The sequence below is a fragment of the Ochrobactrum sp. RH2CCR150 genome, from assembly GCA_014138095.1.
In the GTDB taxonomy this organism is placed as follows: Bacteria; Pseudomonadota; Alphaproteobacteria; order Rhizobiales; family Rhizobiaceae; genus Brucella; species Brucella gambitense.
In genome coordinates this window covers 230686-345551 of record JACGXE010000002.1, presented here as the reverse complement: position 1 = coordinate 345551, position 114866 = coordinate 230686, and the positions used below count along the sequence as shown (strand labels likewise).

The following is a 114866-nucleotide window of genomic DNA, read 5'->3' as shown; positions in this document are numbered from 1 at the left end:
CCCCCAGTGGTCGTGATCCCAGTCATGGCCGAACGCGACCTGCATCGGCGCGGCAAGTGCCAATACGGCCATGCAGGAGAGCAACTGCATTCTTCGCTTTGCGATCATTATTGATCCTTTCTGATCAAGCGGCTTATTGCGGAAGAGAACGCGATTTCGTTCCATTCAAGCTTCCCCCACTCAGTGACGGGCCGTTGTTTTTTCGGTGACGGCAGCGTCATCATCCTTTGAATTTTTTCAGGGGATAGTTGCGAAGATAGGTCAGCGAGATGCGACTTTTTCTGTCGCAAACAGAATGAAATTTCGACAATCCTGAATTGCACTCACTGTATAATTTCACCGCCTTTTCCGGGAAAACACCTCGAAAATAAGAAATATTCGATCTCAGAACGCGATTTTCACAGAGCCAAAACCCATAAAGATCATTTATTAGGAATAAATATGTAAAGTCTTGCGGAAAATACCCAGGTTTAATTTACCGATTCTATGTTTTATCAATATCTTACAATAGAGAACCCGATTAATTAGAAATAGCTCGCATAATTCGGATAGCAATACATTCGTATCCCCAATATGAAGCGATTTTGTCCCATATTGCGTTTAGAGGGGCAAATTTGTTAGATTCAGATTCGACTAGGGGGTAATACGACAGAGTTTGACGCGGCACGTTTGCGCGGGATCACCCGGGCGCAGCGTTTTCGGCTGAAAACTGTCGGGGGTGGGGCACATGAAGAGCGGCCATTATATATCGGCAGATATGGTCGACGAAAAAAACCGCAACGACTTCTGGCGGGATACATCGTCCATCATTTATGAGGTATCTCCAACGCTGGAACGCGGTGAAAAGGTCATGAGCGGTTCTGTTCGCTCGCGCCTGTTCGGCGACATGGTGGTTGGCAACACCACATTCAGCAATCAGTTTTGTGATCGGACGCCGAAAATTATCGCGAGAACGGACCTCGACCTTTACCTCATTCAACTCGTTCTGGCAGGCGATTATCGTAGGGACTTCAACGGTAGAAATGTTGATGTGAAACCCGGCGACATATTCCTTATGGATCTGACACAGGTGATGGCCAGCAAGAAGGATGCTGGCGCGCGCGTAACGCTCGCTCTTCCACGTAAGGAGCTCAACAAGGCCTTCCCGGGCAAAAACCTGCACGGTCTGGTGCTTCCCTCCAACGTCGCAACGAATAAAATCCTGTTCAATTTCATTCTCACGCTCGACCGCATCATCGATACGATCGACCAGAATGATTATCCTGAAATTCAGGAATCCCTGATGGTTCTGCTGAAAGCAGCCATCAACCGGCAGGCTTTCACATTGGAAGAGTATCTGGCGGTCAGCCTGCCGCTGCGCCAACGCGTGCTCGACCATATCGACGCAAATCTGGCCGATCCGAACCTGTCGCCAAAGAGCATTATGCAGCAGTTCAAGCTGTCGCATTCGCATCTTTATCGCGCATTTGAACCTGACAGCGGTGTCACCAAGCTAATTCGTAACAAACGGCTTGATCTTGCCTATCGACGCCTGATCAATGACGGCGGGCGACGGCTCAGCATGAAGGAAGTCGCTTATGCCTGCGGCTTCTCCGATCGCGCCCAGTTCACCAAATTCTTCAAGGAGCGGTTCGGCATCGCGCCGCAGGACCTCAAGGGCTTCCCAAAATCGGCGGATCACAACCCGGCGACATCCTTCACGCTGCATACTTACGTTTCCGAACGCATTCAGCAGCGTCAGCCGGAAGAGCAATCCTGATTGATCTGCAATGACTGGCGCTCACGCCCCTGCCAGAAGCTTCCATGCGATTGCCCACATCACAAAAGCGATAACGCCCTCCAGTACGCGCCACGACGACGGTCTGGCGAAGACCGGACGCAACCAGCGCGCACCAAATCCCAGCGAAAAGAAAAAGACGAACGAAGCGGTAATCGCGCCCAAAGCAAATGCGTTCTCCAGACCCGGAAACTGGGTGGATATCGTGCCCAGCAGCACAACTGTATCCAGATAGACATGCGGGTTGAGCCAGGTGAGAGCGAGGCAGGTGGCGATTGTCTTCCACAAACCCGTCGCATTTCCATTACCGGATGAAAGCGCAGTAGAAGATGTGATCGCCGAATAGAGGCTCCGCGCACCATACCATATCAGGAAGGCAGCTCCGCCATAACGCATGATCGGATCAATGGCGGGCAGAGCCGCTGCGATCTTCTGAAAGCTCGTGATCCCGAGCGTGATCAGCACCGCGTCCGACACAGCACAGACAAGGCTGACCGCGAAAACATGCTCGTCGCGCAGCCCCTGACGCAAAACGAAGGCGTTCTGCGCGCCGATAGCTACAATAAGACTGAGGCCCATGGTCAGGCCCGTCAGATAAACGGAAAAATTCATTTCTGCTCGCTACGGAAGCATGGCTCAGGCCTACTGAACGCCACGCAATATCGAATGATCGGTAGCGCTTGGATATACGCCTTATCTGGATTAATATAGTTAAAGATACTAATTCAAATTAAGACGAGCTAATGATCGATTATTCCGCACTGCGCGCCGTGGCCATGGTGGTACAAACCGGCAGTTTCGAGAAAGCGGCCCGGGCCCTGAATGTCACGCCATCGGCGATATCGCAGCGGGTAAAACATTTGGAAGAGCGGCTCGGCACAGTGCTCATTTCGCGCGGCACGCCTTGCACTGCGACAGAAAAAGGCGACTGGCTTTGCCGCCACATCGAACAGGTGGGTATGCTGGAGCGCGAATTGCTTGAAGAACTGCCAGCCCTTGCCGGGGCAGACGATCTCAAGCAACGCGTCACACTAAACATCGCAACCAATGCGGACAGTCTCGGCACCTGGTTTTTAAAAGCTATCTCCGCCTTTACCAAAGGATCCGATCACCTGCTCAATGTCGCCGTGGACGATCAGGACCACACCGCCGAATGGCTTCAGCGCGGGCGCGTACTGGCTGCGGTGACCTCCCATGCAAAGCTGGTTCAAGGGTGCCGGATCGTTCCGCTCGGCACGTTGCGATACCACGCGACAGCATCGCCGGACTTCATGGATCGATATTTCACGAACGGCGTGACAAGCGAGGCGCTGGCCTTCGCTCCTGCCCTGACCTTCAACCAGAAAGACCGGCTACAGGACCGCTGGATCAAGGAAAACCTGAAGGCGGACATCAATTGTCCGACCCACTGGTTGCCCTCCACCCAAGGGTTCGTTGAAGCGAGCCTTGACGGCATGGGCTGGGGCGTGAACCCCTTCGTGCTGGTGAAGGACCACCTTGCGTCCGGTAAGCTGGTCGAGCTTGTACCCGGCACACCGCTCGACGTGTCGCTCTATTGGCAGGTCAATCGCCTCGCGGCAGACCGGCTGTCGGATTTAACGCAGCAGGTTGTTGCGACAGCGCGGCGCGAGCTGCTTCAGAACGCCGCCTGATCCATTCCCAGACCGCTCCCCTTCGATCACCATCAGTTTTATTGAACGTGAGCGGAGATTGAGCGAATGCTATTTTATGAAAATCTTGGCTCTCATCGCGGCTGCGGCCGTCCTTCTTCTTCTCGGCTGCTACTTGCAGACGCACTTTGCCGTGCCGTGATGAAGACGTGAGCCAAATGGAAAAGGCAGGATCAATGATCCTGCCCCGTTTGCGCAACGCCTGCTGCCTCCTCGCACACCCTGACATGTTCAGCCAGAGCTTCGAGAGGTAGAAAGGCGCTTACCGTACAGATATCGCGCTTCTGAAACTTTGGCAGTTCCTGAAGCTCTTTCAGACGGATAAGAAGTGTGCCGCGGTTCATGGAAATATCCCTCCATTATCGCCCCCGCACGTTGTATTGAGGCACTTCCAGACACGATTTGCCGGAAATGCTTTGAAGATCAGGCTGCCCGCACCTTTTTCTTCAAGGGAAGTTCGATATCGACTTCCAGTGTCGACATCTGATCTCCCCGATCCATCTTCACGCTGACCTTGTCGCGATCGATCTGGATATGTTTGGCGATCACCGCCAGAATTTCTTCCCTCAGCACCGCCACAAGATCGGAATGTCCCTCGGACGCTCGCTCATGCGCCAGCAAAACTTGCAGACGTTCGCGCGCCATGGGCGCGGAAGCCTGCTTGGTGAAGAATCGAAATAGGCTCATGCCGCTCTCCTTCCGAAAATTTTGCCCAGAAGGCTGCGCTTTTCGGATGGGACAGTCATTGGCACTTCTTCGCCCGCCAGACGGCGTGCTGCATCCAGATAGGCCAGAGCCGGCGCACTGCGCTGGTCGGCAAGCGTCACTGGAGAGCCGATATTGGATGCGCGCAGCACATCCTGGCTTTCAGGGATGATGCCCAGAAGCGGGATAGACAGGATTTCAAGAACGTCTTCGACTTTCAGCATGTCGCCACGTTCGGCCCGGATCGGGTCGTAACGGGTCAGCAGAAGATGTTTTTCTACCCGTTCGCCGCGTTCGGCCTTGAGAGTCTTGGCGTCGAGAAGGCCGATAATGCGGTCTGAATCGCGCACCGACGACACTTCCGGATTGGTCACCACAACGGCCATATCGGCATGGCGCATGGCGAGAGTCGCGCCGCGCTCGATGCCAGCCGGGCTGTCGCAGATGATCCAGTCGAATTCCTTCTTGAGGTCTTCGATCACGCGGTCAACGCCGTCGGTCGTGAGATTATCCTTGTCGCGGGTCTGGGAGGCAGGCAGCAGATACAGGGTATCGAGACGCTTGTCGCGAATGAGCGCCTGAGGCAGCTTCGCATCGCCCTGAATCACGTTCACCAGATCGAACACCACGCGGCGTTCGGCACCCATCACCAGATCGAGATTACGCAAACCGACATCGAAGTCGATAACGACAGTCTTTTCGCCGCGCTGCGCAAGAGCGGCGCCGATGGCTGCAGTGGATGTCGTTTTGCCAACGCCACCCTTGCCGGAAGTTACAACAATTACTTTTGCCATATTGGTCTCCTGTAGCTCCCGCACGCCTTATGAGAGTATTGCCCGCCCAACCGGGCATGATTTCTTTTCAACAAATCGATCAGCCGAGCGTTTCGGCCATCATGTAATCACCATCGAGCCACAGCTGCACCGCCTGCCCGCGCAATCTGGCCTCCATGTCTTCAGCCGTCTTGTAGAGGCCGTCGATCGCAACGAGTTCGGCTTCCATTTTGCGGCAAAAAATGCGCGCATTGGAATTGCCCGCCGTACCGGCCATCGCACGACCGCGCAGCGCGCCATAGACGTGGATGGAACCGCCCGCGACCACTTCAGCGCCGGAAGCCACAGAACCCACCACGGTGACATCGCCGTCCGGGAAATAGATGGACTGGCCAGAGCGCACAGGCTCCGTCACCACCATCGAAGGCACGGCCTTGACCAGCTGCACATTGGCAGGCGCGGCTGCCGCAACCGGCTTTGAAGGCGCTGCAGGCTCGCTCACCTCGGGATTGAAATCCGCTGCCACCTGCCCGCCACGCAAAGCTGGCGGCATGCCAGGCCCGAGCAGCGAAGGACGTGCATTTTCAAAACCCGTGATCCAGACACCGCGACCTGCAAGATCTTCCAGTAGCTGAACCAGCTGCATCCGTTCGATAACAAGATTCTCAAGATCGAGCACGACCGGACGATTCAGGAAGAACCCCGCCGAGCGCGCGGCAAGGTCATCCAGCCTGTCGAGCCAGCCATCCAGCGGCAATTCAGGCGAGAGCACCAGCGCAAGAAAGGAGCGCCCTTTCAAACGGATCGGACGGGATTGTGTTAGCACTTGATTCATCTTGGTTAAAAAACGGTTTACTCGATCTATATGCGGAATGGTTAACAGATGGTTAATTTTTGGCTGGCGTCCTGCCCATGCGCACCCGCCAACGAGGCGAAGACGCGCAAGCATGAAGCCGGACCCCGTGCTGCATGCATTCAGAGCTGTGGCGCGCTTCAAGCGCCAATCGACTCAACTGACTTGAGGGTAGCCGAAGAATAGGGCGTCAGCCGGGCTATTCGGCGTCTTCCACAGAAGAAAGCGCTTCAGATTTACGCTTAAATCCCAATCAAATCTGACGCTGCGTTAAGTCTTAATACGTGACTGCGGTTTTTATCCAAAACCGAGACCGCGCGCATCGCAACGGCAGAGAGACGGAATAAAGCCAACTGATTCCGGCAAGATTGCTTAGTTGTATTTTCGGGGAAAATCAGTGGTTCCTAAACAAGGAACCGCCTCGCGTTTGGGCGGGGGGCTTAGGGGCGCGAGGCGGGCGAGCTCTCAGGAGTGCACGCAGGGAAAAAATGGCGGGTAAAGACCGATTCTAAAACCAACAAAGGGTTCCAGCGTGAAAGATTGCGTGATCAAAGCAGATAATTCACCCAATTAATTGGGGTGACTTCCCGACTAAATATCCGAGATCACAGGGGTTTTCTAAAACCCGGCCTCAACGGCAGTTTTTTAAAGGGCCATCTAAAATTCAGCCGCTTCAGCATATCGGAAGAGAGGAATTCAAGCTTTTGATTCCTTCGGCTGATGCGATCGCACATAATCACACCTGTTCCAAAATGGAAATGGCAATTGCAAAAAACAGCGTGACCGCGACCGAAATTCACAACTGTCACCCGCATTGCATGGTCACGACCATTCCACGCGGCCTCGCAACAATTAGGTAGTCCACAAATTATATCAAATATTAGGAAGGTCTTTTGCTGGGCAGACAGTCGTGATTTTTGCATGGACTTCCGGCAAGTCAGTCGAGACAAGGCCAGCCATCCGCAGAACATATGCCATCTGCTCTATTAGCTTCATGGATTTCAGTATTTTCTGAAATTTATAGAGTTTTGTTAGGGGCTTGCTTTTGGAAACTCCCTCATTATTGTGTGCTCCACTTGGAGGAGGGAGTGACCGCCCCAGCGCGCTAGACCGCTGCGGGGCGGTTTCTTTTTTAGCCCTTTAAAATTTGCATAGCTGCCGTGCAGGATGTTCCCTTGTAAACACCTGACTCCGCACCTATTTTCGAATTGTTCGGTTTCACTCCTCCTCCCAGAAACCGGACACGAAGCGCGATACTCCTCCTCCCAATCGCGCTTTACCAATCAGCCCGTTGCGCACTCCTCCTCCCAGCGCAACGGGCTTTTTCGTATCTCCAGACATAGCTAAAACAGTCGCAGCTTGCGCATATGGAAGGCTTCGGCATAGGTCTCCGGCGCGCGACATTCCATGCCGCGCAATCGCGCGAGACCGCGAAAGGTCTCGGGATCGAACCAGTCTTTCGAGCGCTGCGTGCCGAAATGTTTCATCAGAAGCTCGACCTTGTGCTCCAGGATCGCAGCCGAAAGCGCTGAGTAGGCATTGGGCTGGCCGAGATCGCCATCCCATTTTGGTATTTCATATTCGAGGATCAGTTGGTCGCGGAAGAGATTCCAAGTCAGCTCGTTGAGCGTGCGATGATCCTGATGTGCATCGCCCTGCCGGTGGGTGAATACGATATCCGGCGTCTGGCGACTGCGCTGCTCGATAAGCCATGCCTTGATCTCGCGCATCTGCGCCGGAAAGTAGCTATCCTCGAACATCGCAAGACGGATACCCGGATTTTCCGTACCGCGCAGAAAATCGCGCGCCGAAGCCTCCGCCTCGACGCGCCGTTCTTCATTGCCGGACAGCACACACCATTCGATGTGCATCGGCGTTCCTGCTTCGATGAGGCTGAGGAGCGTTCCCCCGCAGCCGATTTCGATATCGTCCGAATGCGCGCCCAGACACAGGACCTGTAGCGGCCTCCCCGGATTGGCGAGAGAACGCAGGTCGATCATAGCGCTATGGCGATGTTGGCAGCGCGCTGCTCCGCCTTGTGTTTCTTCCAGGGCATATCGCCCTTCTCGACCATGTCTTCCAGCGTCTGCCAGTCGCGCAGTGTGTCCATGGACCGCCAGAAGCCTTCATATTTATACGCCATCAGCTGATTGTCGGCGATGAGACGGCTGAACGGTTCCAGCACCAGCTCTTCGCCCTCCCGCATGTAATCGAAGATTTCCTTGCGGAAGAGGAAATAGCCGCCATTGATCCAGATATCAGAGGTATTCGACGTCCGGAAAGCCCGCACGGCCCCACCTTCGGCGATATCCGCCAGATGATAGGTCAGCGGCGGGCGCACAGCGAGGAAGCAGGCTATCTTGCCGCTCGCCTCAAAACGCCGCGTCATGTCGTCGAGATCGACGTCACTCAGACCATCGCTGTAATTGGCCAGAAACATGTCTTCATTCTGGACATGGCTGCGCGCGCTCCACAGGCGTTCGCCGATATTGCGCCAGATGCCGGTGTCGAGCAGCGTCACGCTCCAGTCGCGATCCACCTCTTCCAGCAATTCGACATTGCGCCCGCCATTGGAGACCACGCAATCCGCAAAAGTCTGCGGACGGATCGTCAGGAAGAAGTCCTTCACGACATTGGCCTTGTAGCCAAGGCAGAGCACAAAGTCGTTGTGACCGTAATCGCTGTAATATTCCATGACATGATGCAGGATCGGCTGATGGCCGAGCGGGATCATCGGCTTTGGCACATTTTCCGAATATTCGCGGATTCTGGTTCCAAGACCGCCGCAAAACAGAACGACTTTCATGACTAACGCTCCTCTGTAATCAGAGCTGGATCGATCAATCGGACATGGGGAATGGGGATGATGAATTTCGCACCCCATTCGACCACGTGCTGCATCTGCCGGATGATCTCATCCTTGAAGTTCCATGGCAGGATGAGGATGTAGTCCGGCTTGTACTTGTCTATCGCCGATACGTCATAGATCGGGATATGCATGCCGGGTGTATAGCGCCCGTGCTTGTAGGGATTGCGGTCTACGGTGAAATCCAGAAAATCCGTGCCGATGCCGCAATAGTTGAGAAGCGTATTGCCCTTGCCCGGTGCGCCGTAACCGCAAATGCTCTTGCCGGAATTCTTGGCTGCAATCAGGAAGGACAGGAGGTCGCGCTTAGCATGGCGCGTCTTCTCCGCAAACTGCTCATAGGTCGAGATATCATTGAGGCCGAAGCTCTCTTCCTTCTTGAGCAGTGCCGCCACCCGGGGTGACGCCTTCCGCTTGCTGCCGGTGCGCGCCAGATAGACCCGCAACGATCCGCCATGGGTCGGCACTTCCTCGACATCAATGATCTTGAGGTGGTGCCTGTGCGCCATGAAGCGAATTGTCAGCAGCGAAAAATACGAGAAATGCTCGTGATAGATCGTATCGAACTGGTTGAACTCGATCAAATTGGCAAGATGCGGGAACTCCAGCGTAATCACGCCTTCTGGCTTGAGCAGAAGCTGCATACCGCGCACAAAGTCATTCAGATCAGGCACTTGCGCCAGAACATTGTTACCGATGATGAGATCGGCGCTTTGACCGGCACCGAGCATTTCCAGCGCCAGTTGCGCGCCGAAGAAGTCCACCCGTGTCGGCACGCCCTTGGCAATTGCCGTCTGCGCCACATTGGCGGCAGGTTCTATACCCAGAACCGGAATACCCTTCGGCAGGAAATGCTGGAGCAGATAGCCGTCATTGCTGGCGACCTCGACGACGAAACTGTTTTCATCGAGTTCCAGCCTTTCAGTGATCGCTTCGCAATAAACTCTGGCGTGATCCACCCAACTGGTCGCGAAGGACGAGAAATAGGCATATTCCGTAAAAATCTCGGCAGGCGAAAAATACTCTTTCAGCTGCACGAGATAACAATGATCGCAGACCAGCGCATAGAGCGGATAATAAGGCTCCATGCGGTCTAGCTGATCGGCGGCAACGAAGCTTTCGCAGGGCGGCGACATGCCCAGATCCACAAATGTGTGTTTGAGCAACTTACCGCACAGGCGACAGCCGGTCCGCTCTTGCGTCATGCTTTTGCTCCGCGAAATATCCGGTGTCTGGATGGTCATACACACCCCCTCGGCTCTGGCCCTTACAATGGCCACGAATACACTGGTCCCAAAACTGATATCGACTTGGCTGCTTTGAGCAGGCACCGTCGCGGCCAGATACGCGCGCCGCACCGGATGACCCAAACTACTAAGCGGTCTAAAGATTGCCGAGACTGCCATCTGGAGCGCGACGCACATACCATTGGGCGCAGCCATCGCCGTAGGGATATTGCCGATCCTCACCCGCCTTGCGTCATAGGGCGAGCAAGGGTGTAGGCGGCTCACCTATCGGGAGGAGGCATCTACCCCGGAAGGTGAAGATCGTCCCTCGAAGAAGGCTCTACCGAGCTCTGACCGCGCTGTCAGAATGCTGGCAGGCGGAAACGGGGCAAATATATGCGGTTTACTTCTTTGAACATCGATGGCGCATGGTCTATCGAACCGGAACGGATGGAGGATGAGCGCGGCTGGTTTACGCGCGTTTATTCCGAAGCGGCTTTTGCCGAACGGCAGATGGAAACGCACTATCCGCAGCACAGTCTTTCCTTCTCCCGGGAGAAAGGCACCTTGCGCGGTTTGCATTACCAAAACGACCCGCATTCTGAGACGAAACTGGTGACCTGCCTGCAAGGCACGGTCTGGGATGTATTGGTGGATATACGACCCAAATCGCCCACCTATATGCGCTGGGTTGGCCTTGAGCTTTCGGCGGAGAATGGCGTGCAGCTTTATATCCCGGAAGGCTGCGCCCATGGATTTCAGGCGCTTACCGATAATGTCCTCATCCGCTACATGATCTCGCATCCTTATACGCCGGATCATGCAACAGGCCTGCGCTATGATGATCCGGCGCTCGGCATACCTTGGCCGAACCAGCCCAGTGTCATTTCAGACAAGGATCGCTCCTGGCCTTTAATCTAGGGCCCTTGATTTAACTCAATCAGCAAGCCCGCATCGCGCAATCTGTCCGCAGCACCGGCAAGCGTTGCAAAAGGCAGTTTCGAGCGCTCGGCCATATCGAGAAGTGACGCGCCGCCATCCGCCAGATTGAGGACCCAGAGCATGGCCATCGCTTCTTGCGCGGCGCGGCTGTCCCCGCCTGTTTTGCCATAAAGCCCACGGCGTCCGAGCTGCGGTTCACCCTTGGGTGAAGTGTTGAGCGGAACCCAGTTTCGTTCGGCTATTTCAATGGCCTGCATGATGAGATTGAAGGATTGCTCAAGACATTCCGGTTTGATGAAATCCAGATTGTCCGCAGAGGTGTGATATTCCGGGAAAGTACCATAAAGGCTGCGTTGAAACATGCCGACCGGCAGGTTGAATCCCGGCGAGCAGAACTGCCTTTCGTCATATCCATAGGGCCAGAAGTCGTGCATCGTCGCCCCGGCCAGACCAGACTGCGCGAACACCTGCCCCATGATCCGGTCGATCGCCGCGTTACCACGACGGCTGCGCTTGTAATTCGGTCCGCCATCGTCGCCGACGCAGGACAGGACAAGGCCATGGGTGATGCGATCAAGATGAGGCTCGTTCTGGCGCAGCCACGCTAGCGCGCCGAATGTCGCCGGACCGAACAGAAAGCGATAAGTCAGCCGCGTGGAGCGTGACTGGAGCGCCGCCCCCAGAAGCGTCAGCAATGCCAGACCGGAGCAATTATCGTTGGCAAGCGAGGGGTGGCAGAGATGCGCGGAGATAAGAAAAGTCTCGTCGGTTGTTCCGCGATGGGTGTATTCTCCGGAGACAAGCGCGCCATCGCGCCGCTCGGCGTCAATGACCACATCATAGTCGCCCTCCGCCATTGCCAGAAAATCATCATGCGCCATGCAGAAACCCCAGTCCTCCGCATGATAGCAGGTGCGGTAAGGAATGAGGTTGGGCTGGTCGGGCAGCGTGTGAATGTGGCTCTTGAGGGCTTCGAGCGAAAGCCTTGTTCTCACAGGAATACTAAAATTCACGACATGCAGATTGTGCCGCGCGAAATCGACAATCCGCTGGCCATTGCTGTCAGCAATATAGGCCTCGCGGATCACCCATTCCTGCGGTGCTTTCCAATCAAAAAGCGGTGTGCCAGTCGGCACCTCATGAATTTCCAGCGGCAGATGCCCGCCAATAATGGCGAGCGTTTCCCGCACGCCATCCCCTGTCAGACTACGACAGATCGGATAAAGTTGCGCGGCCAGATCGTAGATCGCCTTTCCGTCCGGAGACTGGTGCATGTCCACTGGGCCGGGCCGCGCATCCATCACGCGATTGCTCTCAGCGGCTGTTGCACAAGCTCCACGCGCCGCAGATCACTATCGAGAACGCCCTCCTCCAGAAGCTTGCGAATATGCGCGATGCGCTGGAACCGAGGCCCTTCGAACTCCTCAAGCGTCAGGGTCGAGCGGCTATAGGCTGCCAGAAGCTCTTCCGCACCGGCCGCCGCATCCCATTGCGGCTTTGCGTTGGGCAGAACCCGCGCCAATTTCTCGAAGCTGACACGGTAGGACCGTGTATCCGGCCCGGCATCTTCGGCAAATTCAATCCGGCAATCGGGCACTGTCTCGGCGACAATGCCCGCAATGTCACGAATACGGTAATTGTGTTCGGTGGAGCCGACATTGAAGGCTTCATTGAAGACCTTTTCGCGCGGCGCTTCCATGGCCGCCATGAAGGCTCGGGAAATATCGCGGATATGCACGATGGGCCGCCATGGCGTGCCATCCGACTTGAGATAGATCAGCCCCTTGGTCACAGCCCAGGCAACAAGATTGTTCAACACGATATCGAAGCGCAGGAAAGGCGACACGCCGTAGGCCGTTGCGGGTCGCAGATAGACCGGGCAGAAATCCGCATCGGCCAGTTCCCGGATTTCCTGCTCGGCGCGCACTTTCGAGCGGCCATAGGCCGTCACCGGCTTCAACTCGCCGGTTTCGTCGATCAGATCAGCATCGCTGATGCCATAATTACTGCACGACGATGCAAAGAGAAAACGCCCCACGCCCGCGCATTTGGCGGCTTTTGCCACTGCCACGCTGGCGCGATGGTTGATGTCATAGGTCAGTTCTTCATTGAGATTGCCCAACGGATCGTTCGAAAGCGCAGCCAGATGAATGACAGCATCGAAACCTTCCAGATCGCGCGGCAACACATCACGCACATCCTTGCGCAGCGTCGGTACATTCACGACCGCGCCACCTTCTTCGAACAGGCAATGTTCGTAAAGACCGATATCGTAGCCCGACACCTCATGGCCCGCATGAACGAGGATAGGTACCATGACCGATCCGATGTAACCCTGACTTCCGGTAACCAGCACTTTCATAGTCGTTTCCTCTGCATCCCCAATAATCCAAGTTAATCACGCACCGGTGGGGGTAGCGATTTGACCGAAGGCATATCCGGTTAAAGACAAGCGGGGTGCACAGCAGCGAAAGGGCGTAGCACCTACCCCTTTCGGTCAGGGCCAAACTGGCCCGGCTTGCCAATCAGCAAGATCCAGTCACCATCCCCATCCGCATTCTTTTCTGCGGGGCTACGAAAGGTCAGCATCTGGCCATCGTCCTGCGGCGTGGCCGCTTGAGTCCCAACCCCGGAAGAAGGGTCGATCCATGTGACGTCAACACCAGCTTTCACCACTGCCTTGCGGACGGAAAAGCTGCCTCCTTCGCCATAGATCACGGCCCCCGTCCCGCCCGAAAACGATGCGGCGTAAAGGTTCTGAGCCTTGGTGATCTGGCCGCTGCGATCAGGCTGCAGATCGGTCCATGGCAAAACTGCAAACAGCTTTCGCAGAACCGTCATCGATTGTGCACCGGGACTATCCAGCTCCTGCCGCCAGTCGCGGTCAGAGTCGAACACACCCGGCCCGCTGAAGTGCCAGATCGGGCTGTTGCCGAAGAACTGCCCAACCGCTCCGGCCAACAGCGCCCCATAACCGTTCTGGCGTATCAACTGCGCCTTCGTGCCATGCTCATTCTCGTAAAGTGTTTCGATCAGAATGACCGGCATCCGGTTATCTTTGGTCTGGGCAAGCACGGAGCTATGAACGTCGTCATAGTCGTAGACAGTGTCTATCGAGAGCCACCTGGCGTCGGACCAGACTTGGGCGGTGTTGGTGTTACGCCGCGTATGCACGGTTTGTAGCGCATTCGGCAAAACCGCAGCGATGCCTTCGGCCAGACTGGACACCAGTCGTTTATCTGGTGCATCAAAATCGCCACCCAACACCCAGACAATATTGGTATATTTGGAAAAGCGATGTGCGACGGCTTCGCCATAGGCGCGCATCCGTTCTGGTCCTGCCGCTTCGATTTCCAGATACCAGCCCTGCCCGCCGCCGTTGGCGCCGAGATAGGCCGGGGCCAGCAGAACGACAAAGCCAAGCGCCTGCGCCCGCTCGATCACCCATGCGGCGTGGTCAAAATAGCGTGGATTAATCTCGCCAAATGCCGTGTCTTTAAACGGTTTATCGCCATAGGCGTTCGCAGGCGGATTGCTGGAAAACTGATGTTCCAGCAGATTGACCAACAGAGTGTTGAAGCCGCGCTTGCGACGGTCTTTCAAATAGAGGTCCACGTCATCGCGTTTGAGCTGGACGATTAATGACCAGGCGGTATCGCCCTGCATCAGAAATGGCTTGCCCGCTGCATCTTCAAAATAGCGGTGGTTTTCGCTGACATGGATCGGAAGTCTAGCCTCCGCAGCAGCTTGCACTGGCCCGATCAGCGTCAGGAATGCGAGCAGATCTGCCAGCATTCCTCTCACAGCGTCGCGGGCGGCCATGCATTCGCGCTTTCATTGAAGCGACGATAGACCACCTGCGATGGACGTCCGGTCAGATAGGCCCCGACACCGTCATTCAGCGCCCGCGCATAGATAGCGAGAGCGCCGTCAATCGCATCGATCGTCTTCGCAATATCGTCATCGCTATGGGTATAGCTGACCACCAGCGAAGGCATCAGCACGCCGCGCCGAATGGTCTCCTGAAGAAACAGGGAACGGAATGCCTGTGATGGCGCGCCGGTTTCATCCAGCGTCGCATAGGCGAGGCAACTGGCTCGTCCAACCGTGCTGACATGATTGCTTAAGCCATGACGGGTGATAGCCTCGTTCATCCCCCTCGCAAGCTTGGTACCCTGTTCATACAGATGTTCGATGACCGGTTCATCGCGATAGACAGCCATTGTCGCCATGGCGGCGGCCAAGGCATGGGTTTCAGCGCCATGCGTGGTCGACAGCAGGAACACACGCGGAAACTCGGTCTGGCTAAGGCCGCCGAGTTGCATATATTCTGCCTTGCCCGCAAGAGCAGAAATCGCGAAACCGTTGCCGAGCGCCTTGCCGAAGCAGGAAAGGTCCGGAACGATGTCATAGAGTTTCTGCGCGCCCTGCCTGTGCCAGCGGAAGCCGGTAATCATCTCGTCGAGCACAAAGAGCGCGCCATTTTCATGGGCGATGCGCATCGCTTCATGTAGAAAATTGTCCTTCGGATCATCGGCACGGGCCGGTTCCAGAATGATGGCTGCAATACGCCCCGGATAATCCTCGAACAGAGCCTTTACGCTGGCAAGGTCATTATAGCGGAAGGTCGCAGTCAGAGCCGAGACCGATGCCGGAATGCCAGCATTCATCTTTGTCGTGCCGATGAACCAGTCATCGGAGGAAAAGAACGGATGATCCGCGCAGCAGGCGATCATGTCACGCCCGGTATAGGCCCGCGCCAGACGCATTGCGCCCGATGTCGCATCTGAACCGTCCTTGCAGAACTTGACCATCTCGGCAGTGTCGATCAGTTCAAGAAAGCGTTCCGCGCAATTCACTTCCATGGCGCTAGGGCGGGTGAAGTTGCACCCATCCTCCAGCGCATCGCGTACAGCCTTCAAAACTGGCGGATAGGCATGGCCCAGCCCCACGGCCCGGTTTCCCATGCCATATTCGATATATTCATTGCCATCGACGTCGAAAACATGCGAGCCGCAACCGCGCTGGATAAATCCCGGTGCCAGAACCGGATACTGGTCGTCGCCCTTGGCATAGGTGTGGCAGCCGCCGGGAATAAGCGCATGCGCCTTGCCGCCCAGCAGTTGGGAATTGCGAAACTGCGATGTGAACAGATTCATGGCGAAATCCTTCAATTGCTGGTCTTTGAAGTGCGTCGATTAAGCGGCGGACCACCCAGCATGTACTCTCTCCCGCACGCGGCGCAGCCAGTTCTTGACAGGTTGCGGCAAGCGGCTGCGCAAATTCTTATGCAGTGCGTTCGGCATGGACCAGTTCGACAACGCCAATGGCGGCGCAATTTCGGGGCGCTCCCGGTGCAATTGTTGCAGCAGGTTTACGTAAGCGCCCCCGACAATATCGCTGTCGAAGGTTGACGTGACTTTCTGGACTGCTGCTTCTGCCATGCGGTTGTGGAGATGAGGGTCACTGGCAAGTCGGTCGATCTGTTGCGCCGCCCGCGTGCAATCGCCAATCGGAAAAAGCATCCCGTCTTCACCATCGGTGACGATCATATCTGTCACGCCGGCAATGCGCGATACGATGGCAGGGCATCCCTGGCTCATCGCTTCCATCAGCGTCATCGGGCACCCCTCATAGCGCGACGGCATGACCAGCGCGTCGTGCTGACTGACCAGCCATGAAACATCAGAGGGCGCAACCCAGCCGGTAAAGCTGACCTTGTCGCCAAACGGTTCCAGCTTGTGGCGCAGCGCTTCAAGGTCCGGTCCATCGCCTGCAATCGTCAGATGGTAATTACAGGTGAGCCGTCGCAGAATGCCCGGCAGCCAGAACACACCCTTGGAACTGTCGTCTATACGGCCAAGATGCAAAAGCCGGATTGGCTTCCCATCCGCGCTACGCGATGGTGCACGGCCAACATGGGGGTCGCGGCTCAACCCGTTCGGGATAACCAGCGTGCGACCGGCGTCGAAACCATAGCCGCGCACAAGATCGTCGCGGCAGCGATTGGACACGCCGACCGTTGTATGAACATGATCACGGATTGCGCGTGCCGCCTCGTAAGTGCCTGGCGTGATGCTGTGCACGATCATGATGCGCAGAATATCGGCGGGCAAATAGCGCACAAGATTGGTTTCAAAGCGCTGCGACAGCACATTGACGAAGACAGCATCGAAGCAATTATCGCGCAGAAAATCCACAATGCGCTTGGCGCGGGTTTCTTCATCGAGAACACCCATCCGGTCAATGGCATCGCCCTGCCGTTCGGCATCCTCCAGCCCCTGCCCTTCGGGCACGCTGACGGTATCGCCCGCAGCGCCCGTTGCAAGCCAGCGCAGCTCAATGTCCGAGCGCGCCAGTGACGCGCGCATCCGCGTGAATACCGAATATGTCCCGCCAATGTGCGGGCGCACGAAGTAGGCACATTTCATCGTAAAAACCCCATAGCCCCGGAAACAGACTTCGAGGGAAAATGTCCCTCGAAGCCTTGTTCCGGTATATCGAGGGGGCAAGTTGATATACCGCTGCCAGTGTATCGAATTTGCAGGCGGACGCATTCTGGCCATGAGGGGTAAGAGGAGTATGCGCCATCCTACATTAGACGATGGGCTTCCCCCTTCTGCCAGTTTTCCCGCGCGGTAATCCAAGAGTACCGTGCACTGGGCGCTTTGGGGGCGCTTTGGACGCGCTGCTGGAGACACCCGCATGAAAATTGGCCTTTTCGGACAGTTCGGTTCCGGCAATGCAGGCAATGACGGCTCTCTGGAAGCCATGCTGCACTTACTGAAACGCAACTGCCCCGATGCGGATCTCTTATGCATCTGCGCGCGCCCAGATATCATTTCAGAAAAGTACAATGTCGCGACCGTGCCGGTGGGAAACCCCGCGCTCGAAAGCGACCTGTTCCGCCTGCTCGACAAGGCGCTGCTGAAGCTGCCGCGACGACTGGCCGGTTTTCTTACCGCCATCTCGGTTGCACACGGCCTTGATCTTATCATCGTTCCCGGCACCGGCATTCTCGATGACTTCAACGAAGGTCCGTTCGGCTGGCCTTTCGTCATCATGCGCTGGTGTCTGGCTGCACGTCTTGGCCGTGCCAAACTCGCTTTCGTTTCCGTTGGTGCCGGGCCTGCCGACCATCCGGTCAGCCGCTTCTTCTTCCGCAAGGCCGCACTCACGGCAGCATTCCGCTCCTATCGCGATGAAATATCCTATGACTTCATGAAATCGCTCGGGGTCAATTCACGGAGCGATGTGGTGAGCGCAGACATAGCCTTTGCGCTACCACCCGCCAGCAACACAGCACATGACAGCGTTGCCAGATGCGTGGGCCTCGGCGTCATGACCTATCGCGGCTGGAAGCGGCATGAGGCCAACGCCTCGGATATCTATGAAACCTATCTCGGCAAAATCGCAGCACTGGCTGACGAGCTCCTGGCCAACGGCCGCGAAGTGCGGCTGCTCACCGGCGACAAGGGCGATCTTCAAGCCATCAACGACCTGATGCCACGGATTCAATCGCCGAATGCCGCGAAGATCATCGTCGAGCCTGTCGCATCCCTGCATGAGCTGATGCAGCAGATCGCGCAAACCGATATCGTGGTTGCCAGCCGCTACCACAACATCGTCTGCGCCCTCGCCATGGGACGTCCGGCGATCTCACTCGGCTATGCCGCGAAAAACGAAGCATTGCTGCATGATACGGGCCTGGACGGCTTTGGCCACCATATCGAACGGTTCGACACGCAAACCATTCTGGCCCAGATCGACGACATGTTCGAGCGGCGTGAAGAACTGGCCAAAAAAGTCGAAGCCGGAGTAGCGCAATACCGGCTGAAGCTCGCACAGCAGGAAGAGACCCTGCGTGCCCAACTTCTCACAAAGCGAAAAGGCGTCCTGTTAGCGACGCCCAGCCGCCGCCAGAGGGCGAGCTAACCAGCCATCGACATAGCTGCGCAATCGCCGCTTCGTATCGGGCCGGTGCAGCAGATAATTGACTGGCGGGATAAAGGCCGTCCGCATTCGCTGGGAAACCGCATATTTCAAAAGCTGCCACCAGGCCGGATCACCACGCATCAGGTGGGATATGGCCGACCAATAGGCCCGTTCGGCGATGCCCCGGCGCGCCATACGATGCAAGGCATCGCAATCAGGCAGAACACGCCCTTCGCGGGCAAAGAAATACTCGCCCGCATCCGCCGTATGCTGGATATGCAGCAGATGCGTGTCGCGCAATTGCTGCGAGCGGTTTTGTCCATGAGAGCGGGTGCCGCCCTGAACACAGTCCAGTTCGGCAATCCGGCCCTGTAGTCCGAGCCGCAACCACATGTGATAATCGTCGCTATGCGGCAGCGCCTCCACATAGTGTCCGGCAGCTTTCTGGGCTGCTGTACGAACAACCATCGCGGAGCCCGGCAATTGAAACACGCCAAGCCGACAGAAGCGCTCGATGAAGGCCGTGCCTGTCTCGACGCGGCAAGGCACATCGTCCGGCTGGGGCGGTATGGGAGGGATCGGGGCATCGCCATTCACAGCAACGTCGCGTCCATAGGAAAAGGCAATCGTCGGGTCTGGTTCCATGACCGCCAGCGCCCGACGCAGCGCACCGGGAACGATAAAATCATCGGAACAGAGCAAAACAAAATAGTCGCCGCTGGCCCAATCGATACCATCATTGAATGAGGCGTGCTGCCCCTTGTTGACCGGCCTGAGCAACAGCTCCACCCGCGCATCTTCTGCGGCCAGCGCACGCGCCACATCGGCACTGTCATCGGTGGAGGCATTGTCGATAATCAGAACCCGCAGGTTCTCGATATCCTGCGACAGCACGCTGCGAACACAGATGCCGAGATAGCGTCCGTAATTGTAATTCGGAATGACGACATCGACACTTGGCTGCCCCATCATCAATCTCCTTATTCAGCTGGCGTGGAGGTGGGAAAACGCCCGCGCCCAAATCGGCCAAGGCGGCTCGCAACTCTGGTTAACGCCCATCCAAGAACAGGCGTGATTTCCGATGCGAAAGGATGGCGTGTGATCAACACTGCGCCAAGCCAGCTGGCCATGCCTGCAAAGCCGATGGCGATGCCCATCCCCCAATGAACTTCAAACGTGCCCGCAGCCGCGACCATTGCGAGCGGAATGGCCATGGTGAGAAGCGTGACGAAACCACTGCGCAACAGTTCCGCCCCCAGCATGCGGTAGGAGAACGGCACGTGTTTGCGCACATAGACCACGGAAATCACCATCTGGAACGGCGTGCTGATGAACAGACTGAGCGCTACCGCCATCAGGCCGTGATAGGCGGCGACACAGAGAATGACGGTGGTGACCACTCGCGAAATCAGGTTGGACACGAAGGCATCGCGATTGGCTCCCAGCGCCATCAGCAACGGATAGGTCAGGATGATGGGAATCCAGAACACGCTGGCGAGGCACATGATCACGACAATCGGCGTTGCATCATACCAGTCAGGCCCCAGCACAATATGCACCGCCGGATAGGCGAGCAGCGCCAGAAGCATCTGCGCTGGCCAGTAAACCACCGAAATATAGGACAGTGCCCGCACATAAGACTGCGCTATATCCACACCGGCCCGCACCTGCGCGGACAGCATTGGAAAAGCGACGGTGAAGATCGCCGACAGAAACACCCGGTCGGGCAAACCACTCAGCGTATTGGCGCGATTATAGATGCCGACGGATGCAGCAGGCATGAAACGCCCCAGCATAAGCTGCGGAAACGTCTCGCAAATTTTACTTAAGCCTGCGCTGCTGCCCAGATACATGCTGAACTGCCAGGCGGTGCCGATACTGGCAAGCGACGGGCGCAACAGGCGGGCCAATGGATAGAGCGCTGCCGCAAAAGCGGTGGTGACTGCCGCGGCAGCCAGCGAGCCGAAGGCAAAGCACATATGTCCAAAACCCCACCAGGCCATCGCGATCGTGACGGCTGCGCCGCAAACCGAACCGGCCGTGCGAATACGCGCCAGAGCGCCGAAGGCCATATCGCGCCGTAACAGCGCGACAACCGGCAATGAAACGCTTTCGATCACTGCCGCGATGATGGTGATGGTGAGAAAGAGTGAAAGCATGGGGTCGTGATAGGTGACGGCGAAATAGTCGCGCGCCAGAAAGAGCGCCACCGCGAGAAACGCCGTAACGCTCATCAGAAATGTGAATGCCGTCTGGATATCGCGATCCTCGACCTTCTCGATCCGGATCAGGAATTCAGCGCTTGCAAATTCGCGCAGCGAAAACACAATCGCCGCAACGCTGAGGCCAACGACGCCCATGCCTGTCTCGCTCGGCCCCAGAAAACGCGAGACCGCAACGACGGTCAGAAAATTACACAGCAACCCGGCATATTGCTCGAGCGTGGCAATCACGAAGCCTCTGCGATGATTTTTCATGATCCGCTCCGTGCAATGAAGATCACTGGGAGCGCCGACATTTCCGGCAGACATTTTTCCAAGATGCGATACCCCCTCGCAACCGTGCAGGGCGATAAAGTCCGCCCGGCTTCCCGGCGCCTTTCAGAATAGCCTTTCGCCCACGGTGGGAAATGTCACCGTTGGTATTAGCGCCTGACCTGAAAGGGGTATGCCGCTCGCTCTAAAGCCAAGTCGTGGGACCCCATCCGACTGGGTAAAAATTCCAGAGCATGACCAGCAGAATCGCGACGCGGTTTGGTTGGGAAATGCAGCAATGAAATTGAGCGGTAGACTTTGTTTCGCGCCTCGGAGGAGACATGAGCAATCTTTCCTGGATCACGCTTCTGGCCTTCGTCCTCTCGGTCGCCTTTTGCATCGGCTTCCGCGAACTGGCCCGCGAATGGTATCTGATCGATATTCCAGACGACCGAAAGCGGCACGACGGCGCAGTGCCGCTATGCGGCGGCATTGCGATTTTTCTTGCCTTCGCCATTGCCGCTTCTATTGTGCAGGGCACATCCGATCAGGCAAATATTCTGCAATTGCTTCCCGGTCTGGCGCTGGTTCTTGTCACAGGTGTTCTGGACGACCGCTTCAACCTGCCGGTGATGCCGCGTCTCAGCGCACAGCTGCTTGCCGCCGCCCTTATCATCGGGATGGCGGGTATCGAGCGGCTCAGTCTCGGGATGAATATCGCTTTGCCTTCCACCGGCCTGACCGCCGAAAGCGGCGCCATCTTTCTGGCTGGTCCGCTCTTCCTGTTGCTGGCGCTGACGTTCATTGTCGGCCTCATCAACGCGGTCAATATGAGTGACGGCGTTGACGGGCTGGCGGGCGCGTCCAGCGCCGCCGCCTTTTTCTGGCTTGCCGTGATTGGCTTCGACTTTGGACAGCATCGGCTCGGCCTTCAGACGCTGGCGCTCGCCGCAGCGTGTCTCGGCTTCCTCGTCTTCAATATGCGCCATCGCTGGCGCATGAAGGCCAGCCTCTTCCTAGGCGATGGTGGGAGCACCCTTCTTGGTGCGGCCCTTGCGGGCACATCCCTCATCCTCGCAAGTGGAGAACCCGCCATCGCCTTCCCTGTCTTGCTGTGGGTTGTCGCCGTTCCCGTCATCGATACGCTGAGCCTCATCATCCGTCGGATGGCCGTGCGACGCAGTCCGTTTTCCGCCGACCGCCAGCATCTGCATCACCTGTTGATGGATGCGGGGCTGAGCTGCGGGCAGACCGCCATGGCTGTGATGGCGCTTAACCTGCTTGCAGGAGCCGTCGCTTATATCGCTATCCGTACCGGAGTGCCCGCATGGATCATGCTGGTTTCGCTTTTGCTGCCAACCGTACTGCACACGCTCTTCGTGCGGCGCATGACCAGAGGCCAGCGCCCTGCTGTTGTCGTTGCCGCGACGATTGCCGAGACCGCCAAGACGGCCAAACCCAATCTCACATTTCCGGAGACCACCACATGACCGTTTCCGCGCTCATCATGACATTCAACGAGGAAATGAACCTCCCTGCCTGTCTTGAATCGCTCGCCTGGTGCGACGATATCGTGGTGCTCGATTCATTCAGCACCGACCGCACGGTGGAAATCGCCAAGGCTGCGGGCGCCCGCGTTTACAGCCACGCTTATGATACGGAAGACCGCCAGCGCATGTATGGGCTGACGGAAATCAAATTCAAGCATGGCTGGGTTTATACCCCCGATGCCGATGAGGTCACCCCGCCGGATTTACGCGACGAGATGCTGGCAATTGCCGCCGACCCGGACCGACCGGAAGTGTTTTTCAAAGCGCGCTACAAGAACATGTTCATGGGCCGCTGGATCCGCCATGCCAGCCTTTATCCGACATGGATAACCCGTCTTGTCAGGCCCGACCGCGTGCGCTTTGAACGCTCGGTGCATTCACGCGCCAGCGGCGGACCGGTCGGTGAATTGCAGGCGCATTTCATCCATTACAGCTTCAACAAGGGGCTGGAAGCCTGGTACGCGAAACACAACCGCTATTCCTCGGTGGAGGCGGACCTTTCGGCCGCACGGCTTCTTGAACGAAGCATTGACTGGGGAGGCATTTTCTCCACCGAACCGGAGAGACGGCGGCGCGCCCTGAAATCGTTGTCCTACAATATGCCTTTCCGTCCGAGCCTGCGTTTTTTCTACATGTATGTGCTGCGGCGCGGCTTTCTCGATGGCAAGCCCGGTTATCTCTATTGCCGCCTTCTCGCAGCCTATGAGTTCATGATCGTCGTGAAGATGGAAGAGCAGCGCAGCCGCCAGAGCGTGCAGCCTGCCCGCACTTCAGCTCAACAGCGACCGCTGGACGCCAAAGAACCGGAGCGACACATGGTATGATGTTGCTCGCCATTCTCCCCTGCGCCGTGTTCTTCGGACTGGCCGCCATGTTCTTCTCCGAACCGTTGCTGGCGCTGCCGGATGACGGCAGCCGGGCCGACGTGATTGTCGTGCCTGGCGGCGACGGTCAACCACGAGCAGAACAGGCGGCACGTTTGTGGAAGCAAGGACGCTCGCCCTATATCCTCGTCACAGGCGATGGCGACTGTCTGTTCAACAAGCAGATCATGGTGCGGGAGGGTGTGCCGCCATCGGCCATTTTCGCGGAATGCTATTCGGGCAGCACCTGGCAGAATGCGCTCTATTCGGCCCCGATGATGCGTGAAATCAACGCGAAGAGCGCACTCATTGTCACCAATTGGTATCATTCGCGCCGCGCGGTCGCGAGCTTTCGCGCCGTTTGTCCGCAGATGCATTTCATGTCCGCGCCTGTCAATGACAGCGACGTCCATATCGGTTTTCCCACCACCCGCACCGATGCGGAGGTGATCGCCAAGGAATATGTCAAGCTTGGCTGGTATTTGCTTTCGGGCCGCATTTTCCCGCAGGACCTGACGGGAAACAGCCCGGCGCTCGCCATGTCAGCCATCTGCCAATCGACGGAGGGCGAGCCGTGAATCTTTCTCTCACCTGGATATTCGTTCTTCTCGTCGCGGCATTTCTGGCGGTCGGCTTTCTCGGACGTCCGGAACGCATGTACCAGTTTCCGTTTCTGGCCGGCGTGATGACATTCGGCTTTATCTTGCCGCAAGTGCCCGCGCTCGTGAACGACCCGTTCCTGCCATCGGGAGCCTATGCGAAAACGATGGTGATGGGGATATTGGCCTTCCTCGCATTGGCGATGGGCTGGCAGATGGGGAACCGGCCTCTCAAATTCCTCACCATGAGCTTCAGCGAAAGACGGCTCTTATGGGCCGCAGCCGGACTGTCGGTTTTCGGCGCATCCTTTTACTTTCTTTTGAGCCGCCTGCCAGGCGAAGTGTCCATCGGCGTGCAGATGACGGGCATGCCGGTGATCTGGCTCTTCTTCGCGCAGCTCATGCCCTACGGTCTCGCCATAGCGCTCCTCTGCTTTGCCCGGCGCAGTTCCTGGCTCGCCTTGGGCATCATCCTGTTCGATCTGGTGTTCTATCTGGACCGCATTGTGGTCACCGGCAAACGCGCTGAGGCCATCCAGCTTTTGTTGATGTTCCTGCTCGCCTTCTGGTTTTACCGGCGCTGGGTGGTGCCGCGCACATTGATGTTCATCGGCATTATTGCGGGCACATTTCTCATGACCAGCATGGGCGATTACCGGCAGGTTACGCGTGCTGCCTCGGGCTTCGTCCTCGACCAGATTCTCGATATCGATTATGCCGCCAATTTCGAAGAAACGCTGGAACGCGGCGGCCCCGAAATGCGCAATGCCGTGTTGCGCATGGATGAGATCGACCGGCGGCTGGAATTCGATTACGGCAAGTTTCATTGGAACCGTGTCGTCTTCACCTATGTGCCAGCACAGTTCGTCGGCAGTCAGATCAAGGACAGCCTTTATCTGTCCACGCCCAAGCCCGACCGCAATTACAACCCGCTGACCGGCACCACTGAAACCGGCCTGATCGATGCCTTTTCATCATTCTGGTATTTCGGCGCGCTGAAATTCCTGCTGCTGGCATGGATCATACGGCGTCTCTGGGAAACGGCCATGGCGGGCGAAATGCTCGGCCAGCTGATCTACATGTTTTCCATTGTGCCTGCCATGCACGCCATTTCTCATCAGACGGATTGGGTGATCACAGTCTGGATCCATATGGCCCTGTTTCTCATTCCGATCCTGTCGCTCTGCGTCATTCGAAACCGCTCCGTCCATTTGCCAGTATCGCCGCCACGCCACACACCAGCGTCCGGCTCCTTACCGCACCTTTCGAGGGGATGACCATTATGACCGCCATGCCCAATTCATCCCGCCCCCGGTCGGCAGCGCCCATTGCCGGACGCAAGAACGCCTCGCGCCCCATGGAAGGTGGAGCGACATTCACCTTGCAGCACCGGCTGCAACGTCTCGGCTGGCAAATGACCTGGCTGGCGCTTGCGGCATGGACACCGTCATTTCTCTGGCGCTGGCGCGGCAGGGTGCTGCGGCTGTTCGGCGCCAAGATCCACAAGACGGCCATTGTACGCGGCAGCGCCCGCATCTGGTGGCCGGGCAATCTCATCATGGGCGCGCATTCCTCGCTTGGTCCCGGTGCGCAGTGCTATAATGTCGCCAATGTCACGCTGGCGCCCTTTGCCATCGTCTCGCAAGGCGCGCATCTCTGCACGGCGGGTCACGATATCGACCGCGCCGATTTTCCGCTCACGGCGTCGCCGATCCATATCGGACCGCATGGCTGGATCGCCGCTGAAGCTTTCGTCGGTCCCGGTGTGACTGTGGGTGAAGGCGCAGTGCTCGGCGCGCGCGGCGTCAGTTTCCGCGATATGGAACCATGGACGGTCTATGCCGGAAACCCGGCAAAACCCGTGCGACAAAGACGAAAAGCTGTTTGATAATGGTGGTTAAACCGGTCCCATCCGACGCTCGCGGATGAGGGCGTAGCTATTACCGCCCATGATCGAGCCTGCCTTGCGCTTTTGATAGGACTGATAGGCATCGATGGTTTGCGCCGCGATACGCGGCCAGGTGTAGTTGTCACGAACCAGCTTGTGGCCCGCCTCACCCATCCAGACGGCCCGCGTGGGATCATCCAGAATCTGCATCAGCCCTGCCGCGACGGCTTCGGCATCCACTGCGCAGACCACGCCCGCTTCCGCTTCGGCGACTTCCGGAAAATGGCAGGCATCGGTGATCACCACCGGCACACTGCAGGCAAGCGCCTCGGTAATGGCCACGCTGAACCCCTCCTGCCGGCTGGGCAGGCAGAAGCAGGCAGCCCGTTTCAGCGCTGCGATCTTGTCCGGCCCATAAAGACCGCCAACCAGATGCACACGCTGTTCCAGCCCATATTGGCGGATCTGTTCGCGAAAATCATGTTCGGCACCGCCATCCGGCCCGGCAACCACGAGATCGACATCCGGCAGGATAGGCGCAACCCGTCGATAGGCATCGGCCAGAATGTCGAGACCCTTCTTGTAATGCAGCCGCGACAGAAACAGAACAAAGCGCCGGTTCGGCAATTTCGCCAGTGTCGCACTGTTTGCTCCGCTGGCGTCACCTTCAACTTCATTGAGAAAAATGCCATTCGGAATGATCAGGCTTGGCGGCTTCAACCCCAGTGGTCGCATCAGCTCGATTTCATCGCGGTTGAGCGCCTGAATGAAGGCCGCGCCATCGAGCATCCGGCGAAATGCCAGAGCGAGCGCCAGCTTTTTCTTCCATGATCGCTGCTGCATGCTCCACACATCCAGCATGCCGCAACAACAGATGCAGTAAGACACACCGAACCGCCGACACAGCATGGAAGCTCGCAGCAGATTGGTTTCCCAAACGCCGTGCAGATGCACAAAGTCCGCCGAGCGGATGAGTTGCGCCATAGCCTTTGCCGCGCGGCTTCCCAACAGCATTTCCCGCAAATCTGGCATGGGCAGCAGCAATGTCTGCACCTTGTCGAAATCCGGTATGGTTTCAGCCGCCTTGGCAGCGCGACGGTTCACGTCTTCGTCGCTATAGCTGACAATCGTCACTGTGTGCCCAAGCGCGGCCTGTGCCGCTGCAAGCCTTACAATGACGGCCTGCGGCCCCCCTTTGGCGGGATCATAGGAACCGATCACGTGAACGATCTTCATGCCGCCAATCTCCGTGTGTGCTGCGAAAGTGCTGCAACAAGGCGCTCGCCATAGCGCGCCACCGTATAATCGGCGGCGCGCTCGCGTGCGCTGTCGCTCATCCGGGCCAGCATGGCCGGATTGCCAGCCAGCTGTTTGAGAATATCCGACGTTTCAGCCACATCGCGTATCGGCACAATGTAGCCATCCACACCATGCCGCACGACGCTGCCGGTATTGTCGGTGCAAATAACCGGCAGGCCTGCGGCCAGCGCTTCGTAGACGGCGGTGGCCGACCCTTCGCAGAGCGACGGCAACAAAAACACATCCGCCCACTCAAATTGCGCTCGCATTTCGCTGCGCGGGATCGGGCCGGTCAACTCCACACTGGCCGACAGGGTTGCAACCGCTTCCGGCTGCACATCAATCGGCCCGACCATGCGAAACAGAGCGATATCCCGCACAGCCTTCGCAACCGCGCCGACATAGGGCGAGCCTTTGCGCAGCCCCACCGCGCCAACCGTCAGCACCCGCAGCGGCCCCGGCAAGCGCGGCGACGGATCAAGCGGAAAGCGTTTGTCCACTCCATAGGGCACCACCACCACCTTATCCGGCTGACATCCGGCCTCGATCACATGGCGCGCCACAAATTCCGACGGACAGACCACAGCGTCGGCAATGGCCCATTCGGCCCTTTCGCGTGCTGCAAAGTCATCGGCATGCACATCATCTGCAACGGACAAATGCCAGCCGGGATTGAGCACTTCCTCTTCGCAGGCCAGCTGATCAACCACCGTGCGCGGCGCGATCATCTGTTCCACGGCGGTCCATAGTCCGGCTTGTCGCGCGGCGGTCAGCTGTTCCAGCGCTTCACCGCTGAAGGCATAGACCCCGCTCGCACCATGGAACCCGCTGCCCGCCACCAACTGTCCGAATCTTTGCCCCGCCCATATGGCATTGGCTGTCGATTTAGGTCCGGTCTGGTTGGCGAGCCTGCGCACAGCGGAATGCAGGCCGAAGCCCGGAAAGGTTGTCATCTGCTCCTGCCGGATGCCTTGTGGCGCACGACCGATCAGCCGCCGCACGGCGGTTGGAAGCATTGTCGGCGGCAGACCGTTCAACAAACGCGGCCAGCCTTGCAGGGCGCATATATCGGTATAGAAATGCGCAAGCCTCTGCCGGTCGGCAAAAATGCGCGGTACGGCATAATGCATACGCGCACCAAGCTGGCTGACGACGACTGAGCCATCCATCATCTAAGCTCTCCCGACTGGAATTTGCGATCCAGAACCGGCATCGCTGCCGGCACGCTTTTCTCTTCCAGCCGAGCGACTGCCGTTTGCCACATGGCTGCACCATATTCACGGGAATAGGCAGTCTCCATCAGATAGCGCGCATTGTTACCCATGGTCATGCGACCAACCGCCGAATGGCGCAGGTGCAGGACCGCCTCGACGAGACGATCCACTTCGCCTGGACGCAGTGCTGCACCACATTCGAAATCGCGAACGATGGAGCCTATCTCACCATCGGGATCGCCAATGAAGATTGTCGGACGGCCCGCTGCCAGAACGCCGTAGAACTTACTCGGCACAATGCAGTGTTCCAGTTCCGGCTTGAGCGAGACCAGATGAACATTGGCGGCGCCGAGGCTTTCGGAGAGTTTTTCGACAGGCTGAAACGGTTTCATCATCACATTGGTCAAGCCGCGCCGTTTGACTTCGCTTTCCACAAAGCCCCGCTGCTGCCCCTCCCCGATCATCAGGAAGACGATGCTTTTCATATGTTTGAGCCGCTCGGCTGCATCGAGAACGGTCTGGAATTCATGCGCCCGCCCGAAATTGCCGGAATAACCGATGACGAATTTGCGCCCCAATCCCCAAGCGCGACGCAGCGGATTTTCTGATGGGGCCACCGGCATGATCTCGTTGCGATCCGCCCAATGATGCACAACGCTCAAATTCTCGCGCGCTATGCCCGTTGAAGAGAGATAGCGCGACATGCGCTCAATCGGGCAGATCGTCAGCGCCGACTGGCGCATGGACCAGTTGCGCAGTGCCAGCGCCAGCCTTGCCGACGCGCTGCCCGGTTTGACCAGCCCAAGTTCCATGGCGGTTTCCGGGAAAAGATCCATCACCCAGTTGACGAGCTTCGCCCGCCGAAGCCGGATCGGCAGCACAGCCGAAACCGACAGCAAGGGCGGGTCGGTGCAAATAACGCAGATATCGTCCTTGCGGGTATGGGTCGCGAACCAGGCCGCAGCGGAAAGATGGAACGTGGCATAGTCGACCGCCCGTCCCGTCAGTTTTCCGCGGCCGAAGCCGGAGGTCCAGATGCGGTGCACATCGACGCCGTCTATCGTCTCGCGGGCAGGCAAGGTCTCTTTTCGTTTGTCATGAAAACTGCGGCTGGCCAGAACCGCCGTTTCAATACCCTCGCCCACAAGCGTCTGCGCCAGACTGGTGACCATGCGGCTTGTCGCGGACTGGTCCGGATAAAAATAGCGATTGGCAAGCACAACGCGCATAAGCCCCGTCTCCCGTCTTTTCGACCTTCGTGAAACCAGCATCGCAACAGCGTGTCGTTTATCGCAAGAAACCCAAAGGCATGGGCGGCACGCCAAGCGGGCGAAGTGCCTACCTCTTTGGGTGCATCAGGACATATCGGACGCCATCGCCGCTTCACCCGAAGAGGGTCCGGCGCGCCTGTCCTTGCCGTTTTGGAGCCGTTCTGCCGCGACACGAAATCGGTAAACATGCTGCCATGGATATTACGGACGGAGGGCAGTCCCTTGAACGATAGCTTGCATGACAATCAGCGTGAGAAAGTCGCACTCATCATCGGCGTCACCGGCCAGGATGGCGCCTATCTGAGTGAACTCCTGCTCAAGAAGGGCTATCGTGTTCACGGTCTGAAGCGGCGCTCGTCCTCGTTCAACACCGGGCGTATCGACCATCTCTATCAAGACCCCCACGATGAAGACGTGCGCTTTCGCCTGCATTTCGGTGATCTGACCGATGCCACCAATCTGTGCCGCGTCATTCAGGAAGTGCGCCCGGACGAGATCTATAATCTCGGGGCGCAAAGCCATGTGCAGGTGAGTTTCGAAACGCCGGAATATACCGCCAATACCGATGCGCTCGGCACGCTCCGGCTGCTGGAATCCATCCGTATTCTGGGCCTCGGCAAAACCAGCCGCTTTTATCAGGCTTCAACTTCGGAGCTTTTCGGCAATTCCTCGCCCAACGCGCAGAACGAGCATACGCCGTTCATGCCGCAGAGCCCTTATGCGACGGCGAAGCTCTATGCCTATTGGACCACTGTGAATTATCGCGAGGCCTATGGTTTCCACGCGTCGAACGGCATCCTGTTCAACCATGAAAGCCCGCTGCGCGGTGAAACTTTCGTCACCCGCAAGATCACCCGCGCGGTTGCGGCCATCGAGCGCGGTTTGCAGGACAAACTGCGCCTTGGCAATCTGAACGCCCGTCGCGACTGGGGCCATGCCCGCGATTATGTGGAGGGTATGTGGCGCATCCTGCAGGAAGAAACGCCGGATGATTATGTGCTCGCCACCGGCGAGACCCATACCGTGCGTGAATTCGTCGAACATGCCTTCAAGGCTGTCGACAAGCAGATCGAATGGAAGGGCGATGGCGTGGAGGAAATCGGCATTGACCGGAAAACCGGCAATTGTCTGATCGAGATTGATCCGCGTTATTTCCGTCCGAATGAGGTGGACTTCCTGTTGGGTGATGCATCGAAAGCCCATAGCCGCCTTGGCTGGCAGCACACGACCGGCTTCGACAGCCTTGTCGCGGAAATGGTGGATTGGGATTTGCGCAATATCATGCGGGAGGCTGGGCGCAATGACTTCTACGGACAATGACGTAACCGCAGAACCGGTCTATTCACTGGCCGGCAAAAAGGTCTTTGTTGCGGGTCACACCGGCATGGTCGGTTCGGCCATCCTGCGCCGTCTGCACGGCACGGATTGCGACATCATCACCGCAGCGCATAGCGCGCTGGACCTGACCCGTCAGGGGCCGACCGAAAACTTCATCACTGGTCGCAAGCCAGACGTTATCATCATCGCGGCGGCCCATGTCGGCGGCATTCTCGCCAATGCGCAGTCACCCGCCGATTTTCTCTATGACAATCTCGCCATCGGTATGAATGTCATTCATGCGGCGCACCAGACCGGCGTGGAACGCCTGCTCTGGCTGGGGTCCAGTTGCATCTATCCGCGCGATGCGGCGCAGCCGCTGACCGAAGACGCCCTCATGACCGGGCCGCTTGAAGCGACCAACGAGGCCTATGCCATCGCCAAGATTGCAGGGCTGAAATATGCCGAATCCTGCGCGCGCCAGTTCGGCGACCGCTTCATGACGGCAATGCCGACCAATCTCTACGGCCCGAACGACAATTTCGATCCGAAGACTTCGCATGTGCTGCCAGCGCTGCTGCGCAGGATCCATGAAGCCAAGATCATGGGCGCCGAGCAGGTGAAATTATGGGGCAGCGGTACACCGCTGCGCGAATTCCTGCATGTCGATGATCTGGCCGATGCCTGCCTGCATCTCTTGCAGTTTCACGATGGGTTCGAACCCGTCAATATTGGCTCCGGCGAGGAAATCTCGATCAGGGATCTGGCGCTGCTGATTGCCCGTGTTGTGGGCTATGAGGGCCGGTTCGAGCACGATCTGAGCAAGCCGGACGGCACGCCCCGCAAGTTTCTCGACACATCTCGCATGGCTGCACTCGGCTGGAAGCCACGCATCAGCCTCGAAGACGGCTTGCGCGCTGTCTATTCCGCCTGGATGGAAGAAAATGCCGAGGCGGTCGCGGCATAGCGACCGCGACCACCCCCTTCACTGATCTTGGGAGCACCAACACCCCTCATGCTGAGGAGGCGCGCAGCGCCGTCTCGAAGCACGAGGGTTCCAGATGTGAACGTCCTTATGACGGCGAAGCGTTGATTTTGCTCATATCGAGTTCGATACGCAAAATATCGCCCGGTTTGATTTCCGTCCGCTCGTTACCGTTAATATCCTGAAACGCACCGTTCACGTTGCGGCTGATCGTGAAGATCAACTTCTTGCGCATATCGGCTGACGAGATATTGCCGGACGACTTGGCGATTTCCGCCATGGTCTGAATCTGCGCGCCGCTGCGTCGTTCCATCCGCGCCAAATTGAGATCGACCTCCTGCAAGCTGGTTGCCGCATCGCTGCGCCGGACTTCTTCCAGATTGGCGATACGCTGCTGCATGGCGAGCTGGTTTTGCCGCGCCCGTGCCAGAAACGACGCCAGCTCCAGCGCATCGCGGCGTGTCGCCGACAGATCGCGCTCCTGATCGCGCAGGTTCGACTTGGCCGCAAGGCCACGATCGACCAGCGACCGGCTGGAATCGACATTTTCCTGCAGCAGCTGAATTTCTGTATCGTGCAGCTTAATGCTTTCCTGGAGGGTGTTGATTTCATCGCCATAGCTCGCGACCTGCGCTTCAAGCGCCTGCCGTTCGGCTTTCATATTGTTGCGACGCACATCGAACAGAGTGCGCTCACCCTCCAGCATATGCTGAACCAGCCCCTGATCGTCTTTTGATACATTTGCTTGCTGCGAAGGCGTGTATTCGAAATCGGTTCCCTGCAATTCCGCAGCCAAGCGCGCCCGACGGATTGTCTGGGCGGAAATCTGCAATTGCAGATCGGAATATTCCTGCTGCGCGGCAATCAACTGCATACCGGCGGTGACTGCAGGTGCTTCGCCCTTGCCTGCACCGCCGCCCAGCGCCATCAGTTCCAATGCAACCATGCCGGGCCGGTATTCGTATTTGCCGGGCGCCTTGATATCGCCCACAACAAAGACCGGCGCATATTGATTGATCGTCGCCGTCACGGTCAGACCCGGAATATGCTGCGACAGGGACGCCGCAATCTTCTCACTGATTTCAGTTGTCGTGAGACCGCGCACGGGAATGCTGCCGACCACCGGATAGCCGATGTTTCCATCCACATCGACCGGGTAAAGTCCCGTCAGCGAAGGCTGCCCATAGACCGTGACCAGCAAGACATCATTGGAACCGATGCGATAAATCTGCCCGTCGGCCAGCGCCATGCTGCCCGCGCTGAAGAACAGCATCGCGGAAAACACCGATGCCTGTAAATGGCGGGCGATACGACGCTTATATGTGATCTCCGGCATTGCCCCCTCCTCAATTAAACCTGTCTCTGGTTTTGATCTGACGCCAGATCCGGCGTTCGGCTGCGGCGCTTGAACAGCCCGGACAGCAGGGCGCGGACCATGGCCAACGTGCTTGTCACCCGCCCGGCATAGATGGTCGGGGCCTGACTGACGACAGCCAGCGCGGGCTTGCGACCAAAAGAGGCAAGCGTCTGCACCAGTGCATTGGTTGCGCCGGAATCGCGCCGGTCATCGCTGACCACAAGAAGCGCCGTATCCGTAGCGCGCGACATCAGAACCGACCGCTTGTCTTCCTTGAAGGGCGGTAAATCCACCAGGATGATCTTGTGATCTGCGCGCAGCTGCGCAATAAGCCCGCTCAGCCAGTCGCCATCCGGGGCTGGGCGGTGCGGTCTGATAATATCGATACCGGAGCCATGGTCGTGGATCAGCGCGGCGCCGCTGAGCTTTTTGGCTGTCGCTGATGGCTGTAGATCGCCGATCGGCAGACCGAAAGCAGCACAAAGGCCGGACTGGCCATTGGTTGCGTCGATCACTGCAATCGATACGCCGCTCGCAGCAAACTGTTGGGCGAGCGCAGTGATCACAAGGCTTTTGCCGTCGGCATCAGAGAGCGAAATCACGGAAAGGGCGAGTGAATCGCGTCCCCGTGTCAAAGCCCGCAAACGATCATGCACCGACTTGATCGCACGGCCGAAAGCGCTGGCCGGGTCCAGCCCGCCATTGATCAGCAGCGGTACGGTCAGGCGCGGCGTATTGGGTAGCAAGGTCGCCGCCGGAATACCCGGCAAGGCGAGCGAGGAGGTCTGGGCCGGTCTGATCCGGTCGAAGGTTTCCTTCAGCATCGTACCCGCAACAGCGAAAAGCCCACCCAGACCAATGCCCAGCAGCAGCCAGTTCATCAGTTTCGGGCTTGCCTTGGCCATGGCCGGCTCGGCGCTGGAAATAAGCTGCGCTTCTGCCGAGGCGATGCCGTCCTGCTCGATCAGCTGCTTGTAGCGCGTGAGGTAACTTTCATAGACAACGCGGCTGGCATTGGCTTCGCGGTCGAGCTGCGCTGCCGTCACCTGCGCCTGATTGGCGCTGGCAAGGTCCGCTTCGGCGGCCTTCAACGCCTGTTCAAGACTGGATCGCCTTTGCCGGGCGATCTGAATTTCATTGCCAAGGCTTTGTACGATCTGGTCGACCTGGCCGACAATCTGCTGTCGCAGTGCGTCACGCTCTGCCGTCAAAACGGGAATCTCGGCGCTCTTCACGGCGCCGTTCGTCTGCAATTCACCAAGCTGGCGCTCAACACGCGCCTCTTCATTGCGCAATTGCTGAATCGCCGGAGATGCCAGAACTTCGGCTAATGCCGGTGTGTCACTGCCGCCTTTCAACGCCTGCGCAGTCTGCAATCGAGCTTCTGCAGAGGACACGGCCCCGGTGGCCGCGACGATCTCAGTGTTCAAAGCGGCTACACGCTGCGCCTGAAATGTCATCTGCCCCTGATCGCCCGCCAGACCGGATTTCTGCCTGAAATCTTCAGCAGCCCGTTCGGCTGTTTCAAGGTCGTTACGCAGCGTGACGAGCTTTTCACCCAGCCACTCGCTGACGCGCTTAGCCGCCGATTGCTGGACATCCACCTGATGGTCGAGATAAGCGTTCGCGAACGCATTGGCGACCTTCGCCGCATAGACCGGATTGGATGCGCGATAGGATATGAAAATCGTGTAGGAGCGACCGTCATTGGTAACCTGCAACCGCGAAAGCAGAAGATCGATCTGATCGCGCTCACGCGCTGCGGCGTCGCTATTCGGTGCGGCTGCGGGGGGCACCGTGACGCCGTCCGCTTGCAGAATATCGATCACCTTGCGCGCCATCATTCGCGAATTGATGATATCCAGTTCCGAGCGCAAAACCGGGCTGTCCTGCGGCAGCGGCGTGATGGCGCTTTCGCTTGGAAGCGCCTGAATCCGCCGCATATCCAGAACGACCACGGCCTCCGAAACATAGGAGACCGGGGCGTTGAGATAGCCCAGACAACCAACCCCTATGCCCACCAGAACGGGCACGGTCAGCATCAGTTTTCTGCGTTTAACAGTATCCAGAAGGTCGGCAACCGGCTGCCGCGCGCTTCCTGACGAAACGTCGGAGATAATCACAACAGTGCTCCTTCACGGGAAGATCAACTAGGACTTAACGTTGCTTACAGTTCGGAAAATGAGGTTTCCGAAGGGAACAGCTCGTTAATGATGCAGGCGACTTCCGTGCGGTTCGTGACCTTGAGCTTCTTCATGATATTCCGAATATGCACTTTCACTGTGCTTTCACGGAGCTTCAGTTCATATGCGATGATCTTGTTGGCCTTGCCGCGACGCAGCGCGTTGACGACCTCGGCTTGACGCTGCGTGAACATGCCGCCCAATGGCTGAATGCGCTGTGCGCCTGTTTCGGTCGCATGACGCAGAGCCAGAACACTGCTCGCCGGGACGAAGGTGCCGCCCGCCATGGCCAGACGCAGTGCTTCGATGCAGACATTGAGATTGACCGACGTCGGAATGTAGCCCTTCACGCCATGCTCAAGCGCGCGAACGACCTGCGATATTTCTTCCTTGTCAGCGAGGATGATCACCGGCGCAGGCGCGCATTCGGTAACGAGAGACTTGAGATAATTGCCGACCGCCGGGTCGGATACTTTCTGCCCGCCTACATTGAAGAGAACGGCAGATGCGGTCCGGCTGCGACGCTGATGTTGCCATTGTTCAAAAGAACTGAAGGTTGCAATCGCCATGTCAGTGCAATTATTGGTCAGTCCATGCGCGAGACATTCGCGATCCAATGCACGGCTGTCAATGATGACAACCAGAGACTGTTCACGTTCTTTGGTATAGTCACGTTGATCAGCAACGCGGCTCGCATACATGTTGCGAGAGTTGAGGCTCTCTTCCTTATCCTTGAACTGTGCAGAAATATTCATTTTAACGCCCTCTGAATCTTTTAAGAACGCAATCCTTCTCCATGTCTAACCTTCATTAAACATGTGGATTACATCGTGTTCTATTTTATGATTGTATTCAGTCGCCCTAAGTTCTTTTATATATCTTATTTTCCTAAATTATTGCCGAACTCCCCCGTGCTGTCATTAACCTAGATTAACGGGCGAATAGAAATATGGTTTAGAGTGTATCCGTTATTCTACCCAATTAGTGGTAGAAAATGCCCCCTTGCCAAATCATTGCCCCTCACGGAAGCTTGTCATCGAATATTACGCGATTTCGTACAGGATGAGCCGGGCAATCATCCTGATATCCAAACCACGCACCGGGTAACGCCGATGGGGCCGAATAACGAAGACAACACGCTGCTCAATCTTCTCAAGAATCCACCCATCGATGCGACCTTCGAGGCAAATGACCTTAATGTTCTGCGATCGATGCCGGTTTCGACCAGACACTATTCACCGCATACCATCATATCCAGACAAGGTGACTGGACGAATTCGGTGCTCATCATCAATAGCGGATGGAGTTGCATCTATCGCGACCTGCCGAATGGCGACAGGCAGATCCTCGACTTTCCGATGAAGGGTGACCTTCTCGGTTTCCGCACGGGATTGGGCTTCAACTATTACACGCTGTTTTCCATCACCGATATTTCGGTGCTGGAAATCAATCTCGATACGCTGGTTGAAAACATGCTGAAATCGGCCCGACTGGCCATGGCCTTCATGGAGATGACAGCGCGTCAGCGCACCATCCTGCTGGAACACCTGATCAGTCTGGGGCGGCGCGCCTCCGTCTCGCGTGTAGCCCACCTTCTTCTGGAACTCGGCTATCGTGCCCGGGCCAATGGCACTGGCGACGAGAACGGCTTTTATTGCCCTATCACCCAGAGCGAACTGGCCGACGCGCTCGGCCTGACGCCAATCCACACCAATCGCATGCTTCGCGAACTGCGCGAGGACAATCTGCTAACGTTCCGGAACAACGAAGTGAAATTCATGAACCGAACCGCGCTCATGCAGATTTGCAGCTTTGATGAAAGCTATCTCGCAGCCAATATCTTCGCGAGCATTCACAAATCCAACCGCTGAGCATCTTTATCCGCCCTTACCCTTAAGCTCAATTATTCGGCGATATCGGTTCTGTTTATCAAATCTTATCCGGATAGAGGCCAATACTGCGCCTGAGTAATCAGACGAGGAACAAGGCATGAACGGCGCGGAAAGCGAAGAACTTATTCACGTGCTCTATATTACGGCCATCGTCGCCGAAGCGATGACTGCGGCACTGGCCGCCGGACGCCGCGAGATGGACTGGATTGGCGTCTTCCTGCTCGGCTGCGTTACCGCGCTTGGCGGCGGATCGGTACGCGACGTGCTGCTCAATCACCACCCGCTGTCATGGGTGCAGCATCCAAGCTATCTGGTGATCACCGGCTTTGCGGCTTTGGCGACCATTCTCGTTGCACGCTACATGCATCGTCTGCGGCAGATGTTTCTTTTTCTCGACGCTATCGGTCTGGTGGTGTTCACGGTCATTGGCTGTGGTGTTGCGCTTGGCATGAATATGCCGATCATCATCGTCATTGCGGCGGGCATGATCACCGGCTGCGTCGGCGGTGTTCTGCGCGATGTGCTGTGCAATGATGTGCCGCTGCTTTTCCGCTCGGAACTCTACGCGACCGTATCGGTCGTCACCGGCGGCATCTATCTTGGCGGACTTTACCTCAATGTTTCGCAAGGACCCGCCGCCTTCGTGGCGATGGCGGCAGGACTTATTCTGCGACTTCTGGCGCTGCGCTTCAACTGGAGCATGCCGAAATTCGTCTATACGAAAGACCTGCACTAACTTTTTGAGTGCAGACTATCGTTCCTTTTTCTGACTGCGCGCGCGCAGCCAGAAAATGACGAAGAAACCCAGCACGAAGACGACGGCAAAGATCGCTGCGGCAACATGCGAGCGCGCGCCCAGCGCCAGCATGATGCTTGGCACGAAATAAGCGAGCACACCGAAGCCGATCAGGATGACGGCGGCGGCAATGGCCGGATGGCTTTTCTGCGGTTCAGCCAAGATTGCGGAACTCCTCAAACCTTTTTATCTGCTGGCCGTCACTATCAAAGTTTTCCGGTGCAAGCCATGCCTGATAGGCTTTCTTCAGTGCTGGCCATTCGCTGTCGATGATCGAATACCATGCCGTGTCGCGGTTCTTGCCCTTGGCCACCATATGCTGGCGGAAAATCCCCTCGAAGGTGAAACCGAAACGCTCCGCTGCGCGCTTGGAAGGCGCATTGTCATTGTTGCACTTCCATTCATAGCGACGATAGCCCAACTCGTCGAAGATATATTGCATAAACAGAAACTGTGCTTCCGTCGCCGCCGGCTTGCGCGAAATCAGCGGTCCCCAATAAATATTGCCGATTTCGATCACACCATGGACCGGGTCGATGCGCATCAGGGTCTGGCGACCGGCCACCTTGCCGCTGGCCTTGTCGATGACGGCATAAAACAGCGGATCTTCGCTTTTCGAAACCTTCTCCAGCCATGGCTCGAACTCCGCACGGGTCGCGGGCGGAAATTCGAACAACCAGGTAAAACGCTGGTCGGCATCGGTTACCGACGACGCCGCAAAAAGCTCGTCTCCATGCTTTTGCGGATCGAGCGGCTCCAGGCGCACATAGCGACCTTCCAGTACTTTTCGTTCCGGCCTCGGACGAGGGGTCCAGTTTTGCAAATCACTCATGTCATTACCCGGAAGGGCCTCCCATTTCGGGAACGAAAGGAGCATAAAAGCCCGGCCGCGCAAACCAGATTATTGTAGCCGTTTCATTTTTCTCGAATGGCGGCTCGATCAACCGAGACAGCCTTGATCAGCGCAACCACCTGGTCGCCGGTTTGCAAGCCAAGATCATCCACCGAGCGGCGTGTCAGGCGCGCGCCCAGATGACGTCCCTGAAAGTCGAGCGAGACATGCGCATTGGGGCCCTCACCCGCCTCGATGCCCGTAATGGTGACCGGCAGCACATTACGAATGCTGATCGCAACCGGCGCTGCGCGGGCCAGAGAAACATCCCGCGCCCGTACACGCAGGCGCACATGCATGCCCTGCTTGAGACCCGCATCCGTCAACTGGAACGACGCACCACCAAGGTCGATCTCGGCCAGCTTGTAGCTCTCGTCATAGGACGCGACCGTGCCTTCCAGAAGCACGCCGCTGCCCTCGCCGCCGATGGCTGGATCCGCTCCGATGCGTGGAAATATCTCCGCCGCCTCGCCGCTTGCCGTCACTTTGCCGCCGGAAAGCAGCACGATTTCATCAGCAAGCCGCGCCACTTCGTCTATCTCGTGACTGACATAGACAATCGGCACATGGCTTTCGTCACGCAGCCGCTCGATAAAGGGCAATATTTCCTGTCGGCGTGCATGGTCGAGCGAGGAAAGCGGCTCATCGAGAAGCAACAACGCCGGATCCGATAACAGCGCCCGTCCGATGGCGACACGCTGGCGCTCGCCGCCCGAAAGCGTCGACGGGCGGCGATCGAGAAGCGGCTCAATGCCGAGAAGCGTCACCACTTCATCGAAGTTGCGCGTGGCCTGTCGGTGACCTGCCCAGCGCGCATAGGTCAGGTTGCGCTTGACGCTCATATGCGGAAACAAACGGGCTTCCTGAAACACATAGCCGATGCGTCGTTTCTCGGGCGGCAGGTTGATGCCCTTATCCGCATCGAACAGCGCAAAATCGCCAACGGCGATACGTCCGCTTTCGGGGCGCAGCGTTCCGGCAATCATCTTCAAAAGCGTGGTCTTGCCCGCTCCCGAATGACCGAACAGAGCGGTTACACCGCCGCCCGCTGCAAAATTGGCTTCGACGGCGAATTTGCCATTGCGGCCCTTGATGGAAACAACGAGCCCACTCATTTGACGTCTCCGGCAAGCCTGCGCTGCAACCATTCGGAGAGCACAACGGCTATGATGGAAATCGCGGCGGAAATGGCAATCAGTCGGAATGCTTCGGCATCACCCGATGGCGTTTGCATCAAAGCATAAATCGCAAGCGAGAGGGTTTGCGTCTCGCCGGGAATATTGGAAACAAAGGTGATGGTCGCGCCGAATTCACCGAGCGCCTTGGCAAAGCCAAGCACAGCACCCGCCAGAACACCCGGCAGGAGCGGCGGCAGGATTACGGTGAAGAACGCCACCAACCGGCTGGCGCCCAATGTGCGCGCCGCTTCTTCAAGCCCACGATCCAGCCCTTCAATCGACAGGCGGATCGGACGGACGAGCAGTGGAAACGCCATGACACCAGCGGCAAGGGCAGCACCCGTCCACCGAAAGGAAAAGGACAAGCCCAACCATTCCTGCAAGGGAGCGCCAAAAGCACCTCTTGCGCCGAACAGGATCAGCAGCAGATAGCCTGTGACCACCGGCGGCAAAACCAGCGGCATGGTCACAAGCGCCTGCGCCAGAGACTTGCCCGGAAAATCAAACCGGGCAAGAATCCATGCAACAAGGAACGCGACTGGCAAAGCGAAAATGATGGCAATTCCGGCTACCCGGAGTGACAACAGAACAATCGGCCAGACGCCGGCTTCCATCATCACTTGCCTGCCTCCGCAGCGCCGACAAAGCCTTTATCCTTGATGATCGCCTGACCTGCATCGCTTTCAAGGAAAGCAAGGAACGCCTTGGCGGCATCGCTTTCATTCTTTTCAATGAGAGCAGCTGGATAGAGGATCGGCGCATGGCTGGTTGCCGGGAAACGGTAGGCTTCAACCAGATCCGGCGCGGCAGCGCGGTCAGATGCATAAACGATGGCGGCCTTCACTTCGCCGCGGCTGACATATTGCAGAGCAACACGCACATTCTCGGCGAATACGCCATTCTTTTCGACGTCTTTCCAGATATCGAGCTTTTCCAGCGCAGCCTTGCCATACTTACCGGCTGGCACATTGGACGGATCGCCCATGGAGAAGCGGCCAGCGCTCAAGAGCTCCTTGGCATCGGCCTTCGGCGTATCCTTCTGCGTGGCGATAACCAGCGCATTGCCTGCGATCACCTTACGCGACGCTTTGTCGATGGCATTGGCCTTCTCGACATAATCCATCCAGTCCAGATCGGCAGAAATGAAAATCTGGGCTGGAGCGCCCTGCTCGATCTGCTTGGCCAGCACCGACGAAGACGCGAAGGAAGCGACTACTTCCGTGCCATCCTTGGCCTTGATCTGCTTGGCAGCTTCTTCAATCACATCCTTCATGCTCGCAGCGGCAAATACCGTGACCTTTTCGGCGGCATGCGCGACCGAAGCGGCGCCAGCGGCAACTGTGATAAGAAATGCGGCTATAAATTTTTTCATGACTACCCTCCATATTGCCCGTTTGAACGGACAAACACCATCATCCGCCGGAACGAACCGGCGCGCTTTTTTTGCGATGATGGGCTTGATGGAGGCAAACGCGACCCGGATGCCGTCAGACCCTTGATGCACGGGCGTCCATGCAAAAGCCGCCCAAAATTCCGCAACGAATTCAGATCGTTCCAGAATCGAAGCCACAATAATGCGGTGCAACTTATTTGGCTAGTCCCGGAAGCCTATCAACTGCCGATATGCTTGTGCTGACCACGTGCTTTGGCAAGCGCGATCTGCTTCTGGCGTTCGGCAAAACGGGCGCGATCTTCCGGCGTGCGCTCATCGTAGCAACCAGCGCAGGAAATGCCTTCCTCGAAGAACTTCGAGAGCTTGTCCTCCGGCGTAATCGGACGACGACAGGCGCGGCAAAGCTCCACGTCGCTTTCCGTCAAGCCATGACCAACGGCAACGCGCTCGTCGAAGACAAAGCACTCGCCATTCCACATGCTTTTTTCCTGCGGAACTTCTTCGAGATATTTGAGAATTCCGCCCTTCAGATGGAAAACATCGTCAAAGCCGAGGCCTTTGACAAAAGCTGTTGCCTTTTCACAGCGGATACCGCCGGTGCAGAACATGGCAATCTTTTTGCCTTCCAGCTTGTCGCGGTTCTGCTCGACCCAATCCGGAAACTCGCGGAAGGTCTTGGTCTGCGGATCAAGGGCACCCTCGAACGTGCCGATGGCATACTCATAATCGTTGCGCGTATCGACAACGACCGTGTTTTCGTCAGCAATCAGGGCGTTCCAGTCCTGCGGAGCGACATAGGTGCCGACGCTTTTCAGTGGATCTATACCGTCGACACCCATGGTGACGATTTCCCGCTTCAACCGCACCTTCATGCGATTGAACGGCATTTCGCTTGCATAGGAATATTTCAGTTCCGGCTGGCCGAGCCCCGGAATGGCAGTGATATGTTGGACGAGCTTTTCAATCGCAGCTGGCGAACCGGCAACCGTTCCATTGATGCCTTCGGCAGCCAGAAGCAGCGTCCCCTTGATGCCATTGCCGCAGCAAAGCTGGGCCAGCGGCTCGCGCAGGCTTTCATATTGCGGCAGCGGCGCAAAGCAATAGAGGGCGGCGACGGTGAAAGGTAAATTGCTCATCGGTTGTGTCTTCTTTGAAAATCTACCCCGCAACTAATCTCCTGACACGGCGAATTCAAGACTACTTTATCCTCACAGCCCCGGATGCGGCGAAAATCACCTCGAAGACCACTGTCCAAGAGGAGAAACGCATGTTCGACAGACAAACCATCGACGCTATGACCGCCATGGCAAAACAGGCGCAGATCGACCCGGCGGCGTTGCTGGCAGTTGCAGAAGTGGAAAGCGGCGGTCGCGCGCTTTACGATGTGGATGGACACAAGGAACCGGCGATCCGCTTTGAAGGGCATTATTTCGACCGCAGGCTTTCCGGACGCATTCGCGATTATGCCCGCAAAAATGGCCTGTCTGCACCTGAAGCGGGCAAGATCGCCAATCCGAGATCGCAAGTCGACCGCTGGCTGCTGCTGGAGCGCGCCATGGGCCTCGACAAGAAGGCCGCGCTGGAATCCACCTCATGGGGATTAGGTCAGGTCATGGGTGCACATTGGGAGTGGCTTGGCTTTGCTTCGGTCGATGCGCTGGTGGCGGAAGCGCGGGGATCACTTGCCGGTCAGGTGCAGCTGATGTTGCGATTCATCGAAAAGACAGGGCTGGCGGATGCCATGCGCACCTGCGACTGGCGCGGCTTTGCAAAGCGCTATAACGGCCCCGCTTTCGCCCGCAACAGTTACGATACGCGCATGGCCGCCGCTTATGAGCGTTGGCAAAAGCAGATCGGCACACTCAAGACTGCGGCCTGAAAACAAGCTTGTCCCGGCTGTGGACAAGTTCGCCTCATACATTTAAATCGATTTATTACATTCCGTGCATGTCCATTTTTGCGGAATCGCTGCACATTCCGCAAAATACGCCGAAGTACTCCAACAGCCGAGCGAGCCGATGCCTCAGAAAACCGATCTTCTCGTCCCCGTCATGACAGGCCAGCCGGTTATCCCGGTTCTGTTGATCGACAAGGTAGAACATGCCGTGCCGCTGGCGCGCGCATTGGCCAAGGGCGGCCTGCCCGCCATTGAGATCACCTTGCGTACGGCAGCGGCCCTGGACGCCATTCGCGCTGTCGCGGATGAAGTGCCGGAAGCCATCGTCGGTGCGGGCACCATCCTCAACGCCAAGCAATATGAGCAGGCTGCAAAGGCCGGTTCGCGCTTTATCGTCAGCCCCGGCGCGACCAAGCAGATTGTCGACGCGGCCAATGACAGCCCCGTCCCGCTGCTGCCCGCTGCCATCACGCCGAGCGAAATGCTGGCGCTGCGCGAAGAAGGCTATACGCATCTGAAGTTCTTCCCGGCCGAACAGGCAGGCGGCGCGTCCTTTCTGAAGGCGCTCTCCTCACCGCTGGCCGGCACATTCTTCTGCCCCACGGGCGGCATCAGCCTCGCCAATGCCAAAACCTATCTATCGCTGCCAAACGTTGTTTGTGTTGGCGGCTCGTGGGTTGCCCCGAAGGAACTCGTGGAAGCGGGCGAATGGGATGCCATCACCAAGCTTGCAAGCGATGCCGCCAGCCTGAAAGGCTGACGCTCCGATAACCGACCAATAAAAAAGGGGCCTTCAAGGCCCCTTTTGTTTGATCCGTAATCGTTGATCAATTGGTTGCAGTGAATTTTGCGACCGTCAGGAAGGTCACAGCATTACCGCTGAACTTGTTGGCGCGGTCGCTTGGCAGGTCACCCTGCTGGAAGCCAGCCGTATAGACCATAGCCGGAGCGGTGCGCATCGCATCGTTACGCAGAACCGGATTGGTAACCGGAGCCTTCTGCGACATGGACTCCGACGACATCGCCATTTCCGCATTATGCACGGCTGCTGGCTGCACCACGACATGTGGCTTGGCCGAAGACGCCTTGGCAACACGACGCGCACCCTTGGCAGTGGTACGGACGCCGGTATCGACGGCCTTGCCAACGGCAACGGGCTGCTTGGCGCGGGCGACAGCGGGTTCAACCGGCGCTGCGACTGGGGCCAGAGAGGCGGTCTGAACCGGCGCTGGTTTCAGCTGCACTTTGGCGACCGGCTCGGAATCATAGTCGTCGCTTGGCGGCGCGATCAGTTCGCCGATCTCATCCTTCTTGGTCAACAGCGCGAGCTGGGTATTGGCCTCGGCGCGCGGAGCCTGCTTCGGCAGCGGCAAAGCGCCCACTTCACCCGGATTTGTCGGCGACGAACCAGCACCGGCAACAGCCACGGCATCATTCTCTTGATTGTTGACCAGTGCAGCGATCGCATCCTGACCGGAAGCAGCAGGCTGTTCACCCGGGCGGCCCGGACGCTGCGACGGAATAACCGAGGCAACAAGCTGTGCCTGCGCATTGTCACCTTCAAGCTGCGGACGTGCTGAAGGGATCGGCACGAAACCGTTCATGAGCGGCGATGCATCGGCCACCTGCGCCGCATTTGGATCGGCGGCAGCAAGCGCCACGGCATCCTGCGGCGCCATTTCAGGCTTGCGCGCCGGAATCGGCACATTCATCGCCACAACAGCGGCGCCCTGATCAGCAACATTGCCGGTCTGCGCCTGAGATTCGAGTGATTGCGGGTTCAAACCAGTTTCAGGACGCGGTGCCTGCATCGGAACCGGCGCTTCACGCGGCGGCAATGCGGCGACCATCGTTTCGCGCGGCTGAGCCGGGGCTTCTTCTTCCGGTGCTGCGGCTGGAGCCTGCTTGGCCGGAGCTGTCGCACGGGCCGGACGCGCCGTCGCCGGCGCAGCAATATCGCCATTATCTTCTTCTTCGTCCGCACCGCCGCCAAAGAGCGCGCCAAACAGCGTCTTGCTCTTGCGCGTCGATGTGGAATTGCTGGCCACCATGACGTCACCGCCACCGCCGGCCTTGCGCTTTTCGATCATGGCCAGAGCCTGCTCATAACCCGGCAACGGCTTGCCGTCAGCGGGAAGGTGAGCGGTCTTGCCATCCGGGAACAATGCCAAAAGCTCACGGCGGCTCATGCGCGGCCAGGAGCGGACATTGCCGACATCCATGTGCACGAAAGGCGAGCCGGAGCGCGGATAATAACCGACGCCGCCGATCTGGTAGCGCATGCCGATGCCGCGCAGCTTGGCCAGATTGACGCCCGGAATAAAGTAATCCATCGCGCGGCCCAGCATGTGCTGGCTTTTCTTGGCAACGCCGCGCGTGTTCGAACGCAGCATGGCGTTGGTCGCAGGCGAGCGATAGGCCGATACAACCGTGATATATTGGCTTGATCCCGTGGACTGATAGACCTGCCAGACCAGATCGAACAGGCGCGGGTCCATCTTGGTCGGCTCATTGCGACGCCAGTCACGCAGGAAGACATTGAGGCGCTTCAGCCCTTCGGGCACATAGCGGCCATTCTTCTTGAAGACGATTTCCGCCTTCTCGCCCGTATGGACGTAATAAAGTTTAAGGGAGCGGGTTTCAGCCGAAGCCTGCGTTGGGGTACCCACGAGGGCAATTGCCGCCGCAACAAGGGAAAACGAGAGAGACAGACGCGCCTTCGCACCAATCCGGGCTTTTTGCCAGACATTCGCGAAATGCGCTTTCATGGTCGATATGCTGTTCATCGAATCGTATCGCCTTACCGTTTTGTCCGCCCCCAGAGGCTACAAGTCCGAAACTTACGGCAACTGTCAGTCACAACAGTTGCAAATGGTCTCGTCCGCAGCTCTCTTTCCAAGTGACCTTTTCTGAGCGTCGCACGAAATCCGCTTCGTTCCGCCATAGATCCAATTGTCGGATTTAATGGTTAATGGACGCTTAGTGAACAACAAATGCGGAAACACCATGGCAAAAAAGACACAGGAGCGCATCTATTTTCGCTATGGTAAAAAAACTATTAACAGTCTTTAATTGGCAACAGTGCGCCTAACCTCCAAAGAAGGAGGATTAGAACTTCATAAAATTCAATAATTTAGGCTGATTTTATTATCCTGCGGTGCGCCTGAAAGGGGTGCTGTCCCCGTCATGACCGTCATCAAATCCCCTGCCAGAGATGGAGGTCACATCAATGCCATATTCCTTGAGCTTGCGGTAAAGTGTGGTCCTTCCGATGCCCAAACGACGCGCGACTTCACTGATTTGCCCATCGTAATGCGCCAGTGCGAAGCGGATCATCTCCTCTTCGGCGGCAGCAAGCGTGCGCACTTCACCCTCGGCATTCATACCGCTGATGACGCCCGGCGTTACCTTGCCGGATGTGGCACCGACAGGCATTGCCGTCCACGGACCAGTGTAGGATGCGCCCGTCCAGCTATCCGTATTGCTCACCAGTTCGGCAAAATCCGTCATGGTCAGCTCGCGCGTTTCGCATAGCAACACCGCGCGGAACACCGCATTCTTCAGCTCACGCACATTGCCCGGCCAGTCATAGGTCTTCAGCTGCTCCAGCACATGCGGGGCAATGCCGGTGATATGGCCGCGACGCTCCTCGCTGGCAAAGCGCATCGTGAAATGATGCAGCAGAATGCCAATGTCTTCAGGTCGATTGCGCAGTGCCGGAACCGGCAGCATGAACGACCCCAGCAATTGACCAAGCCCCGGATGAAACCGCCCCATATGGACGAGATCGTTCAGGGGCTGCGTGGTGGAAGCCATGACGCGCGCATTGAACGGATATGGGACGCCCGCTGCTTCAAATTGTCCCGTTTGCATCGCCGAATAAAGCCGCATCTGGGCATGGCGCGGCAGAAAGCCAACCTCATCCAGATAAAGCGTGCCACCATCGGCGCTTGCCAGCTTGCCGAATACGCCGTCTGCCCCAGCTATTGCAGAGCCCGGCATACGGGCCGCTTCTGAAGCGCCGAACAGGATCTGGTCCACATTATCCGATGTCAGCGTGCGACAATCGACGGTGATGAAGGTTTCACGCCATCTTGCGCCGCCGCTGCAAATGGCGCGGGCTAGCGTTTCCTTGCCGCTACCCGGTTCGCCATCCAGAAGAAGCGGCGCATCCAGCGCGGCAGCGCGCCTTGCGGCAACCATCGCCCGCTCCATGTCCGGGCTTCTGGCAATGATATCGGAGAGCGGAAAATGCGTCCGCAGCGAACGATTGCGGCGCACCTCATGTGCAAGCGCATCGAGCTTGAGCACATTGGAAATGGAAAGCTGAATGCGTTCTGGCACGACAGGTGTGGTCACGAAATCGACCGCGCCGAGTTTGACGGCCTGCAAGGCCCTGTTAAGCCCATCGTTCTGGACAAGCACGATCACCGGAGTTGTCACACCTGCATCACGCATCTTGGCGAGAACACTCAGCCCGTCCATATCCGGCATGGCCATGTCGAGCAGGATCAGCGCAATATCCTTGCGCTGCGTCGCGAAGCTGAGCGCGCCGCTGCCACCGTCGGTCAGGATGGTGCGATAACCCATGCGCTGGACCATCGCCTCAATGTTGCGTCGGTGAATCGGATCATCATCCGCTATGAGAATGCGCGTGCCCATTAAAAGCTTTAATCAACCTGTGGAGTTCCCGCGCCCGAACACATTAAACAGTTTAAAAACAGAACAAAGTTTTATGCTCCAGGCGCGCTATTTGGAGCCAGAGCACTAACAATTGCAAGACCTTAAAACAGTATCTGATGCTACATTCACAAAATTTTCGGCTAAAAAACACTCAATGCTAGAAGCGCCCAAAAAGTAATCGCGGAAGTTACTGGCAATTTATTGGTTGCTTACATAACACCGGTTGTACCGCTTTATTGTGCCCCTTGGCGATCCCGGCAAGACATGCGAGAAGAAGGCCAATAGGAGAATGCTTATGACCCGTTTTTCAGACTCTGCTTCGTTCAACGCAGTTCTTCAAGCGCCGGTTTTGGCCCCATCCGGGGATAGCGCCGCTGCCGAAAAGACCGACCTTGGCAAGTTGCCGGAATGGAACCTCGCCGATCTTTATCCCGCGCCGGACAGCCCGCAGCTCAAGGCCGATATCGAAAAGGCCATGAAGGATTCAGTTTCGTTTGAAGAGCGCTGGAAAGGCAAGCTCGGCGCGGAAGCAGCGAAAGCTGACGGCGGCGATTTTGCCGATGCGATCAAGCAGTTTGAGGCACTGGACGAGTTGCTGGGGCGGATCGCCTCCTATGCAGGGCTCTATTATTACGGCGATACGACCGATCCGAAGCGCATGAAGCTTTTTGGCGACGTGCAGCAGAAGCTGACTGACGCCAGCACGCATCTCATCTTCTTCAGCCTCGAACTGAACCGTATCGAGGATGCAATTCTCGACAAGGCGATGGATGCCAATGCGGCAATCGGGCATTATCGCCCGTGGCTGACCGATCTGCGCAAGGACAAGCCCTATCAGCTGGAAGACAAGCTGGAACAGCTTTTCCATGAAAAGTCGATCACCGGCTTCGGCGCATGGAACCGCCTGTTCGACGAGACCATGTCGGGCTTGCGTTTCGAGGTCGACGGTCAGGAACTGGCAATCGAACCGACACTGAACATGCTGCAGGACGCCGATGGCGCAGTCCGCAAAAAGGCTTCGGAAGCGCTTGCCAAGACATTCGGCGCCAATCTGCGCACGTTTACGCTGATCACCAACACGCTGGCCAAGGACAAGGAAATCTCCGACCGCTGGCGCGGTTTTCAGGACATTGCCGACAGCCGTCACCTTGCAAACCGCGTCGAACGCGACGTTGTGGATGCGCTGGCCAAGGCGGTCGAAGATGCCTATCCGCGCCTTTCGCACCGCTATTATGCGCTGAAGGCCAAATGGCTTGGCCTCGACAAGCTGGAAAACTGGGATCGCAACGCACCGCTGCCGGAAACGCCACAGGCCCTGATTTCATGGGACGAAGCGCGCGATACCGTGCTTTCCGCCTATGGCAATTTTGCGCCGGAAATGGCTGCGATCGCCAAGGATTTCTTCGACAAGAACTGGATCGATGCGCCGGTTCGCCCCGGCAAGGCTCCGGGCGCTTTCGCGCATCCGACCGTCCCGTCCGCGCATCCTTATGTACTGCTCAACTATATGGGCAAGCCGCGCGACGTGATGACGCTTGCCCATGAGCTTGGCCATGGCGTGCATCAGGTTCTCGCTGGCGGTCAGGGCGCGCTGATGGCGTCAACCCCGCTGACGCTGGCCGAAACCGCTTCGGTCTTCGGCGAAATGCTGACCTTCCGCTCGCTGCTGGAGCGCACGAAAGACAAGCGTGAACGCAAGGCGATGCTGGCCCAGAAGGCCGAAGACATGATCAATACGGTCGTGCGCCAGATCGCGTTCTACCAGTTCGAGCGTCGCGTCCACACCGAGCGCCGTGAAGGCGAATTGACGTCTGAGCGCATCGGCGAAATCTGGATGGATGTGCAGCGCGAAAGCCTCGGCGACGCGGTGCACCTCAATCCGGGCTATGAGACCTTCTGGACCTATATCCCGCACTTCATCCACTCGCCATTCTATGTCTACGCCTATGCTTTCGGCGATTGCCTGGTGAACTCGCTCTATGCCGTCTATCAGAATTCCGAAAAGGGCTTTCAGCAGAAATATTTCGACATGCTGAAAGCGGGCGGCACCAAGCATCACACGGAACTGCTGGCGCCGTTCGGCCTCGACGCAACGGACCCGAACTTCTGGAGCAAGGGCTTGTCGGTGATCGAAGGCATCATCGACGAACTCGAAGCCATGGAAGACTGAGGCAGAAGTGACCCGAACGGGTAACAAACCGCTGATCCTGTTTCGGGACGACAAGGCGGGCCGCGATGTGCTTTTCGCGGCCCCCTCGACCATCATCCGCGCCGACGAGCCGGATGAATTCGATGATGCATGGGAAGCGATGCAGCGCGCCCATGCGGACGGAAAATGGCTGGCGGGCTATCTTTCCTACGAGGCCGGTTATCTTCTCGAACCGAAGCTGAAGCCCCTTCTGCCGGAGGGGCGCAAGGCCCCTCTCCTGTGCTTCGGCGTTTTCGATGGGCCGTCTGACGATGACTTGCATCATCGCGGCAATGACAATGCGACCTATCTGCGCGCTCCCATCGCCGAATGGACGCCGGCCGAATATGAAACGCGGTTCAACCGCCTGCATCAGCACCTGCGCGAAGGCGATTGCTATCAGGGCAATCTGACTTTTCCAGTTCATGCGGAATGGGGCGGTGATCCGCTGGTGCTGTTCAACGCGCTCGCTATGCGCCAGCCGGTTCGCTACGCGACCTATTGCGATCTCGGCGGCCCGGCTGTCCTGTCGCGCTCGCCGGAGCTGTTCTTTGAGGTGGATGCGGACGGGTGGATCGAAACCCACCCTATGAAAGGCACCATGCCGCGCGGGGCAACGCCCGAGGAAGACGAAGCGAACCGCACCTTTCTGATGAACGATCCAAAAAACCAAGCGGAAAACCGCATGATCGTCGATCTGCTGCGCAACGACATCTCGTTGATCAGCGAAGTCGGCTCGCTCGACGTGCCTGAGCTTTTCCGGGTTGAATCTTACCCGACGGTACACCAAATGATTAGTCGGGTACGAGCAAGGCTGAAAAGCGATATTCCCCTGCGGTCGCTATTTGCAGCCCTTTTCCCCTGCGGTTCGATTACCGGCGCGCCGAAAATCAGTGCCATGGAAATCCTGCGCAAGCTGGAACCCAACCCACGTGACATTTACTGCGGTTCGCTCGGCTGGATTGAGCCAAGCGGACGAATGCGCTTCAATGTTGCCATCCGCACGATCTCGCTTCTCGACGAAAATCGTGCAATCTTCAATGTCGGGGGCGGCGTGGTTTTCGATTCCACGGCGCAAGCGGAGTATGAGGAATGCCTTCTGAAAGCACGGTTCGCGACGGGACACACACCGTCAGTACGGAACCAGAATATCAGTTGCCAGAATACCAGTTGATAGAAACCATGCGATGGGAGCCTCTGTCCGGGGTTCTGCGTCTGCAATTGCATCTGGCGCGACTGGAACAGTCCGCGCGCGAGCTTGGTTTTTCCTGCAATATGGACGCTATCCGCCAGCAGATTGAAGATGCTGGCTCCGGTGACCGCGCTCTGAAATTGCGCCTCACTCTGGCCCCTGACGGCGTTGCCAATGTTGTGGCCTACAAATATGAGCCGCTGCCGCAGCAAACGACGTGGCGCATAGCGATCGCACGCACCCGCCTTAAACATGACGATCCCCTGCTACGTTACAAGACGACGCGCCGTCAGGCCTATATCGCCGCCCGCGAGGAGTATTCTTCTGCGGAAGTGGACGAAGTTATTCTGCTGAATGACCGCGATGAGGTCTGCGAAGGCACGATCACGTCGATTTTCCTCGATATTGGCGGCACAACCTGTGTGACGCCTGCTCTATCCTGCGGGCTTCTGGACGGCGTTTTGCGGCGTGAACTTCTAAACAATAGCGTGGTGTCGGAAGGGATGGTTTCCGTCGACGATCTCAAGAATGCGCGCAATATTCTGGTCGGCAATTCACTGCGCGGGATGATCCGCGCCAAGCTGATTGAAAGCTAAATTCCTAAAATGCGTTAAACACGTCTGCATGTCATAGGGCTGTGACGTTTCTTTCTTTGTATGAAGTTGTGTTATTGTTGCGGTTTCAAACCTGCCGACGAACGGTAACAGAGCGAAACACCGCAAATTTGAGCGGTTTACACAGAGGAAGAAAATGGCGAAAGCGAAATGGCAAGTCTATAGCGAGATCACCGGCCCCGTAATCATGATCGGCTTTGGGTCGATCGGGCGCGGTACCCTGCCGCTGATAGAGCGTCATTTCAAATTCGACAAATCGCGGATGGTCGTGATCGACCCGAGCGAGAAGAACCGCCAGATTCTTGACGACAAAGGCATTCGTTTCGTCAAGCAGGCGATCACCAAGGACAATTACGCAGAAGTGCTGGATCCGTTCCTGAAAGGTGCGGAAGGACAGGCATTTGTCGTCAATTTGTCGGTTGATACCGGTTCCGTCGATCTGATGCACTATAGCCGCAAGAACGGCGCGCTTTATATCGACACCGTTGTCGAGCCGTGGCTTGGCTTCTATTTCGACGCCAAGGCGGATAATGCCGCGCGCACCAATTATGCGCTGCGCGAAACCCTGCTGGCCGAAAAGCGCAAGAATCCCGGCGGCCCGACCGCCGTTGCGTGCTGCGGCGCCAATCCGGGCATGGTGTCGTGGTTCGTCAAGAAAGCGCTTGTCGATCTGGCAACTGAACTCAAGCTCGACTTCACCGAACCGGCGGCAGATGACCGCAACGGTTGGGCCAAGCTGATGAAAAAGGCTGGCGTGAAGGGTGTGCACGTCGCCGAACGCGATACACAGCGCGCCAAGGAACCAAAGCCGTTCAACACGTTCTGGAATACCTGGTCCGTGGAAGGCTTCATTTCCGAAGGCTTGCAGCCTGCCGAACTCGGCTGGGGCAGCCACGAAAAGTGGAAGCCGAAGAATGCGCGCAAGCAGAAGAAGGGCACGAAGGCGGCGATTTTCCTTGAACAGCCCGGCGGCAATACGCGTATCCGCACGTGGTGCCCAACGCTCGGCGCGCAATTCGGCCTGCTCGTCACCCATAACGAAGCGATCTCGATCTCCGATTTCTTCACCGTGCGGGACAAGAAGGGCAAGCTCGACTACCGCCCGACGTGTCATTATGCCTATCATCCGAGCAATGACGCCATTCTCTCGCTGGACGAAATGTTCGGCGCGGGCGGCAAAGCCCAACCTGTCCAGCATGTGCTCGAGGAAGCCGAAATCCTCGACGGTTCGGACGAACTGGGCGTTCTGCTCTATGGTCATGACAAGAACGCCTACTGGTACGGTTCGCAGCTGACTGTCGCGGAAGCGCGCAAGCTTGCGCCCTATCAGAACGCAACCGGCTTGCAGGTTTCGTCCGCCGTTCTGGCCGGTATGGTCTGGGCGCTTGAAAACCCGAACAGCGGCATCGTCGAAACCGACGAGATCGACTATCGCCGCTGCCTCGACGTCCAGATGCAGTATCTGGGTCCGGTCAAAGGCTATTACACCGACTGGACGCCCCTTGAAGGTCGCGGTCATCTGTTCGAGGAAGACCTCGACACCAAAGACCCATGGCAGTTCCGCAACGTGCTCGTGCGCTGATGAAACAAAGCAGGGCCCGGCATTGACCGGGCCTTTGCGTCTCAGCATTTCGAACGAAATTGATGTGATTTCCCCAAAATGCCCGGTCAATTAAGACGCATAGCGGCAGACCGCTTTCCCGATCTCGTGGCATTGCTCTGCGGGCTGCTGATCCTGCCGTGGATTCTGGGTGTGCCGGGACATCCAAGCCAGCTTGTGCAAACTGGATGGACGATTGGCCTTGTTTCGATGGTCGTCTATCTGGCCATCTATCAGACGGCGAAGTCCCTCGCCTCCTATGGAGCCGTCAAGAACAATCCGACACGCAACGCCCTGATCAGTCGCGCGAACAAGTGGTCGGCAAGCCTGCTTATCATGCTGATGCTTATATCTTTCGGGCTGATATTCACGGCCTAACACCGCCATCTGCGCGGCGATTTTGCATCATTACCAATAAATTAACAAGTCTGGCGGCCAATCCTCACATTCGGGACTTGTTTTCGTGTAAGTTTCGATTCATCACAAGTCATTATCCCCATTTGGAGAGAGATTGGACATGAAAAGCTTCCGCATCGTTGCCCCACTTGCCGTCATGTCGCTTGTGCTGGCGGCTTGCGAAACGACCGGACCGGTCGGCGGCAATGTTCCAACTGTCTCCCGCGCACCAAGCGGTATCGAAGGCAGCTGGGTCGATCCAAACGGCATCGTGTCGTCGTTCAACGGCGGCATCTTTGAAACCCGCACCACCGATACCAATGAACGGCTGGCCGAAGGCAACTATCGCTATCAGTCGCCACAGCTCGTTGAAATCGACATGCGCTCGATCGTGCGCGGCACCTCATCCAAGGTCAATTGCGCTCTGGTTTCGCAAAACCAGCTGAACTGCACCTCGTCGGCAGGCTCGCGCTTCTCGCTGTCCCGCCGCGCAACCAGCTAAAAGCGAAACGTAATATCCATTCCAGTTCAAGCGGCGCGGGCGATGCTCGCGCCGCTTGAATTTTTTGTTGTCTGCAATTGTCAGGATTGTAATTTGCCGCTTTTTCTGGCCTTTGCTTACTACGCATTTCCCGCGTAAAACCGTTTCACACTTTTGCTGGAAATGCTCTATTTTCCAGCGGGATAGGAGTCGGCTCATGAGCAAGATTGATACAGTACACCAGAACCCAGATCAGTCCGCGCAAGCGAAACTGCCCAAAGTCGGGGTTCTGCTGGTCAATCTGGGGACGCCGGACGGCACGAGTTACGCCCCGATGCGGCGCTATCTTGCCGAGTTTCTGTCTGACCGCCGCGTGATCGAGTGGTCGCGCCTGTTCTGGTATCCGATTCTCTACGGCATCGTGCTCAACACGCGCCCCAAGCGTTCGGGCAAGCTGTACGACCGCATCTGGAACCACGAAAAGAATGAATCGCCGCTGCGCACCTTTACGCGCGCTCAAGGCGAAAAGCTTAGCACTGCACTCGCAGACATTCCCAACGTGGTCGTGGACTGGGCGATGCGCTATGGCCAGCCGTCCATCGAAAGCGTGACTGACCGACTGCTGCAACAGGGCTGCGAGCGTATCGTCGTGTTCCCGCTCTACCCGCAATATTCGGCCACCACGACCGCGACGGTGAACGACAAGTTCTTCGAAGCGCTGATGAAAAAGCGCTTCATGCCCGCTAGCCGCACCATTCCGTCTTACGAGTCGGAACCGGTTTATATCGAAGCGCTGGCGCGTTCCATTGAAAGCCATCTCGCAACGCTTTCCTTCAAACCGGAAGTGATTCTGGCCTCCTATCACGGCATTCCGAAAAGCTATTCCGACAAGGGCGATCCTTATCGCGAACAATGTCTGGAAACCTCGCGCCTTTTGCGCATCCGGCTTGGAATGGACGAAAACCAGTTCCGCTCTACCTTCCAGTCCCGTTTCGGGCCGGAGGAATGGCTCCAGCCTTACACGGACGAGACCGTGGAAAATCTGGCGAAACAGGGCGTCAAATCCGTTGCGGTGCTCAATCCGGGATTTGTCGTGGACTGTCTGGAAACGGTTGACGAGATCGGTAATGAAGCCGCCCATCTTTTCCATGAAAACGGCGGCGAGAATTTCAGCCACATCCCTTGCCTCAACGATAGCGAGGAAGGCATGAAGGTTATCGAAACGATGGTACGGCGCGAATTGCTGGGTTGGGTGTAATATAAGGGAATAGGGGAATAAGGCAGTAAGGGAATAGGTTTTCATACTCCCTTATTCCCCTACTCACCTACTCCCCTAACGGATAAGGGTTAGACAATGACAGGTTTCGACATCACGCTGCTTATTCTGGCTGCGCTGGTTCTGGCGACACTCTTTGCAGGTATCAAGACGGTGCCGCAGGGTTTCAACTATACGGTGGAACGTTTCGGCCGCTATACGCGCACGCTCAATCCGGGCTTGAACCTGATCGTTCCCTTCTTCGACCGGATCGGCGCGCGCCTCAATATGATGGAGCAGGTGCTGGACGTTCCGACACAGGAAGTCATCACCCGCGATAACGCCATTGTCGGCGTCGACGGCGTTGCCTTCTATCAGGTGCTGAACGCGGCGCAGGCAGCCTATCAGGTCGCCAACCTGCAATATGCGATCCTCAACCTCACCATGACCAATATCCGTACGGTCATGGGTTCGATGGACCTCGACGAATTGCTTTCCAACCGCGATGCGATCAATGATCGCCTGCTGCGAGTGGTTGACGAAGCGGCCCACCCGTGGGGCATCAAGATGACCCGCGTGGAAATCAAGGATATCAATCCGCCGGCAGATATCGTCACCTCGATGGCTCGCCAGATGAAGGCGGAGCGCGACAAGCGCGCACAGGTTCTGGAAGCCGAAGGCGACCGCAACGCGCAAATTCTGCGTGCCGAGGGCCAGAAGCAGTCTCAAATTCTCGAAGCCGAAGGCAAGCTGGAAGCCGCGAAGCGCGAAGCAGAAGCCCGCGAGCGTCTGGCCGAGGCCGAGGCAAAGGCCACGACACTGGTGTCGGACGCCGTTTCCAACGGCAATGTGCAGGCGCTCAACTACTTCGTGGCACAGAAATACACCGAAGCGCTGAGCAATATTGCCAGCGCCAAGAACCAGAAGGTCGTGCTGATGCCGCTGGAGGCAAGCTCGCTCATCGGTTCGCTCGGCGGTATTGGCGCCATCGCGCGGGAAGTATTCGGCGACGGCAGCAAGCCTGTCGATCCGACACCGCCATCGCCGGGCCTGTCGCGTCCGCGTAGCGTTCCGCCGACCAACCGCAGCTAAAACAAGGACGGAGCGCCATGATTATCGAACTTCTGTCCGGACTTGGCATTTATAGCTGGCTGGTTCTGGGACTGGTCCTGCTCATTCTGGAAATTCTGGCGCCCGGCATTTTCTTCATCTGGTTCGGCCTCGCAGCACTGGTGACCGGAGGTATAGCCTTCCTCCTGTCATCGGCCACCGGCTTTGGCTGGCAGTTCCAGCTGGTTGTTTTTCTTGTTCTGTCAGTCGTTTTCGCACTGGCAGGCCGCCGCTTCTTCGGCTCGAGGAGTGACAACCAGGACGAGCCTCTGCTCAACCGGCGCGGTGAACAACTCGTTGGCCAGCGCACGACACTGACCGAGCCTATCATCAATGGGCGCGGACGCATTCGTATCAACGATACGACATGGCGTGTGAAAGGACCGGACCTGCCCGCAGGAACAGAAGTTCGTGTCGTGGCCTTCGATCCGGTTTCGCTAGAGATAGAAGTGGCGGTTTAGGGGAATAGGGCAGTATGTCATGCCCTCTTCGTCAACATACTCCCTTACTGCCTTATTCCCCTACTCCCTTAATCAGGCAGCCCCGATCCGCAGCAGATCGTGGAAATGCACGAGGCCGACCGGGCGGTTGTCCTCGACCACGATCAGTGCGCCAATATGGTTTTCGTTGATGGCGTTGAGCGCGGCGGTTGCCAGCATATTCTGGTCGACCGTCTTGGGCTTGCGGGTCATGATGTCATCAACCGCCAGTTCCGCAAGACTGCGATGCAGATTGCGCGAAATATCGCCGTCTGTAACGATACCGGCCAGTTCGCCGTTATCATCAACCACGACCACGCAGCCAAAACTCTTTTGCGCCAGCACTTTCATCGCGTCCACCATGGCGGTGCCGACCGGCACCAGCGGGATGCGGTCGCCACGATGCATGATATCGCGGATATGGATAAGGCTCGCACCCAGCGATCCGCCGGGATGGAAGGTCTTGAAATCGCTCGGCGTAAAACCGCGGGCTTCCAGAAGCGCTATCGCCAGCGCATCGCCGATGGCCAGCTGCAACATGGTCGATGTCGTCGGCGCCAGACCATGCGGGCAGGCTTCCGCCGTCTTGGGCAATATAAGCGCGATATTGGCCGCACGACCGAGCGCCGAATCCTCACGCGAGGTGATTGCAATCAGCGGAATGCGAAAGCGCTGCGAATAATTGACGACGCCCTTCAGCTCTGCCGTTTCACCAGACCAGGAAATCGCCAGAATCACATCGTCGCGGTCGATCATGCCAAGATCGCCGTGATTGGCTTCCGCCGAATGCACGAAAAACGCCGCCGTTCCCGTCGAGGCAAAAGTGGCGGCAAGCTTCGCGCCGATATGACCGCTCTTGCCGACGCCCGTGACGACCAGACGCCCCTTGGCGGCAATGATCTGATTCACAGCCTCCGTGAAAGGGCCGGACAAGCCGTTGCCAAGCGCTTGTTCAAGCGCGGCGAGGCCTTCGTTTTCGGTTCTAATGGTCCGGAGCGCCGAAGCGATGGCCGCTTCCGCACCCGTCGAAATCTGGGTCTGATCGAGCTTTTCCATGGTCGAAAGCGTTAGCCTCTTCGCTGTCCGTTGTCCAAGCTTTTATTGCCGATAAATAATTGCTTTCGCTCGGCAACGCGGGCAATGGCAACCAAGAATTAACCATGTGCCTTTACCGTTCATCTACCACGTTGCAACGGTTTGAAATTACATATGCCATTTGCCAAGCCCCTATCCGGCGGTTCGACGCCCATTGCCAGCAGGCTGAGAAGCCTGTTTCTGGCGGGTGCGGCGATGGCTATCCTCCCTTCCCTCTCGCATGCTCAGGACGCCTATCTTCGCGGCAGTGTCCCGGAAGATGTGCTTTCCGCCTCTTCGCCGGATACGCTTGCCACGCGAGGGCTGGCCGCGCCCGGCCGTTCCGACAATGCTGGCACCACCGGCAGTGGCGATGACGGTTCCGACGCATTCTATGCACCGACGCAGGACAATGCCGCCGCAGCTGATGCACAGCCGCAGCCAAATCCGGCTGCGCAGGCACAGGATCAGCAGGCCCTCCAGCCCGACACCATGCGCGTTGGTGCAATAACCAGCGAAGCGGATAGCGATAGCGGACGCGTACAGCGTGAAAACACGCGCCAAACGCCGGAACAGGGGCGCGGTCCGACACAAGAGGCCGATCCCTTTGCGCCGGTTGGCATGCGTGCCGGATCTTTCGTGCTACGCCCGTCGCTTGAACAAGGCATCCGCGCGACATCGAATGGTGATAATAGCCCCACCGGCTCCAGTTCCGTCCTTTCCGAAACCACGTTGCGGCTCAATGCGCAGTCCGACTGGGCGCGGCATCAGGCGACGCTCGATGCATCGGGCACGATGAGCAAATCCATCTCCGGTCAGGATGTGAACGAACCGCAGATCGACATTCAAGGCAATCTGCGCCTCGACCTGACGGATCAGACCACGGTCAATACCGGCGCGGGGTACAGGCTGCGGCGTGAAAGCGCCTCCAACCCGAATGGTGTCGTCGACGCCTTGAAGCGTCCGCTGGTTCACACATTTAACGGCAGTCTCGGCGTCGAACACGATACCGGGCTTGTTTTCGGGCGCGCCACGGGCCGCGTCGAACACGACATGTATGGCGATGCAGAACTGCCTTCCGGCGGAACCGTCAGCCAGAAGGATCGTGATAACACCTATGCCAGCATCACGCTGCGCGGTGGTTTCTCCGTGTCGCAAGCCATCAAGCCTTTTGCCGAAGTCGAACTGGGCAAACGCATTTTCGATGAGCGCGTGGATAGCAACGGCTATGAACGCAGTGGATCGCAATTTGCGCTGCGCGGCGGCCTGATGGTCGACATGGGAGAGAAGCTGAACGGAGAGTTCGCCGCCGGTTATATGCGCGCCACCAGCGACGACGACCGTCTTGGTGCTGTCAGCGGACCGTCGATCAATGCCGCACTCAACTGGTCACCGTTGCGCGGCACCGATGTGCGGCTTTATTCGCAAACCACCGTGGATATGTCCACCACACCGGGCATTGCCGGATCGCTGCTGCAATTCGCAAGCCTCGATGTCACACATCGCGTCCTGTCAGATCTTAGCCTCAATGGCCGGGTCGATGCGCTTATCCGCGCAAACAAGGATGGCACCGGCACGGATTATACGCTAGGCGCACAGATTGGCGCGACCTACTGGATCAACCGTTTTGTGGGGCTCGATGCGCGCCTGCGTCACGAATTCCTGACAAGCCAGATCTCGGAGCGCGAGTATAAATCCAACAGCATTTATCTCGGCGTGAAAGTGCAGCGCTAAACGCTATTTGCTTTTACGCATTATCCAACGCAAAACCGCTTCGCACTTTTGCTGGAAATGCTCTGCATACAAAAAAACCGCCCTCATGACTGAAGGCGGTTTTAGATTTTCGGGCTAACGATCTCAGGCAGGCTTGATCGTTTCCAGCAATTCGCTGATCGAAACTTCCACCGATGGGCGGATATCCTGACGCCACAGAGCGAAGGCGACATTGGCCTCGATAAAGCCCGCCTTGGAACCGCAATCGAAAGTGCGGCCCTGATAGTCGAAGCCGTAGAACTTCTGCGCATCGGCCAGTTTCAGCATCGCGTCGGTGAGCTGGATTTCGTTGCCAGCACCCTTTTCCTGCTTGCTCAGCAGCTCGAAAATTTCCGGCTGCAGAATATAGCGACCATTGATGTAGAGATTGGACGGCGCGGTGCCCTTGGCAGGCTTTTCAACCATCTGGGTGATCTCGAAACCGGAGCCGATTGCATTGCCCTTGCCGACGATACCGTATTTATGCGCCTCTTCCGGGTCGCATTCCTGCACCGCGATGACATTGCCGCCGGTCTTTTCGTAAAGCTCGACCATTTCGGCCAGGCAGCCCTTCTTCGACTGCATTACCATATCCGGCAGCAGAAGCGCGAACGGCTCGTCGCCGACCAGCTCGCGGGCACACCAGACAGCATGACCAAGGCCCAGCGGAACCTGCTGGCGGGTGAAGCTCGTCGTGCCCGGCTGCGGCTGCAAATCCTGCAGATGATCAAGCTCGGCCTTTTTGCCGCGTTCGGCAAGCGTGGCATACAACTCGACCTGCGCATCGAAATAATCTTCGATGACCGCCTTGTTGCGTCCGGTGACGAAAATCAGATGTTCGATGCCAGCCTCACGCGCCTCATCGACCACATATTGGATGACGGGCTTGTCTACGACCGTCAGCATTTCCTTCGGAATGGATTTGGTGGCGGGAAGGAACCGGGTGCCGAGACCGGCAACAGGGAAAACGGCTTTGCGGATTTTGCGGATCGAACTCATTCGTCTCCTCGATTTTCACTAACGCTACTTTGCTATCAAAGCACTGAAGCAACTGAATTTCAAATAAGGCTATTTCATTAAAGAACGACGAAATTACACAAGCCATACCATCACATTAAATGACCCATTCTTAATGTTGTTTGATTCAAAAATTTTTCCAATTTTCGGGCAAATTTTCCCCCACCCTCTCGATGGTAAACCAAATGCTAACCGACAGGGTTTAATTTGAACGTTCAACTGGTCGATGCCCAATTTTACACTGCCAAATTTCAACGGTGGATGGTATTAGTTAGCTTATGCAATCTGAACCAAGCGGCATCGACATTCTTAAGACACGCGCCGGAATAATAAGCATTTCGGCATGAAGACGATTGCAGAAGGGAAACACAGAATGCTGCGATTTCCATTCACACTGGGACAGACGCTGAAGCTCAAGGTAACCGCGACGGTTGCTGTTGCGGTGTTGGTATCCGCTCTATCGACCGGTTCGGCTTTTGCCGACGCGAAATTTCGCCAGTGGGTGGCGAGTTTCCGTCCGGTCGCCATCAACGCCGGTGTTTCGCCGTCGACATTCGACCGCGCGTTTCGCGGTGTCGACGCGCCTGATCCCGTCGTGCTGGAAAAGGCCCGCTATCAGCCGGAGTTCACTGAACCTGTCTGGAATTACATCGACAACCGCGTGAATGAGGATTCCACCGGCGTTGGCCAGAACATGGCGCGCAAATGGGGCCCATGGCTACAGCGCATCGAACAGCGCTTCTCGGTTGACCGGAATATTCTGCTAGCCATCTGGTCGATGGAAAGCAATTACGGTGAGATTCTCAAGCGCGACGACGTGATGCGCGATGCGGTCCGTTCCCTCGCAACGCTGGCCTATGCCGATCCAAAGCGCGCCAAATATGGGCGCACCCAGTTGATCGCTGCGATGAAAATTCTCCAGACCGGCGATATCGACCGCGGGCATCTGTCCGGTTCGTGGGCGGGCGCCCTTGGCCACACGCAGTTCATCCCGACCAGCTATCAGGCTTATGCTGTCGATATGGACGGCAATGGCAAGCGCGACATCTGGAATTCCATTCCCGATGCGCTCGGCACTGCTGCCAATCTCCTGCATCGCAATGGCTGGCAGCCGGGCCGGACATGGGGCTATGAAGTGGTGCTTCCCGCTGGCGGCAAGTTCCCGTCCGGTTCGCTGAGCGTGGCCGAATGGCAAAAGCGCGGCGTCGTGCGCGCCAATGGACGCCCCTTCCCCGACGCAAGCGAAAAGGTAACGCTGAAGGTGCTGGATGGGCGTCAGGGGCCGGCCTTCCTGATGACCAAGAACTTCTTCGTCATCAAGCGCTATAACAATGCCGACAAATACGCGCTGGCCGTAGGCCTCCTCGCAGACCGCATCAGCGGTTATCAGGGGCTGCGGCAAGACTGGAACCGTCCCTTTACGCCGATCACCATGAATGAGCGTCAGGAATTGCAGACGCATCTCAAGGCGCTCGGCTATTATGACGGTAATATCGACGGCAAGATCGGCTCGACGTCCCGCAAGGCCATCGAGGCTTTCCAACAGCGCAACGGCTTGCAGCCGGATGGGCATCCGAGCAAGGAAGTCTTGTCCGTTCTGCGCCGTCGTTAAGACAACAGACTGATTGATCGGAGCGCGTTTCCCATGAAACGCGCTCCATTTTATTTTTGCGGCGAGCCGGGTTACTGTGGCTTTGCAACGAAAGCGGAATTGATGCGCAAACCTCGGATTGCAGGCAATATGTTGAAAGCTGTCGGTATCATGCTGGCGGCATTTGCACTGCTGCTTTCCGGTCTGGCCAGCGCATCGGCGCAGGATCGTCCACGAACACTGCTCGACTTGCTGTTCGGTTCACGGCAGCCCCAGCGCCAATATGAACAGCCCCAGCCTCAGCAAAGCCGGCCAAAGCCGAAACGCGCACCGAAGACACCATCGCCCGTTTCCCGCAAGCCCGCTCCCGAACCAGCCGTGCCCGCAGTGCCTGTCGTCGAGAAAAGCCCGGATGCAAAGAAGGTTCTGGTCGTCGGTGACTTCATCGGCAGCGGATTGGCTGAAGGCCTTGATGTGGCCTTTGCATCTGACCCGGACCTGACCGTCGCGAGCCGTATCAACGGGTCATCCGGTTTCGTGCGCGACGACCATTTCAACTGGCCGGACAATATCGGCAAGATACTGGACGAAGAAAAACCTGCCGCCGTTGTCGTGATGATCGGCTCCAACGACCGTCAGGCGATCACGACCAATGGCGCCAGCCTCGCCGCCCGCTCACCGGAATGGACGACCGAGTATCAGAAGCGCGTGGCGCAGTTCGTCAAGGTGATCAGCGACCGCCACTATCCGCTCGTCTGGGTGGGGCAGCCTTCCTTCCGACCGAAAGGCATGTCGCAGGATATGCTGGCGCTGAATGAAATCTACCGCACCACCACGGAAAAGGCAGGCGGCAAGTTTGCCGACGTCTGGGATGGCTTCATCGACGAGGACGGCAATTTCACCCAAACAGGCTTCGACATTAACGGCCAGACGGCGCGCTTGCGCGGAAACGATGGCATCAACATCACTTCGGCAGGCAAGCGCAAGCTCGCCTTCTATGCCGAAAAGCCGTTGCGCGCCTATCTGGGCGGCGGCAGGGAAGAGGGCCAGCCCCTGCCAGCTGCCGGGGCACAAGACCCATCAAAGCCGGTTGACCGGATCGCGCCCGTCAGCCTGCGCGACATCAACAAGGATGATAGCGGTGTTCTGCTCGGCGGCAATCTTGGCGTCCGGCCACAAACGCCACGACCGGAACCGGTCGAGAAGAAACCCGCGCCTGGCCGCGCCGACGATTTTTCATGGCCGCGCCCAAGCGCAACCCCCTAACGGATGGCCCTCTAATAGTTATATAAATTCTATATTAGTGCTTTGATTAGCGGTTTTCCCGTCAAATATTAGCCTAATTATTATATTCCGCGCTGTTCCCATCGCCGTTCTCATCGTTTATCAGAAAGCACCGTTCGCCTGACCGGGCGGACAATCGCGGGTGCGATTTACCGGCATCCGCCTGATAAAAAGAGGCGTTTGAATGAACATCGCATCCAAACCTTCTGTCGATTCCGATCGGGAGGAGGATACTCACCTTGCGCGCAATCTATCCAACAGACACCTGCAGCTGATCGCCATTGGCGGTGCCATCGGCACCGGCCTTTTCATGGGCTCAGGCAAGACCATTTCGCTGGCTGGCCCGTCGATCCTGCTCGTCTATGCGGTGATCGGCTTCATGCTGTTCTTCGTGATGCGCGCATTGGGCGAAATCCTGTTATCCAACCTCGAATATCGTTCCTTCGCGGATTTTGCGGGCGACTATCTCGGCCCTTGGGCGCAATTCTTCACCGGCTGGACTTACTGGCTCTGCTGGATTGTGACAGGCGTGGCAGACGTCGTCGCCGTATCGGGTTACGTGTCGTTCTGGTTTCCGGAACTGGCGCTCTGGATACCGGCTCTCGGGCTGATCTTCACGCTTCTGGCACTCAATCTGCCCACCGTGCGCAATTTCGGCGAAATCGAATTCTGGTTCGCCCTGATCAAGATCGTCGCCATCGTCGGGCTGATCATTGCCGGTGTGTATATGCTTTCGACCGGCTTTACCCTGCCTAATGGCAGCCAGGCATCGGTCGCGCATTTGTGGAATCATGGCGGCTTCTTCCCCAACGGTTTCCTCGGCTTTGTGGCCGGTTTCCAGATCGCGGTCTTCGCCTTTGTCGGCATCGAGCTGGTCGGCACCGCCGCTGCCGAAACCAAGGACCCGGTGCGCAATCTGCCAAAGGCAATCAACTCGATCCCGATCCGCGTGGTCCTGTTCTATCTCGGTGCGCTGTTTGTGATCATCACCGTGATCCCATGGGATCAGGTCGATCCAAGCTCCAGCCCGTTCGTCGCCATGTTCTCGCTGGCCGGTCTTGGCATCGCCGCGCATGTGGTCAATTTCGTCGTGCTCACCTCGGCAACGTCGAGCGCGAACTCCGGCATCTACTCGACCTCACGCATGATTTATGGCCTCGCCACTTCGAAGCTCGCGCCAAAGGCGCTCGGCAAGCTGAATAACCGCAAGGTGCCGGTCAACGCGCTGTTCTTCTCGTGCATTTTCCTGCTGGCAGGTGTGGTTCTGCTTTATGCGGGCCAGAGCATCATTGAAGCCTTCACGATTGTCACGACGATCTCAGCCCTGCTCTTCATCTTCATCTGGTCGATCATTCTGGCGTCTTATCTGCAATATCGTCGCAAGCGCCCCGACCTGCATGAAAAGTCCACGTTCAAAATGCCGGGCGGACGTGCCGCCGTTGTCATGGTCTTCGCCTTCTTCGCCTTCATTCTGTGGGCACTGGCACAAGAGCCGGACACCGCCGCGGCCCTGAAGGTCACGCCATTCTGGTTCGTCTTCCTCGCCATCACCTATCTGGTGATGAAGGCCCGGCGCAGCCAAAGCTAAACCGCCAACAGACACAAAAAAGCCCGGAGAAAACTCCGGGCTTTTTCAATTTAATCGCTTGTCTTTTAACGGGGCAAAACAGAGCTACCCATTAGATCAGCATCGATGGCATGGGCGGCCTGACGGCCTTCACGGATCGCCCAGACAACCAGCGACTGACCACGGCGCACATCGCCTGCGGCGTAAAGCTTGTCGACATTGGTGCGATAGTCCTGCTCATTGGCTCTGACCGACTTGGAGCCGCGACGATCGGTTGCGACGTCGAGCTTGTCGCCCAGTTCCTTGACCACGCTGTCTTCACCCGGACCGGCAAAGCCGATGGCGATGAATGCAAGGTCCGCCTTGATGAAGAATTCCGAACCGGCAACCGGCTTGCGCTTTTCATCAACCTGACAGCACTTCACATGGGTCAGGCGGCCTTCTTCGCCGATGAATTCCAGCGTTGCGACCTGAAACTCGCGCGCGGCGCCTTCAGCCTGGCTGGAAGAAGTGCGCATCTTGGTGGCCCAATAAGGCCAGACGCTCAGCTTGTCTTCCTTTTCCGGCGGCTGTGGACGAATATCGAGCTGCGTAACGTTCACTGCGCCCTGACGGAAGGCAGTGCCCACACAGTCCGATGCGGTATCGCCACCGCCGACGACCACGACATGCTTGCCGCCAGCGAGGATCGGAGCCGAAGCCCAGGCGACGGACTCGATGTTCTCGCGACCGACGCGACGGTTCTGCTGCACCAGATAGGGCATGGCATCGAAAACGCCTTCCAGATCGGCACCGGGAATGCCTGCCGGGCGCGGGCTTTCGGAGCCGCCGCTGTAAAGCACGGCATCATAGGTATCGAGAAGGCCGCGCAGCGGCTTGTCGACGCCGATATTCACACCGCACAGGAAGCGAACGCCTTCACCTTCCATCTGCGCCACGCGGCGATCGATGTGGTGCTTTTCCATCTTAAAGTCCGGAATACCGTAACGCAGCAGACCGCCGGGGCGGCTTTCACGCTCATAGACATCGACCATATGGCCAGCACGCGCCAGCTGCTGTGCAGCAGCAAGGCCAGCCGGGCCGGAACCGATGATGGCGACCGACTTGCCGGTCTTGTTGGCGGCTGGCTGCGGCACGATATAGCCCAGCTCATAAGCCTTGTCGCCCAGAGCCTGCTCGACCGTCTTGATCGCAACCGGCGTATCTTCGAGGTTCAGCGTGCAGGCTTCCTCGCAAGGCGCCGGGCAGACGCGACCGGTGAATTCCGGGAAATTATTGGTCAGATGCAGGTTGCGGATCGCCTGATCCCAGTTGTTGTTATAGACCAGATCGTTCCAGTCCGGGATCTGGTTGTGTACCGGGCAGCCCGTCGGCCCATGGCAGAACGGAATACCGCAATCCATGCAGCGCGCAGCCTGCTTCTGCACTTCACCATCCGTCATCGGAATGGTGAACTCACGGAAGTGACGGATACGATCCGACGCTGGCTGGTACTTTGCTACCTGCCGGTCGATCTCTAGAAAACCAGTTACCTTACCCATTCTTCTACTCCCCTCGGCCTGAGACCAGCGCATGGTCTGCTTTGCCGGAAGTTGCCCTGTCCGCCGCGTCATTCTTTAACGCGCAGGCATGACAGAGCGTTGTTATCTCTTCATATGGCGAAGGGCGCCCGACCCGAAGGTCGGGCTCCGCTTGTCAGGATCACTCAGCCGCGACACCGATCTGCATGCGCTCCATCTCTTCCAGAGCGCGACGGTATTCGACCGGCATGACCTTCACGAATTTGGGACGATAGCTCTCCCAATTGTCGAGAATATCCTTCGCCCGTGTCGAGCCTGTGTAATGCAGGTGGTTGGCGATCAGCTGCACCAGACGTTCCTCATCATGATGGGTCATATTGGCCGAAACGTCCACACGGCCCTTATGCATGAGATCACCGCCATGGTGATGCAGCTTTTCGAGAATGTCGTCTTCTTCCGGAACCGGCTCCAGTTCGACCATTGCCATATTGCAGCGCTGGGCGAAATCGCCTTCCTCGTCAAGCACATAGGCGACACCGCCTGACATGCCCGCCGCGAAATTGCGACCCGTCTGACCGATAACCACGACGACACCGCCGGTCATGTATTCACAACCGTGATCGCCCACGCCTTCGACAACCGTGACCGCGCCAGAGTTGCGGACGGCGAAACGCTCGCCTGCAACGCCGCGGAAGTAGCACTCGCCTTCAAGCGCACCGTAGAGCACCGTATTGCCGACGATGATGGAATCTTCGGCGACGATACGCGTATCTTCCGGCGGGCGGATAACGATGCGGCCACCCGAAAGCCCCTTGCCGACATAGTCGTTGCCATCGCCGATCAGTTCGAACGAGATACCGCGCGCGAGGAATGCGCCGAAGGACTGGCCAGCCGTGCCGCGAAGCGTAACAGCGATGGTTTCATCCGGCAGGCCCTTGTGGCGGAACCGCTTGGCAACTTCGCCCGACAGCATGGCACCGGCAGAACGGTCGACATTCTTGATGCCGATGTCGATCTTGACGGGCTTGCGTTCTTCGAGCGCAGGCATGGCTTCAGCGATCAGCTTACGGTCCAGAACGTCCTCAATCGGATGATGCTGACGCTCCGTCCAGTAGATCTCATGCTTCTCAGCCTCTGGCTTGTAGAAGATGCGGCTGAAATCGAGGCCCTTGGCCTTCCAATGGTCGATCATCACCTGCTTTTCCAGAAGCTCGGTCTCGCCGATGATCTGTTCCAGCTTTGTGAAGCCCATCGAAGCCAGCAGCGCACGCACTTCTTCCGCCAGATAGAAGAAGAAGTTGATGACATGTTCCGGCGTGCCCTTGAAGCGCTTGCGCAGAACCGGGTCCTGCGTCGCCACGCCCACCGGGCAGGTGTTGAGATGGCACTTGCGCATCATGATGCAGCCGGCGGCAATCAGCGGCGCTGTCGAGAAGCCGAATTCGTCGGCACCGAGCAGCGCACCAATCACCACGTCGCGGCCGGTCCTGAGGCCACCATCGACCTGCAAGGCCACGCGGGAGCGAAGCCCGTTCAACACCAGCGTCTGGTGGGTTTCGGCAAGGCCGATTTCCCATGGGCTACCGGCATGCTTCAGCGAGGTGAGCGGCGAAGCGCCCGTGCCCCCATCATAACCCGACACTGTAATGTGGTCGGCGCGTGCCTTGGCAACACCGGCCGCAACCGTGCCGACACCCACTTCCGATACCAGCTTGACCGAAATATCGGCAGCCGGATTGACGTTCTTCAGATCGTAGATCAGCTGCGCCAGATCTTCGATCGAATAGATGTCATGGTGCGGCGGTGGCGAAATGAGGCCAACGCCCGGGGTCGAGTGGCGGGTTTTCGCGATGGTCGCATCAACCTTGTGACCCGGCAGCTGGCCGCCTTCGCCTGGCTTTGCACCCTGCGCAACCTTGATCTGGATCAGATCGGAGTTGACGAGATATTCCGTCGTGACACCGAAACGGCCCGAAGCAACCTGCTTGATCGCAGAGCGTTCCGGGTTCGGCGTGCCGTCCGGCAGCGGATAGAAGCGATCCGGCTCTTCGCCACCCTCACCCGTGTTCGACTTGCCGCCAATGGCGTTCATCGCCCGCGCCAGCGTGGTATGCGCCTCACGGCTGATCGAGCCGAAGGACATGGCACCGGTCGAGAAGCGCTTGACGATATCGACCGCCGGTTCAACTTCATCGATGGAAACCGGCTTGAGACCGCGATCCCCGGCAAAGCGGATATCGAACAGGCCGCGAATGGTCTTGGCCTGCGCCGACTTGGAGTCGAGCATGCTCGTATATTCGGTGAACGTATCCGGGTTCGAGGTGCGCACTGCATGCTGCAGCTTGGCAACCGCGTCCGGCGACCACAGATGTGCTTCACCGCGCATGCGGTAGGCATATTCACCGCCGACTTCCAGCGAGGTCAGCAGAACCGGGTCGTTACCGAAAGCATCGGTGTGACGGCGCACCGTTTCTTCGGCGATTTCGTCCAGACCAACACCTTCGATGCTGGTGGCCGTGCCGAAGAAGAACTTGTCGACAAAGCTCGACTGCAAGCCGACAGCGTCGAAAATCTGCGCGCCGCAATAGGACTGGTAGGTCGAGATGCCCATCTTGGACATGACCTTGAGAATACCCTTGCCGATCGACTTGATGTAGCGCTTGACCACTTCATACTCGTCAACTTCCGGCGGGAATTCGCGGCGGCGATGCATGTCGAGCAGCGTATCGAAGGCGAGATACGGGTTGATCGCTTCGGCGCCATAGCCTGCGAGGCAAGCGAAATGGTGCACTTCGCGCGGTTCACCCGATTCGACCACGAGGCCGACCGAAGTCCGCAGACCCTTGCGGATCAGATGGTGATGTACGGCAGCCGTCGCCAGCAGAGCTGGGATCGGAATGCGGTCCGGACCAACCTGACGGTCGGACAGAATAACGATGTTGTAGCCGCCATGAACAGCCGCTTCGGCACGGTCGCACAGACGCTCGATGGCGCCATGCATGCCAGCTGCGCCCTCACCTGTATTATAGGTGATGTCGAGGGTCTTGGTGTCGAAACGATCTTCCGTGTGACCGATGGAGCGGATCTTTTCCAGATCGCCATTGGTCAGGATCGGCTGGCGCACTTCCAGACGCTTGCGGCGCGAGTTGCCGATAAGGTCGAAAATGTTGGGGCGCGGGCCGATGAAGGAGACGAGGCTCATCACCAGTTCTTCACGGATTGGATCAATCGGCGGGTTGGTGACCTGCGCGAAGTTCTGCTTGAAATAGGTGAACAGCATCTTCGACTTGTCGGACATGGCCGAAATCGGCGTATCCGTGCCCATCGAACCGATAGCTTCCTGACCGGTGGTCGCCATCGGGGACATCAGAAGCTTGGTGTCTTCCTGGCTGTAACCGAAGGCCTGCTGACGGTCGAGCAGGCTCACATCCTTGCGCAGCGCACGCGGTTCGACCGGGCTAAGGTCTTCCAGAATGAGCTGGGTGTTGCCAAGCCACTGCTTGTAGGGATGCTTCTGCGCGATCTGCGACTTGATTTCCTCATCGGAAACGATGCGGCCCTCTTCCATATCGATGAGCAGCATGCGGCCCGGCTGAAGACGCCACTTCTTGACGACCTTCTTTTCTTCTACCGGCAGAACGCCAGCTTCCGAAGCCAGAATGACGAAATCATCGTCGGTCACGATGTAGCGGGCCGGACGCAAGCCATTACGGTCCAGCGTTGCGCCGATCTGGCGACCATCCGTGAAGGCCACGGCGGCAGGGCCGTCCCATGGCTCCATCAAAGCAGCATGATATTCGTAGAATGCGCGGCGATCATCCGACATCAGCTTGTTGCCGGACCATGCTTCGGGGATCAGCATCATCATCGCATGAGCGAGGCTGTAGCCGCCCTGATGCAGGAATTCCAGCGCATTGTCGAAGCAGGCCGTATCCGACTGGCCTTCGTAGGAAATAGGCCACAGCTTGGAAATGTCGTTGCCGAACAGTTCCGAGTCGACCGAAGCCTGACGCGCCGCCATCCAGTTCACATTGCCGCGCAGCGTGTTGATTTCGCCGTTATGCGCGACCATGCGGTACGGGTGAGCCAGACGCCAGGACGGGAAGGTGTTGGTCGAGAAACGCTGGTGAACCAGCGCCACCGCGCTTTCAAAGCGCGGATCGCGCAGGTCCTTATAATAGCTGCCGACCTGATAAGCCAGGAACATGCCCTTATAGACGACCGTGCGCGCCGACATGGAAACAACGTAGAAGCCGTTATCGTTGCCGTCGTTTTCCTGATAGATGCGGTTGGAAATGACTTTGCGCAGCACGAACAGGCGGCGCTCGAACTCATCGTCGGTTTCCAGCATCGGGTTGCGACCGATGAAGACCTGGACGTGGAAAGGTTCGGTCGCGGCAATATCCGGCGCCTTCGACAAGGATGAATTGTCGACTGGCACTTCACGGAAGCCGATGAACTGCTGGCCTTCGGCAGCGATCACTTCCTTGACGATTTCTTCGGCATGAGCGCGCAGCTGGGCGTCGCGCGGCATGAACAGATAGCCCACGCCATAATGGCCTGGCTGCGGCAGGTCGATACCCTGACGCGCCATTTCCTCACGGAAAAAGCGATCTGGAATCTGTACGAGAATGCCTGCGCCGTCGCCCATCAGCGGATCAGCGCCAACGGCGCCGCGATGGGTAAGGTTTTCGAGCATCTTCAGGCCGTTTTCCACGACCTCATGCGACTTCTTGCCCTTCATATGGGCAATGAAGCCAACGCCGCATGCATCATGCTCGTTGCGCGGATCGTAGAGTCCTTGAGCTGGCGGGACACCCGCCGCCTTAGTTTTTCGCGTCGTTCGGGTGGAAGCGGTCGTCGCAGCTTTGACCGTTCCGTTCTGTACGTTGTGAGAAACCACATTCGATACAGATGGCGTCAAATGCGTCATCGTCATTCCCTCCGTTTGGCCCTCTTCATGAGGCGCGCGATCATTATATACCGAGATAGTGACAACCATCTCGCTGGTGTGTTCATTCTATGGAAAGCCTTATCGACAAGGCGTTGGACGAGGTTCCGGGCAAATGGCAAGGCCAAGCGGGCAAAGCCGGTGCGAGGAACGATGTTTAGCGCCTTATTCTCATCAGGCTCGGACAGACGATATCCAGCCCGCCAGATGATGGCGCACTCGAAACTCCCTGTCACAGTCGGAGCGCCGGTGACCGTCAAGCCATTGGCCTGCCAGCACAGCGCTTTTATTTCTGAAACCGACGGCACGGTTCTATCCGTGTTTTCCGCCTGCATCAGCTTTTAATTGGACAGCATTGCTGTCCTAATTACGTATGACAGAATTCAAATTGCCTCACAAGATGGAAACGCAATTTTTCTCAGCAACTTCCGTAATAAAATATCAAAAGCTGTGATTTTACTGGATTTTAATTGCGTTTAGCCGCCATTGCGTCAGTTTGGCGCGCTTTTGTTCACAGTGCCATTGCCTATAAAATAGGCATACTGATGACATTTTTCGCGTAAGCCGGGCCTTAACCGCTTCTGTCAGACAGGTTATAGAGACATCAACTGAGCCTAAGCCCATTTAACCCATCTGGAGGAACACGTGCATTTTGCATCAGACAACTGGGCGGGCGCCCATCCGAAAATAGCAGAAAGCCTTTCGCTGCACGCAGCCGGTTTTGCCGCCGCCTATGGCGCAAGCGAACTCGACAAGCGTGTTGAGCAGCGCTTCAATGAAGTCTTCGAGCGCGAAGTTGCCGTCTTCTTCGTCGGCACCGGCACAGCCGCGAACTCGCTGGCACTGGCCAGCGTCAACCGTCCGGGTGGCGTTTCGCTGGTGCATCGCGAAGCGCATGTCATCGAAGATGAATGCGGCGCGCCTGAATATTTCACCGGCGGCGCACGTCTTCATCCCATTGACGGTGCGCTCGGCCGGATCGACCCTGAACTGCTCAAGCGGGAATTGAAGCGCTTCAACCCGGCTTTCGTCCATGCCGGACAGCCAATGGCCGTCAGCATCACGCAGGCTACGGAAGTCGGCACGCTCTATCAACCGCAACAAATCGCCACCATTTCGAAAATCTGCCGCGATTCTGGTCTGCCGCTTCACATGGATGGCGCACGTTTCGCCAATGCTCTGGTCACGCTCGGCCTGACACCAGCCGAAATGACATGGAAGCAGGGCGTCGATATCGTCTCCTTCGGCGGCACTAAGAATGGCTGCTGGTGCGCGGAAGCGCTGGTCTTCATGGACCCGGCGCGCGCAAAGGATCTGCCGTTCATTCGCAAGCGCGCAGCGCAGCTCTTTTCCAAGACCCGTTTTGTGGCAGCACAATTCGATGCCTACCTGCAAGATGATCTGTGGCTGGAACTCGCGCGTCATTCCAATACGCTGGCTACCCGGCTTGCAGGCCACGTTAACGCGTCCAGCCAGATGCGCATTGCCTGGAAGCCGGAAGCCAATGAAGTTTTCGCCATCATGAAACAGTCGGTCTATGACCGCCTGCGCAATGCCGGAGCGATCTTCTACGACTGGAACCCGCCACATTCGGAAGAAAACCGCATTGGTGAGGGCGAGATTTTCGCCCGCTTTGTGACCAGCTTCGCCAACACGGAAGAAGATGTGGACCGGTTCGGCGACATGATCGCCTGAGTATCTGATCCATACGCACCATAAAGAAAAGGCGGCGCTGCAAAGCGCCGCCTTTCTTATTTCTATAGGCTTATCCGCGATTAGTGCGCGGTTTTGGCTTCGATCTGCTGAGCGCTGTCGGAACCAGCCTTGGCGACTTCGATCTTGCGCGGCTTCATCTGTTCAGGAATCTCGCGCTTGAGGTCGATGTGCAGAAGGCCATTCTTGAGGCTTGCACCAGCGACTTCGACAAAATCAGCAAGCTGGAAGCGGCGCTCGAAAGCACGCGAAGCTATACCGCGATAAAGCACTTCACCGATATCGGATGCCTTTTCGTCAGCCTTCTGGCCCTTTACGGTCAGCTGGTTGCGATGGGCTTCGATTTCAAGTTCGCTTTCGGAAAAGCCCGCAACGGCCATGGTGATGCGATAGGTGTTCTCACCCGTGCGCTCAATATTATACGGCGGATAGGACTGTGTGCCCTCCGGCGAAGCGAGCGAATCAAGCATGGTGAAAAGCCGGTCGAAACCAACCGTGGAACGATAGAGCGGGGAAAAATCTACGTGACGCATGTGTTAGCCCTCCTTCAGAGCGACATGATGCATGGTTCCGCATAATCCTTTCCAAAAACCGACCTGCGGCTTCGGGATCATGCATGGCGGCGAAACTCCCTTATTGGCGAATTCCTTGATGCCGGCGGCCCCTTTTTGGCGACCGCAAAACTCATTTGGGAATGGCTGTTTTGCTTTTCAAGAGTGCTCTCAAACAACAATCCCGCCAGCCTCGCCTACACGGCATGTCACTTCGCGTAACAACTCCTGATCCGTAGCGGCCTACATTTTTGGGAGCAACCGCACAGTGAACCCAAAATGAACATCATCTTCCGCGAGCGTTCATCTGCTTGGGGCTAATACATGTCCCGTCATGCCTGTCGCTCGGCAGGTTTTATTAAGGATCACGGTTATGAAAAAAGCTGTTCTCGCTTTTGCCGCACTTGCTACCGTCGCTACCGGCTTTGCGACCCCTTCCCTCGCTGACAGCTCGGGTTTGCGCGTCCAGGTTCAGTATTACGACAACAATGATGGTTATCGCCCACGCCCGCCGCGCCCGGATGCACCACCTCCGCCGCCCGGCTATGGCCGCCCGGATCGTCGCCCCGACTGGGGTAATCGCGATACGCTGCGCCCGCGTGAAGTCACCCGCATGCTGGAACGCCGCGGCTATGCAGTCGGCGACATGCGCCGGGATCGCGACACCTATATGGTCCGCGCCACACGTCCGAATGGTCGTCGCGTCATCGTTATGGTCGATGCCTTTTCCGGCCGTATCGTCGGCGAACGTCGCCCGGGCGGCTACTAAACATTTGAGAAGTCGGAACGTCTGGCCGCAACGTCCCTTGCACCTGACGATCCTTTGGCCGGAAGTTCGCTCGCGAACTTCCGGTTACTTTTTATCATCACTTCGCGCATAATACTCGAGACGATCAGGGCATTATCATTCGGGAAAGGCTGCGCAACGGATGTCGGAACTACTGTTCGAAACCGATGCGAATCCGATTCCGCATGGCATACGGTCCGGCTTTTTTACGAGCCATTCGGATTATCCCGACAGAACTTTGCGTTATAGCATTCTGAAGCCGGAATCAGGCCCGGTGCGCGGCACGGTCATCGTGCTGCAAGGTCGAAACGAATTCATCGAAAAATATTTCGAGACGATGAGCGAGCTGACGGCACGCGGCTTTGTTGCCGCCACCTTCGACTGGCGCGGCCAGGGCGGCTCTCACCGGCTGCTGCGCGACAGGCTTCGCGGCTATGTCCGCAGTTTCGATGATTATCAGGAAGATCTGGATCATTTTTTGACAGATATCGTTCTGCCCGATTGCCCGCCGCCCTTCTATATTCTCGGCCATTCTTCCGGCGCCATGGTGGCGCTGGCTTCAATGGGCAGCCTGTCGTCCCGCATCACGCGCATGGTGCTGTGCGCGCCTTTCATGGGCCTCGCCACACAGAAATTGAGCGACGATGTCGTGCGCCGCCTGGCTGCCACGCTGCGACGCATCGGGCTTGGAACGCTCTATGCCTCTGGTGGGAAAAGGCTGACTGCGCGACCCTTTGCAGGAAATCCGCTGACCAGCGATCCGGCGCGTTTTATGCGCAACACGGAAATCACACGCCTCTTCCCCGATCTGGCGCTAGGCGGACCGACTGTGCGCTGGGTGTGGGGTGCGCTTGAAACGGCGCGCCGCATCAATCAGCCGGATTTTTATGAGGAAAGCCCCAGTGTGCCTGTGCTGATCATTGCAGCGGGTGACGAACGTGTTGTGTCGACGCCGGTGCTTGAGCGTTTTGCGGCGCGCACGCGCAATGTTTCACTGATTACCATCGACGGCGGACGCCACGAATTGTTGCAGGAAGCCGATTTCTATCGCGAGCAGCTCTGGGCCGCATTCGACGCCTTCATTCCCGGATCGTCGGATGTCGAAACCATGCCGGAAACCATCGAGCCAGAATTTTCCGGCGTCTGACAGGCAGGAACGGGGGAACCGGCCCGACAGGCCGATCCCCCGAAATGTTTTAGTCATTCAGCAAATCAAGCGCAGCCTTGTGCAGTTCCGGCGTTGCTGCTGCGACGATATCACCAGCCTCTTCGGCAGGGCCGCCATCGCGACGTGTGATCACGCCACCCGCCTGCTCGATGATCGGGATGAGCGCCACGATATCGTAAGGCTGCAAACCAGCCTCGACGACAATATCGACATAACCGCCTGCGAGCATTGCAAAAGCGTAGCAATCGACACCATAGCGCGACAAGCGCACGGCGCTTTCAAGCCGGTCAAACCCTTTGCGGTTATCTCCTTTGAACATCGCTGGCGTCGTCGTGAACAGCGTCGCATCCGCCAAGGTCGCACCTTTGCGCACGGAAAGACGGCGCGGCTCCTCACCGTCACCTTCGCGCAGCAAATAGGCGCCTTCGCCGTCGCTGTAGAACAGCTCACCCGTGAAAGGCTGTGACATCATCCCGGCGCGGGCATCGCCATCCACTGTCAGGCCGACCAGCGTGCCCCAGACCGGCAGACCGGATATAAAGGCGCGCGTGCCGTCTATGGGGTCGATAACCCAGACATGGCTGCGGTCGGTATTTTCCGGGCCGTATTCCTCACCCAGAATGCCGTGCTCCGGGTAGCGGTGCCCAATGACGGCACGAATCGCCCTTTCCGCAGCGCGGTCCGCTTCGGTGACAGGGTCGAATCCGACGCTGTATTTGTTGTCCACCTCGTTCAATTGACGAAAACGCGGCAAAGTTTCAGCTGCTGCCGCCGCTGCCACTTCGGAAAAAAATGCCTTGTCGATGAGCAACCCCATTCTCCTGTTTCCAAGACATGGCTGCAACTTGTGCATCCATGCTAATTTTGCTCAATTATTGAGCAAGAAAATATCCGCCCAAAAAATATGCGCATTTTCTTGACGCAAGCACCTTTCGCGCGTAACTTAAAGATCAGACAGGTCTTCCTGTCGATGCCTTTCGGGGCATTTCCTCCCTAGTCTTTGGCCGCGTTCGTATTGTTCGAGCGCGGCTCTTTTTATCTGCCTGCTAAATTGAATTTCTTATACTTACCATGGGCTTGTCGCATTTGTGCGACATGCCGCCGAACACCTCATTCGGCAGCAAGCGGGGGCGCGATAAACAGATCATCCGGCAAGGATGTGAGGTCGCTCAGGAACTGATGCAGATCACCACATAATGTGTCGAAACCCGTGAGCTTGTGCAGCGATTGCTCATTTACATAGAGACTGCGATTAATCTCGATCTGCAAAGCGTGGCACGCAACGGCGGGCCGGCCATAATGTTCGGTGATGAAACCGCCCGCATAGGGCTTGTTATGCGCGACCGTGTAGCCCAGATCTCGCAACAGCTCGATGGCCGCCTGCGTGAGGCGCTCGCTGCACGAACGACCGAACCGGTCACCGATAATGAAATCAGGACGTGAAGCCACTTCTCCCGGACGCACACCACCCGGCATCGAATGGCAATCGATCAGGACCGCATAGCCAAACCGCTCGCGAGTCGACTGCAGCAAGCCTTCAAGCGTGCGGTGGTAAGGCTTGTAGAGGTCTTCAATGCGATAGAAGGCTTCGGCCAGCGGAATACGCCCCGAATAGATCATCTGCCCCTCGCCCACCAGACGCGGCACCGTGCCCAGCCCGCCGGCAACCCGCGCCGATTGGCTGTTGGTGAACGGCGGCAGCGTTTCGGTGAACATGCGTGGATCAAGCTCGTAGGCTTCGCGATTCACATCAAGAAAAGCGCGCGGGAAATGTGCCTTGAGCAAGGGCGCACCGAGTCGGACGGCGGAGATAAACAACTCATCGACATAACAATCTTCCGAATGACGGATGCTGAGACTGTCGAGACGGGATAATTCCAGAAAAGATTGCGGATAATAGCGACCGCTATGCGGCGAATTGAATACGAACGGAATTCGCTGCTCTGCCGGAGCATTCACCTCGAAAGGCGGTATCAGGCTGAAATCACGCTCCAAACTCATATTTTGATCCGTCTATGCATATCATCTTTGCGGTGGCTGGACACAGCACGCCGCCGGGCTCGACAAATTACGTCAACCGCTGCGCCGGTGCAAATACCAACAGGTAGCGCCGAATTCGATCATGAACCGAAAACTGCGGCAATCCCGTCACAAATGACAGGTTGTTGCCAAATGCATGCCATAACAATTAACATTCGCGCGAGCATTCATTTCATATTTACCAAAGAAGCGTTTTCTAGAGTGGAAAATTGAATCGTTCACGCTGCCCGAGCACTGGAGCGAACGATGGGAAATTCGGACGGACCAATGAAAAGAATTCTTCTTGCTGAAGACGATAACGATATGCGCCGCTTCCTCGTGAAGGCACTGGAAAAGGCGGGCTATCACGTAACACACTTCGACAATGGCGCCAGCGCCTATGAACGCCTGCAGGAAGAGCCGTTCTCACTGCTGCTGACCGACATCGTTATGCCGGAAATGGACGGTATCGAACTGGCGCGCCGCGCCACGGAAATCGACCCCGACCTGAAAATAATGTTCATTACGGGATTCGCAGCCGTCGCTTTGAACCCTGATTCTGACGCCCCGCGCGATGCGAAAGTGCTTTCCAAGCCATTCCACCTGCGCGACCTGGTGAACGAAATCGAAAAAATGTTGATCGCCGCCTAAGGCGATCACCGGCCAGGTCGCGGTTTTCCGGGCTTTTGAAAAGTCTTCAACAAAAAGACGAAAAAACTTCAAAAAAGGCCATTGACGGGCGCAACGCGATATGGTGTATGCGGCACATCGAATGGGCGTATAGCTCAGCGGGAGAGCACTACATTGACATTGTAGGGGTCACAGGTTCAATCCCTGTTACGCCCACCATTCGATCCTCCACTTAGGACATATATAAATCATATCAGATGCTTAGACTGATGGATGGTTTACAGATGTCCTCACCTGCCTCCAGAATATGCACTGTTATTGCTAAGGAACCCGACGCGGGCGCCTTACCTTCCAGCCGCGAATCATTCCCAATTCTTTCGCCGCCCGCAGGCTGCGCCCTTCTTTATGGTGTCGTGTAAAACCAAATGACCGGCGCGACGATCAGCGCCGCCAACACGATCCAGGCTATCCGCCAGCCAATGTTCTTTGTTCCGAGAAACGCCGTCATGACTATCGCAGCCGCTACCATCACGGTAACCGGCCAATAGATCGACATGATAACGAGAACGGCAACCCACCAAGGAAATGAAATCATGCTGCGCTTGTAGCCAGCGGCACCTGCGTCGGCAAGGGATTGGAGCGCTCCGCGTCTGCCGGTAAGTGTAATAACTGCGCGCTAAAGCGGGGCTTATGCCCCGCCCTTTTCGTTATTCTTCTTCTTTTTATCTTCATCGTAATGAAACTTGATAGCGAAGAACATGGCCGCGCCCAACACGAGAACCTTGAACGCGATCAAGAATACCGGAATCCATTCCATCTTTTGAATATTTCCATACTGCTATCGATGGTGAGGTGCATTAGCACACTATCTTCGCTTCAACAGTTCATTTTATTTGATCATGACGCCTAATTTAATTAGCAAGCTAACTATATGAAGAGCAACTGAATGTATCGTGGTGTTAAGAGAGTTGACCGTCACATCTGGAACCGGCAGTTGGTCAGCTCGTTCATAACTGCGGCGGGCGCTAAACGAAATAATGGATAGTCGTCATGTACAGGTTTTCGGCAATCGCAGCACTGATAGTGGCAGCACTTGTGTCCACTGTCCCGGCACAAGCGCAAAGCATTGAAATTGGACCGAACGGCATTCAGGTCAATCCAGACGATGACCGCAGAATGCACCGTGATCGCCGTGATTACGGCGATGAAATCAGCGAACGTCGAGCAGCAAGAATTGCACGCAACGAAGGTATGGATGAGGTTGAAAGCGTTTCCAGACGCCGTAATGCCTACGTCGTCAGAGGCCTGGATCGAGACGATAACGATATGCGTGTCATAATTGACCGTCGTAGCGGAGATGTACTCGAAGTGCGCTGACCGTGCGTAACACGCCGCACCGTTATTAAGTGGAATCGAAGAGCCGTCCCTCGCCCTGCAACTGCCGGAGAGGGGCGGAAAACTGTGCTGAAAAGCCTTCAGGCCTGAAGTCAGATTTGACCTCACCGGAGCCCAGAAGGCCCATTCTGATCAGCTTCGAACCGAAGCCGGACTTTTGCGGTTCGATAACAGTCGGACCACCGATCTCAGCCCAGAACAGGGTCAGGGTCGGCTCGCTCTGACCCTTCGAGACTTTTGCTTCCAACTGGACATGGCCACCCTCGTTAGACAGCGCACCATATTTGATCGCATTGGTGGTCAGTTCGTGGATAAGCAGCGAAACCGTGGACGCCCCTTTCGGGCCGATCATAATATCCCTGCCTTCAAATTGGACCCGATCACTTACAGCCAGCGCATTTGTAATGCCTGTCACGATCTCCCGAAGTGAACCTTCCGAGCTTTTCCCAAGCCGAAGCACATCATGTGCGTTACCGAGCGCAAATAGTCGCCGGGTAAACTTATGGATCACATCATCATCAGCATTGTTATTGAAGGTCTGGCTCGCAATCGCCGAAACCACGCTGAAAGTATTCTTTATGCGATGTGCAAGCTCAGCGTTCAGGATCTTCGCGTGTTTTTCGGATTCTACTTTGGATGTGGTTTCGATGACCGTATCGATCATCCCGGCAACGCGCCCCTTTTCATCGAAAATCGGGCTGTAGCAGAATGTAAAATAGCATTGTTCAGAATAACCATGGCGATCAATGACCAAAGGAAAGTCTTCTATAAACGTCGCTTCTCCGTCATAGGCGCGCTCAATCATCGGCACCAGTTCATCCCAGACTTCGGCCCAAATATCACGGAAGGACGCCCCCATGCAGTTCTCTTTCTCGCCGAGAATTTGCCGAAAGCCATCATTATAGATTGTCGTATACTCAGGTCCCCAGACAATTGCTTTTGGGAAGTGTGACGCGAGCATCATTTGCACTGCGGTGACGAGCGGTGCCGGCCAATGATCCGGCTCCCCTATCGGATTTTTACTCCAATCCAGACTTCTGATCTCATCGGCCGACCGTCCGCGTGCATGCAGGAAAAGCACCGCACTATCCATTATTATTTCCATATATATATGAGGAAGTTACAGAGGCGGGCATCGATCTTAGATTCGTCGCTTCACGCATTAGAAGCTAGTCCAGCAACCACTAATATGTCAAACGACCCTTCAGATCGGGACAATCGTACATAAACTCTCATGAACTCTGAAAAGCTATTCGCCTCAATCGTCTTGCTCGGGGGAGTTATCCTCCTGGCAGCTCTCGGTATCCGCCTGTACAACACCTATAACGGCATCGATCCCACATGGGGCAATACCCATATCGGCGTTCAACCCAGACTAGATGATTGAACGCGAAGGCCACCGTCTCACCTCTGGCTCAGACGCAATATGATTTGTTGCTCGGAACGGAACCCGCGCGATTTCGTTTAACTATATCTGCAATGAGACTACAGCGACTGATGCTAGCGCGGGCTTGCCCGATATTTCTATCAAACCGAACTTCGGTGGCGAGCAAGGCTGTTGCGTCTCTCGAACGCGTCAAACGCGAAACAAGCAACAGGCAAGAAATCGGGCGGCGCGGGCAGTAGCATGGAGGAATGCTATGATTGAGAATGGTTTTGGGGTCCGGCAGGAAGCCGACCGTACCTGGTCCGTTTTCGATAAATTCAGCGGCGAAGTCGTCGTGATTGACGGTCACGTTCAGGCCCACCTGCCTGAGGCAGAAGCCAGAGAGGCGCTCGATTTGCTTATCCGCAAGTACATGGTCCGCCATCACGAAGATGGCAGCGGGCGACTGCCTTAAACGGTGACTGTTGCGGTGTGGTTGTGCCAACTATCAGAGATATTTTGCAGCTGGAGGAAAACATGAGCGGCGAACTTGAAAAGCAGTTAGAGATCGAAGAGCTAGCCAAGCAGCTGTTCGAGCATGAGAACCCCGATCCTGATTTGGACTGGGACGCTGCCGTTGGCAAAATTGTCAGCGGCGCCAGTGTCAGCGGCGGCGTTCCCGATGACGTAAAAGAGAAATACCGGGCGAGAGCTGCGCAAATTCTCAGAGACCGGGCAGAAGGTGACGACGACTAGGCAGCGACGGCTTTCGGATTGGGCTGGCATCACAGATAATCGATCAGATTGTGGTCCTACATGAGCCCTTCCGCTCGCACTCGCATTGCTGGCTCAAGTTCAAGTGAATGGCGCGCGATCTTGTCGAAACAGACGGACGTTGTCTCGTTGATGGCGCGCAGGTCCCCATCAAGCGAACCAGCCATTATCTGGCGAAACGTGATTGATGAACGCCCCACTTTCAGCACCTGAGAGCAGATCGTCAGCAAGTCCCCGGCGGGCACTTCCTTTTTGTAGTCCATTGTCGAGCGCACATCCGCCCAACCGAAACCCTCATCCGGGATTTTCCCGGCTATGTGGCCCAAGAGCTGAAAACTCGCATCATCGAACATCCCGGCGTAGTGCCGGACATTCATATGTCCCATGACGTCGCACATCCACGGATGTACGACGCCGATAAAAGTCACAAGACCGCTCATCGCGCTACCGATTGATAGCCGCCCAGGAAAGCGGTGAGATTGTCACCCAGCGCATCGCAAAGATAACCACCTTCCTGCACGATGACGGTTGGCAGCCGAAGCTTCGCAATGGCTTCGGCAATGCGTCCGAAACCGCCAGTGGTAACCGACAATCCGCCGAATGGATCACCCTCAAACGGATCAAGACCAAGCGCGACCACCAGCGCATCTGGCGCGAAAGCTTCTATACGACGGAAAGCCGTATCGAGCGACGCGAGGAACTCGTCATCGCCAGATTTGCGCGGCAGATGCAGATTGAGGTTGTAGCCAAGACCAGCCCCTTCACCGCGTTCATCGGCATGGCCCCAGAAGAATGGATAGAAGCGCAGCGGATCGGCGTGGATTGAGACAGTCAGCACATCGGGACGCGCATAGAAAATGCCTTGCGTCCCGTTACCGTGATGCAGATCGACATCGAGGATTGCGACGCGTTCAGCCTTCGAGCGTAGCCGCTGAGCCGCAACCGCCGAATTATTGACGAAACAAAAGCCGCCGGCAACATCGGCAAAGGCATGGTGCCCCGGGGGACGGCAGAGCGCATAGGCCGCCACCTCGCCCGCAAGCACCGCATCGGCGGCGTCAACCGCACTCCAGGCACTCCAGCACACGCTTTCCCATGTGTGTTCGGCTATCGGGCAGGCCGTATCGGCCATGTGATAGCCGACCTGCCCGACGGCGGATGCCGGATAGCGACCGTCACGCGCCAGCGGATGAATGTTCGGAATGACCTCTTCCGAAGCCTCCTCAATGCGCCGCCAACGCGGATAGATGTGCTGTAAGAACTCCAGATATTCCGGCGTATGAACGGCAGCTATCGGGCCAAGACCGTGATTGTGCGGACGGATAATCTCACAGCCCGCAGCCTTCGCGCCGGAGAGCAGGCGCTCGACGCGCTCCGGTTGCTCGGGGTTTGGCTTCGGCGCGCCGCTGGAAAGAAAGGCTTTCGGGTCGTGACGCTTTTGCTCAACAGCGTAGAAGGCTTTCATGACTGCTCCCTAATTTGCATTGATACGCGCCAGACGGGCAAAATCCTCGCCATAAGCGCCATGATCGAGGTCGGCTTCGATCCAGCCAATACCCAGCCGTTGGTAAAATCGTTGCGCGGCAACATTGTCCCGATCCACGACCAGCCGCAGATAGACGCCGCCGCGTGCTGTCGACCATGAGGCAACATGGCGAAGCAATATCTCGCCTACCCGCCGACCGCGAAACCCTTCTTCGACATAGAGGTCCTGCACAAAGACACCGGGCTTACCAAGCCATGTCGAGAAAATCGGGAAGAACAGCGCCAGTCCTGCAAATACCTCGTCCACCTCGGCGATCAGGCTGGTAAAAGCCGCGTTGGGACCAAAGCCATAGCGACGAAAGTCTTCTATCGTACTGGAGACTTTGCCTGTGGCGCCCAGCCCCGCGCCCATCGCGCGGATCGCCTCGTGAATCTGTTCAGCATCGGTAGGCTCGGCGAGCCGGATCACAACGCCCGCTTTGCTATCCAACACAATCTTTGGCATCAGAACGCCACCCTGTCCCCACCCTTCAGGCCCAGATAATCACGCGCCTCGTCGGGTGTGGCAACTTCCAGCGACAAGCCGTCAAGAATGCTACGGATGCGCCGCACCTGATCGGCATTGCTCTTGGCCAGTTTTCCCCGTCCGTCATAGAGACTGTCTTCCAGACCGACACGAACATTGCCACCCATGGCTGCTGCCATTGTGATCATCGGAATCTGGTGTCGCCCTGCCGCCAGAACCGAGAAGGAATAGTCGTCGCCGAACAGCTTGTCTGTAATGCGCTTCATATGCATGAGGTTGTCCGGGTCTGCACCGATGCCGCCCAGAATACCGAAGACGAACTGGATGAATAGATGACCGGTCACCAGCCCACGATCACGGAAATGGGCCAGTGAATAGAGATGCCCGACATCGTAGCATTCGAACTCGAAGCGGGTACCGCAGCCCTGACCGAGACTGGTCAGAATGCCTTCCATATCCGCGAAGGTGTTCTTGAAGATTGAATGACGCGTTGCCTCCAACAGTTCCGGCTCCCATGCATGCTTCCACTCGCGTGGCTTGTCGAGGGCTGGAAACAGCGCGAAGTTCATCGAGCCCATATTGAGCGAGCACATCTCCGGTTGCGCCCTGAGCGGCGCAGCCAGCCGGTCATCCAGCGTCATCAATGACGACCCGCCAGTGGAAATATTCACCACGGCCGCGGTCGATTGCTTGATGCGGGGCAGGAACTGCATGAACAGGTCCGGATTGGCGGACGGTCTGCCATCACGCGGATCGCGGGCATGGAGATGCAGGATGGATGCGCCCGCTTCCGCCGCCGCAATGGCTTCGCTGGCGATCTCCTCCGGCGTGACCGGTAAGTGCGGCGACATGGTTGGAGTGTGCACGGAGCCCGTCACTGCGCAGGTGATGATCACCTTGCGCTGTGTTTTCTTCTTCTCGGTCATGATCCGGTTTCCTTATGCGTTCACGGGCAGCTTGAGTTCACGCGCCAGAACCTCCAGCGTATCGCCAAGGATCGCGGTGATCTCGCCAACCTGTTCTCGACTTACGATCATCGGCGGGCAGACGAGGAAGTGATCGCCTTCAACACCACCCCGCGTGCGGCGCGAATAGATGATCAGACCGCGCTCATAGGCAAGATCGACCATGCGCTGATGGGCGTTCAGCTCCTTCGGCAACGGCTTCATGGTGTCAGGATCGGATACGAATTCGGCGGCCAGCAACAACCCCTTGCCGCGCACATCACCGATGAACGGGAAGCGCTTCGCCAGTCCTTCCAGCTCGCCCTTCAGCGCATCGCCCATACGGGCGGCATTGCCGACCAGATCGAGACGATCAATCTCCTGAAGCACTGCTTTGCCTGCCGCGCAAGCCAGCGGATTGCCCGCATAAGTGAAGCCGTGCAGGAAGCCGCCAGCATCCAGCACCGGCTGCACAATGCGTCCAGGCGCCGCCATTGCGCCAAGCGGGCAATAACCTGAGGCGAAACCCTTCGAGAGAGCGATGAGATCGGGCTTGCAGTTCCAGTGGTCGCCGCCCAAAAACTTGCCGGTACGTCCTGCACCGCTCATCACCTCGTCGTGGATGAGCAGGATGCCATAACGGTCGCAGATTTCGCGGATACGCGGATAGTAGCTGTCGGGCGCAACCAGCGCGCCGGTCGACGCTCCACCGATCGGCTCCATGATAAAGGCGAGTACGCTTTCAGGACCTTCTTCCTGAATCTTCTCCTCCAGCATGTCGGCATATTTCTGGCCGCGTTGTTCCATCGTGAGATTGTCGCGGTCGAGATAGGCAGTCGGTGCAGGGACTTTCGGCATTTCGCGCATGATGGGTGCGAAAGGCTCGCTCAAAGCCGCATAACCGGTGACCGCCAGCGCCCCAAGCGTACCGCCATGGTAAGACGGAAACCGCGAAATCACTTTCCAGCGTGTGCCCTGCCCGGTCGCAACCGCCCATTGGCGGGCAAGCTTGATGCAGGATTCCACTGCTTCCGAACCACCGGACACGAAGAAAATCTTGTCCAGACCTTCCGGCATACGTTCGGCGGCCATGTGCGCCAGATCCTCCGCCGGCTCGTTTTCGAAATGAAGCCGATAAGCGAAGGTGACGCGATCCATCTGCTCTTTCATGGCGTCGAGCACGTTGCGATTGCCGTGGCCGATATTGACCACCATCGCGCCGCTAGAGCCGTCGATGACCCGGCGTCCGTCCTGATCCCAGATATAGATACCTTCGGCACGATCCACCAGCGGCCTGCGTAGGCGCGACTGGTAGAAAAGATGCGATGCCGGGCGTTCGTTCTGTGCTTTTGTGTTGAGCATGGCGTTACTCTGTCAGCGCTTGAGATATTGGTTAAGAACATTGGCGGTCACACGCTGGACCATGCGGTCGCCACGTTTGAGAGCCGCGACCCACTCGCAGCTTCCGGCGTGGAAAACCTCGCCCTTGCCGCGCGGAAAATTGACGATCATGCCGCAGCCGCGCTTGATGCGTTCGACGGCTGCATCGCCATTGTCGCCGATCAGCGTATCGGCCACGAATTTGGCATCGGCATCGGAGAGGAACTGGTCGTCGGCTGGAATATCCGCGCTCTCTTCCTTGAGAGACGACATGCCTAGCGCCAGAATTTGCAATCCAACAGGTGCGCCGCTGCCCGCCTCCGGTTCCGGCAGACCGCCCCGGATCACATAGTCGAGCCCGTCGACCTCATAGCCGAAGGCGTGACCGTCAGCGCCCAGGAGATCACCGTAATAGATACCGGTTCCCGCAAAGGCCCAATGTTCCGGGCGATAGACCGGAAAACCGCGCACGCCACGCGGGGCGCAACCACCCCAGCCGACATAAAGCCCGCGCAGCGCATTGAGACCGAAGGTTTCGGCAGCAGGCCGTCCGGCTTCCGTCGCTTCCCAGCAACCGCTGGTGCGCCGTCGATCAGCGGAGCGATTGACCGGGTCTTCAGCGCGGGCGCGATATTTGTAGCAAGTCTGCCGCTTGCCATCATCCTCAAGCCGCGTCTGCCACATGAAATTGCCCGCAAAACGGGCCGCACGACCGCCGCCATCGACATAATGATCGACGGCATCGCGCATTTCCCATGTCCAGTATTCGTCGTGACCAACAAAGGCCACACAGTCATACCCGTCGAGGATTTCCGGCGAGAAATGCAGCTCATGCTGGCTGGCGAGATCAATCGCAAAGCCTTCCCGTTCAGCCCAGCGGAAGAACAGGCTGTCATAGCTCGCCCAGCCGGATGAGGCATATTTCTTGGAATAGCCATTGGCAAAGGCCCATTCCATATGCGGATAGCGTGGAGGGGCGGCAGGCGGCGTCACAAACTCCAGCGGCACGCGAGGCGCATCGGACGGTAACAGCGCAAAGCCACGGCAGAACGGACGCTCGATGCTTACCGTCGTCGCATATTGATCGCCATTCGGCCCGGTAATGCCCTGATAGTGGTTGGAACCGCCCCAGGTATTATAGGCCGTCCACGTGCCAGTCGCGGCAACCTGCAGGATACGACCCGGCTTACGGCCTGCCACAGGACGCAGGATGAAAAGATGGTGGCAATGGATCAACTGACCGTCATTGCCTTCGGCTTTCAGCGTGATGCGATAAGCACCGGAAGGCCAGTTCTCATCCGTCTTGAACGAAAATGTCGTCTCCCAGCCGCAGCCCACAACAGAACATTGCGCTGGCGTTTCCTGCCATTTGCAGTCTATCCTGCGCTTTGAGAATACGGGCTTTTCAACCGCCCCATCCCGGACGATTTCGATATCGAAGCGCGACGCGGTCGCACTCACCTGCAAATGAACCGTTGCGCCCGGCAGATAAGAATAGGCATCGGTGTAGCACCAGATTTCACCACGCGGCCCGTCCATGCCGGGATATTCATAATAATGGCCAAGCACGGCTTCGCGTCGCTGCGCCGGGCTCAGCCCGAAATCGGGAAAATCCCCAAAATCGGCAAACCCATTGCCGTTTCTCTCGTTCATGCCATCACCTCACGCAGCCAGATATTTCTTGAGGAAGGAGCGGGTACGCTCCTGCACCGGATTGCTCAAAATCTGATCCGGCGGCCCCTCTTCCACCACCACACCGCCATCCATGAACAGGATACGATCTGCCACTTCGCCCGCAAATCGCATCTCATGCGTGACGATCAGCATCGTCATATGTTCAGCGGCGAGCTGCTTCATGACGGCATTGACCTCGTCCACCAGCTCGGGATCGAGCGCCGAAGTCGCCTCGTCGAACAGCATCACTTTCGGCTGCATGGCGAGCGCACGGGCAATGGCCACACGCTGCTTCTGGCCGCCGGACAGCCGCGAGGGATAGACGTCGATCTTGTCGGCAAGCCCGACCTTCTTCAAAAGCTCCAGTGCTAGCGTACGAGCAGCGTCCTTCGTCATGCCCTTGAGTTTGATGGGGCCGAGCGTGATGTTTTCCAGCACTGTCAGATGTGGGAACAGGTTGAAGTGCTGAAACACCATGCCCATCTGCTGGCGAACGGCATTGATGTGCTTCTCGAAAGCCTGCCCGGTGAGAGGCTGATTGACCTGCATGCCATCAAGCCAGACTTCACCGCCATTCAGCGTTTCAAGATGATTGATCGAGCGCAGAAGCGTGCTCTTGCCCGAGCCGCTGGGGCCGATGATGGCGACGATCTGGCCACGCGCCACGGAAAGGTCGATACCTTTCAACACTTCCAGCTCGCCATAGGCTTTGCGGGCACCCTTCACTTCGACCATCGGTTTTGCGGTTTTGGGGCTGCTCATCGCGTGACCTCCACTTTTCTTTCAATGCGCCGCAGGCTGGCTTCCAGAACCAGATTGACCACGTAGTAGATGGCGGCGATGGTGATGTAGAATTCGAACGGGCTAAAGGTTTCGCTGATGGCAAGCTGCGCGCTGTGCACCAGTTCGGCAATGCCGATGATCGAAACCAGCGACGTATCCTTCAAAAGAACGATCATATTATTGCCGATGGGCGGGATCGTATTGCGCACCGCTTGCGGGATGACGATGTAGCGCAAAGCCTGACCATGGCTGAAGCCGATGGAACGCGCGCCTTCCATCTGACCCGGATCGACCGCCACGATACCCGCACGGATGATATCGGCATTATAGACGGCAAAGTGCAGACTGAGACCGATGATGCCCGCGCCAAGCGCCGGAATATCGATACCGATCTGAACCAGCCCGAAATAGATCAGGAACAGCTGCAACAGAAGCGGCGTTCCCATGAACAGCCACATGAAGAACCGCACCGGCCATGCGAGAATCTTAGGCGCGTAGAGCACCACCAGCGCAAAGACGATGCCGAGCACGAAGCTGAGGAAAGCCGACGCTACGGTCAGAACCAGCGTCCACCACAGTCCGGTCAGGAGCAGATTCGTATAGGGAGCGACGATGCTGAAGTCGAGAGCTTGCATCCAGTCCTCCCTCACTGCGCCGCGAAGCGCTTGTCGAGAAGATCGACCCCGCGCGCCACGATATAGATGATGATCATATAGAGAACGGCTGCAACGCCGAAAATCTCGAACGGTTTGTAGGTGGAACCGATGAAACGCTGCGCCGTATAGGTCAGTTCAACCACTGAAATGGTGGAAACCAGCGCAGAGCCCTTCAGGAGCGCAATCGTATTGACACCGAGAGGGCGGATCATCAGCCGGGCTGCCTGGGGCAGCACGACGAACCGCATCGTCTGGCCTCGCCCGAAGCCGATGGAACGGGCAGCTTCGGTCTGGCCGCGATCAACGCTCTGAATTGCGCCACGGATCGATTCCGACATGTATGCGCCGATATTCAACCCCAGACCGATGACACCAGCGGCAAACGGCTCCAGATTGATGCCGATCTGTGGGCCGCCGAAATAGAGAATGAATAGCTGCACAAGGCAAGGTGTGCCGCGAAAGACGCTCACATAGGCTGCTGCAAGCCATCGCAGGATGACCGAGCGGGACAGACGCCCGTTAACGAGGACCGCCGCGACGGCCAGACCCAACACCAGGGCCAGAGCAGAAATTTGGACAGTCACCCATGCCGCCTCCAGAAAAAACGGGAGGACGCGCAACATCAACGCAAAATCCATCGGAAAACTCCGGTCAATCGGTTTTCAACCGGCCCGGACATATGCCGGGCCGGGATGACGCATCAGCGAATATCGCTGCCAACCCATTGCATCGAGATCTTCTCATAGGTGCCGTCGGCCATGATCTCGTCGAGAGCCTTCTGCATTGCAGCCTTCAGCTCTGGATTGTTCTTGCGGATGGCGATGCCGATCGCAACACTGCCGCCTTCGATATCAGGCGTATCGAGCCTGCGGACCTTCTGTCCGGTTTCCTTGATCGCCACCATGACCGGGATGTTGTCGACGACGATGGCATGGCATCGACACGACCGGCATTCAGTTCGAGCATCAGCTCCGGCAGACCCTTATAGGTGCGAATGGACCAGCCGCCCTGTTCGCGCGCCCATTTTTCATGGGTTTCACCAAGCGTTACGCCCAGTGTCTTGTCCTTGAGATCGTCGAGCTTTTGAACTGCGGAGTCTTCCTTCACGAAAACCGCGCGGCCCGCATGATAGTAAGGTCCCACGAAATCCACGGCCTTCTCGCGTTCCGGCGTAATCGTCATGGAGCCAACCACCGTGTCGAACTTGCCTGCCCGAAGGCCGGCGACAATGCCGTCCCATGCGGTGGTGATAAGCTGTGGCTTGAGCTGCATGCGCTCGGCAATCGCCGACCCGATGGAAGCGTCAAAGCCCACGACTTCGTTCTTCTCATTGACGAAATTGAACGGCGGGTACTGGCCGCTCATGGCGATCTTCAACTCGCCCGCGGCCTTGATCTTTTCAAGATCATCCGCTTGTGCAGGCGCAACCGCAAAGACTGCGGTGGCGGTAATCGCGGCCGCGGCAATGAAACCCGTGAATTTGTCAAACATGCTGTTCCCGACTTCCTTTTGTTTGTTTTTCTTGAGGCTTTTTGATGCCTTCCAATATTCATGATTGCTTTTATGGATACATTTCGCAAATAGATAATGGGAATAGATTGCATAGATTTCATGAATGGATGACCCCATGTCGCTGCATCGCCCTGAACGCCTTGTCTGGGATCTGGACTGGAACCTTCTGCGCAGTTTTGTGGTAATCGCGGAGGTCAAAAGCATTACCCGCGCGGCAGAGCGCCTCAACCTCAAACAACCAAGCGTGAGCAATGCGTTGCGCCGATTGGAAGACCGCATCGGCCAGCGGCTGGTGGAGCGCGACGCAACCCATTTTGAGCTGACGGACGTTGGCAAACTGCTTTACGAACAGAGCATTGAGGTCTTCGGCGCCATCTCGCAACTGCCGCAACTGGTGCGTGGCGTTGGTGACAATGTGACCGGCCATGTCACCATCTCTGTCGCCAGCCACATCATATCGCCGATCTTCGATCAGGCGCTCGCGCTGTTTCATGAACAGCATCCCAATGCGACACTGACGATCAACGTATCCGCCAGTACAGAAGTCGCGCGGCTTGTGCGCGAGAAGCGCGCTTCCTTCGGCCTTGGTCTGGTGAGTAATCGCGACCCCGCGCTCGACTACACCATGGTCTATCGTGAATTCTTCGGGTTTTTCTGCGGGCCCCGGCACCGGATGTTCGGCCAGTCCGGACTGACCCTTGCCGATCTGAAGGGAGAACCATCGGTTTCGTTCCAGACCGATCATATTGCCGACGCGCTGCGACCCGTAGCTCTGTTGCGCAGTGAGGCGCGGCTTTCACCGGATGTGGTCGGCACATCGTCGAGCCTCGAGGAAGTGCGCCGGATGATCATCACCGGGCTTGGCATCGGTCCGCTTCCAGTGCATGTCGCGCGACGCGAGATCGATGACGGCCTTCTCTGGCGTCTGCCGCCTTACGACAACCCGCCTGCCATCGATGTTTTCCTGATCCACAATCCTGAAGCCAACCTCAACAAGGCGGAAAAGGCCATGCTGGCCGGACTGAAATCTATCATTGCATCAACGCCCCTTGAGGAGCGCATCTACCAGGATTGAGACCCTCTAAAGTCCCCTATCTTCACGGCTGCGCAAGCAGCGTTTCATGATAGGCCCAGAACTCGTCTATGAACCGTTGAGCCAGGCTGTTATCGGGGCCATTACTGCGGCGAATGACCAGAAATCCTGCGTCGACGAAGCTTGTGAAAGGCCGGATCGCCACGCCGCGTCCGCGAAAATCGGTTGCCGACGACGGATCGATGATCGTTATACCGACACCTTCGGCCACAAGCGTCAGCGCTGTGTGCGACAAGCGAGTCTCAATGGTGGCCGATCGTGGAATGCGCGCAAGCGCCACTTCCACACGCATGGCAAACAGCGACCCCGGCTCCAGCGTGATCATACGTTCATCGGCGAGATCATCCGGTGAAACCTCCGGATAGTCTGCAAGGCGATGCCCCAGCGGGACAGCGACAACCGCCGGTATCGCCCGGGTTTCAATATTGAAACCGGGTCTGTCAAGCGGGCCATCAGCAAAACCGAGATCGACCTGACCAGATGCGACGGCTTCGACCACCATTGCAGAGGGAATGCCATTGAGAGAGGCATGGATATTGGGCCGCTCCTTGAGAAAACGCGCAAGGAAGCGCGGCATGATCCCGTTTGCAAGAGCAGGCATGGCCGCTATCCGCAACATGCCCGCATTCTGACGGCTGATCTCGTCGGCGAAACTCCGGATGCGATTGAGCCCGACATAGGCCCGCTCGACCTCCTGCAATAGCGTCATGGCCGCCTGCGTAGGGATCAACTGGTTTCCGCGACGGTTGAAGAGCTTGAGTTTCGTATCGATCTCAAAGTCGCGGATCAGGCGGCTCACGGCGGGCTGAGTGATCGACATCAGTTCCGCTGCAGCCGTCATTTTTCCAGTCAGCATGACGGTTCGGAACGCTTCGACCTGACGCAGGTTCATGTTTCACCATAATATTTGGTTATGCTCTGGGCTTCATTTCGAATTTGACTGTATTGAGCCCCGCTGTCAAACCACTCCCATAAACGTATCGGCGCGACGAAAGCACCGGACATAAAAAGGGAACAATGCAGTTGGGTGCGGTCAGCGCATATCTCGATTTGATGGGTTTTGCCGAAGACGGCTGGGGCTATGATATGCTCCGGGCCACGGGCATGACACTCGCGGTAGCCTTTTGCGGTTTCGCGGCAGGCGCAGTGTTCGGCATGATTGCCGCTGCCGCTTCATTCTCATCGCAGCGCATTCTCAGAATTGCGGCTGACGGCTATTCGACGGTGCTTCGCGGCATCCCCGATCTTCTGGTCATTTATCTGTTCTATTTCGGCAGCAGCGCCGTGTTGAGCCAGATTGGCGCGTTGTTCGGCGGGCAAGGTTTCGTCAGTGCGCCAATCTTCATCACCGGTGCACTGGCCATCGGTGTGGTATCGGGCGCATATCAGGCCGAAGTCTATCGCGGCGCGGTGCTTGCACTCCCCAAAGGCGAAATCGAGGCTGCCAAAGCCTATGGCATGCCGCCGCGTCTGCTGTTTCGCCGCATCATGGTTCCGCAGGCGGCGCGCTTCGCCATTCCGGGCATCGGCAATGTGTGGCAGCTCGTCTTGAAGGAATCCGCACTGATCTCGGTCGTTGGACTGGTTGAACTGATGCGTCAGGCGCAAATCGGCGCTGGATCAACCCGCAAGCCATTCACCTTCTTCCTGACCGCCGGGCTGCTTTATCTCGTCATCACATTCGCATCGGGCTTGCTGTTCAAGAACGCCGAAAGACGCGCCATGCGCGGCATCCGGAGGGCGGTATGAGCTTTCTCGACCTTCCATTCATGTTCGACAGTTTCGTTCAGCTCTGTCGCGGTATCCCGCTGACGCTTCAACTGATGGCGCTATCAGTTATCAGCGGTGCCGTGCTGGCCACCATACTGGCTACGATGCGTCTGTCGGGCAATCTGGTACTGGACCTCATTGCGCGAGGTTATATCTTCGTGCTGCGCGGCACCCCGCTGCTGGTCCAGCTTTACATCATCTATTACGGCCTCAGCCAGTTTCCAGAACTGCGCCGGAGCTTTCTCTGGCCGTTTCTACGCGAACCCTATTGGTGCGCGGTGCTGGCTCTGGCACTCAATACAGCTGCCTATAGCGCCGAAATCATACGTGGCGGCGTTCTGTCGGTCGCGACCGGGCAGATCGAAGCGGCGCATGCTTATGGTATGAGCGGTTTTACACTCGTCCGTCGCATTCTAGCCCCACAAGCGTTGCGACAGATGCTGCCCGCCTATTCGAACGAAGTCATCTTGATGGTGAAGTCCACCGCGCTGGCATCAACCATCACCATGATGGAAGTGACAGGGCTGGCGGCCAAGCTGATTTCCGCCACCTATCGCCCTGTCGAAGTCTTCATCTGTGCAGGCGCGATTTATCTCCTCCTGAACTTCGTAGTCACCAGAATCTTCAAACTGCTGGAATACCGCCTTTCGGCGGCCCAGCGTCAGCCTGTCATCGTGCATGCCGCCGGAGGAAACTCGTAATGCAACGTTTCGAAACGCCTGCGGTCGAGATCAAGAACCTCGAAAAATGCTACGGCGCGCACAAGGTTCTGCATTCAGTTTGCTTGCAGGCCCACCAGGGTGAAGTTATCTCCATTCTGGGAGCATGGGGTTCCGGAAAATCCACACTGCTGCGCTGCATCAATATGCTGGAAGTGCCGGATGCGGGCAGTGTGGCTATTCATGGAGAGGCGTATAAGCTCGACCAGCAGCCGGGACGTGCGCCTCGTCCTGCTGATGCGCAACAGGTTCAGCGGCTGCGCGGTCAGGCGACGATGGTGTTCCAGTCGTTCAATCTATGGTCACACCTGAGCATCCTTGAAAATCTGATCGAAGCGCCTGTGTATGTGCAGAAGCGAAACCGGTCGGAATGCATTGCCGAAGCCGAAGCACTGCTTGAGCGGGTCGGCATAGCCGATAAGCGCAATTTCTATCCCGCACATCTTTCCGGCGGCCAGCAGCAACGCGCGGCGATTGCCCGCGCATTAGCGATGCGTCCGAAGATCATGCTGTTCGATGAACCGACCTCCGCGCTCGACCCTGAACTGGTGGCCGAGGTGCTGAAGGTCATGCGCGATCTGGCGGCAGAGGGGCGCACCATGCTGGTCGTGACCCACGAGATGGGCTTCGCCCGCGATGTTTCCAGCCGTGTGGTGTTTCTGCGTCAGGGCGTGATTGAAGAAGAAGGCACGCCCGACGAGGTTTTTGGCAACCCCAAAAGCGAACGGTTCCGGCAATTCATTTCCAAACAAAACGCATGAACCGATCAATCGGTTTTCTAACAGAGGTGAACATATGAAACTGAAATTCGTCCTTTCCGTCCTTGGCGTTCTCGCCGTCGCACCGACCGCGCAGGCCGAAGATGTCGTGCGCATCGCCACCGAAGGTGCTTATGCGCCGTGGAATTTTTCCGGCCCGAACGGTGTGCTGGAAGGCTTCGAGATTGATCTCGCCAAGGACCTTTGCGAGCGCCTGAAAGCGAAATGCGAAATCACCGCTCAGAACTGGGACGGCATCATCCCGTCGCTGACCGCTGGCAAGTATGACGCCATCATGGCGGGTATGAGCATCACGCCGAAGCGTGAGGAGGTGATTGCGTTTTCGTCGCCTTATGCGGCAGCCATCAATTCCTTTGCAGTCATGGATGACAGCGACCTCGCCGATCTGCCGGAAGGCGGCAAGCCGCTGAATGTCGATTCCGATGCGGCCAAGCCGGTGCTCGAGGAAATCGCCAAGAAAATCAACGGCAAGACCGTCGGCGTTCAGGGTTCCACAACCGCTTCCGCCTTCATGGAACAATATTTCAAGGATGGCGCGGATGTGCGTGAGTACAAGACCGCGGAGGAACACAATTTCGACCTGACCAGCGGTCGCGTAGATGCGGTTGTCGCCAATGCCACAGTTCTTGCGGCTGCGCTGGAAAAGGACGACATGAAGGGCGCAAAGCTGGCCGGCCCGCTGTTTTCGGGCAAGGTCTTCGGCATGATCGGTGTCGGTCTGCGCAAGGAAGATACCGCCCTGAAGGGTCGCTTCGATACAGCCATTCAGGCCGCGATTGCCGACGGCACGGTGAAAAAACTTTCCGAGAAATGGTTCAAGGTGGACGTAAGCCCGCAAAACTGAGCCGACGCAATCGGGCCTGACTCTCGTCAGGCCCAACACTGACGACGCTGTGACAACAGATTGAATTTACGAATGCGCAGATTGCCGGACCAAAACATAATCATTATCGGCGCGGGACTGGTTGGCTCTGCCATTGCCTGGGGTCTCGCCCGATCCGGTCTGCGTCCAATGCTTCTTGATGGAGAAGACCTGTCCCTGCGCGCATCCCGTGCCAATTTCGCGCTCATCTGGGTACAGGGCAAAGGCGTAGGCGCACCACACTATGCCCGTTGGACAATGCAATCTGCGCGCCTGTGGCCCGCTTTCGCAGACGAGTTGCGGGATATCACCGGGCTTGATGTGGCGTTGAAACAGACTGGTGCCTTTACCTTCTGCCTAGACCAGCGCGAGCTTCAAATGTTTGCGGAAGACGTCGCGACGGTGGCGCGGGAACTCGGCAATGACGCCCCGGAACATGTTGTGCTCGACCATCAGGAAACGGCCAGAATGGTACCCTCCATAGGCCGGGATGTGATCGGTTCGATCTATTCGCCGATGGACGGCGACGTGAATTCACTGCGCCTGTTTCGCGCCTTGCATACGGGCATGATCAAACTCGGCGCGTCCTACGAACCGCACTGTGAAGTCTCTTCCATCACCCCGCAAAACGGTGGCTTTCTGTTAAGCGGCGCATGGGGCGAGGTCTTTGCCGAACGCGTCATTCTGGCTGCGGGCAACGGCAATGCAGAGCTTGCCAAAAGTGTCGGTCTTGAAGCGCCGGTCGTGCGCAGCAAAGGCCAAATTCTTGTAACGGAGAAATGCGCGCCCTTCTTCCCCTATACAGCGGCCACGCTGCGGCAGGCGGATGAAGGCGGCGTGATGATCGGCGACAGTCAGGAAACCCATACGGACCGGATCGCCACCAATCAGGATATCAGCGCGGTGCTGGCCAACAGGGCAGTGCGGACATTCCCGCATCTGGCCGATGTCAATGTCATTCGCAGTTGGGCCGGGTTTCGGGTCAAGACACCGGACGGAATGCCGATTTACGAACAATCCGAAAGCCACCCGGGCGCTTACGCCGTCATGTGCCATTCCGGCGTCACGCTTGCCGCCAACCACGCCCTGATCGTGGCAAAGGAAATAGCAGCCGATGCCAAACAACTTGCTGGTGATGCGTTCTCCGGCCGGAGGTTTCATGTCTCCTAAAATGTTCCTTAAAACTGAGACACCAGAGGAAACCGTGACGATCACATTCGATGCGCGCACCTTGACGGTGCCTGCCAATGTAACTGTCGCCGCAGCGCTGCTTGGAGAGGGTATCAACCGGCTCAGAGATAGCGTCGTTGGTAATCAGCCGCGAGCGCCCTACTGCCTGATGGGTATCTGTTTTGAGTGTCTGGTTACCATTGATGGTATTCAGAACCGCCAAGCCTGTATGACGCCCGTGGTCGATGGAATGGTCATTTCTTCGCAGACCGGCGCACGTCGGGTGGAACCATGACGACAATGCTCAAAAGAATTTCCGATATTCATGCGCTCGACGCGGCCTATGATCTCGCCATTATCGGCGCAGGACCGGCGGGCATGTCGGCAGCGGCGGAGGCAAGCGCCGCTGGCGCCAACGTTGTCCTGTTCGACGAGAATCCCGCCGTCGGCGGCCAGATTTACCGTGGCATTGAACACAATACAACTGCCCGCAGGCCGTTTCTCGGCACCGACTACTGGCGGGGCAAAGAGGTCCTGAAAGCATTCATCGCCAGCAAGGCCACCTATGTGCCGCAGGCCCTCGTCTGGAGCGCGGAGCCACAGGACGGCGACAACAACGGCGTTGATCTGCGCGTATCGGTAAGCGGCAAGAGCGGGATTGTTTCAGCGCGCCGCGTGATCTTCGCGACCGGCGCCATGGAGCGTCCGATGCCTGTCAGGGGCTGGACATTGCCGGGTGTTATGACCGTCGGCGCAGCACAGATTGCGTTGAAGGCTTCCGGCCTCCTGCCCAACGGAAATGTGGTTTTGGCGGGAACAGGCCCGCTGCTCTACATGTTCGCCGCGCAGCTGTTGCAGGCGGGTGGCAAAGTTGCAGCATTGCTCGATACGACGCCCGGCGCAAATTACCTGAAATCTGCACCGAACCTGCCTTCAGTCCTTTTCTCGCCCTATGCCTTGAAGGGGCTTTCCCTGCTTTTGAAAGTGCGCAAGTCGGTGCCGGTTTATTCTGGTGTCACCGAAATAGCCATTGAAGGAAAAGAGGAAGCCGAAGCGATCTGCTTTTCGGCCAAAGGCAAGACACACAGGCTTGCTGTCGATAGCGTGTTCCTGCATCAGGGTGTGATCCCCAACAACAATCTCGCCAATGCTTCCGGCTGCGCTCTGGTTTGGAACGACGATCAGAAATGTTTTCAACCGCAACTCGACGACAATGGTCGTTCGTCTGTTCCGTCCATCTATATTGCTGGTGACGGCAGCGGCATTGGTGGTGCATTGGTTGCCGAGCAGAGCGGACGTGTCGCAGCGCTCGCAGCCTGTCGGGATATCTTTCCGGCATTGGCCACAACGTTGAGTTCGAAAATCGCAAAGCTGCGTGCGCAAGCGCGGCGCTTCGAACGTGGTCGATCCTTTATCGACGCGCTTTATCTGCCTGCACAGGCGTTTCGCGCACCAACGGATCGGGAAACAATCGTCTGCCGTTGCGAAGAAGTGACTGCAGGCGCAATCCGCGACGCGGCAGCCTGCAATATCGCTGGCCCAAACCAGCTGAAAACCATGTTTCGCTGTGGCATGGGGCCTTGTCAGGGCCGCATGTGCAGTTCCACCGTCACGGAAATTCTGGCCGAGGTGCAAAACCGCGCGCCGGAAACAGTCGGCTTCTATCGTCTGCGTGCGCCGGTGAAACCGGTGCCGCTCAGCGAAATCGCGGCTCTACCTCAAACCCCCGATGCTGTCTTCGCCGTTACCGGCGAGCAACCGGAAAATTCCCCAACCATCTGAAAGGATTAAACTATGGCTGAGCGTTTCATTCAGACGCCGATCATGCATCGCGTCGTCGAACACAACGGCATTGTCTATGTCGGTGGAACCACCTGTGATGACGAAAGCCTGGATATGGCTGGTCAGACCCGCGAAATCCTCGCCAAGCTCGACAGCTATCTGGCACAGGCAGGCACGGACAAGACCAAGCTTCTGGCAGCCACCATCTTCGTAACAGACCTCAACAAGAAGCCTGAAATGGATAAGGTCTGGAAGGAATGGATTGATCCTTCGCTGTTGCCAACCCGTGCAACCGTTGGCGTTGCTGATCTGGGTGGCGATACGCTGATTGAAATCGTGGTTTCTGCTTACAAATAATCGACTTCAAAAACCACGTTGGGTTCTTGAAAAGAAAAGCCGCCGACTGTCATGGAGTCGGCGGCTTTTCGCTGTTCTTAGATGTCGGTCGACGCTCAGGTCACCACTTGTTCTTCATAGGTCTTTTTGACCCGAGGGACACAAAGGCAGATTGGCACAATCAAGACCGCGATCAGCATCATCGCCACAAAGGTCGCGTGCAGTGCATTTTGAAGCGCAAGCCGCAGCACCTGCTGATCCATCAACATCTCCGCACCATTCAACAGGTCGCGAAGTTGTTCTGATGTAATCGCCTCACCGTGATTGGCATTCGCAAGACCATAGGTCAGCACCGCGCCCAGAACAGTCGCACCGAGCGTACTGCCCAAATTGCGCGAGAAGACATTCGATGCCGTGGCGCTGCCGCGCTCCGACCAGCTCACGCTGTCCTGCGTCAGGATCAGTGCCCCGATGTTGAGCAGCCCCATGCCGAACCCCATGATCAGAGAACCGGCTCCAGCCAGTGTGGCTGAACTGGCTGGGGTGAGCATGACAAGCAGCGACGTTCCAATCGGAATGCAAATGCTTCCCGCGATCATGATTGGGCGCAGTCCAAACCGCGTAAACTGTCGCGATGCAATCGTGGCCCCGCACGGCCAGCCCAGCAGCAACATGGTGAGCGCAAAGCCCGCGACCACGGGAGACCGGTTGAGGACCGTCTGCACATACATGGGCAGGAATGTCGTCAGCCCCATGATTGACATACTGGCCAGAAAAACCGCCAGATTGGAAAATGCTATGGGACGCTTTAGCCACAAATCGGGCGCCACCATCGGCTCTTTCGCGCGGCGCTCCTGCCAGATGAAGGCGACCAGCGAAAGACCAAAGAGCGCCAGTGCCAGAATTCCCTCCAGCGAAACAGCGCTCTCCATGAGCGTGAGCGCAATCATCAGCGAGGAGATGGAGACGGCGAAAAGAGCCGCGCCAAGCACATCGACCGATACGCGTGTGGAGCGCTTCTCTTCATGCAGGAAAAGGAGAAAGCCGGATGCGGCCAAAATGCCGACTGGCACGTTGATCCAGAACACCCATGCCCAGCTCAAATTGTGAATGATCACACTACCAAGCAAAGGACCGACAACGGCAGACAATGCCCAGACACTGGCAAGATATCCCTGAACCTTGCTGCGCTGCGCTCCTGGAAAAAGATCGGCTACGACGGTCATGGCCGCGGGCTGGACCGCCCCTGCCCCAATGCCCTGCAACAATCGAAAAGCAATCATCGACGGCATAGACCATGCAAAACCGGCCAGCACAGAGGCGACCAGAAACAGAGCTATACCAAAGACGAGCACCGGCTTGCGTCCATAGATATCGGCCAGTTTGCCAAAGACGACTGTCGTTGCCGTCTGGGTCAAAAGGAATGACGAGAAAACCCAGGAATAAAGATTGAGCTGGCCAAGTTGCGCTGCGATCTGCGGCATCGCGGTCGACACAATCGTTGCCTCGACGGCGATCATGGCCATGCTTGCCATAATCGCGGCGACAACAAGCCCGCGATGAGAGTGTTTTTCAGTCATGGATTGCTTTCAGACCAGAATTGGCCGTCGTTGAGGGAAGCCTTGTGCTTCTGCACCTGTTTCTAGACCCGCCCAACGGCCATCGCAATAGTTTACCCGCCGCGTGACTACACATTGTTGCTATCTCACGCAGAGCCGTTTCGTGGCAAGAAAGAGCAATTCGTATCCAGTTTGAGCAATAACAATGCTCTGGCTGCTTGTTTTAACGCGCAACTTATCCCAAAACCGCGTCACAGATTTCGGATAATCGCCAACGATCGGAGAAGACCATGACGAACAGCACAACGCCCTATTTCCTTGAGGATACGGACGAAAGCGAAATCTCTTCCGATGTTGCAGGCATCGGCAATTTCCTGGTGACCACCCATGTTCCCATCCGGGCCGATGGTTCCATGGAAAACGGCGATATAACCGCCCAAAGCGAATGCACGCTGAACAGCCTCAAAGCATCACTTGAAAAGGCTGGCAGCAGTCTGGCGAATGTTATTCACCTGACGATCTATCTGACCGACATCAATGAGCGCCCGGCGTTCAATGAAGTGTATCTGCGCTTTTTCAAGAAGCCATTTCCGGTTCGTTGCGCCGTGGGCGTTGCAGGTCTCGCCACCCCGGAAATGCGGGTTGAAGTCACCGCAATGGCTGTGCGCAACCAATAGCCGGCGGCACCGACGATCAGACGAATTCGCTTGTCATGGCGGGGCCATTCGCGTGAGCGGCCCCGAACACAAACAGGCCTAACCCTACATCCTGCAAGAACGGCATATCATCATACGCTAATTTCATAACCTACTTATCCGGGCCGCCTAGCCGTTGCTTCCGGGTTTATGCAATGCTGATGCATCAAACCAGAGGAGGGGTTCGATAAAATGAAAAAAATAATAACAATAATGGGTATCGCAGGCGCTATTCTCGCTACCGGATTTTCTGCTTATGCAGGAGAGACGCTGGATCGCGTCATGGAAAAAAAGGCCATGGTTGTCGCAACCAATGCGGGTTGGCCACCCCAGAGCTTTCTGGATGATTCCAACAAACTCGTGGGCTTCGACGTGGACGTGGCCAACGAGATCGGCAAGCGCCTTGGCGTCAGTGTCTCTTTCGAAACGCCGGATTGGGCAACGCTGACCGGCGGACGCTGGCAGGGGCGCTATGACGTGGGTGTCGGATCGGTAACACCGACCAAGGCGCGCGCCAATGTCATCGATTTCGCCGGTGTCTATTATTACAGCCCCTATGTCTATGTCGTGCACAAGGACAGCGAAGCGAAATCCGTTGCTGATCTCAAGGGCAAAGTCATCGGCGTAGAAACGGCGACCACGTCGGAAGATTTCGCCCGTCACCAGCTGGAAATTGACGCACCGGGTCTTCCCCCAATCGAATACAAGCTGGAACCGGGCGAAATTCGCACCTTTGCGGATTCCATGCTGCCGTTCGACGATCTGAGACTGGGTGACGGCGTACGCATTGATGCGATCATCGCTCCGGAACAGACGGCGCAGAACGCCATCAAGAACGGTTATCCGGTCAAGATTCTTGAGGGCGAATATGCCTTCCGTGAGCCGCTCGTGGTCATCGCGGAGAAGAACGATCCGGAATGGACCGCCAAGATTGGCGAGATCATCAAGCAGATGAAGTCTGACGGCACTTTGGCGACACTCACTGCAAAGTGGTACGGCAAAGACTACAGCGCCGACTGACATTCCCCTTAGATCAATATCGAAGTGAGCCATCGTGACGGTGGCTCATCCGATATGCTTTTCCTGGTGTTGCGATGACTTATCCGGCCACATATTACAGCCAGACGACGGCGGACGCATTGGTGCGCCCGACACTTGAACGCGAAATAACAGCAGATGTTGCCGTGATCGGCGGCGGGCTGGCAGGATTGTCAGCCGCCTTGCAGATGTCGCGCGCGGGCAAGCGAGTTGTTGTTCTGGAAGCCGAGAGCATCGGCTTTGGCGCCTCCGGGCGCAATGGCGGGTTTGTCAGCCCAGGCTTTGCCTCTGGTGGCGATGAAATTGCTGCCCGGGCTGGCAAGTCTGTTGCCAAGACACTGCATCAATTGTCGATTGAAGGTGTCGAATTCGTTCGACAAAACATCGACACGCTGAAGATCGATGAAGCCCAGTCTATTCCCGGCATTTTGCATGTGCGCCGATATGACGACGGGGACAGTCTGAAACACTACGCCGACGCGCTGCAACGCGATTATGGCTACAAGATTGACTTCCATCCAACCGCTGAAACGCGCGACATCCTGAATTCGCAGCGCTACTTTCAATCGGTCTACGACCCCAATGCATTCCATATCCATCCATTGAATTACCTCCGGGCGCTGGCGCGCGAGATAGAGCGGCTTGGTAGGCGGATATTCGAGCATAGCCGTGTGGTGCAGTTGCTCGACCACAAGGACGGGAAGCTTGTCAAAACAGCTCAGGGACAAGTCAAGGCGGGCGCAGTGCTGATCACCACTGGTGGTTATACTGACGGTCTGGTGGGCCAGATCAGGCGAGCCTACCTGCCAATTGCAACCTATGTGATGGTGAGTGAAGAAGCGCCTGAACTGATTGCATCGGCAATCCGCACAACAGCCGCGATTGGTGATAATCGCCGCGCTGGTGACTATTATCGTGTGATTGATGGTGGTCGCAGACTTTTGTGGGGCGGACGCATCACCACAAGAGCAGCCAATACGCCCGGCGTGGTGCGCGAGTTGCGCAACGAGATGGTGGGAACCTATCCCCAGCTTGCGTCACTCAAGACGGAATTGGCGTGGTCGGGCCTGATGTCTTACGCCAGACATTTGATGCCCCAGATAGGACAACTGGACCACAGCACATGGTATTGCACCGCTTTTGGTGGCCATGGGCTCAACACAACCGCCATTGGCGGCAAAGTCGTGGCGGAAGCCATCTGCGGACAGAGTGACCGCTACAAGCTATTCGAAAAATTCGGATTGGTCTGGGCTGGCGGAGCCGCTGGCCTCGCAGCCGCACAGCTTACCTATTGGAAATTGCAGATGCAGGATTGGCTTGCTGAGCGAAAGGCAAGCTAACAGAGGAGAGAACATGCTCGGGAGGTTTTTTCTGATGCGGCCGGAGGCCGCCAAGCGTACTGTTCAGATAGCGTTCTTTGTTATCCTGACGGCACTCTTCTGTTTCATGAATATCCGGTTCTCCGGCATAACAAACTGGCTTGGTATCGACCCCAAAGTCGCGAAGGCGGGTTTCACCAAAGCAACGCTGATCTCCTCTATACTGCTTAGCGTTATCATATTCGCCAATTGGAGTTTTTTGAGACTTTTTCCGCGTTGGGCACAGATTTCCGGAATATGGCTGGAACTGTTCCTGCTCTTGATGATCTTCTTCTACTCATTCAATCTTTCGTTTGAATTTATAGCCCGCAAGATCGGATTTCTGATCAGTCAGGGTGTCGTCACAACGCTTTATATTTCCGCTGCCTCAATCTTTTTCGCGACCATCCTGGCGTTGATTGGCGCTGTGGCCAAGCTATCAAAGAACGGCCTCGTCTATGGGCTGGCGACATTCTACACCTCGCTCTTCCGTGGCCTGCCATTGTTGATGCAGATCTATATCATCTACCTTGGACTGCCGCAGGTGGGCTATGTCATCGGGCCTATTCCTGCCGGTATTCTGGCGCTGTCGCTATGCTATGGCGCCTATATGACCGAGATCTTCCGCGCAGGCATCGAGAGCATTCCGCGTGGACAGCAGGAAGGCGCATTTGCGCTTGGCCTCGGCCCTTCGCAGACCATGTGGCTGGTCATTCTTCCACAGGCAATGCGTATCATCATTCCGCCGACAGGAAACCAGTTCATCGCAATGCTCAAGGACTCGTCACTGGTCTCTGTCATTGGCGTATGGGAACTCATGTATCTCGCCCGCACACAGGGTCAGACCGAGTTCCGGCACATCGAAATGCTGATTACCGCATCGATGATCTACTGGGCCCTATCCATCGTTCTGGAATATGGTCAGGCCAAACTCGAAGCCCGCTTCAAACGATCTCTGGCGCGTTAAGCGCGGCAAAGATTCACCTCTGATTGAGTCACCCCCAAAGAGGGGTGACATTCTTCCAAATGATAAGCAGAGCGACCATGGACAAGCGTCACGAAATTCTGTTCGAGCCAATCAAGATTGGCCCCGTCACGACGAAGAACCGCTTCTATCAGGTTCCACATTGTAGCGGCATGGGACATCGCTATCCCGAACATGATCTTCGCCTGCGTGAGATGAAGGCAGAGGGTGGTTGGGGCGTGGTTTCCACACAGGAAACCGAAATCCATCCAACATCGGATATTACGCCTTCCAATCAGGGTCGCATATGGGACGATAAGGACGCCGACCGCCTCCAGAAGCTGACTGACGCTGTTCATCAGCATGGCAGTCTCGCGGCGATCCAGCTTGTACATAACGGCATCCATGTCTCCAATCGTCTGACCAGACTGGCGCCTCTTGGGCCCATGGACATGATTGTCGATGTGGAAGATCCGGTACAGGCAAAAGCCATGGACAAGGCCGACATTGCACGGTTTCGCAAATGGCATCGCGATGCAGCGCTGCGCGCCAAGCGGGCCGGTTTCGATATCGTCTATGTTTACGCAGGCCACGACATGACCTTGCTGCAGCATTTTCTGCTGCAACGTTACAATACCCGCACGGACGAATATGGCGGGTCGTTCGAGAACCGCCTGCGTTTGTTTCGTGAAGTGCTGGCGGATACGCGCGACGCTGTCGGTGACAAATGTGCGATTGCGGTGCGCTTTGCGGTTGAGGAGTTTCTGGGTGATCAGGGCATCCAGCACAATGGTGAAGGACGGGATGTCATTGCCGCTCTCGCCGATGAGCCTGATCTTTGGGATGTGAACCTGTCCGGCTGGTCCAACGATAGCCAGACATCCCGCTTCTCACAGGAAGGCTTTCAGGAGCCTTATATCTCCTTTGTGAAATCACTCACCACCAAACCAGTCGTTGGTGTCGGTCGTTATACATCGCCGGACACGATGGTACAGGCAATCAAATCCGGCGTTCTCGATCTTATCGGCGCGGCGCGCCCGTCAATTGCCGACCCATTTCTGCCAGAGAAAATCCAGAGCGGTCGCGTCGATGACATTCGCGAATGCATCGGTTGCAATATATGCACCGCCAGCGACAACATCGTTGCGCCATTGCGCTGCACCCAAAACCCGACAATTGGCGAAGAAGCGCGCAAGGGTTGGCACCCGGAAAAAATCGGCAAGCTGCAGACCACCGAGAAAGTTCTGGTGGTCGGTGGTGGCCCCGCTGGTCTGGAAGCTGCCCGCGCCATGGCCGAGCGCGGCGCAGAAGTCATCATTGCTGATAGAAGCACCCAGTGGGGTGGGCGTGTGACCGAGGAAGCGGCCCTTCCCGGACTTGCAAGCTGGGCGCGTGTTCGCGATTGGCGGATGACGCAATTGCAGCGCGCGACCAATGTGGAGATGTATCTCGACAGCCATCTGGATGCCGACGAGATTTTGACTTACGGAATTCCCAACGTGGTGCTGGCGACCGGCGCGCGCTGGCGCACCGATGCCGTCGGCCGCTCGCACAGACAACCTCTGGAAACACTGGATGGTCACACGTTGAGTGTCGACACCATTCTCAAAGACAAAACATCCCTTGATGATTGTCGCGGACCTTTGGTGATATTCGATGATGATCGTTACTATCTCGGCTCGGTTCTCGCCGAGCTTGCGGTCAGTCGCGGCATTGAAACAACATTGGTAACACCAGCTGCAATCGTGGCCCCCTGGAGTGAACACACGCTCGAACAGTCGAAGATTCAAACGAGATTGATAGAGCTGGGTGTCAGGATAATCCCGCTGCACAGGCTCGCCAGACAAACCACCGACAGCCTGTCTGTCGCATGTGTCTATTCCGGCAGGGAAACCGAAACTCCATGCGGCACACTGGTGCCTGTAACCAGCCGTCATCCCGACAAAAGCCTGGCGGTTGCACTGGAAGCTCGCCGGAATGAATGGCAGGACGCGGGTATAAAATCCGTCACCTCAATTGGTGACTGTTATGCACCATCGATCATCGCCGCTGCGGTTTATAGCGGCCATTCCTATGCGCGCAGTTTTGGGACACCAGACGCTGACAATATGGATGTCTATCGATAGACCCCAATCATTGAGGCGGGCCCATGGATCATCCAATGAAAATCGGCGCTGGATACCAGCGCCGATCTATCGTCTGGAATGCATTCTGACTATCGCCGCCACCGTAGCGACATGCAGGACAGGCCTGCATCGATCCGCCCAATCTGCCCCGTCTTCAGGGCTACAACCTTGTAGCCCTTTGTATCGAGCAGATCGATCGTACGAGGAAAATCGGCGCCGACAAAGACGACATCGTTGACCCTCAGTGCATTGGCGGCAGCTTCCTCACCTTCGGGCGTCACGATTTCACGCAAGCCTCTGAAGAAGCCCGAACCAGCCAGCCTGTGCGTGGCAAGCACGGTCTCCTCGTCAAGAAGCGAGCAGTCGGTCTTGAAATGTAAAACACCCTTCGGTGTTTCGACAATCTCCGCAGCATGACCGAGGGTTGCAAGGGCTGCACGAAGCCCCTCGGCGCCGCTTTTGTCTGTACGCGCTGAGAGGCCAATCATCACCGCCGACGGTGTGACAAGAACGTCCCCACCATCCGCAAAGCCCGGAGTTGGAAGCAGCACCACCCTCTCAAAAAGAGAGCGCAGAACCGGCTCTATTTCCGCCGTCTCGCCGACACGCGTAGGCGCACCGGGACGCAGCAGAACAGCGCCTTCGTGGAACACCAAAGCCGGGTCTTCGACAAAGATCGAATCCGGAAATTCCTCCATTGGGGGAAGCACAGTCACTTCAACACCTGCCTGCCGCAGGGCCTGCACATAGGCTTCGTGTTCTTCCTTGACGCCCTCATAGGTCGGGTTGCCCCGGTCATCGGCGCGCAAACCATTGATGACAGATCGTCCCGGTGTCCGGACTATGGCGGAATTGAATTCATAAACGGCGGTCATGGGCTCACTCGGGTTTAAGATAGGCTTCAGCAAGCTCGGTCCAGAAGGCCGCGCCGATGGGGATCAGATCATCATTGAAATCATAAGATGGATGGTGGAGCTGGAAGTCATTCTCTCCCTTGCCCCCACCCAAAAAGAAATAGGTGCCGGGTCGCTCGACAAGCATATAGGCGAAGTCCTCGCTGCCCATAAGCGGGCGCTCCAGCTCAATCACATTCGTCGCACCAAATGATTGCAGCGCCAGATTGCGCGCGAAATCCGTTTCCGCGGTATGATTGATTGTCGCGTCGTAACTCCGCAGATAATCGACTTCCGCGGTTAGTCCAAAGCTCTCTGCCTGATAGGCTGCAACGCGTTTGATCCGCTCTTCAATCTGATCGCGAATGACGGGCGAAAAGGTGCGGATACCGACGACAATTTCCGCCGACGATGGAATGATGTTGCTTGCCGAGCCGCCATGAAAAGCTGCAACGGTCACAACCGCCGGGTCCAGCGCTGGCACATTGCGCGACTTGATAGTCTGCAACGCCATCACGATGGAAGCGCCCGCCATTATGGGATCCGCAGTCTTTTCCGGCTCCGATCCATGACCACCATAGCCTTTCACTTTGATCATCGCCTCATCGACCGCAGCCATGATCGGTCCATCGCGAAAGGCAAACTTGCCAAGCGGAATGCCGGGATCATTGTGAAGGGCAAAAACAGCGTCGCAGGGAAAGCGATCAAACAATCCTTCTTCGATCATGATCTTGGCCCCGCCGAAATTCTCTTCCGCCGGTTGAAAGATCAGATGAATGGTGCCGTCGAAATTGCGCCGCTCGGCCAGGGCCTTGGCGGCGCCAAGCAACATGGTCGTATGGCCATCATGCCCGCAGGCATGCATCAGCCCGGGCGACTTGCTGGAATAGGAAAGACCTGTCTGCTCGTGGATCGGCAACGCATCGATATCAGCGCGAATGCCGACCGACTTTCGGCTCGACCCGTTCGTCAAAGTGCCAATCACCCCGGTTTTTGCAAGCCCGCGTGTGACTTTGTACCCTAAAGCCTCAAGCTCCCGCGCAACAATCTCCGAGGTTCGTTTTTCCTCAAGACCAAGTTCGGGATGAGCATGGAGGTCACGTCGCAATGCCGTCAGTTCGGGCAGGTTATTGCGAATAGCAGTCGAAAAATCGCGCATTCAAACACCTCTTGTCGGAATTCGGTTCTCAAGACGCCGGAAGACCCAGACCAGACCTGCAGTCAGTATCATGTAGATCAATGCCAGCAGAAGAAGCGGCTCATAGGTCAGGTAAGTGTCCTGTCGCACACGGGAGACGACGCCGTAAACATCGACCACGGTGATTGTTGCGACCAGCGGTGTCGACTTCAGTTGCAGAACCGTTTCACCGTTCAGCGTGGGCAACGCGCGATGGATGGCACGTGGCAGCCAGATGCGGCGAAACACTTTCCAGGGCGACATGCCAAAAGCACGACCGGCCTGCAATTCGCCAGACGGCACGCCAGCGAAAGCACCACGCATGACCTCGCCCTCATAGGCCGCAAATGAGATCGTCAGCGCTGCAAGTCCATATGGCCATGCTTCACGCAGATAAGGCCAGATAAATGAACTGCGAATGCCGGGAATAGACGGGAACAGAGAACCAAGGCCGTAATAGAGCAACCAGAGCTGCAACAGCAGAGGCGTGCCTCGGATGACGGTGCAGAACGCCTTGGCTGGCCAGCTCAACCACCAGGGCCCAGTCACCTGAAGCAGCCCAAGCGGGAGCGCCAGCATGAACCCTAGAATGGCCGACCCAAACAGCATGAACAGGGTGACCAGAATGCCGGACCCCAGACGAGGCAGATATTGCGGAAGCCAGTCCCAGCGACCAAAAATCACCGCCGAAGCAAACAGCGCGATTGCGATGACAATCAGCACGACGCGGTGCGGTTCAAGCCAGACTCTGGCAGAGGTTCGGTTTTCGTATATGGCTGAAGATGTGCTCATCTCAGTCAATCCGCGCAAAACCACGGCGCGAGCGCCGCTCAATCATGCCGATGAAGGCATTCGAAATCAGGGTGAGCCCGAGGTAAAGCACGCCAGCGGTCAAGAAGAACAGCAGATAGTGCTTGGTCGTGCCTGCCGCCTGTCGTGTTACCAGCGTCAATTCGCTGAAACCGACGACAGCCAGAAGAGCCGTGTCCTTGGTCGAGATAAGCCACAGATTGGCAAGGCCCGGTATGGCAAAGGGCAGCATGGCCGGTATCGTAATGCGTCGGAGCATCTTCGACGGCGGCATGCCGAACGCGCGCGCCGCCTCGATCTGGCCGGGTGCAATCGCTTTGATCGCACCGCGCAGGACTTCCGTTGAATAGGCGCCCTGCACCACCCCGATGACAAAGATGCCAGCAGCGAGCCCGCTGATATCGACTTTGCCATAGCCGAACACAGCGAGCATCTGGTTCAGCAAATCGGTGCCTGCGTAATACAGGATGAGGATCAGCACCAGCTCCGGCACGGCGCGCACCACAGTCGTGTAGACTTCCAGCAGATCACGAATGATAGGGCCGCCATAGAGCTTGCCCAGCGCACCAAACATGCCGATCAACAGACCGAGCGAATAACCGCCGACGGCAATTTGCAGCGTGTGCCAGAAGCCCTGCAGAAGCACGCCTCCCCACCCCGGCGGATTAAGAGCAAGCAGGCTCCAGTTGATCAATGGTGCATCCATGGCCAGTCCCGTTCATGCTGAAATCAGAATAGGCCAGCCGACAGGATGCCGGCTGGCCATGACGTTCACTGGCCGTAAATGTCGAAGTCGAAATATTTTTTCGTGAAAGTGTCGTAGGTGCCGTTGGAACGGATCGCCTTGATTGCAGCGTTCAACTTGTCCTTGAGTTCCGTATCGCCCTTGCGCAATCCGATACCCACACCTGGTCCCAGAACCTCAACGTCCTGCGCGACCGTGCCCTTTTCCTCGCAGCATGCCTTGCCGCTGTCTGTGGCAAGGAAGGTGCGAAGCGCCAGCGAATCCGCCTGTACAGCGTCGATACGCCCGGCTGTCAGATCGTTATTGGCTTCGTCCTGCGTCTGATATTCCTTGATCGTCGCACCGGCGGGCGCAAAGTGCTTCATCGCGTAAGCCTGATGGATGGTCGAGACCTGCACGCCAATGGTCTTATCCTTCAACCCCTCGGGCGTCGCATCGAATTTGAGATCCTTGGTACCGATGACGATCGTCGGCGTATTGTAATACTTGTCCGAGAAATCGATCGTCTTGAGACGTTCGGGCGTCATCGACATGGAGCCGACAATCATGTCGATCTTGCTGGTGGTCAGCGCTGGAATGATGCCATCCCAGGCGACGGGCGTGATCACGCAATCAAGCTTGGCCTCTTCACAGACGGCATCGGCAAAATCAATTTCCCATCCTTGCCACTTTCCCGACGCATCGGGCGAGGTAAAGGGCGGATAGGGTTCGGCTGCGATACCGACCTTTACCTGTTCGGCATTCGCAACCGCGACGCCCGCGACAGCAAATGTTACACCGATACACAGACTTGTAAAAAGACGCTTCATTGGTACTTCTCCCGTTCCCGTTTCAGTGCGTTGAACTGATGAATTTTTTCAGTCGTTCGGATTTAGGGTTCCCGAATACGTCTTCAGGGGACCCCTCTTCCTCGATCCTGCCATCATGTAAAAAGACAATGTGGTTCGCGACCCTGCGCGCAAATTTCATCTCGTGCGTAACGAGAATCATCGTGCGCTTTTCCTTGGCCAGATCTCCGATAACGGTGAGCACCTCGCCAACAAGCTCAGGGTCCAGCGCAGAGGTCGGTTCATCGAAAAGCATGACCAGCGGTTCTATCGCGAGCGCACGCGCAATCGCAGCGCGCTGCTGCTGGCCACCGGACATGAAAGCTGGATAAACATCTCGCTTTTCGTAGAGCCCAACGCGCTTCAGCAGCGTTTCGGCGCGATCTATCGCCTCGGCTTTCGGCACCCCCAGCACATGAACGGGCGCTTCGATCACGTTCTCAAGAACAGTCATGTGCTGCCAGAGATTAAAGCTCTGGAAGACCATTCCAAGCCGTGTGCGAATGCGTTCGATCTGCTTTCTGTCCGTGGGAATCTGGCTGCCATTACCGCTGTTCTTCATGGCGATAGTCTCACCATGGATGGTGACCGCCCCCGAAGTCGGCAGTTCCAGCATATTGATGCAGCGAAGAAATGTTGATTTGCCGGAGCCCGATCCGCCGATAATTGCGATAACGTCGCCCTCGCGCGCCTTGAGTGAAACGCCTTTAAGCACCTCGAGATCACCGAAACGCTTGTGAAGGTCGACGACAGAGATCGCCTCTTCGCCCTGGCTCATGCGGCACGAACCTCCCTTGGCCCGGCCACCCAATCGGTTCGCCGAAAGCCACCTGGATATTGCTTGTTTATCAGCCGCTTCGAAGTTCTTTTCCGACTTCTCAACAAGCAGCCAACGGTTCCCTTGACGCTGACTATACACTTGAATAAGTGTTATGCAAGTGCATAGTCACGCATCAAGGGAGGAGAAGATGACCGCATCGTTTCGACGTGCGCCAGACTTCGACCGTCGCACAGACATGATAGAGGCTACGCTCGATTGCATTGCCGATCTGGGGATACAGGCGACGACAGTGCGCGCCGTCGCGGCGCGTGCGGGGGTCAGCAATGGCCTCATCAGGCATCACTTCACATCAAAGGCCAATCTCATCGCCGCCGCCTACCGGCGTATGATCGAAATGATGACCGTGCCGGCGTTGAGTATTCTGGAATCGGACGGCGGCACGCCCCATGACCGGCTGACGCGTTTCGTCGCTGCCAGCCTTGGTGGAGCAGTGGCAGACCCGCGCATGCTTTCGCTCTGGGCGACTTTCGTTAGCCAGGTTCATCTCGATCCGGATCTGGAACGCGAGCATCGTGAAGGCTATCTCGCTTTTCGCCGGGCGACTGAGACCCTGATTGCGGAGGTCTTGTCGGCGGAAGGCCGCGAGCCAACCCCGGAGGCATGCCGACGCCTCGCCATCGCAGTCAATGCACTGATCGACGGCCTGTGGATCGAAGGCTGTCTCAGCGCGGACGAAATCGACGACACCATGCAAATCGGCATCGGACTAAGCTCCATCGGCGCCCTTCTCGGCATCGAGCTTCCCGCCGTGCCACCACTTCCGAGACATTGACATGCATTACGCTTCCATCACCGAAAGACTATCAGGACTGGGGTCGGACAAATGGCGTGTCCATGCGCGTGGCAGGGAACTGCGCGCGCTCGGTCATCCGGTTATCGAGTTCACGATTGGCGAACCCGACGTCGCGCCGGACCCCATGTTGCTGGAGGTGTGCAACAATGCCATGCGCGCCGGTCGCACCCGCTATTCGAACGGTCGCGGCGAACCGGCAGTGCTGGCGGCACTGGCCGCAAAATACTCAAAGCGCACTGGCCGCACCATCACCACCGACAACATCCTCTATTTTCCGGGCACCCAGACAGCGCTCTATGCAGTCCTGACCGGACTGGTCGAGGCAGGTGACAAGGTTCTCGTTCCAGATCCCTATTATGCGACCTATGAAGGCGTCGTGCGCGCGCCCGGAGCTGATATCGTTCCAGTGCCGCTGCGGGCCGAAGACGGTTTTCATCTTCGCGCGGAAATACTGGAAGCCGCCATTACGCCCGACTGCCGCGCGTTGCTCCTCAACAATCCGCACAACCCCACCGGCTCGGTGCTGACAAAATCCGAAATTGCCGCCATCGCCGAAGTGTGCCGTAAGCACAATCTCTGGATCATCTGCGATGAGGTGTATGAAGAGCTTACCTTCG

At 57.2% G+C, this 114866-nt stretch carries 107 protein-coding genes, 1 tRNA gene and 2 pseudogenes (2 of these 110 only partly in view); 52 read left to right on the top strand and 58 right to left on the bottom strand.

The window, feature by feature from the left end:
* On the bottom strand, positions 1-108 hold the start of the coding sequence (locus FHW03_RS05275; RefSeq protein WP_182519667.1) for a hypothetical protein. The gene continues 297 nt to the left of window position 1, outside the view; the window shows 108 of its 405 coding nt (coding positions 1-108); it begins with the start codon at positions 106-108; its stop codon lies off the left edge, out of view.
* Positions 109-727: 619 nt separating this feature from the next.
* On the opposite strand from FHW03_RS05275, the gene FHW03_RS05270 reads away from it, so the two are divergent.
* The gene (locus FHW03_RS05270) at positions 728-1759 is read left to right on the top strand and encodes a helix-turn-helix domain-containing protein (protein ID WP_182519666.1); all 1032 of its coding nucleotides are present in this window, start codon (positions 728-730) and stop codon (positions 1757-1759) included.
* A 21-nt stretch (positions 1760-1780) separates the two neighbouring features.
* Here FHW03_RS05270 and FHW03_RS05265 read toward each other — a convergent pair whose 3' ends face one another.
* Entirely contained in the window at positions 1781-2389 is a 609-nt protein-coding gene (locus FHW03_RS05265; RefSeq protein ID WP_182519665.1) for a LysE/ArgO family amino acid transporter, read from the bottom strand.
* 131 nt (positions 2390-2520) lie between these two features.
* Here FHW03_RS05265 and FHW03_RS05260 point away from each other — a divergent pair, with 131 nt between their 5' ends.
* Positions 2521-3429 (top strand): LysR family transcriptional regulator ArgP, encoded by a 909-nt coding sequence (locus FHW03_RS05260; RefSeq protein WP_182519664.1) that lies wholly within the window; start codon positions 2521-2523, stop codon positions 3427-3429.
* Positions 3430-3620: 191 nt separating this feature from the next.
* Here FHW03_RS05260 and FHW03_RS05255 read toward each other — a convergent pair whose 3' ends face one another.
* The 7 genes from FHW03_RS05255 to FHW03_RS05225 form a co-directional block, all read right to left on the bottom strand.
* Positions 3621-3791, bottom strand: coding sequence for a hypothetical protein (locus tag FHW03_RS05255; RefSeq protein WP_171058666.1), 171 nt, complete (start codon positions 3789-3791; stop codon positions 3621-3623).
* 79 nt (positions 3792-3870) lie between these two features.
* Positions 3871-4134 carry a cell division topological specificity factor MinE gene (gene minE, locus FHW03_RS05250; protein WP_138783611.1) on the bottom strand — a complete coding sequence of 88 codons (264 nt, stop codon included), beginning with the start codon at positions 4132-4134 and terminating at the stop codon, positions 3871-3873.
* A complete protein-coding gene (minD, locus tag FHW03_RS05245; protein ID WP_078339194.1) occupies positions 4131-4946 on the bottom strand; it encodes a septum site-determining protein MinD in 816 nt (271 codons plus the stop codon). The genes minE and minD overlap by 4 nt, the downstream gene beginning before the upstream one ends.
* A 79-nt stretch (positions 4947-5025) precedes the next feature.
* Positions 5026-5760 carry a septum site-determining protein MinC gene (gene minC / locus FHW03_RS05240; protein WP_182519663.1) on the bottom strand — a complete coding sequence of 245 codons (735 nt, stop codon included), beginning with the start codon at positions 5758-5760 and terminating at the stop codon, positions 5026-5028.
* A gap of 1361 nt (positions 5761-7121) precedes the next feature.
* Complete coding sequence (locus FHW03_RS05235; protein ID WP_182519662.1) at positions 7122-7778, bottom strand: PIG-L deacetylase family protein; 657 nt, start codon at positions 7776-7778, stop codon at positions 7122-7124.
* Positions 7775-8584: a sugar phosphate nucleotidyltransferase gene (locus FHW03_RS05230; protein ID WP_138783608.1), complete on the bottom strand. Its 810-nt coding sequence runs from the start codon at positions 8582-8584 to the stop codon at positions 7775-7777. The genes FHW03_RS05235 and FHW03_RS05230 overlap by 4 nt, the downstream gene beginning before the upstream one ends.
* Before the next feature lie 2 nt (positions 8585-8586).
* On the bottom strand, positions 8587-9888 hold the full coding sequence (locus tag FHW03_RS05225) for a class I SAM-dependent methyltransferase (RefSeq protein WP_078339199.1): 1302 nt from the start codon (positions 9886-9888) through the stop codon (positions 8587-8589).
* Positions 9889-10266: 378 nt separating this feature from the next.
* Here FHW03_RS05225 and rfbC point away from each other — a divergent pair, with 378 nt between their 5' ends.
* The gene (gene rfbC, locus FHW03_RS05220; protein ID WP_078339200.1) at positions 10267-10791 is read left to right on the top strand and encodes a dTDP-4-dehydrorhamnose 3,5-epimerase; all 525 of its coding nucleotides are present in this window, start codon (positions 10267-10269) and stop codon (positions 10789-10791) included.
* Here rfbC and FHW03_RS05215 read toward each other — a convergent pair.
* The 5 genes from FHW03_RS05215 to FHW03_RS05195 all read right to left on the bottom strand — a co-directional run bounded on the left by FHW03_RS05215 (position 10788) and on the right by FHW03_RS05195 (position 17243).
* Positions 10788-12113 (bottom strand): DUF4910 domain-containing protein, encoded by a 1326-nt coding sequence (locus FHW03_RS05215; RefSeq protein ID WP_377514356.1) that lies wholly within the window; start codon positions 12111-12113, stop codon positions 10788-10790. The genes rfbC and FHW03_RS05215 overlap by 4 nt on opposite strands.
* Entirely contained in the window at positions 12113-13174 is a 1062-nt protein-coding gene (locus FHW03_RS05210) for an SDR family oxidoreductase (protein WP_182519661.1), read from the bottom strand. Before FHW03_RS05210 ends, FHW03_RS05215 begins: the two co-directional genes overlap by 1 nt.
* A gap of 122 nt (positions 13175-13296) precedes the next feature.
* Entirely contained in the window at positions 13297-14634 is a 1338-nt protein-coding gene (locus tag FHW03_RS05205) for a DUF4038 domain-containing protein (RefSeq protein ID WP_182519660.1), read from the bottom strand.
* The gene (locus FHW03_RS05200; protein WP_182519659.1) at positions 14613-15971 is read right to left on the bottom strand and encodes a glutamate-1-semialdehyde 2,1-aminomutase; all 1359 of its coding nucleotides are present in this window, start codon (positions 15969-15971) and stop codon (positions 14613-14615) included. Before FHW03_RS05200 ends, FHW03_RS05205 begins: the two co-directional genes overlap by 22 nt.
* A 39-nt stretch (positions 15972-16010) precedes the next feature.
* Complete coding sequence (locus FHW03_RS05195) at positions 16011-17243, bottom strand: glycosyltransferase family 4 protein (RefSeq protein ID WP_182519658.1); 1233 nt, start codon at positions 17241-17243, stop codon at positions 16011-16013.
* Between the two features lie 274 nt (positions 17244-17517).
* Between FHW03_RS05195 and FHW03_RS05190 the strand changes: the two genes are divergently transcribed.
* Positions 17518-18747, top strand: a complete 1230-nt coding sequence (locus FHW03_RS05190; RefSeq protein WP_182519657.1) for a polysaccharide pyruvyl transferase family protein — start codon at positions 17518-17520, stop codon at positions 18745-18747.
* Here the strand turns inward: FHW03_RS05190 and FHW03_RS05185 are convergent.
* Both FHW03_RS05185 and FHW03_RS05180 read right to left on the bottom strand, forming a co-directional pair.
* Positions 18712-19716, bottom strand: coding sequence for a glycosyltransferase family A protein (locus FHW03_RS05185; protein ID WP_182520057.1), 1005 nt, complete (start codon positions 19714-19716; stop codon positions 18712-18714). The two genes, FHW03_RS05190 and FHW03_RS05185, sit on opposite strands and share 36 nt — an antisense overlap.
* 11 nt (positions 19717-19727) lie before the next feature.
* Positions 19728-21224 carry an oligosaccharide flippase family protein gene (locus tag FHW03_RS05180; protein WP_182519656.1) on the bottom strand — a complete coding sequence of 499 codons (1497 nt, stop codon included), beginning with the start codon at positions 21222-21224 and terminating at the stop codon, positions 19728-19730.
* Between the two features lie 338 nt (positions 21225-21562).
* Here FHW03_RS05180 and FHW03_RS05175 point away from each other — a divergent pair, with 338 nt between their 5' ends.
* From FHW03_RS05175 to FHW03_RS05155, 5 genes are read left to right on the top strand one after another with little or no spacing between them, the layout of a single operon-like run.
* Positions 21563-22711, top strand: a complete 1149-nt coding sequence (locus FHW03_RS05175) for an MraY family glycosyltransferase (RefSeq protein ID WP_182519655.1) — start codon at positions 21563-21565, stop codon at positions 22709-22711.
* On the top strand, positions 22708-23595 hold the full coding sequence (locus FHW03_RS05170) for a glycosyltransferase family 2 protein (RefSeq protein WP_182519654.1): 888 nt from the start codon (positions 22708-22710) through the stop codon (positions 23593-23595). The genes FHW03_RS05175 and FHW03_RS05170 overlap by 4 nt, the downstream gene beginning before the upstream one ends.
* A complete protein-coding gene (locus FHW03_RS05165; protein WP_377514354.1) occupies positions 23595-24212 on the top strand; it encodes a YdcF family protein in 618 nt (205 codons plus the stop codon). The genes FHW03_RS05170 and FHW03_RS05165 overlap by 1 nt, the downstream gene beginning before the upstream one ends.
* Positions 24209-25510 (top strand): hypothetical protein, encoded by a 1302-nt coding sequence (locus tag FHW03_RS05160; protein WP_182519652.1) that lies wholly within the window; start codon positions 24209-24211, stop codon positions 25508-25510. The genes FHW03_RS05165 and FHW03_RS05160 overlap by 4 nt, the downstream gene beginning before the upstream one ends.
* A gap of 14 nt (positions 25511-25524) precedes the next feature.
* Positions 25525-26121, top strand: a complete 597-nt coding sequence (locus FHW03_RS05155; protein ID WP_182520056.1) for a putative colanic acid biosynthesis acetyltransferase — start codon at positions 25525-25527, stop codon at positions 26119-26121.
* A 9-nt stretch (positions 26122-26130) separates the two neighbouring features.
* On the opposite strand, the gene FHW03_RS05150 is transcribed toward FHW03_RS05155, so the two are convergent.
* From FHW03_RS05150 to FHW03_RS05140, 3 genes are read right to left on the bottom strand one after another with little or no spacing between them, the layout of a single operon-like run.
* Positions 26131-27357: a glycosyltransferase gene (locus FHW03_RS05150; protein ID WP_182519651.1), complete on the bottom strand. Its 1227-nt coding sequence runs from the start codon at positions 27355-27357 to the stop codon at positions 26131-26133.
* A complete protein-coding gene (locus FHW03_RS05145) occupies positions 27354-28589 on the bottom strand; it encodes a glycosyltransferase family 4 protein (protein WP_182520055.1) in 1236 nt (411 codons plus the stop codon). Before FHW03_RS05145 ends, FHW03_RS05150 begins: the two co-directional genes overlap by 4 nt.
* A complete protein-coding gene (locus tag FHW03_RS05140; RefSeq protein WP_182519650.1) occupies positions 28589-29863 on the bottom strand; it encodes a glycosyltransferase family 4 protein in 1275 nt (424 codons plus the stop codon). The genes FHW03_RS05145 and FHW03_RS05140 overlap by 1 nt, the downstream gene beginning before the upstream one ends.
* A 228-nt stretch (positions 29864-30091) precedes the next feature.
* Here FHW03_RS05140 and gmd point away from each other — a divergent pair, with 228 nt between their 5' ends.
* Both gmd and FHW03_RS05130 read left to right on the top strand, forming a co-directional pair.
* Positions 30092-31225 carry a GDP-mannose 4,6-dehydratase gene (gene gmd, locus FHW03_RS05135; protein ID WP_377514352.1) on the top strand — a complete coding sequence of 378 codons (1134 nt, stop codon included), beginning with the start codon at positions 30092-30094 and terminating at the stop codon, positions 31223-31225.
* Entirely contained in the window at positions 31206-32189 is a 984-nt protein-coding gene (locus tag FHW03_RS05130) for a GDP-L-fucose synthase (RefSeq protein WP_182519649.1), read from the top strand. The genes gmd and FHW03_RS05130 overlap by 20 nt, the downstream gene beginning before the upstream one ends.
* Positions 32190-32295: 106 nt before the next feature.
* Here the strand turns inward: FHW03_RS05130 and FHW03_RS05125 are convergent, their stop codons facing one another.
* Genes FHW03_RS05125 through FHW03_RS05115 form a run of 3 tightly spaced genes read right to left on the bottom strand, consistent with a single transcriptional unit; the run spans position 32296 to position 36502 of the window.
* Positions 32296-33543 carry a polysaccharide biosynthesis/export family protein gene (locus FHW03_RS05125; protein WP_182519648.1) on the bottom strand — a complete coding sequence of 416 codons (1248 nt, stop codon included), beginning with the start codon at positions 33541-33543 and terminating at the stop codon, positions 32296-32298.
* Positions 33544-33557: 14 nt separating this feature from the next.
* On the bottom strand, positions 33558-35687 hold the full coding sequence (locus tag FHW03_RS05120) for a GumC family protein (RefSeq protein ID WP_377514169.1): 2130 nt from the start codon (positions 35685-35687) through the stop codon (positions 33558-33560).
* Between the two features lie 44 nt (positions 35688-35731).
* On the bottom strand, positions 35732-36502 hold the full coding sequence (locus FHW03_RS05115; protein WP_182519647.1) for a response regulator transcription factor: 771 nt from the start codon (positions 36500-36502) through the stop codon (positions 35732-35734).
* A gap of 357 nt (positions 36503-36859) precedes the next feature.
* Between FHW03_RS05115 and FHW03_RS05110 the strand changes: the two genes are divergently transcribed.
* Positions 36860-37618, top strand: coding sequence for a Crp/Fnr family transcriptional regulator (locus FHW03_RS05110; protein WP_182519646.1), 759 nt, complete (start codon positions 36860-36862; stop codon positions 37616-37618).
* A gap of 118 nt (positions 37619-37736) precedes the next feature.
* Positions 37737-38375, top strand: a complete 639-nt coding sequence (locus FHW03_RS05105; protein WP_182519645.1) for a trimeric intracellular cation channel family protein — start codon at positions 37737-37739, stop codon at positions 38373-38375.
* Positions 38376-38390: 15 nt separating this feature from the next.
* On the opposite strand, the gene FHW03_RS05100 is transcribed toward FHW03_RS05105, so the two are convergent.
* From FHW03_RS05100 to FHW03_RS05075, 6 genes are all read right to left on the bottom strand, one after another.
* Complete coding sequence (locus FHW03_RS05100) at positions 38391-38597, bottom strand: hypothetical protein (RefSeq protein ID WP_078339220.1); 207 nt, start codon at positions 38595-38597, stop codon at positions 38391-38393.
* A complete protein-coding gene (locus FHW03_RS05095; RefSeq protein WP_138783584.1) occupies positions 38590-39267 on the bottom strand; it encodes a GNAT family N-acetyltransferase in 678 nt (225 codons plus the stop codon). Before FHW03_RS05095 ends, FHW03_RS05100 begins: the two co-directional genes overlap by 8 nt.
* A gap of 83 nt (positions 39268-39350) precedes the next feature.
* Positions 39351-40442 carry a molybdenum ABC transporter ATP-binding protein gene (modC, locus tag FHW03_RS05090; protein WP_182519644.1) on the bottom strand — a complete coding sequence of 364 codons (1092 nt, stop codon included), beginning with the start codon at positions 40440-40442 and terminating at the stop codon, positions 39351-39353.
* A complete protein-coding gene (gene modB, locus FHW03_RS05085; RefSeq protein ID WP_210277193.1) occupies positions 40439-41122 on the bottom strand; it encodes a molybdate ABC transporter permease subunit in 684 nt (227 codons plus the stop codon). The genes modC and modB overlap by 4 nt, the downstream gene beginning before the upstream one ends.
* Complete coding sequence (modA, locus tag FHW03_RS05080; RefSeq protein ID WP_182519642.1) at positions 41122-41877, bottom strand: molybdate ABC transporter substrate-binding protein; 756 nt, start codon at positions 41875-41877, stop codon at positions 41122-41124. Before modA ends, modB begins: the two co-directional genes overlap by 1 nt.
* 239 nt (positions 41878-42116) lie before the next feature.
* Complete coding sequence (locus FHW03_RS05075) at positions 42117-43034, bottom strand: rhodanese-related sulfurtransferase (protein ID WP_182519641.1); 918 nt, start codon at positions 43032-43034, stop codon at positions 42117-42119.
* A 131-nt stretch (positions 43035-43165) separates the two neighbouring features.
* On the opposite strand from FHW03_RS05075, the gene FHW03_RS05070 reads away from it, so the two are divergent.
* Complete coding sequence (locus FHW03_RS05070) at positions 43166-43777, top strand: N-acetylmuramidase family protein (RefSeq protein WP_182519640.1); 612 nt, start codon at positions 43166-43168, stop codon at positions 43775-43777.
* Positions 43778-43916: 139 nt separating this feature from the next.
* Positions 43917-44555 carry a 2-dehydro-3-deoxy-phosphogluconate aldolase gene (locus tag FHW03_RS05065; protein WP_182519639.1) on the top strand — a complete coding sequence of 213 codons (639 nt, stop codon included), beginning with the start codon at positions 43917-43919 and terminating at the stop codon, positions 44553-44555.
* 67 nt (positions 44556-44622) lie between these two features.
* On the opposite strand, the gene FHW03_RS05060 is transcribed toward FHW03_RS05065, so the two are convergent.
* On the bottom strand, positions 44623-46563 hold the full coding sequence (locus FHW03_RS05060) for a DUF882 domain-containing protein (protein ID WP_182520053.1): 1941 nt from the start codon (positions 46561-46563) through the stop codon (positions 44623-44625).
* A 379-nt stretch (positions 46564-46942) separates the two neighbouring features.
* On the bottom strand, positions 46943-48457 hold the full coding sequence (locus tag FHW03_RS05055) for a sigma-54 dependent transcriptional regulator (RefSeq protein WP_182519638.1): 1515 nt from the start codon (positions 48455-48457) through the stop codon (positions 46943-46945).
* Between the two features lie 316 nt (positions 48458-48773).
* Here FHW03_RS05055 and FHW03_RS05050 point away from each other — a divergent pair, with 316 nt between their 5' ends.
* The 9 genes and pseudogenes from FHW03_RS05050 to FHW03_RS05010 all read left to right on the top strand — a co-directional run bounded on the left by FHW03_RS05050 (position 48774) and on the right by FHW03_RS05010 (position 57783).
* Positions 48774-50648, top strand: a complete 1875-nt coding sequence (locus FHW03_RS05050; protein ID WP_182519637.1) for a M3 family oligoendopeptidase — start codon at positions 48774-48776, stop codon at positions 50646-50648.
* Between the two features lie 7 nt (positions 50649-50655).
* Positions 50656-51840: an aminodeoxychorismate synthase component I gene (locus tag FHW03_RS05045; protein ID WP_182519636.1), complete on the top strand. Its 1185-nt coding sequence runs from the start codon at positions 50656-50658 to the stop codon at positions 51838-51840.
* A complete protein-coding gene (locus tag FHW03_RS05040; protein WP_182519635.1) occupies positions 51759-52454 on the top strand; it encodes an aminotransferase class IV family protein in 696 nt (231 codons plus the stop codon). Before FHW03_RS05045 ends, FHW03_RS05040 begins: the two co-directional genes overlap by 82 nt.
* A gap of 154 nt (positions 52455-52608) precedes the next feature.
* A complete protein-coding gene (locus FHW03_RS05035) occupies positions 52609-54054 on the top strand; it encodes a homospermidine synthase (RefSeq protein ID WP_182519634.1) in 1446 nt (481 codons plus the stop codon).
* 78 nt (positions 54055-54132) lie between these two features.
* Entirely contained in the window at positions 54133-54450 is a 318-nt protein-coding gene (locus FHW03_RS05030) for a hypothetical protein (RefSeq protein ID WP_182519633.1), read from the top strand.
* Between the two features lie 139 nt (positions 54451-54589).
* Positions 54590-54970: an outer membrane lipoprotein Omp10 gene (gene omp10 / locus FHW03_RS05025; RefSeq protein WP_109368022.1), complete on the top strand. Its 381-nt coding sequence runs from the start codon at positions 54590-54592 to the stop codon at positions 54968-54970.
* 196 nt (positions 54971-55166) lie between these two features.
* Positions 55167-56207 carry a ferrochelatase gene (hemH, locus tag FHW03_RS05020; protein WP_182519632.1) on the top strand — a complete coding sequence of 347 codons (1041 nt, stop codon included), beginning with the start codon at positions 55167-55169 and terminating at the stop codon, positions 56205-56207.
* A 96-nt stretch (positions 56208-56303) separates the two neighbouring features.
* On the top strand, positions 56304-57296 hold the full coding sequence (locus FHW03_RS05015; protein WP_151588954.1) for an SPFH domain-containing protein: 993 nt from the start codon (positions 56304-56306) through the stop codon (positions 57294-57296).
* A 17-nt stretch (positions 57297-57313) separates the two neighbouring features.
* A pseudogene (locus FHW03_RS05010) lies at positions 57314-57783 on the top strand (NfeD family protein).
* A 64-nt stretch (positions 57784-57847) separates the two neighbouring features.
* Here the strand turns inward: FHW03_RS05010 and FHW03_RS05005 are convergent.
* A complete protein-coding gene (locus tag FHW03_RS05005; protein WP_182519630.1) occupies positions 57848-58849 on the bottom strand; it encodes a KpsF/GutQ family sugar-phosphate isomerase in 1002 nt (333 codons plus the stop codon).
* Between the two features lie 153 nt (positions 58850-59002).
* Between FHW03_RS05005 and FHW03_RS05000 the strand changes: the two genes are divergently transcribed.
* Positions 59003-60601, top strand: a complete 1599-nt coding sequence (locus FHW03_RS05000) for an outer membrane beta-barrel protein (RefSeq protein ID WP_182519629.1) — start codon at positions 59003-59005, stop codon at positions 60599-60601.
* A 123-nt stretch (positions 60602-60724) separates the two neighbouring features.
* On the opposite strand, the gene galU is transcribed toward FHW03_RS05000, so the two are convergent.
* On the bottom strand, positions 60725-61618 hold the full coding sequence (gene galU / locus FHW03_RS04995; RefSeq protein ID WP_182519628.1) for a UTP--glucose-1-phosphate uridylyltransferase GalU: 894 nt from the start codon (positions 61616-61618) through the stop codon (positions 60725-60727).
* A gap of 391 nt (positions 61619-62009) precedes the next feature.
* On the opposite strand from galU, the gene FHW03_RS04990 reads away from it, so the two are divergent.
* From FHW03_RS04990 to FHW03_RS04980, 3 genes are all read left to right on the top strand, one after another.
* Positions 62010-63248 carry a lytic murein transglycosylase gene (locus FHW03_RS04990; protein WP_182519627.1) on the top strand — a complete coding sequence of 413 codons (1239 nt, stop codon included), beginning with the start codon at positions 62010-62012 and terminating at the stop codon, positions 63246-63248.
* 102 nt (positions 63249-63350) lie between these two features.
* Positions 63351-64493 (top strand): DUF459 domain-containing protein, encoded by a 1143-nt coding sequence (locus FHW03_RS04985; protein WP_182519626.1) that lies wholly within the window; start codon positions 63351-63353, stop codon positions 64491-64493.
* A 202-nt stretch (positions 64494-64695) separates the two neighbouring features.
* Complete coding sequence (locus tag FHW03_RS04980; protein ID WP_182519625.1) at positions 64696-66099, top strand: amino acid permease; 1404 nt, start codon at positions 64696-64698, stop codon at positions 66097-66099.
* Between the two features lie 65 nt (positions 66100-66164).
* Here FHW03_RS04980 and FHW03_RS04975 read toward each other — a convergent pair whose 3' ends face one another.
* Together FHW03_RS04975 and gltB are read right to left on the bottom strand one after the other, a co-directional pair.
* Complete coding sequence (locus FHW03_RS04975) at positions 66165-67619, bottom strand: glutamate synthase subunit beta (RefSeq protein WP_182519624.1); 1455 nt, start codon at positions 67617-67619, stop codon at positions 66165-66167.
* A gap of 160 nt (positions 67620-67779) precedes the next feature.
* Positions 67780-72531 (bottom strand): glutamate synthase large subunit, encoded by a 4752-nt coding sequence (gene gltB / locus FHW03_RS04970; RefSeq protein ID WP_182519623.1) that lies wholly within the window; start codon positions 72529-72531, stop codon positions 67780-67782.
* A gap of 663 nt (positions 72532-73194) precedes the next feature.
* On the opposite strand from gltB, the gene FHW03_RS04965 reads away from it, so the two are divergent.
* The gene (locus FHW03_RS04965; protein WP_182519622.1) at positions 73195-74244 is read left to right on the top strand and encodes a low specificity L-threonine aldolase; all 1050 of its coding nucleotides are present in this window, start codon (positions 73195-73197) and stop codon (positions 74242-74244) included.
* Between the two features lie 80 nt (positions 74245-74324).
* Here the strand turns inward: FHW03_RS04965 and FHW03_RS04960 are convergent, their stop codons facing one another.
* Positions 74325-74795, bottom strand: coding sequence for an Hsp20 family protein (locus FHW03_RS04960; protein WP_182519621.1), 471 nt, complete (start codon positions 74793-74795; stop codon positions 74325-74327).
* A gap of 391 nt (positions 74796-75186) precedes the next feature.
* Here FHW03_RS04960 and FHW03_RS04955 point away from each other — a divergent pair, with 391 nt between their 5' ends.
* Both FHW03_RS04955 and FHW03_RS04950 read left to right on the top strand, forming a co-directional pair.
* Positions 75187-75582: a PepSY domain-containing protein gene (locus FHW03_RS04955; protein WP_078339241.1), complete on the top strand. Its 396-nt coding sequence runs from the start codon at positions 75187-75189 to the stop codon at positions 75580-75582.
* A gap of 160 nt (positions 75583-75742) precedes the next feature.
* Positions 75743-76747: an alpha/beta hydrolase gene (locus tag FHW03_RS04950; protein ID WP_182519620.1), complete on the top strand. Its 1005-nt coding sequence runs from the start codon at positions 75743-75745 to the stop codon at positions 76745-76747.
* A 49-nt stretch (positions 76748-76796) separates the two neighbouring features.
* Here the strand turns inward: FHW03_RS04950 and hisN are convergent, their stop codons facing one another.
* Entirely contained in the window at positions 76797-77579 is a 783-nt protein-coding gene (gene hisN, locus FHW03_RS04945) for a histidinol-phosphatase (RefSeq protein WP_182520052.1), read from the bottom strand.
* Between the two features lie 299 nt (positions 77580-77878).
* Positions 77879-78769, bottom strand: a complete 891-nt coding sequence (locus FHW03_RS04940; protein WP_182519619.1) for an N-formylglutamate amidohydrolase — start codon at positions 78767-78769, stop codon at positions 77879-77881.
* A gap of 306 nt (positions 78770-79075) precedes the next feature.
* Here FHW03_RS04940 and cpdR point away from each other — a divergent pair, with 306 nt between their 5' ends.
* On the top strand, positions 79076-79438 hold the full coding sequence (gene cpdR, locus FHW03_RS04935; RefSeq protein ID WP_002966536.1) for a cell cycle two-component system response regulator CpdR: 363 nt from the start codon (positions 79076-79078) through the stop codon (positions 79436-79438).
* Positions 79439-79561: 123 nt separating this feature from the next.
* A tRNA-Val gene (locus tag FHW03_RS04930) sits at positions 79562-79636 on the top strand.
* Between the two features lie 184 nt (positions 79637-79820).
* Here the strand turns inward: FHW03_RS04930 and FHW03_RS04925 are convergent.
* Positions 79821-80012 (bottom strand): hypothetical protein, encoded by a 192-nt coding sequence (locus tag FHW03_RS04925; protein ID WP_182519618.1) that lies wholly within the window; start codon positions 80010-80012, stop codon positions 79821-79823.
* Between the two features lie 93 nt (positions 80013-80105).
* Entirely contained in the window at positions 80106-80234 is a 129-nt protein-coding gene (locus FHW03_RS26015) for a hypothetical protein (RefSeq protein WP_280992578.1), read from the bottom strand.
* Positions 80235-80467: 233 nt separating this feature from the next.
* Between FHW03_RS26015 and FHW03_RS04920 the strand changes: the two genes are divergently transcribed.
* Complete coding sequence (locus tag FHW03_RS04920) at positions 80468-80794, top strand: PepSY domain-containing protein (protein WP_182519617.1); 327 nt, start codon at positions 80468-80470, stop codon at positions 80792-80794.
* Positions 80795-80819: 25 nt separating this feature from the next.
* On the opposite strand, the gene FHW03_RS04915 is transcribed toward FHW03_RS04920, so the two are convergent.
* Positions 80820-81905, bottom strand: a complete 1086-nt coding sequence (locus FHW03_RS04915) for a PAS domain-containing sensor histidine kinase (protein ID WP_182519616.1) — start codon at positions 81903-81905, stop codon at positions 80820-80822.
* Positions 81906-82452: 547 nt separating this feature from the next.
* Here FHW03_RS04915 and FHW03_RS04910 point away from each other — a divergent pair.
* On the top strand, positions 82453-82653 hold the full coding sequence (locus FHW03_RS04910) for a hypothetical protein (RefSeq protein ID WP_182519615.1): 201 nt from the start codon (positions 82453-82455) through the stop codon (positions 82651-82653).
* Between the two features lie 62 nt (positions 82654-82715).
* Positions 82716-82934: a hypothetical protein gene (locus tag FHW03_RS04905; RefSeq protein ID WP_182519614.1), complete on the top strand. Its 219-nt coding sequence runs from the start codon at positions 82716-82718 to the stop codon at positions 82932-82934.
* 56 nt (positions 82935-82990) lie between these two features.
* Here the strand turns inward: FHW03_RS04905 and FHW03_RS04900 are convergent, their stop codons facing one another.
* The 10 genes and pseudogenes from FHW03_RS04900 to FHW03_RS04855 all read right to left on the bottom strand — a co-directional run bounded on the left by FHW03_RS04900 (position 82991) and on the right by FHW03_RS04855 (position 91891).
* A complete protein-coding gene (locus tag FHW03_RS04900) occupies positions 82991-83392 on the bottom strand; it encodes an acyl-CoA thioesterase (RefSeq protein ID WP_182519613.1) in 402 nt (133 codons plus the stop codon).
* Positions 83389-84417, bottom strand: a complete 1029-nt coding sequence (locus tag FHW03_RS04895; RefSeq protein WP_182519612.1) for a histone deacetylase family protein — start codon at positions 84415-84417, stop codon at positions 83389-83391. The genes FHW03_RS04900 and FHW03_RS04895 overlap by 4 nt, the downstream gene beginning before the upstream one ends.
* A 9-nt stretch (positions 84418-84426) precedes the next feature.
* Positions 84427-84942, bottom strand: coding sequence for a GNAT family N-acetyltransferase (locus FHW03_RS04890; RefSeq protein ID WP_182519611.1), 516 nt, complete (start codon positions 84940-84942; stop codon positions 84427-84429).
* A complete protein-coding gene (locus FHW03_RS04885) occupies positions 84942-85889 on the bottom strand; it encodes a 3-keto-5-aminohexanoate cleavage protein (RefSeq protein ID WP_182519610.1) in 948 nt (315 codons plus the stop codon). Before FHW03_RS04885 ends, FHW03_RS04890 begins: the two co-directional genes overlap by 1 nt.
* 12 nt (positions 85890-85901) lie before the next feature.
* The gene (locus tag FHW03_RS04880; RefSeq protein ID WP_182519609.1) at positions 85902-87269 is read right to left on the bottom strand and encodes an aspartate aminotransferase family protein; all 1368 of its coding nucleotides are present in this window, start codon (positions 87267-87269) and stop codon (positions 85902-85904) included.
* A 12-nt stretch (positions 87270-87281) separates the two neighbouring features.
* Positions 87282-88940 (bottom strand): N,N-dimethylformamidase beta subunit family domain-containing protein, encoded by a 1659-nt coding sequence (locus FHW03_RS04875; RefSeq protein WP_182519608.1) that lies wholly within the window; start codon positions 88938-88940, stop codon positions 87282-87284.
* A 9-nt stretch (positions 88941-88949) separates the two neighbouring features.
* The gene (locus FHW03_RS04870; RefSeq protein WP_111787871.1) at positions 88950-89696 is read right to left on the bottom strand and encodes an amino acid ABC transporter ATP-binding protein; all 747 of its coding nucleotides are present in this window, start codon (positions 89694-89696) and stop codon (positions 88950-88952) included.
* A gap of 23 nt (positions 89697-89719) precedes the next feature.
* Positions 89720-90379, bottom strand: a complete 660-nt coding sequence (locus FHW03_RS04865) for an amino acid ABC transporter permease (RefSeq protein ID WP_182519607.1) — start codon at positions 90377-90379, stop codon at positions 89720-89722.
* A gap of 11 nt (positions 90380-90390) precedes the next feature.
* Positions 90391-91038 carry an amino acid ABC transporter permease gene (locus tag FHW03_RS04860; RefSeq protein WP_182519606.1) on the bottom strand — a complete coding sequence of 216 codons (648 nt, stop codon included), beginning with the start codon at positions 91036-91038 and terminating at the stop codon, positions 90391-90393.
* Between the two features lie 62 nt (positions 91039-91100).
* Positions 91101-91891, bottom strand: a pseudogene (locus FHW03_RS04855) (ABC transporter substrate-binding protein).
* A gap of 136 nt (positions 91892-92027) precedes the next feature.
* Here FHW03_RS04855 and FHW03_RS04850 point away from each other — a divergent pair.
* Positions 92028-92987 (top strand): LysR family transcriptional regulator, encoded by a 960-nt coding sequence (locus tag FHW03_RS04850; protein WP_182519605.1) that lies wholly within the window; start codon positions 92028-92030, stop codon positions 92985-92987.
* 22 nt (positions 92988-93009) lie between these two features.
* Here FHW03_RS04850 and FHW03_RS04845 read toward each other — a convergent pair whose 3' ends face one another.
* Positions 93010-93897 carry a LysR substrate-binding domain-containing protein gene (locus tag FHW03_RS04845; RefSeq protein ID WP_078340561.1) on the bottom strand — a complete coding sequence of 296 codons (888 nt, stop codon included), beginning with the start codon at positions 93895-93897 and terminating at the stop codon, positions 93010-93012.
* 161 nt (positions 93898-94058) lie between these two features.
* Between FHW03_RS04845 and FHW03_RS04840 the strand changes: the two genes are divergently transcribed.
* The 8 genes from FHW03_RS04840 (at position 94059) to FHW03_RS04805 (ending at position 100444) form a co-directional block, all read left to right on the top strand.
* Positions 94059-94754, top strand: coding sequence for an ABC transporter permease subunit (locus FHW03_RS04840; RefSeq protein WP_182520051.1), 696 nt, complete (start codon positions 94059-94061; stop codon positions 94752-94754).
* Positions 94751-95476 (top strand): ABC transporter permease, encoded by a 726-nt coding sequence (locus FHW03_RS04835; protein ID WP_182519604.1) that lies wholly within the window; start codon positions 94751-94753, stop codon positions 95474-95476. Before FHW03_RS04840 ends, FHW03_RS04835 begins: the two co-directional genes overlap by 4 nt.
* The gene (locus tag FHW03_RS04830; protein ID WP_182519603.1) at positions 95476-96255 is read left to right on the top strand and encodes an ATP-binding cassette domain-containing protein; all 780 of its coding nucleotides are present in this window, start codon (positions 95476-95478) and stop codon (positions 96253-96255) included. The genes FHW03_RS04835 and FHW03_RS04830 overlap by 1 nt, the downstream gene beginning before the upstream one ends.
* 34 nt (positions 96256-96289) lie before the next feature.
* Complete coding sequence (locus tag FHW03_RS04825; protein ID WP_182519602.1) at positions 96290-97117, top strand: lysine/arginine/ornithine ABC transporter substrate-binding protein; 828 nt, start codon at positions 96290-96292, stop codon at positions 97115-97117.
* 72 nt (positions 97118-97189) lie between these two features.
* Positions 97190-98305, top strand: a complete 1116-nt coding sequence (locus FHW03_RS04820) for an FAD-dependent oxidoreductase (protein WP_182519601.1) — start codon at positions 97190-97192, stop codon at positions 98303-98305.
* A gap of 1 nt (position 98306) precedes the next feature.
* Positions 98307-98600, top strand: a complete 294-nt coding sequence (locus tag FHW03_RS04815; RefSeq protein ID WP_182520050.1) for a (2Fe-2S)-binding protein — start codon at positions 98307-98309, stop codon at positions 98598-98600.
* Positions 98597-100087, top strand: a complete 1491-nt coding sequence (locus FHW03_RS04810; RefSeq protein ID WP_182519600.1) for an NAD(P)/FAD-dependent oxidoreductase — start codon at positions 98597-98599, stop codon at positions 100085-100087. The genes FHW03_RS04815 and FHW03_RS04810 overlap by 4 nt, the downstream gene beginning before the upstream one ends.
* Positions 100088-100099: 12 nt before the next feature.
* Entirely contained in the window at positions 100100-100444 is a 345-nt protein-coding gene (locus FHW03_RS04805) for a RidA family protein (protein WP_061345658.1), read from the top strand.
* Positions 100445-100539: 95 nt separating this feature from the next.
* Here FHW03_RS04805 and FHW03_RS04800 read toward each other — a convergent pair whose 3' ends face one another.
* A complete protein-coding gene (locus tag FHW03_RS04800) occupies positions 100540-102003 on the bottom strand; it encodes an MDR family MFS transporter (protein WP_182519599.1) in 1464 nt (487 codons plus the stop codon).
* A 269-nt stretch (positions 102004-102272) separates the two neighbouring features.
* Between FHW03_RS04800 and FHW03_RS04795 the strand changes: the two genes are divergently transcribed.
* From FHW03_RS04795 to FHW03_RS04775, 5 genes are all read left to right on the top strand, one after another.
* Positions 102273-102659 (top strand): RidA family protein, encoded by a 387-nt coding sequence (locus tag FHW03_RS04795; protein WP_182519598.1) that lies wholly within the window; start codon positions 102273-102275, stop codon positions 102657-102659.
* Positions 102660-102869: 210 nt separating this feature from the next.
* Positions 102870-103697 carry a transporter substrate-binding domain-containing protein gene (locus tag FHW03_RS04790; RefSeq protein ID WP_377514147.1) on the top strand — a complete coding sequence of 276 codons (828 nt, stop codon included), beginning with the start codon at positions 102870-102872 and terminating at the stop codon, positions 103695-103697.
* Positions 103698-103771: 74 nt separating this feature from the next.
* Positions 103772-105055, top strand: a complete 1284-nt coding sequence (locus FHW03_RS04785; protein ID WP_182519597.1) for an FAD-binding oxidoreductase — start codon at positions 103772-103774, stop codon at positions 105053-105055.
* Positions 105056-105068: 13 nt separating this feature from the next.
* Entirely contained in the window at positions 105069-106040 is a 972-nt protein-coding gene (locus FHW03_RS04780; RefSeq protein WP_182519596.1) for an amino acid ABC transporter permease, read from the top strand.
* Between the two features lie 77 nt (positions 106041-106117).
* Positions 106118-108163, top strand: a complete 2046-nt coding sequence (locus FHW03_RS04775; protein ID WP_377514144.1) for an FAD-dependent oxidoreductase — start codon at positions 106118-106120, stop codon at positions 108161-108163.
* A gap of 89 nt (positions 108164-108252) precedes the next feature.
* On the opposite strand, the gene FHW03_RS04770 is transcribed toward FHW03_RS04775, so the two are convergent.
* The 6 genes from FHW03_RS04770 to FHW03_RS04745 form a co-directional block, all read right to left on the bottom strand.
* On the bottom strand, positions 108253-109038 hold the full coding sequence (locus FHW03_RS04770; protein WP_182519594.1) for an arginine deiminase family protein: 786 nt from the start codon (positions 109036-109038) through the stop codon (positions 108253-108255).
* Between the two features lie 4 nt (positions 109039-109042).
* Entirely contained in the window at positions 109043-110215 is a 1173-nt protein-coding gene (locus FHW03_RS04765) for a M20 aminoacylase family protein (protein ID WP_182519593.1), read from the bottom strand.
* The gene (locus FHW03_RS04760) at positions 110216-111025 is read right to left on the bottom strand and encodes an ABC transporter permease (RefSeq protein WP_182519592.1); all 810 of its coding nucleotides are present in this window, start codon (positions 111023-111025) and stop codon (positions 110216-110218) included.
* Between the two features lies 1 nt (position 111026).
* The gene (locus tag FHW03_RS04755) at positions 111027-111749 is read right to left on the bottom strand and encodes an ABC transporter permease (RefSeq protein WP_151653305.1); all 723 of its coding nucleotides are present in this window, start codon (positions 111747-111749) and stop codon (positions 111027-111029) included.
* A 65-nt stretch (positions 111750-111814) separates the two neighbouring features.
* On the bottom strand, positions 111815-112597 hold the full coding sequence (locus tag FHW03_RS04750) for a transporter substrate-binding domain-containing protein (protein WP_182519591.1): 783 nt from the start codon (positions 112595-112597) through the stop codon (positions 111815-111817).
* A 22-nt stretch (positions 112598-112619) separates the two neighbouring features.
* On the bottom strand, positions 112620-113393 hold the full coding sequence (locus FHW03_RS04745; RefSeq protein ID WP_182519590.1) for an ATP-binding cassette domain-containing protein: 774 nt from the start codon (positions 113391-113393) through the stop codon (positions 112620-112622).
* Between the two features lie 190 nt (positions 113394-113583).
* Between FHW03_RS04745 and FHW03_RS04740 the strand changes: the two genes are divergently transcribed.
* Together FHW03_RS04740 and FHW03_RS04735 are read left to right on the top strand one after the other, a co-directional pair.
* Positions 113584-114228 carry a TetR family transcriptional regulator C-terminal domain-containing protein gene (locus tag FHW03_RS04740; protein WP_151558110.1) on the top strand — a complete coding sequence of 215 codons (645 nt, stop codon included), beginning with the start codon at positions 113584-113586 and terminating at the stop codon, positions 114226-114228.
* 1 nt (position 114229) lies between these two features.
* Positions 114230-114866: the 5' portion of a pyridoxal phosphate-dependent aminotransferase gene (locus tag FHW03_RS04735; RefSeq protein WP_182519589.1), read on the top strand. Its footprint extends 560 nt past the window's final position; the window shows 637 of its 1197 coding nt (coding positions 1-637); it begins with the start codon at positions 114230-114232; the stop codon falls past the right edge of the window.

Bases quoted from the DNA above. Each gene is read 5' to 3' on its own strand.
- FHW03_RS05050 (WP_182519637.1), top strand. From the start codon at position 48,774: ATGACCCGTTTTTCAGACTCTGCTTCGTTCAACGCAGTTCTTCAAGCG.
- FHW03_RS04825 (WP_182519602.1), top strand. From the start codon at position 96,290: ATGAAACTGAAATTCGTCCTTTCCGTCCTTGGCGTTCTCGCCGTCGCA.
- hemH (WP_182519632.1), top strand. From the start codon at position 55,167: ATGAGCAAGATTGATACAGTACACCAGAACCCAGATCAGTCCGCGCAA.
- FHW03_RS05185 (WP_182520057.1), bottom strand. From the start codon at position 19,716: ATGGGGCAGCCAAGTGTCGATGTCGTCATTCCGAATTACAATTACGGA.
- gmd (WP_377514352.1), top strand. From the start codon at position 30,092: ATGCTGCCATGGATATTACGGACGGAGGGCAGTCCCTTGAACGATAGC.
- FHW03_RS05000 (WP_182519629.1), top strand. From the start codon at position 59,003: ATGCCATTTGCCAAGCCCCTATCCGGCGGTTCGACGCCCATTGCCAGC.
- FHW03_RS04870 (WP_111787871.1), bottom strand. From the start codon at position 89,696: ATGGTCGAAGTGAAGGGTGCCCGCAAAGCCTATGGCGAGCTGGAAGTG.
- FHW03_RS04980 (WP_182519625.1), top strand. From the start codon at position 64,696: ATGAACATCGCATCCAAACCTTCTGTCGATTCCGATCGGGAGGAGGAT.
- FHW03_RS05200 (WP_182519659.1), bottom strand. From the start codon at position 15,971: ATGAATCTGTTCACATCGCAGTTTCGCAATTCCCAACTGCTGGGCGGC.
- FHW03_RS04955 (WP_078339241.1), top strand. From the start codon at position 75,187: ATGAAAAAAGCTGTTCTCGCTTTTGCCGCACTTGCTACCGTCGCTACC.
- FHW03_RS05095 (WP_138783584.1), bottom strand. From the start codon at position 39,267: ATGAGTGATTTGCAAAACTGGACCCCTCGTCCGAGGCCGGAACGAAAA.
- FHW03_RS05110 (WP_182519646.1), top strand. From the start codon at position 36,860: ATGGGGCCGAATAACGAAGACAACACGCTGCTCAATCTTCTCAAGAAT.
- FHW03_RS05235 (WP_182519662.1), bottom strand. From the start codon at position 7,778: ATGATCGACCTGCGTTCTCTCGCCAATCCGGGGAGGCCGCTACAGGTC.
- FHW03_RS04880 (WP_182519609.1), bottom strand. From the start codon at position 87,269: ATGCTCAACACAAAAGCACAGAACGAACGCCCGGCATCGCATCTTTTC.
- FHW03_RS04835 (WP_182519604.1), top strand. From the start codon at position 94,751: ATGAGCTTTCTCGACCTTCCATTCATGTTCGACAGTTTCGTTCAGCTC.
- FHW03_RS04780 (WP_182519596.1), top strand. From the start codon at position 105,069: ATGCTCGGGAGGTTTTTTCTGATGCGGCCGGAGGCCGCCAAGCGTACT.
- minD (WP_078339194.1), bottom strand. From the start codon at position 4,946: ATGGCAAAAGTAATTGTTGTAACTTCCGGCAAGGGTGGCGTTGGCAAA.
- FHW03_RS05035 (WP_182519634.1), top strand. From the start codon at position 52,609: ATGGCGAAAGCGAAATGGCAAGTCTATAGCGAGATCACCGGCCCCGTA.
- FHW03_RS04745 (WP_182519590.1), bottom strand. From the start codon at position 113,393: ATGAGCCAGGGCGAAGAGGCGATCTCTGTCGTCGACCTTCACAAGCGT.
- FHW03_RS04915 (WP_182519616.1), bottom strand. From the start codon at position 81,905: ATGGATAGTGCGGTGCTTTTCCTGCATGCACGCGGACGGTCGGCCGAT.
- FHW03_RS05170 (WP_182519654.1), top strand. From the start codon at position 22,708: ATGACCGTTTCCGCGCTCATCATGACATTCAACGAGGAAATGAACCTC.
- FHW03_RS05165 (WP_377514354.1), top strand. From the start codon at position 23,595: ATGTTGCTCGCCATTCTCCCCTGCGCCGTGTTCTTCGGACTGGCCGCC.
- FHW03_RS04985 (WP_182519626.1), top strand. From the start codon at position 63,351: ATGCGCAAACCTCGGATTGCAGGCAATATGTTGAAAGCTGTCGGTATC.
- FHW03_RS04900 (WP_182519613.1), bottom strand. From the start codon at position 83,392: ATGAGCGGTCTTGTGACTTTTATCGGCGTCGTACATCCGTGGATGTGC.
- FHW03_RS04905 (WP_182519614.1), top strand. From the start codon at position 82,716: ATGAGCGGCGAACTTGAAAAGCAGTTAGAGATCGAAGAGCTAGCCAAG.
- FHW03_RS05040 (WP_182519635.1), top strand. From the start codon at position 51,759: ATGCCTTCTGAAAGCACGGTTCGCGACGGGACACACACCGTCAGTACG.
- FHW03_RS05175 (WP_182519655.1), top strand. From the start codon at position 21,563: ATGAGCAATCTTTCCTGGATCACGCTTCTGGCCTTCGTCCTCTCGGTC.
- FHW03_RS05075 (WP_182519641.1), bottom strand. From the start codon at position 43,034: ATGAGCAATTTACCTTTCACCGTCGCCGCCCTCTATTGCTTTGCGCCG.
- FHW03_RS05105 (WP_182519645.1), top strand. From the start codon at position 37,737: ATGAACGGCGCGGAAAGCGAAGAACTTATTCACGTGCTCTATATTACG.
- FHW03_RS04815 (WP_182520050.1), top strand. From the start codon at position 98,307: ATGTTCCTTAAAACTGAGACACCAGAGGAAACCGTGACGATCACATTC.
- FHW03_RS05215 (WP_377514356.1), bottom strand. From the start codon at position 12,113: ATGGATGCGCGGCCCGGCCCAGTGGACATGCACCAGTCTCCGGACGGA.
- FHW03_RS04860 (WP_182519606.1), bottom strand. From the start codon at position 91,038: ATGGATTTTGCGTTGATGTTGCGCGTCCTCCCGTTTTTTCTGGAGGCG.
- FHW03_RS05260 (WP_182519664.1), top strand. From the start codon at position 2,521: ATGATCGATTATTCCGCACTGCGCGCCGTGGCCATGGTGGTACAAACC.
- FHW03_RS04840 (WP_182520051.1), top strand. From the start codon at position 94,059: ATGGGTTTTGCCGAAGACGGCTGGGGCTATGATATGCTCCGGGCCACG.
- FHW03_RS05065 (WP_182519639.1), top strand. From the start codon at position 43,917: ATGCCTCAGAAAACCGATCTTCTCGTCCCCGTCATGACAGGCCAGCCG.
- FHW03_RS04960 (WP_182519621.1), bottom strand. From the start codon at position 74,795: ATGCGTCACGTAGATTTTTCCCCGCTCTATCGTTCCACGGTTGGTTTC.
- FHW03_RS05115 (WP_182519647.1), bottom strand. From the start codon at position 36,502: ATGAATATTTCTGCACAGTTCAAGGATAAGGAAGAGAGCCTCAACTCT.
- FHW03_RS04740 (WP_151558110.1), top strand. From the start codon at position 113,584: ATGACCGCATCGTTTCGACGTGCGCCAGACTTCGACCGTCGCACAGAC.
- FHW03_RS05125 (WP_182519648.1), bottom strand. From the start codon at position 33,543: ATGCCGGAGATCACATATAAGCGTCGTATCGCCCGCCATTTACAGGCA.
- FHW03_RS05265 (WP_182519665.1), bottom strand. From the start codon at position 2,389: ATGAATTTTTCCGTTTATCTGACGGGCCTGACCATGGGCCTCAGTCTT.
- FHW03_RS04890 (WP_182519611.1), bottom strand. From the start codon at position 84,942: ATGCCAAAGATTGTGTTGGATAGCAAAGCGGGCGTTGTGATCCGGCTC.
- FHW03_RS04895 (WP_182519612.1), bottom strand. From the start codon at position 84,417: ATGAAAGCCTTCTACGCTGTTGAGCAAAAGCGTCACGACCCGAAAGCC.
- FHW03_RS05195 (WP_182519658.1), bottom strand. From the start codon at position 17,243: ATGAAATGTGCCTACTTCGTGCGCCCGCACATTGGCGGGACATATTCG.
- FHW03_RS04765 (WP_182519593.1), bottom strand. From the start codon at position 110,215: ATGCGCGATTTTTCGACTGCTATTCGCAATAACCTGCCCGAACTGACG.
- FHW03_RS04830 (WP_182519603.1), top strand. From the start codon at position 95,476: ATGCAACGTTTCGAAACGCCTGCGGTCGAGATCAAGAACCTCGAAAAA.
- FHW03_RS04925 (WP_182519618.1), bottom strand. From the start codon at position 80,012: ATGATTTCATTTCCTTGGTGGGTTGCCGTTCTCGTTATCATGTCGATC.
- FHW03_RS05225 (WP_078339199.1), bottom strand. From the start codon at position 9,888: ATGACCATCCAGACACCGGATATTTCGCGGAGCAAAAGCATGACGCAA.
- FHW03_RS04845 (WP_078340561.1), bottom strand. From the start codon at position 93,897: ATGAACCTGCGTCAGGTCGAAGCGTTCCGAACCGTCATGCTGACTGGA.
- minE (WP_138783611.1), bottom strand. From the start codon at position 4,134: ATGAGCCTATTTCGATTCTTCACCAAGCAGGCTTCCGCGCCCATGGCG.
- FHW03_RS04885 (WP_182519610.1), bottom strand. From the start codon at position 85,889: ATGACCGAGAAGAAGAAAACACAGCGCAAGGTGATCATCACCTGCGCA.
- omp10 (WP_109368022.1), top strand. From the start codon at position 54,590: ATGAAAAGCTTCCGCATCGTTGCCCCACTTGCCGTCATGTCGCTTGTG.
- FHW03_RS04975 (WP_182519624.1), bottom strand. From the start codon at position 67,619: ATGGGTAAGGTAACTGGTTTTCTAGAGATCGACCGGCAGGTAGCAAAG.
- modC (WP_182519644.1), bottom strand. From the start codon at position 40,442: ATGAGTGGGCTCGTTGTTTCCATCAAGGGCCGCAATGGCAAATTCGCC.
- FHW03_RS04760 (WP_182519592.1), bottom strand. From the start codon at position 111,025: ATGAGCACATCTTCAGCCATATACGAAAACCGAACCTCTGCCAGAGTC.
- FHW03_RS05190 (WP_182519657.1), top strand. From the start codon at position 17,518: ATGAAAATTGGCCTTTTCGGACAGTTCGGTTCCGGCAATGCAGGCAAT.
- FHW03_RS04775 (WP_377514144.1), top strand. From the start codon at position 106,118: ATGGACAAGCGTCACGAAATTCTGTTCGAGCCAATCAAGATTGGCCCC.
- FHW03_RS04990 (WP_182519627.1), top strand. From the start codon at position 62,010: ATGCTGCGATTTCCATTCACACTGGGACAGACGCTGAAGCTCAAGGTA.
- FHW03_RS05140 (WP_182519650.1), bottom strand. From the start codon at position 29,863: ATGCGCGTTGTGCTTGCCAATCGCTATTTTTATCCGGACCAGTCCGCG.
- FHW03_RS04805 (WP_061345658.1), top strand. From the start codon at position 100,100: ATGGCTGAGCGTTTCATTCAGACGCCGATCATGCATCGCGTCGTCGAA.
- FHW03_RS05060 (WP_182520053.1), bottom strand. From the start codon at position 46,563: ATGAAAGCGCATTTCGCGAATGTCTGGCAAAAAGCCCGGATTGGTGCG.
- FHW03_RS05230 (WP_138783608.1), bottom strand. From the start codon at position 8,584: ATGAAAGTCGTTCTGTTTTGCGGCGGTCTTGGAACCAGAATCCGCGAA.
- FHW03_RS04785 (WP_182519597.1), top strand. From the start codon at position 103,772: ATGACTTATCCGGCCACATATTACAGCCAGACGACGGCGGACGCATTG.
- FHW03_RS05130 (WP_182519649.1), top strand. From the start codon at position 31,206: ATGACTTCTACGGACAATGACGTAACCGCAGAACCGGTCTATTCACTG.
- FHW03_RS04875 (WP_182519608.1), bottom strand. From the start codon at position 88,940: ATGAACGAGAGAAACGGCAATGGGTTTGCCGATTTTGGGGATTTTCCC.
- FHW03_RS05005 (WP_182519630.1), bottom strand. From the start codon at position 58,849: ATGGAAAAGCTCGATCAGACCCAGATTTCGACGGGTGCGGAAGCGGCC.
- FHW03_RS05205 (WP_182519660.1), bottom strand. From the start codon at position 14,634: ATGGCCGCCCGCGACGCTGTGAGAGGAATGCTGGCAGATCTGCTCGCA.
- galU (WP_182519628.1), bottom strand. From the start codon at position 61,618: ATGAGTTCGATCCGCAAAATCCGCAAAGCCGTTTTCCCTGTTGCCGGT.
- FHW03_RS04865 (WP_182519607.1), bottom strand. From the start codon at position 90,379: ATGCAAGCTCTCGACTTCAGCATCGTCGCTCCCTATACGAATCTGCTC.
- FHW03_RS05145 (WP_182520055.1), bottom strand. From the start codon at position 28,589: ATGGATGGCTCAGTCGTCGTCAGCCAGCTTGGTGCGCGTATGCATTAT.
- gltB (WP_182519623.1), bottom strand. From the start codon at position 72,531: ATGACGCATTTGACGCCATCTGTATCGAATGTGGTTTCTCACAACGTA.
- minC (WP_182519663.1), bottom strand. From the start codon at position 5,760: ATGAATCAAGTGCTAACACAATCCCGTCCGATCCGTTTGAAAGGGCGC.
- FHW03_RS04795 (WP_182519598.1), top strand. From the start codon at position 102,273: ATGACGAACAGCACAACGCCCTATTTCCTTGAGGATACGGACGAAAGC.
- FHW03_RS04800 (WP_182519599.1), bottom strand. From the start codon at position 102,003: ATGACTGAAAAACACTCTCATCGCGGGCTTGTTGTCGCCGCGATTATG.
- FHW03_RS04770 (WP_182519594.1), bottom strand. From the start codon at position 109,038: ATGACCGCCGTTTATGAATTCAATTCCGCCATAGTCCGGACACCGGGA.
- FHW03_RS05180 (WP_182519656.1), bottom strand. From the start codon at position 21,224: ATGAAAAATCATCGCAGAGGCTTCGTGATTGCCACGCTCGAGCAATAT.
- FHW03_RS04910 (WP_182519615.1), top strand. From the start codon at position 82,453: ATGATTGAGAATGGTTTTGGGGTCCGGCAGGAAGCCGACCGTACCTGG.
- rfbC (WP_078339200.1), top strand. From the start codon at position 10,267: ATGCGGTTTACTTCTTTGAACATCGATGGCGCATGGTCTATCGAACCG.
- FHW03_RS05270 (WP_182519666.1), top strand. From the start codon at position 728: ATGAAGAGCGGCCATTATATATCGGCAGATATGGTCGACGAAAAAAAC.
- FHW03_RS04820 (WP_182519601.1), top strand. From the start codon at position 97,190: ATGCGCAGATTGCCGGACCAAAACATAATCATTATCGGCGCGGGACTG.
- FHW03_RS05155 (WP_182520056.1), top strand. From the start codon at position 25,525: ATGCCCAATTCATCCCGCCCCCGGTCGGCAGCGCCCATTGCCGGACGC.
- FHW03_RS04755 (WP_151653305.1), bottom strand. From the start codon at position 111,749: ATGGATGCACCATTGATCAACTGGAGCCTGCTTGCTCTTAATCCGCCG.
- FHW03_RS05255 (WP_171058666.1), bottom strand. From the start codon at position 3,791: ATGAACCGCGGCACACTTCTTATCCGTCTGAAAGAGCTTCAGGAACTG.
- FHW03_RS04790 (WP_377514147.1), top strand. From the start codon at position 102,870: ATGAAAAAAATAATAACAATAATGGGTATCGCAGGCGCTATTCTCGCT.
- cpdR (WP_002966536.1), top strand. From the start codon at position 79,076: ATGAAAAGAATTCTTCTTGCTGAAGACGATAACGATATGCGCCGCTTC.
- FHW03_RS05070 (WP_182519640.1), top strand. From the start codon at position 43,166: ATGTTCGACAGACAAACCATCGACGCTATGACCGCCATGGCAAAACAG.
- FHW03_RS04920 (WP_182519617.1), top strand. From the start codon at position 80,468: ATGTACAGGTTTTCGGCAATCGCAGCACTGATAGTGGCAGCACTTGTG.
- FHW03_RS04950 (WP_182519620.1), top strand. From the start codon at position 75,743: ATGTCGGAACTACTGTTCGAAACCGATGCGAATCCGATTCCGCATGGC.
- FHW03_RS26015 (WP_280992578.1), bottom strand. From the start codon at position 80,234: ATGGAATGGATTCCGGTATTCTTGATCGCGTTCAAGGTTCTCGTGTTG.
- FHW03_RS05150 (WP_182519651.1), bottom strand. From the start codon at position 27,357: ATGAAGATCGTTCACGTGATCGGTTCCTATGATCCCGCCAAAGGGGGG.
- modA (WP_182519642.1), bottom strand. From the start codon at position 41,877: ATGAAAAAATTTATAGCCGCATTTCTTATCACAGTTGCCGCTGGCGCC.
- FHW03_RS04810 (WP_182519600.1), top strand. From the start codon at position 98,597: ATGACGACAATGCTCAAAAGAATTTCCGATATTCATGCGCTCGACGCG.
- FHW03_RS05030 (WP_182519633.1), top strand. From the start codon at position 54,133: ATGCCCGGTCAATTAAGACGCATAGCGGCAGACCGCTTTCCCGATCTC.
- FHW03_RS05015 (WP_151588954.1), top strand. From the start codon at position 56,304: ATGACAGGTTTCGACATCACGCTGCTTATTCTGGCTGCGCTGGTTCTG.
- FHW03_RS04940 (WP_182519619.1), bottom strand. From the start codon at position 78,769: ATGAGTTTGGAGCGTGATTTCAGCCTGATACCGCCTTTCGAGGTGAAT.
- FHW03_RS05055 (WP_182519638.1), bottom strand. From the start codon at position 48,457: ATGGGCACGCGCATTCTCATAGCGGATGATGATCCGATTCACCGACGC.
- FHW03_RS05210 (WP_182519661.1), bottom strand. From the start codon at position 13,174: ATGAAAGTGCTGGTTACCGGAAGTCAGGGTTACATCGGATCGGTCATG.
- modB (WP_210277193.1), bottom strand. From the start codon at position 41,122: ATGATGGAAGCCGGCGTCTGGCCGATTGTTCTGTTGTCACTCCGGGTA.
- FHW03_RS04750 (WP_182519591.1), bottom strand. From the start codon at position 112,597: ATGAAGCGTCTTTTTACAAGTCTGTGTATCGGTGTAACATTTGCTGTC.
- FHW03_RS04850 (WP_182519605.1), top strand. From the start codon at position 92,028: ATGTCGCTGCATCGCCCTGAACGCCTTGTCTGGGATCTGGACTGGAAC.